Source organism: Pseudomonas sp. fls2-241-TYG-175 (assembly GCF_030209155.1).
GTDB lineage: Bacteria > Pseudomonadota > Gammaproteobacteria > Pseudomonadales > Pseudomonadaceae > Aquipseudomonas > Aquipseudomonas viridiflava.
Genome location: NZ_JARVSO010000046.1, coordinates 1 through 107,418, shown reverse-complemented (window position 1 = coordinate 107,418; position 107,418 = coordinate 1). Strand labels below are relative to the sequence as shown.

The following is a 107,418-nucleotide window of genomic DNA, read 5'->3' as shown; positions in this document are numbered from 1 at the left end:
ATGATTACCGGCTTGCCGAAGGGCACAGTGATCAGCCACGGCTGGTAAGCGGGCATTTCCTGCCCCTGAGCGAGCATCCCCAGACAGCCTGGAACTCACTCTGGCTGCTGACCGAGATCCGGCATGAAGGTCGTCAGCCGCAAGTGCTGGAAGCGGCAGCATCAAACGAACATTCGGGCGCAGGCGAGTTGCGCCAAGGCTACCGCAACACTTTCAGGGCCATACCCGGATCAGTCACGTTTCGGCCATCCCTGCGCCATCCCAAACCGCGCATTGCCGGTAGCCAGACAGCCGTTGTGACTGGCCCGGCGGGTGAAGAGATTCATTGCGACAGACATGGCCGCGTCAAGGTCCAGTTCCACTGGGATCGCGATGGTCAGGTCACGGATCAGAGCAGTTGCTGGCTGCGCGTGTCTTCGAGCTGGGCGGGTGACCGCTATGGCGGCATGGTCATTCCAAGGGTCGGCATGGAAGTGCTGGTGACCTTCATCGAAGGCGATCCAGACCGTCCGTTGATCAGCGGCTGCCTGTACCACGCTGAACACACCCCGCCCTACCCGCTGCCCGCCCACCAGACCCGCAGCGTGTTCAAGACCCTGAGCAGCCCCGGCGGCAAAGGCTCCAACGAACTGCGCATCGAGGACCGCGCCGGTCAGGAGCAGATCTACGTCCATGCCCAGCGCGACTGGGACCAGAACATCCAGCACGACCAGAAAATCCGCGTCGGCCACGAACGGCACGACCGGGTCGAGGCAAACAGCTACAGCGAATTCAAGGCCGAGGAGCATCGCGTAGTCGACGGCAACCGCCTGACTGAAGTGCGCACGGACGATCACCTGACCGTGAGCGGCAAACAACACATCAAGGTCGACGAAGCACTGCTGGCAGACGTCGGCCATGAAGTCCACATCAAGGCCGGTGATCAGGTGGTGATCGAGGCAGGCATGGAAATCACCCTGAAAGTGGGTGGCAGCTTTATCAAGATCGACTCGGGAGGGGTAACGGTGAGCGGACCGTTGGTGAAACTGAACTCGGGAGGCATGCCTGCGACGGGCAGCGGCGCGATGCCAAACCTGCCGGGGCTTGTCAAAATGGTTCTGACAGAAACAGCAGGCGAGTTGTTGACGCAGCGGCTGGCAGAGCCGGTTCCGCTGTCCCAGCTCTGTCAAAAGCCTGAAGGCGGAACACCCGCTGACTGTCCGCTGCCCGACTGCGGTTGTCGCAAGGCGCTGCAGGAAGGAGGCAGATCATGAAGACCTGCCTGCTGCTGGAGCGTACCGACCACCTGCTGGAAAAACTTTATCAACTGCTGCCTGATCCCAAGCCTCGGATGCTGTTCGACAAGACAGAACTTGCACCCTATCGGGACAAGAGCCCCTTGTGGGTAGCCGCGACCGACGACGACCGCCTGTTGCAGACGGTCCACAATGCCCCGGAAAGCTGGCCTGGACTGATCATCGAAAGTCCGTTTCACCACGACATTCTGCTCGCTCATCTCAGACATCTGTTGATCGTCAATTTTGAGGAAATCCGCCGAGGCGTCCTGCGTTATTCGAATCCCGTAACGGCCAGCTATTTCTTCACAACCGGCACCACCGAAGAGAACGCGCCATGGTTGGGGCCCATCTCCCGATTGTCGTGGTATGGCGGAACCTGGCCAGACCTTGCGCAAGGCAACCAGCGCTGGATGAGCCTCGACAATCCTCACGTCTCCTGCTGGACGCCACCGGCCCAGCCAACCACACCGAGACTGAGCGACGCCCAGGAAGACGCCTTCCGCCGTCAGGAGCGTGAGCGCTTCGCCTATGACTGGTGGAAAAAACAAACCGGCACTGACTTTCCCAGGGCACTCGACTACCTGGACGAGGGCATGGCTCACGGCTTCGCAATAGACCCGACGCTCATGAATCGCTACCTGTCGCTGCGCGCACAAAACCCCGGGCAGGAATCTCCGCCACGTCAGTACAGCGGCACCGGAGAAGAACGTTTGGACACACTGCGAGTCCTGCTGCAGCAGTCTGCGCAACACAAGGAACCTGTCCAATGACCATAGGCAGCCTGAGTTCAGGCCCCTGCTGTGAAACAGGCAAACTGATCGTTCAGGTCATGGGCAAGGATCACGCGCCCCATCAGAAACTGCTGCTGAACAGCAAGGATGGCGGATGCACCTACCCTTCCCGTCCCGAGACACTGGAAAGAGATCCGTACAGTTGCAGGCTGGAGGTCTGGGACCACGTTGCCGAGACGCAACTGGAACTCGAGATTGCGACCACCGAAGGCGAACCGATACGTCTGCCACTGCTCGGTGACACGAAAGTCACTCCACGACAGTCCGATGCACAATTCAACCAGATCATCCCGGTGCTGCCGTTTGTCGCCCTGCCCGGTTCGAAAAGCCCATACGACCTTGGCACGCCGGTATTGGCCCGTGCAGGCTACGTGTACGTGTTCTATCGGCAAAGGCTATGGCGTGAACTGGAAGTAAGGATCAGCGATACCGGCACGACCTACCATGACATTGATGTCGCCTGCTTTCGTCAGGACGAAGGCTTTACGCGCGGCGAACGGGCCGCCATCGGCGTGGCGCTTGAGGACATCTGGTTGCCCGGAATGTGGAACGACCGGCGTGTGCTGGATGTGGAGTTGTGTTTTTCCGAAATACAGCTCAGCGCGTCCCGACTGGAGCGTCTGGAACAGGATGCAGCGCTGAGAACCCAGCGCTGCAGCAGACCGGACCTCAGTTATTCGAAAGAGCGCTTTAACCGTCTGTACAAGGGCAGGCCCGACGGCGAAGCCATGCTCAAGGCATTTTCAGGCTTCAACATGCTCGACAAGGTTCAGCAGCTCACACTTGCGCCAATCACCGCCGCACGTCTGAATCTCGAACTGTCAGTATTTCCCGTCAGTCTCGCAGCCCCGCAACGCGCACGTCAGCCCGGTTACGAACGGCTGCTGGAGCACCCGGCTCTTTATCTGTGTGATCTGTCAGGCCAGTTTCCGGCCAGGGCGCTCGAACAGGCAAACGCCTTTCTTGCCGAAGCTGACAAAGGCAGCGCGGTCAGGGACACGCATTATCTGGAGCTGTCGGCGCTTACCGATGCCATGCAGGCCAGCTTGCCTGCCGGTGAAGAAGATTCAGCCGATAACCTTGTTCTTTGGGAAGTCCAACCAGGTGTCACTGATGTGTTGAGCAAAGCGCGCCAGCGTCAGGTCTGCGGCGTGCTGCTCGATGACTCATATCACCGAATACGCCATTTGCGACAGCGACTCGACACCCATCAACAACTGCTCGGCGTGTGCGCCAGGTACGCCATCCAGCACCCTCATCACGCCAGCGCTCTGCTGGTGCATCAGTTGATCGTTCCGCCAACGATAGGAGGCGCGAAAAACCCGCTGAATGAAGTGATCACCTCGCTCTCGGATACGGGCCGACAAGCCGTCAACCAATGCACCGCCACCGTCCAGCGAGCGCTGGCGTGGCGACACATGATCACCGTTCAGAATCTGTTGGTTGAAAGCCTTCAACGCCGCATCACCCTCCAGACCGTCGCCGATCACTTGAGCCAGGATGGCTTCGAGTATGTGGCAGCACTCTACGACCTGAGCCGGACCCTGACGACGCTCGCACTCACGCCTTCAAACGTGGACCCGCTGGCACCTGGCGGCACTATCGTGGATGCGGTCACGCAAGTCGGTTTTCTGGAAGCCAAGGTCAGTCAGGGTCAGACACTGCTGTCGCAGATAACCAACGACAGCGAGCATCCGTTGCACCTCATGCTCTGGCCCGAAAGCGACCTGGAGTCGGTCTGCCGGCCTTATGAGGCGCCACTCGACGAAGACAAGAACCTGGGCGACGGTCGCTTTCGCGCAACCGAACTGGCACGTTTCGAGAACTTTCCAGTACCCGATCCCGCCACTCAGCTCACGCTGGACGCAACGCTGCTGGCCAACCTGCTGGCGGGTGACAGCCTGCAGAACTTCTTCCTCATCAACAACGGCAAAGCCACAACCGCTGCACTGGTCGGCATCTTCGAGAACCTGCAAGGCGCAGTCGATGCTGCCGAAAACGCTGTCGGGCGAGCCGAACAGACGCTTGCCTCCAGTAAAGTCGCTGCGGCCAAGGCTGACACCAAAAGCCAGTCGGCCGTCGATCAACTGGCCAAAGCCCGCGACGAGCCTGTGTCCAACGCACGCAGAATCAACATCAACCGGCAGGGCCGGGGCGTTCAGCAACTGCGCAGCATGATGCCGGAGCATTTCGGCGCCGCGTTTCTATTGAAACGAAACCGGGTCACTCCGCAGCACTACGTATTCGGCCTCGAAGACCTGCCGACCCGAAGCGCCATGCCCAACGCACGCTACGGCGAATACCTGGACCCGAACGGCAACCTGTTCCGCGACATTGATCCCCCGTTCAACCCACACGGCCCCCTGACCTCAGGCGAACACCACGTACTGGTGATCCCGCGCGCACACAAAACCGTACGACTGGTCGGCGACATCAACCGCAAACTGAAAGCGGCTCAAGAAGCCGGGCATGCGGTTGGCAAGGCGGAGAACGCCTATGTTAGGGCGAGAAGCGGGCTGAGTCAGGCCATCGAAAACCTGGATGCGACGAAAAGCGGGCCTGTTTACCGGTTTCTGGCATCGACACGGTTTTGTGTGGCGGTGTTGATGTTGGAGATTTGGAATGTGAGTTCGGAGGGAGATGCGTTTGAGCAGACCGTTCGTGAGAAAGGCTACCTCAGGGCAGGTGCAGGATGGGCTGCAGCGGTTTTGGACCTAACTATTGCAGCTGAAGCGTTAACAGCAAAACTATCAAGCATCCAATCAACACAGCTTATAAGTCGAAAAATTTTCTATGAAATTTCTGAAGCGTCGGCAAGTCGATTGCTTGGGGCAAAGCTTGGCGAAGCGATAACCAAGCAGATATCAGTTCGTTTTTTTGCACAAGTAGCTTCTGGTGCCTTGCTGGCAGGCATTAATTTCTACGACGCGTGGTATGCGTGGCAATGGAATGATCCAGCCATGTACGGCCATTTAACTATTGCAGCAGGAGGACTCTCATCCATAATGAGTTCCCTATTCGGTAGAGCATTAACTTTTTTCGGTTTAAACCTGTATGGCTGGCTCGCTTTATTCTTACTTGGGACTGGCATATGGCTTGTTTTAAAGTTAAGCGCAACACCATTGAAAACGTGGCTGGCGAGCGGCCCTTTTGGCGAAAGCGGTGATGTTGACCAGCATCTAAAAAACCCGACTGAAGCCCTATACCGCCTAATAAGCCTACTGGCGGGCATTCACATTAGCATCAATAAAAACCCGGCATACGAACCTCAAGCTAAATTCAACTTTCGAGCCGACACACCGCAACCAATCAGGAGCGCTGACAAAATTATTCGTATTGGAAGCCGTATACCGGGCCTAATTGGTGGATTTGGTAGTGTAAATATAAACGCCGAATGCCGACTGGTTCGAATCTACGGAAAACTAGACAAACAAGGAATGTATTATGAAACAGAAACCGCAGTGGATGACCATCCTCAGATACCTAAAGGTCAACGAATTACGAGCGATTCGTTGGAGCTATTTTTTTCCACTCCAGAGGAAAAAAACACAACCACTTGGCCAAGGAAAACTTACAATATTAAATGGGCTATCAGAGCTCAAATCACTTTGAATCGTGAAAAAGAAATATTGTATTTTCCTGCCCCATCGATTAGGGATTCAACTCTATACAGCCCTGAGCGAGCAATGCCTGATTTCAGTAAAATTAATCAAAGTTTTTGGGCAGACGAAATCACTTACGGAGAATTATCAAATGAGTGATATTAGAACCCAAGACTATTACCACAATCAGTCATATTGTCCAGAAACTATACCCGAACAGAAGCCCTGCGTAAGGCATAAGTCATTCGGCTCCAGCTCCGTACGCCTGCCTTGGGGCTCAACTCAACAAGTAGCATCGGATGGGATTATGGGGCAGTCGCCCCCTAAAAGCATGAGATTCTGGGAAAATACAGAAAAAGAAAAAGAAAAAGAAAAATCAGAAGGGACCTATACACCTAAACTATTTGAGGGCGTAGACCTTCATCAAAAATACGATCAAGAGCGCTTCAGATTTGCACAACTTCCATTCACGTCGCAGTTTTGGATATTTTTACTTCTTTTTGGGAAATGGGGATTTATCATCCTTTTTCCTTTGACAGCTTTTGCACATGCAAAACTCATATCAGTCTCATATGACTCATGGCAAGTAGTTACCCTCGAGGCACTTAAAGGCTTATACCCAGTACTGACAGGCATTCCCCTACTCTTCTGGTTCATCGGCCACATCGTCATCAACCACTGCCCCCGCATCTGGTTCCGTCCTCCCAAGGGCCCACTCTGGGAGCTGAACCGCCGAACTGGTCTGGTAACGATCTTCGACTACAAGCGCCACCGAAAGGAAGGCGTGATAGACGAGTTCATCGCACCGTTCTACGAGTTCGATGCCTACATGATCACCACCCGTGATCGTTACGGCTCCTACTACGGATTGCTGCTCCGCCATCGTTATGAAGACAGGCAGATCAACTTTCATTCGTTGCTTGGCCCTGACGACTTCAAGCATCGTCCCTGCGCGCTGTGGGATTTTCTGCAGAACTACATGGACGTCAGCCGCCCGATCCCGGACATACCGCTGTTCGAAGCTTACCGGCATCTGGACCCTGTCACTGAAAAATACGACAAGGAAAACGGCCGCAACCCGCGCTACTGGATCGACATGGACGACGACACATTCAAGCAGCGGGTCGATGCCATGTGGCAGCGCGCGTATGCCATCGACACGTTTACTCGGCCAAATCTGATGGAACGCTATGTCTGTTACAACGATTGAGAATGTATGAACAAAATAAAGCGCGACCAACCCTATTACGGATCACAAGCCTACAAACTTGACGCTATTCCTGAACAGAAGCCCGGTTTAAGGCATAAATCATTCGGTTCCACCTCCGTACGCCTGCCTTGGGGCTCAACTCAACAAGTAGCATCGGATGAAATTATGGGGCAGTCGAATCCTAAGAGGATGAGATTCTGGGAGGATGTAGCGAAAGAAAAAGAAAAATCAGAAGGGACCTATACACCTAAATTATTTGAGGGCGTAGACCTTCATCAAAAATATGACCAGGAATGCTTTAGATTTGCAAAACTTCCATTTACATCCCAGTTTTGGCTATTTCTGCTCCACTTCGGAAAATGGGCTTTTTTAATAATATTCCCACTTATGATTTTCACGCACATTTTCGCAATTTCAGAATCCTCTATTTCATGGCAACAGGTCACTATGGAGCTACTTGTAGGCTTATACCCAATGGTGATCGGAATACCGTTACTCTTCTGGTTCATCGGCCACATCGTCATCAACCACTGCCCCCGCATCTGGTTCCGTCCTCCCAAGGGCCCACTCTGGGAGCTGAACCGCCGGACAGGTCTGGTCACGATCTTCGACTACAAGCGCCACCGAAAGGAAGGCGTGATAGACGAGTTCATCGCACCGTTCTACGAGTTCGATGCCTACATGATTACCACCCGTGATCGTTTTGGCTCGTACCACGGATTGCTGCTCCGCCATCGTTATGAAGACAGGCAGATAAACTTTCATTCATTGCTTGGCCCTGACGACTTCAAGCATCGTCCCTGCGCGCTGTGGGATTTTCTGCAGAACTACATGGACGTCAGCCGCCCGATCCCGGACATCCCGCTGTTCGAAGCCTACCGACATCTGGACCCTGTCACTGAAAAATACGACAAGGAAAACGGCCGCAACCCGCGCTATTGGATCGACATGGACGACAACACATTCAAGCAGCGGGTCGATGCCATGTGGCAGCGCGCGTATGCCATCGACACGTTTACACGGCCCAATCTGATGGAACGTTATGTCAGTTACAACGATTGAGAATGTATGAACAAAATAAAACGCGACCAACCTTATTACGGATCACAAGCCTACAAACTTGACGCTATTCCTGAACAGAATCCCTGTTTAAGGCGTAAGTCATTCGGCTCCACCTTAGTACGTCTACCTTGGGGCTCGACTCAACAAGTGGTATCTATCAGCGTTTTGGATGAGCCAACTCCTGAAAGCATGAGATTTTGGGAGGATGCCGAGAAAGAAAAAACAAAACAGGAGGCCGAAGAAACTTATACCTCAAAACTATTTGAGGGCGTAGAGCTTCATCAACAATATGACCAGGAACGCTTTAGATACTCTCAACTGCCTTTCCGCTCACACTTCTGGCTATTCATGTATGCAGGGGGAAAGTGGTCATTCATAATACTCCTGCCTATTTTCCTTCTGACTTCGCTGCTCGGTATCGAAAACGCTACCGACTCCGCGATTATAAATTACCTCATGCATGTATTTGATCTATTCCCCGTAATCATGTCACCTTGGTTAGTATTCTGGCTCATCGGCCACATCGTCATCAACCACTGCCCCCGCATCTGGTTCCGCCCTCCCAAAGGCCCGCTCTGGGAGCTGAACCGCCGAACAGGTCTGGTCACGATCTTCGACTACAAACGCCATCGAAAGGAAGGCGTGATAGACGAGTTCATCGCACCGTTCTATGAGTTCGATGCCTACATGATTACCACCCGTGATCGTTTTGGCTCGTACTACGGATTGCTGCTCCGCCATCGTTATGAAGACAGGCAGATAAACTTTCATTCGTTGCTTGGCCCTGACGACTTCAAGCATCGTCCCTGCGCGCTGTGGGATTTTCTGCAGAACTACATGGACGTCAGCCGCCCGATCCCGGACATCCCGCTGTTCGAAGCCTACCGGCATCTGGACCCTGTCACTGAAAAATACGACAAGGAAAACGGCCGTAACCCGCGCTACTGGATCGACATGGACGATGACACATTCAAGCAGCGGGTCGATGCCATGTGGCAGCGCGCGTATGCCATCGACACGTTCACACGGCCCAATCTGATGGAACGTTATGTCAGTTACAACGATTGAAAGGCATCAGCAAAACGAGAGCGCGGGAGCGAGTACTATTCGCTCCCGTCACACTTACTCGGCCCGCGGCACCGTAAACCGGAACTCACTGCCCTTGCCCACTTCGCTTTGCGCCGCCAGCACCCCGCCATGGGCCTTGATGATGCCTTGCGAGATGTAGAGGCCCAGTCCGGTGCCGCTCGGGTTGCCTTCCTTGACGGTCCAGTAGCGTTCGAAGATGTGTGGCAACTGGTCGGGCGGGATGCCTTCGCCGGAGTCGCGCACGGTGAAGACGATTTCTTCGCCGTTGGACATTGCCGCAACGCCGATCCGACCCAGCTTGGGGGTGAACTTGATGGCGTTGCCGATCAGGTTCGACAACACCTGGAACAGGCGCTCGGGGTCAGCCTTGACCTTGAGTTCGGGCTCGGCATTGAAGGAAATCTCGATGGACTTGTCCATCGCCAACGGAGCGAGCAGTGAATAGGCTTCTTCGAAGATCTGGCTCACCTCAAGAGGCTGAGGCGTGATGGTGTAGCGACCCGCTTCGATCTTCGAGGTATCGAGCAGATCCTCGAGCAGCACGTTCATGCGGCTGGCCGCCTGCTGCATGGTGTCGATGGCCGAGGAAATACGACGTGACGTGTGCGGTCCGTCGGAGCTGAAGGACTTCTGCATCATGCCGCACAGCATCGAGATAACCGTCATGGGATTGCGCAGGTCGTGGGAGACGACGGCCACCAGTTCGTCACGGGCGCGCACGGCTTGCTGCTCACGGGTGACCTGACGCGCCAGGTCGTCTTCCAGCGCAGAACGACGCAGGTCGTTAGCTGCAAACAGATCGCCATGGCTCCACTTGGTCGCGATGCCGGTCATTTCGACTTTCCAGATCTCGAACGAGGTACGAGGCCGGAGGTGCATGCCGACGTCGGAGCTTTCCAGATTCAGAGGTTTGGCCGGATCGCCGCTCCACTCAATGCTTTCCTTGACCTCGGGGCGGAACCAGATCACGCCATTGTCCACCGGCTTGGGCAGGCTCATGGCGAGCACGCCGCTGGCGATGGCCTGATAGGCCTCGGCAGGCGGGTAAACACTGGACAATTGATGGCTGGAGAACACGGGCTCGCTGCCGGACATCATCCACTTGTGCAGCGCGCGGATATCCGCTGGCTCGGGACAGATCCCATAGCACTGCATCTGACGGTCCTCGATGATTGCCACACCGGTCGCGTCGACCAGCTCCATCAGCAGCTGCGGCTGTTGAGCCAAGCCATCGAACACGTTGTCTTCGGCGGCGACCATCGACTGATGCAGACGGCCAAGCGTCAGTAATTTGGTCTCGCGCTGACGGCTGACGTCGAGCGCTTCCATTGCACTGATCTGCAGAGACAACACCTGACCGAGCGCCTGACAGGCGCTGCGCAGTTCGTGGGAAACGTACAGCGGTGTGCGGTGACCGCAACTGATCAGGCCCCACAGCTTGTCACCTTGGATCAGCGAGACGCTCATGGAGGACAGCACGCCCATGTTCTTCATGTACTGGCAGTGAATCGGAGAAACGCTACGCAGCGTCGAAAAGCTCAGGTCGAGTTGCTGATGGGTGTCAGGACGCAGCTGCGGCACCAGCGGTACCGGCGTGTAGTCGGCATCAGGAATGATGCGCAGCCAGTTGCGGCGGTACAGTTCACGTGCCTGCTCGGGAATGTCGGAAGCCGGGAAAAACAGGCCATTGAACAACTCCATGGCCGGAGAAGAGGCTTCGGCGATCACCTGACCGTGCCCTTCTTCCTCGAAGCGATAGATCAGAACGCGGTCGTAACCGGTCATTTTCTGCACTTCACGCACGCTGATTTCGTAGAGCGTCTGCAGGTCCTTGGCGGCATGCAACTGACGCAGCATGCGGCCCAGATTGCCCGTACGCTCAAGGTAACTGACAGCCTGAGCGTCCTTGTCCTGGATTTCGAGTTCCAGAATCAGCGCGTCCTGGCTGCGGTGCATCATGGCTTCGAACTCGACGCCATTGACGTTGATGAGCAGACGCGGCGCATCGACGAAGGATTCATGGGCGCTGGCGCTTCTGATGACATCAGTCCAGCCGGCACCCAAAGCCTTTTCCAACGACTGGCCGATCACCTGCTGTGGCTCAAGACCCAGCAGGGCATGGACGTTGGCACTTACCTGAAGCACGGTCAGGTCGAGTTCTGTCAGAGTAAACAACAGACCATGGGGCTGAATGGCGCCCGGAAACTGGATAGGTTCATCAGCGCAATTGGCCAGGAGCGCTTCAAAAGCGTCCTTGTCGAGTTGGCTCATAACAGTACCTCTTGACCGTCGAGCCAGTGCTCGAAACATGCAAATGTGGAATGCGCCGCCTGCGCTGCAGCTGCATTGAAAACAATGTCGTTCGGGACATCGTCCAGATAATCCAGAAACACCTTCCAGCGCGGTCCGGTGTCGGCGCCATAAACATTCAGAAATGCGGCGCCGCTTTGCTCATTCAACCCGAGGCGTTTATCCACCTCGCGTCGCAACACCTGCCCACCGAGTGTGGCACCTTCGAGCACATACAGCACGCCCAGACACGCTGCCGCAGAATCAATCACGGGTAACCGGGAACAGAGCGCAAGGCGCTCGATGCTCTGATCAGTCATGCCCAGCGCCCGCAGGTCTTCAACCAGCACGGGAGTTTTGACCCTTTCGTGCGGGACGAGTTCTGACGGAACCAGCGCACTGGTTCGCAACGCCGACTCGAGTGGTGAATAAAACCCGTAATAGGCCTGCAGCAAACGGAGGTAAAGAGCGGCATCCAGACTGGAAGAGAAAAACGGCATGCGTTTTTCAAGTTGACGGTGTAATTGACTGGTTTCAGAACGAAGTGCATCGAGCAACTTCGAGGGTGTAGCGCAGGAAAACTTTGCCGGCATCCAGTAAGGCTCTCGAAGGTTCGATAAGGCAGAAAAAACGCGTCCGAGCGAAAAGTGACGGACAAAATACAGATTGAATGCGAAAGCGGACAGTTTTTTTCCGAATTGCCGATGAAATACAAAAGTTTTAAATGACGACCATAAGGCAATGCGTGCCGGTTACTCGTAACACCAGCAAGCATTGCCTGTTGGAACTCAGACGTTTCGGGTCTGGTATTCGATCGTCAGATGCGAGATCTCGTGTACGTGGCTGAGTCTGCCACGGATCACGTCGGCAGGCACTTTAATATCAGCGAGCACGCTGACAATCGCTGCATGGGCCTGGGGACCGACCCGCCAGACATGCAGATCGATGATGCTCACGTCTCCGGCGGCTTCCACAATTTCGCGGATTTCACCCGCCACGTGCTCATCAGTCACGTCCAGCAGGACACGGGAACTGTCCTTGATCAGGCCATACGCCCACTTGGCGATGACGCACGCGCCGACGATGCCCATCAGTGGATCCAGCCAGACCCAGCCCAGATAACGCCCGGCCAGCAGCGCCGCGATGGCAAGCACTGACGTCAAGGCATCGGCCATGACGTGCAGATAGGCCGAACGGAAGTTGTTGTCGCCATGATGGTGGTCGTGATCATGGTCTTGAAAGCGCCCGTGGTCATGATGCCCATGCGCGTGGCCATGTCCGCCCGACAGTAAAACGGCACTCAGCACATTGACCACCAGACCGATAACAGCGATCACGGTGGCTTCGCCAAAGGCAACGGTGGTCGGCTGAAACAGCCGGACCAGCGACTCGATGCCGATGCCCAGCGACACCATGGCCAGAATGAGCGCCGATGCGAACCCGGCAAGGTCGCCGACCTTGCCGGTGCCGAAACTGAACCTGCGGTTGTGGGCATTACGTCGTGCGAAAGCGTAGGCACCGGCTGCGATGCCCAGCGCTCCGGCATGGGTCGCCATGTGCAGGCCGTCCGCAAGCAGCGCCATGGAACCGGTGATATAACCCGCCACAATCTCGACCACCATCATGGCAAACGTCAGCGCCACGACCCACAGCGTACGGCGAGCGTTGCGGTCATGGGCTGCGCCGAGAAATACGTGGTGATGGGGTTGAGCGGCCGCGAGGCCGTGATGTGCGTTACTCATCGCAAGGCTCCTTGCACGACGGGTGTCATTTGGAATAACGACGGATGGCTTCAAGCAATTCTTCCAGGCCTTGCGCCCGCGCCTCGTCGCTCAAATCGGGATGCGCCACATGCTCGCGGGCATGGGCTTCGATGATCTGGTCCAGCAAACCGTTGAGGGCACCACGGGTGGCTGCCACCAGGTGCAACGTCTTGCCGCAATCGGCATCGCCTTCCAGATGGCGCTCGATGGCCTGTACCTGTCCGGCAATGCGCCGGACACGTTTGAGCAGATCCGCCTTGTCGTCGATCATGTGCGCCATACCATACCCCCCCTACCTATATAGGCGAGAATGTTAGGCGCATTGGACGCGAGAGGCAAACGCCAGCCTGCAAATGAACAAGGCTGGCGTAACAAGGATCAACGCACGTTCTGGTACAGCATCATCCGCGCGGTCTCGTGCAACCCGCGGGTCAGGTCGCGTAGACGCTCGAACTCTTCAGGGTGCTGCTCGGCGACATTGTCCAGCGGCGTGGGCGACGCCAGATCGTGCAGCGTCGGGGAACTGCCGTCGTGTTCCATCTGCAGCAGGTAATGTTGCGTCACACCGCCGATCAAAGGGAACGTCCCTTCGCGCAGCACCAGCGGCACGACACGTTCGCCTTCCGGTGCAGGCTGTTGAATGTCGCGTCCCATCGCGCTGTTGCTGAACGGCATCCCGGCCATGCCCGCAAGCGTCGGCAGCAGATCGGCAAGGCCCACCGCTTCGTTGATCACCCGCGTGCCGAGCAGACCTGGTGCATGGATCAGCATCGGCACGTTATTGCTCTCCAGCCCCAGTTGCTCGAAAGCAGGCGCCATGTGCGGGATCTGACTGATACGGGTGTTGTGATCGCCGAACAGCACGAAGATGGTGTTTTCGTAATAACCGCCCGCCTTGGCCAGTTCCATCAGCTGACCAATATTGAAGTCCAGCAGGCGCACGGCGTTGTACTGCTCGACGCTGCGTGAGCCGGCGGCCTGAACCTGTTCGAGCGTTTTGTCGCTGATCTTGAAACCGTCGTTGTCTTTCGGAATGGTGAACGGCCGGTGATTACCCGCCGTCTGCACGTAGGCGAAGAACGGCTTGTCCGCGGGCAAGGCGCGCAGGATACGGTCGCTTTCCTTGAACAGGTCCAGATCGGAAATGCCCCAGACGTCCACCTGAGGCGATTTCCAGTCGCGCTCATCGTACAGACGCACGTCATCGATGCTGCGCCGGATCAGCGCGTTCATGTTGGCCCAGCCGGAGTTGCCGCCAATCATGTACAGCTTCTCGTAGCCCTTGAAGTCGTTGATGATCGTCTTCTGCCGCGTGATCAGCGGATGGCGCGTGGCGGTCTCCTGGCGGGTGACGTCGGGAACGCCGGTAATGCTCGCCCAGACTGTTTTCGCCGTGCCGGTGACAGGCACGTAGAAATGCTTGAAGAACCAGCTCTGGGTCGCAAGATGGTCCAGATTCGGCGTCGGATTCAGCGGATTGCCATACGCGCCGACGGCACTGGTGCCCAGCGATTCCAGCATCACAAACATCACGTTCGGCGGTCGATCACCCGGCAGGCGATAAGGCTGCACCGGTTGCTGACGGGTAAAGTTCGGAACGCTCACATCAGGCTTGTCCACACCCAGGTAGCGAGCGACGACGTCGTAATGCTCGCGCACCTGTTTCTCGTCATAGCGCGATTGAGCGACTTTCAACGTGTCGTACAGAAACAGCGCCGGGTTGAGCCCCAACGCCGCCACCTGACTGTTACCGGAAAAGAATGCATCGCTCCAGCGCAGCGGCACCGGGTTTTCCAGATTGAGGTTTTCGACCCGCCCCAGCAGCCCGAGAAAGGTTGCACACACCATCACGGCCGACACTGCAGCAATCGATAAGCGCGTCATCGGCCTGGCAGCGCGCGCCAGCGTCACCCGCTCAAGCCTGATCAGCGCCCAGCCCATCAGCGCAACGACCAGCAGCCAGCCAACGGTAATCCAGAGCACCGGGTAGGTCTGCCAGAGCATGTCGCGGGAGATCTGTGCGTCTTCCAGGTAACGCAGCACACTGGCGTTGAGCCTCACGCCGAGATAAGCGTAGTGGCCGAAATCGACGATGTAGACCATGGTCAGAATCGCCAGTGCCAGCACCAGATAGACCCGCACCACCCAGCGCAGCGACGGCATGCGGATCAGATTCAGGCGTGGCAGCCAGAGCAGCAACGCCACCGGCAGCATCAGCAGCAGCGACAGGCGCAGGTCGAAGCGGAATCCAATGCCCAGCGTCTGCAGCACCTCGCCGCTGGTGAACAGTGTGCCGGGTTCCACGCCCGAAAAACCGTAAAAGAACACCATCCGCAACACGGCCAGCAACACAAACACCAACCCGATCGCGCCCAGCCAATAACTCAGGCGTCGTGATTGCAACCCACTCATTCTCTTCCCTCTAGACAGCGCTGGCAGACAGGCCAGTCGGGCGATTGCGCCCCATGGCCCTGCGATAGACATAACGAACGGCGACATACACCAGCGCAACGCAGCAGTACAGCGCCAGCAGCGGGTCGATCAGGTAGTCCCAATAGTTTTCCGACGGCTTGATCCGGAACGTGAACGCCAGCGTGGCGGCGCTCAGCATCACCACGCCCAGTACGTTGCGCAGGCAGACCAGCCCCAGCGCAATCACCGCCACTATGATGATCATGGTCCTTGGGTTGTAGCCCCAGCGGTACGGATCGAAATAGGTGAGCCCCAGCGTGGCCGGATACAGCGCCAGCGCCATCGCCGCGAACACCAGCAACACCACCAGACGGTGTGAGGCGGCCATCGGCTTGATAACACCCAGACGGTTCAGTGTCAGCCAGGCCAGTACCACCAGACTGCTGATGGCCAGGTCGTCGGTCAGGCTGCGGGCGTAGGCCGCCATGGTCAGGCCGTTCACCGAAATCACGCTGAGCAGCGATGTGGCGGTCAGCAGACCGCACCGCCACCACAGCGATGACATCAGGGGTGCGAGCAGAATGAACAGCGTCCACGCGAACGCCAGGTGAGCCAGTCCAAGCGCGATCATAAGAGGTGCTCCGCCAGCCAGGCCTCATTGAAGCTGACATGTTTGATGAAGGTGTTATTCCACGAGTAGACCAGGTGATATAGGCCCTCGGGACTGCGGATGAAGTACGGGTATTCGTATTCGAAGTCGCAGCCCTGCGGCGAGCAGACGCGCTGGTCGAGGTTGCTCAGAAACTCGGCTTCCATCGGCTGGCGACGTGCGCCGCTGGAGCTTCTGAAGCCTTCACCGATCACCTCTTTGTAGGCTTCCAGCGAGAACGGCGTGCCCAGCGGATCGGGGGATTTATCCAGATCGATCACCGGCCGCCAGATGTCCATCTGCTCGTCGGTGCCATACAGGCTGAGTTTGAAACGCCCTTCCCGCAGGTCGTTCAAGGCCACCAGCAAACCCTTGCCGGGCACGCCGACGGCAGCCAGCGACGAGTTGGGATTGCTGGGCGACAACGGATGCGGCTCGCTCCAGGTCTGCCCGCCGTCTTCGGTGCGGCTGGCCAGCACGCGGTGATGGGTTTCACCGGCATAACGCAGCAGTGCCACAGCGCGCTGCCCGTCCAGCGGCACAACGGTTGGCTGCAACGAGTTCTTGCCACGGCTGATGCGAAACTTGTCGATCACATCGCCGTCCGGGCTCAGGTACAGGTACTCGGCGAATTTGCCGAGAAACTCGTGATACACCGGCAGACCGATCGAGCCGTCGGCGTGGAACACAGGCGCAGCGCGCACCAGGGTGCTGATATTCAGAAAAGGCGAGGTCACCAATTGACGCGGCGGCGACCAGCTGGCGCCCATATCGCTGGAGACCATCGCATTGACCGTACTTCCCGCCCAGCCGCCTACCGATACCGACACGTAGAACAGCCAGAGGCGCTTGTCGGGGGCCAGCGCAATCACCGGATTGCCCAGCTTGCGGATGTATTTTCCGGTGCCGGACTGGGTTGATTCGCGGGTCGCCAACACGTGCTCGCTCCCCCACTCCTCGGTTGCGGCATCGAAGCGCGAGGTACGGATCTCGACATCGCCAGCGCCTTCACGCGAGCCTGCGAACCATACCGACATCAGGTCGCCGCCGGGCAACGCGGTGACCGCCGAGGAATGCACGAAGTCATCCAGATCGGACGAGGCGAAGCGCGAGCTGTAGGACGCCTTGGGCGCAACGCTTTCCGTATTGACGGTCGGTGTGCTGACCGCAAAGCCGGAAATCCGGTGCAGCGGATGGCTGAGCCACGCACTGATAAAGATCGACACAACGATCAGGCCTGCGCTCCATGCGACCAGGTTTCGGGAAATTACACGCATGAAGGGGCATCACTGTAGTGAAGGTAAGGAAGTAATCGTTTGGTCTGGGTTCAGGGTTGGCTGGCTTAGGAACGCCTATCTTCAGGCAGTGGACGTCGTTTCCCTGTCAGCATCGACAACGGCAGGTTGTCCCGCACCTGGAAGCTTTCGAACAGGGCTGCCGCCATGTGCAGCACCACCAGCGCGCAAAGCGTATTGGCCAGCGTTTCGTGGATCTGCAGCGGCCAGTCGGCACCCCAGAGCGCATCGACTTCCTGCATCAGGAATCCGGTCAGGCCCATGCCGAAGATCATCGCCATCATCAGAATCATGACCAGCGCACCGAGCGGCGAATGGCCGAGTCGGTGCACGGGCTGGCGACTGATCAGCGAGCACACATGCGCTCGAAGCCGGGCCGGGGTCGGCCAGAAATCACTCCAGCGCGCACTGTCCGGCCCGACGAATCCCCACACCACTCGCACCACCACCCAGGCCACCGCGTAGTAGCCCAGCCAGACGTGCCAGTCATCACCGGCTTCATTGAAGAAGTAGTTGGCGATGAAGACACCCGCGATCGAGACATGAAACAGCCTGACCAGCGGGTCCCAGAGGCGCAGGGACGCCTGACTCATCAGCCCTTGATCTCGGTCTTCACGGCTTTGCCGGTGACCGGATCGTGGTAGATCTCGACCTTGCGCTTGTCCTTGTCGAAGCCATAGATCTCGTAGCAGTTGCCGTCAGTGACCTTGAACTTGCTGATCTCGTAACCCTGAGCCTTGAGCTGCTCCTGGAATTTTGCCTGATCCTGCCACTGGGACTTTTCAGCCGTGGTGCATTGCGGACCTGCCAGCGCCAACGGGCTGGCCAACAACAGGGGAATCAGCAGGACTTTACGCATGGCAAATACTCGCAGGCAGTTAAGGAGCGCTCACTGTGCGAAACGAGTCTTAGGAAAAGCTTAATGTGCAACAGCTGGTAACATCTTCCCGCACGCCCGGCGCTTCGCGAGACCACTCGCTCACTGCATGATGGCGCCCTTCTCCCCCCCACAATCACGGGTCGAAACCTTATGCGTCTGCTTCTTGTCGAGGATGATCGAGCCATCGGCCAGGGTATTCGGGTCGCCCTGAACACCGAAGGCTATACGCTCGACTGGCTCGAAGACGGGCTGAGCGCGCTGCATGCCCTGCGCAGCGAGCCGTTCGACCTGCTGCTGCTCGACCTAGGTCTGCCGCGCATGGACGGTTTTGACCTGTTGCGCCAGTTGCGCGCCGAAGACATCACCTTGCCGGTGCTGATCATGACCGCCCGGGACGGCACTGCCGACCGCATCGCCGGACTGGATGCCGGCGCCGATGACTACCTGATCAAGCCCTTCGATGTCGAAGAACTCAAGGCCCGTGTCCGTGCGTTGCTGCGCCGCAGCCAGGGACGCGCGCAACCGCTGCTGGAACACGCAGGCATCAGCCTCGACCCCGCCTCGCAGCAGGTCAGTTACCAGGGCAATGAAGTGCCGATGACGCCGATGGAGTATCAGTTGCTGCATCAATTGATGATCCGCCCCGGCAAGGTCGTGACCCGCGAGCGCCTGTCCAACACGTTGTATGGCTGGCAGGACAAGGTCGAAAGCAACACCCTGGAAGTGCTGATCCATAACCTGCGCAAGAAACTGTCCACCGAACTGATCCGCACCGTTCGCGGCGTCGGTTACCTGCTGGAGCTCAAGGCATGACCTCGGTACGCGCCCGCATTCTGGTTCCGGTCCTGCTGCTGTTGCTGCTGGGTGACCTGACCATCAGCCTGCTCGCCCTGCGCGACAGCCATCACGAAATCGAAGAGGTCTACGATGCGCAGCTCGCTCAGAGCGCTCGCCTGCTGCAGGGCGTGCTGCGTCAACGTGCGGCTGGCGAACAGGACCTGGACAAGCTCTATCAGGCCTTCGATCAGGCCATGAGCCGGGTCGGCACCAGTGGTGTGGCGCACCCCTACGAAACCCGCCTGACCTTTCAGGTGTGGCGCACCTCGGGCGAACTGTTGGTGCGTTCGGCCGAAGCGCCGTTACTGGCTGCGCCGCCCAGCGAAGAAGGCTCCCACGACCTGATCGAAAATGGCCACGAGTGGTGCGGCTTTCTGCTGGCAGACCCGCAACAGGGTTTTCTGATCTGGGTGGGCGAGCGCGACGACGTGCGTCAGGACCTGATCCAGCGGATTGTCAGCCACACGCTCTGGCCCGCGCTGATCGGCGTTCCGCTGTTGATCGTGGCCATCTGGCTGGCGATCGGCTGGGGGCTGCGCCCGTTGCAAAGCATGGCGCGCCTGATCAGCCGACGGGATGCCGACAGCCTCGAGCCGCTCGACGTCTCGCCGCTGGCCAAGGAACTGGAACCCATGCAGCACGCGCTCAACAGCCTGCTGACCCAGATCGAGAACGTGCTGGAACGCGAACGCCGTTTCATCGCCGATGCGGCTCACGAACTGCGCACACCGCTGACCATCCTGCGCATCCATGCGCAGAACGCCCGTCAGGCCGAAACCCCGGAACAGCGGCTCGAAGCACTGGATTTCCTGGTTCACGGGGTTGATCGCGCGGCACGGTTGGCCAGTCAGTTGCTGACCATGGCGCGCCTTGAGCCACGTTCGAGCGACAGCCAGTTGACCCGTTTCGAATTGAACACGCTGGTGCGCGAAGAGATGGCCGAGCTGACGCCGCTGGCGCTGGAAAAACGGGTCGACCTGGTGTTCGAAGCAGGCGAGGACTGTGTTATCCACAGCGACCCGGCGGCCATTACCATTGCCTTGCAGAATCTGCTGACCAACGCGCTGAACTTCGCACCGCCCGCCAGCGAAATCCGCGTCGCGCTGCACCCGCAGCAGGACGGCAGCGCGTACCTGTCGGTCGAGGACGCAGGTCCCGGCATCGACGAGCAACAGAAGGCGCGTCTGTTCGAACGGTTCTACAGTCAGGGCAACAGCAACGGCGCAGGTCTGGGTCTGGCGATTGTCGACATGATCGTGCGCAAGCTGGAAAGCAGCCTGCACTTGCGCAACTCGGCGCAAGGCGGGCTGTGTGCAGAACTGAGGCTCAAGAGCAGAACCTCTTGAAACGCCGCGTCAGAGCACCACGCGCAGGCACTGGCCTGCGTGGTACAGCGTGAATCCGGCATCGTATGCCAGGGTCCGTATCGAACTGCCGGAGACTTTACCGCCGCTGGAGAAACTCACCGGCAGGGCCTGAGCGTCGTTGGTCAGCAGGTAGTCGGCAAAGCACTTGCCCACCAGCGTTCCGGTGGTCACGCCGCGCCCGTTGAAACCCGTCGCAGCCAGCAACCCCGGCGCGGGCTCGAACAATCGCAGCAGATGGTCCGGCGTGAAACCGATACGCCCGGTCCAGGTACTTTCCCACTCGACCTTGCCCAACTGGGGAAAGTAGTGCTGCTGAATGCGGTCGGCCCAGCGACGAATGAACCACAGCGGATAGTTGCCCGCATTGCCCAGACTGCCCAATACCAGACGCCCCTGCGCATCGCGTCGGATGCTGCTGAGCACAGTGCGCGTGTCCCACGAACCCTGTCCGCCGCGCAGAACCTCGGCCTGTTCCGCGCCGGAGAGTGGCTGCGAGGCGACCTGATAGTAGTAGCCGGCGAAGATGTGATCCTTGATATCAGTCCACTCGCCTTCGGTGTAGGCATTGGACGCGATGATCACTTTTTCTGCGCGCACGCTTCCGGCGGCGGTCGATACCTTCCAGCCATCGGAGGTGCGTTGCAGACCGGTGACTGACGAGCTGCCAAACAACTGCCCGCCCCGTGCCACCACGTTGAGCGCCATGCCCGACACATAAGCCATCGGGTTGACGGTGCCCGCACGATGGTCAAGCAGCGCTCCGGCGGCCTTATCCGTACCGCAGGCGTCTTCGCAGGGCTTGCCGGTCAGCAACTCGACATGGGCACCCCGGCGCTGCCACTGCTCGGCGCGACTGCGCAAATCGGCAAGACCTTTGGCGTTATGAGCCATGTGCAGGTTGCCGGTGCGGGTGTCCTGGCAATCGATGTTGTACTTATCGATGGTCGAGAACACCAGCGCAGGTGCCGCCCCCAACGCAGTGTTGAGCCGCGTGGCCTCGACCGCGCCCAGCGTCTTTTCCAGCTCGTCGGGCGCAACCCAGGTTCCGGCATTCACCAGACCGACGTTACGCCCGGACCCGCCGTGACCGACCTGATGGGCCTCGACCACGCACACCGACTTGCCGCCCTCCAGCAACTGCAGGGCAGCCGACAGTCCGGTGAACCCCGCACCGATGATGCACACATCCGCGCTGCACTCGCCGAACAGCGCGGGGCTGACCGGACGCTGCGGCGTCACCTGTTCCCAAAGACACCCTTCACGCAAGTGCGCCATCGAACAACTCCAGCCATGCCCGAATCAATCAAAGACGATGCCCTGAGCCAACGGCAGCTCGCGGGAGTAATTAACGGTGTTGGTTTGCCTGCGCATGTAGGCGCGCCACGAATCGGAGCCCGATTCACGACCGCCGCCGGTTTCCTTCTCACCGCCAAACGCTCCACCGATTTCCGCACCGCTGGTGCCGATGTTGACGTTGGCGATACCGCAGTCGCTGCCTGCAGCACTCTGGAAAGCTTCGGCTTCACGCAGGTCGGTGGTGAAGATGCAAGACGACAGACCTTGTGGCACTTCGTTGTTCAGACGCAGCGCTTCTTCAAAATCGTCGTAGGCCATCACGTAGAGAATCGGCGCGAAGGTTTCATGGCGCACAACGTCACTCTGGTCGGGCATTTCTGCGATGGCCGGGGTGACGTAGTAGCCGTTCGGGTACTTGTCCTGCAATTGACGCTCGCCGCCAAACACCTGGCCGCCCTCGTCACGCGCCTTGGTCAGCGCATCCTGCATGGCCGAGAATGCCTGTTTGTCGATCAGCGGACCGATCAGATTGCCTTCGCGTGGATCACCGACGCGCACCTTGGCGTAGGCGGCCTTGACCCGCGCAACCACTTCGTCCTTGATCGAGCGGTGCACGATCAGTCGGCGCAAGGTGGTGCAGCGCTGCCCGGCGGTGCCCACGGCGCTGAACAGAATGCCGCGCACAGCCAGATCAAGATCAGCGCTCGGGGCAAGAATCATGGCGTTGTTGCCGCCCAGTTCCAGAATACTGCGGCCGAAACGTGCCGCGACACGCGGACCCACTTCACGGCCCATGCGGGTGCTGCCGGTGGCGCTGATCAACGGCACACGCGGGTCGTCCACCAAGGCTTCGCCCGCGTCGCGATCACCGATCACCAGTTGCGCAAGACCTTGCGGCGCATCACCGAAAATCTTCAGTGCCTTGTCGAACAGCGCCTGACAGGCCATCGCGGTCAACGGTGTTTTCTCCGACGGCTTCCAGATCACCGGGTTGCCGCAAACCAGCGCCAGCGTGGTGTTCCAGGCCCAGACGGCAACCGGGAAGTTGAACGCGCTGATCACGCCGACCACACCCAGCGGATGCCAGGTTTCACGCATGTGGTGACCGGGACGCTCGGAAGCGATGGTCAGGCCGTACAACTGGCGCGACAGGCCGACGGCGAAGTCGCAGATGTCGATCATTTCCTGCACTTCACCCAGACCTTCCTGGGTGATCTTGCCCGCCTCGACCGATACCAGCTCGCCCAGTTGAGCTTTGTGCTCGCGCAACACTTCGCCGAAGATCCGCACCAGCTCGCCACGGCGTGGGGCCGGTACAGTGCGCCATTTCAAAAAGGCGTCGTGCGCAGTGTCGATCCGCGCCTGAACCTGAGCGCTGCCTTCCAGCGTGACTGAAGCGATCTGACTGCCATCGATAGGGGTGTGAACGGGATAGTTTCCGTCGGTGTAGGCACTTTTCGCCACACCCAGATTGGCTAACAACTCGGCAACCATGCTGATTCTCCTGTCATGACAAGGGTTGAAATCACTGATGACCCAGTATCGACCTCTTGAAGGGCTGCTCACAAACGACGTTTTCGAACGACATGATTCCTTTCAGGAATGAACTACTGCCTGATCCAGACATTAAAAGCGTCAACTTCCTGAATTATTGGAATGACCCGGTGATTTTATTTCGTTTGTGGCGCATACACCTTGTGCGTTTGGATAGACCATCACGCCATCGTCGCAGAGCCTGTCCATGAGCGAACACATCAGCGAATCCATTTCCTTTGTCCACAGCATGACGCTGTCCCACGGCCGCAATGCGGAAGTCTGGGACACCACCGGCAAGCGCTACATCGACTTCGTCGGCGGTATCGGCGTACTCAACCTGGGGCACTGCAACCCGCAGGTGGTCAAGGCGATTCAGGAACAGGCGACAAAACTGACCCACTATTGCTTCAACGCCACGCCCCACGAGCCCTATCTCCGGTTCATGGAACAACTCATGCAGTTCGTTCCGGTGAGTTATCCGTTGAGCGGCATGCTTACCAACAGTGGCGCGGAAGCGGCCGAAAACGCGTTGAAAATCGTCCGCGGCGCGACAGGCCGCACGGCCGTGATCGCTTTTGACGGTGGCTTTCATGGCCGCACGCTGGCCACGCTCAACCTCAACGGCAAGGTCGCGCCCTATAAACAGAAAGTCGGCGTGTTGCCGGGGCCGGTGTTTCATATCCCGTTTCCCAGCAAGGACAACGGCGTCACCACCGAGCAGGCGCTCAAGGCCATGGACCGCCTGTTCAGCGTCGAGATCGACGTCAACGACGTGGCGTGTTTCATGTTCGAACCGGTGCAGGGTGAAGGTGGCTTTCTGGCCATGGAGCCGGACTTCGCTCAGGCGTTGCGCGCCCTCTGTACCGAAAAAGGCATCGTGCTGATCGCCGATGAAATCCAGTCGGGTTTCGGCCGCACCGGGCAGCGCTTTGCCTTCAGTCGTCTGGGCATCGAACCGGACCTGATTCTGCTGGGCAAAAGCATCGCCGGCGGTATTCCACTGGGTGCCGTGGTCGGGCGCAAAGCGTTGCTCGACAATCTGCCCAAGGGCGGGCTGGGCGGCACTTATTCCGGCAATCCGATTGGCTGCGCGGCGGGCCTGGCGTCGCTGGCACAGATGACCGATGAGAACCTGTCGACCTGGGGCGAGCAGCAGGAAAACGCGATTGTGTCGCGCTACAACGCCTGGCAGGCGAACAATCTCTCGCCGTATCTGGGCAGACTGACCGGCGTGGGCTGCATGCGCGGCATCGAGTTGATGACACCTGACGGCGCTCCGGCCACCCGACAACTCGCCGAACTGCTGACCTCGGCCAGAGAAGCCGGGCTACTCTTGATGCCCAGCGGCAAGTCGCGGCACATCATTCGGCTGTTGATTCCACTGACTATCGAGCTTGAGGTGTTGAACGAAGGTCTGGATATTTTCGAACGCTGCCTGGCGGCGCTGGCCTGACTTGATGACCGATAAAACCGGGAAGAGCACGGAGAGAGAACCCTGATGAGCACCGCACGCTTTGCCAACCCTGACGACATCCGCGCTGGCTTTTCCCGCGCCATGTCGCAGATGTACCAGGAAGAAGTCCCACTGTACGGCACGTTGATGGCGCTGGTGAGCGAGGTCAACGACCGGGTCATGAGCCATGACCACCGCATGCTGGACAGCCTGAGGCAGACAGGCGAAATCCAGCGTCTGGACATGGAGCGCCATGGCGCAATCCGGGTCGGTACTGCGCTGGAACTGGCCACCCTCGCCCGCCTGTTCGCAGTGATGGGGATGGAACCGGTGGGTTATTACGACCTGACGCCTGCGGGCGTGCCGGTCCATTCGACAGCCTTTCGCGCCGTGCATGAAAGCGCGTTGCAGGTCAGCCCGTTTCGCGTGTTCACCTCGCTGCTGCGTCTGGAGTTGATCGAGAGCGACAGCCTGCGTGAGTTCGCCAGTCAGGTGCTCGCCAGACGCCAGATATTCACGGCGAAGGCGCTTGAACTCATACAGAAGCACGAGCAGAACGGCGGTCTGGACGAAGCGGACGCAGCCGAATTCATTCAGCAGGCACTGGAAACCTTTCGCTGGCACAACACGGCCACGGTGTCACTGGAAGAGTATCAACAGCTCAACGCACAGCACCGCCTGATCGCTGATGTGGTGGCGTTCCGGGGTCCGCACATCAACCACCTCACGCCGCGCACGCTGGACATCGACGCAGTGCAGGCAGGCATGCCCGGCAAAGGCATCACGCCCAAGGCCGTGATCGAAGGCCCGCCCCGCCGCCGCTGCCCGATCCTGCTGCGTCAGACCAGTTTCAAGGCACTGGAAGAGCCGATCACCTTTGTCGGTCAAGGCACTCAGGCGTCCGGCAGCCATTCGGCACGCTTCGGCGAAATAGAACAGCGCGGCGCGGCACTGACGCCCAAGGGTCGCGCACTGTACGACCGGTTGCTGAACGCGGCACGCGATGAGCTGGGCGAGTTTCCCAACGAAGCCAATGCCCTGCGCTATTCGGCGCTGATGGAAAAAGCTTTTGAAGCGTTCCCGGACAGCTACAGCGAAATGCGTGCCGAAGGGCTGGCTTACTTTCGCTACTTCCCGACCGAGCAGGGCCTTGCTGCACCTGTCGAGGCAGGCGCGGACCTTGAGCAACTGATTCAGGAGGGTCATTTGCGCTTCGAGCCATTGGTGTACGAAGATTTTCTGCCGGTCAGCGCGGCGGGCATCTTCCAGTCCAACCTGGGCGATAACGCGCAGGCGCATTATGCGATCAGTTCGAACCAGGAAGATTTCCAGCAGGCACTGGGGCGTCAGACGCTCGATGAATTGAAGCTGTATGCCGAGACCGAGCGCAGATCACTGGAAGAATGCAACGAGGCGCTGGGGCTTTAGACCGCCAAAAGCGGACGCGGAGCGTCCTGAGAGGCGTTACCACGCAGAGCGTGGGAACGAGCATCATCCGACACTGATCGTGCTGCAAATACGTCCTGAGTCTCCCCTTTCAGTGTTCTCTTTAACGCAACGATAAATAAAATCCGCAATATTGGTGTGCAACCTCCCGCTATGCATACTGCGATGGCGCGAGGGCATCAATTGCTCCGCTCGAAAGGCTCGAAGCAGCCTGGGTCCGGTCAATTCGGGCCTTATAAAAAGACTCGCCGGATAACGGCCTCCATGACTCCATGGACTTCCAACGCTGCCCTGGCGCGTCGCTGCGCCTACCTGAAAAAACAGAATAACGATTGATAAGGCCTTAAAAAGGTCATTCAGCAGGCAAGGGGATCATCATGCAAAACTCACACGCTGCCGTCGTGGGCGACAAGCAGGCCGTTTCTTCGACGGTCAAGCTGTACGTCTGGGCCGCCGTCATCCTCGTCGTTGCCGAATCCATTGGCGCCATCAGCATTCCGCTGGGCCCTGGCAAGGTGGTCCTGCTGCCGATGGTCTGGGCCTTGCTGCTGGGCGCAATGATCGGCATTGCCAGTCGGCGCATGCCGGGCACGATAGGGATCGATCACCGCACGCAACTGCGCTCCGCGTCCATTCTGCAACCTGCCCTGCTGATCTTCATTGCCAAGCTGGGTCTGGTGGTCGGCGGCTCGCTGCCGGTGGTGTTCGCCTCGGGCTGGGCGCTGGTGTTCCAGGAATTCGGCCATTTTGTCGGCACCGTGATTCTGGGCCTGCCAGTGGCGCTGATGCTGGGGATCAAGCGTGAAGCGATTGGTGCGACCTTCTCGGTGGGACGCGAACCCAGCCTGGCGATCATTGGTGAGCGCTATGGCATGGATTCCCCGGAGGGACGCGGCGTGCTCGCCGAGTACCTGACCGGCACGCTGTTCGGTGCGCTGTTCATTGCCATCGTGGCCGGTTTCATTGCCAGCCTGAATATCTTCCATCCCAATTCGCTGGCGATGGGTTCCGGCATCGGCTCTGGCAGCATGATGGCAGCCGCTGCCGGCGCGATTGCGGCTCAGCAGACGCCTGAAGTGGCCAAGGAAGTCATGACCCTGGCGGCGGCGTCGAATCTGATCACCACCACCATCGGTACCTACTTCACCCTGTTCATCTCGCTGCCGCTGGCGGTCTGGGGCTATCGCGTTCTCGAACCGCTGATCGGCCGTACCACCAAGGCCTCCATGACCGATGACGGCCTGCGTCACAGCGACGTGTCGCTCGACGTGCCTGAGCTGGGCTGGTCGGGCAAGGTCAGTGCGTGGCTGGCCGCCGGTGCGCTGGCATTGATCGCCAACTATGTCGGCTACAAGACGCTGTCCGCCGATGCTTTCACCGGCATCGGCATCATGATTTTCTGTGCCTTCGTTGGTGAAGCATTGTGCAGCCTGATTCGCCGCAAGATTCCGGCCGTGTGCATGGTGTCGCTGGTTGCAATGTTCCTGACCTCCCCGGCCTGCCCATGGGCAGCGGAGATTGCCCGCCTGACCAGTTCGATCAACATGCTCGCCGTGATCACCCCGATGCTGACCTTCGCCGGTCTGTCGATTGCCAAGGACCTGCCCGCGTTTCGCCGTCTGGGCTGGCGGATCGTGCTGGTGTCGTTCCTGGCCAACTTCGGCACCTTCATCGGCGCTGTGATGATCGCCGAGATGTTTCATTGATTTGATGGTTGTCGCTGATCGTTCCCATGCTCCGCGTCCATCGTTATACACAGGTCTGCCTCAACACTGATCGTGCCCATCGCTCCGCGTGGGCATGCCGCCCGTGACACTCCGCGTCACAAATGGCACAGACTGTGGATTCAGTGAGCCGAGCGCATGACGTGAATAACGCTGGAGCTTTGGCACACATCTGCGCCGCATTCGAGAGCGGACGCGGAGCGTCCTGGGAGGCATTCCCACGCAGAGCGTAGGGACGATCAGCGTGATTTCAAGCACGCCGATCATGCCCATGCTTGTGCTCAGCGTTATAACCGAGTCTTGTTGCGACCGCCTCCCACGGGGCATGCATTCAGTCAGTCACTTTCGGTTTGCCCCCCGTTTTGCGCGTCTTGCGGACTTGTGTATAACGATGAGCGCAGAGCATAAGCACGATCAGTTTCACGCCTCATTCACCAACCAGTCATGCACCGCACGGCGTGCCGGGGTATTAAGAGCGCCTTCGCGGTAAGCCAGTACATATTTCTTGCGGGCCTTGATCGGTTGCCCGAACGGCACGATCAGCGAGCCCTGTTCAAGCTCATCGGTGATCAGTGCCTTGCGGGCGATGGCCACGCCCATGCCCATACGGGCGGCGTCGATGGTCAGGTGGTTGCGGTTGAACGTGTGGCCACGGCGCACGTCGATGCCATCGGCACCAATCGCAGTCAGGTAAAACTCCCACTCTGCGTACTCATAGCTGCCGCGCCAGGCCGTGATGTCGTGCAGCAGCGGGAAATGCACCAATTGGCTGGGCGTGTCCAGCGGCGGTTTGCCTTCGAGCAGTTTGGGCGAGCACACCGGAAACAGTTCTTCCTCCAGCAACGGCGTGGTCGACAGGCCCGGATAGCTGCCGTCGTTCAGGTCGATGGCCAGGTCGAAGTCGTCATCGCGCAACGAGCCACTGCTGTCTTCGGCAATGATCCTCAACTGAATGTCTGGAAACGCTTCCTGCAAACGTGGCAGGCGCGGCATCAGCCACTTGCTCAGAAACGATGGAATGCAGCGCAGTTTGAATACCCCGCCGATCCGACCGGAATACAACAGACGCAGCTCTTCGCTGATGCGGCTCTGCACCTCGTTGGCCACCACTGCCAGACGCTGCCCTTCGGCGGTCAGCTCCAGGCCGCGCCCGACCCGATGGAACAGCGCAAAGCCCAGCCGTTCTTCAAGCTGACGCATCTGCTGGCTGATCGCACCCGGCGTGACGTGCAGCTCCTCGGCGCAGCGCGTAAATGAAAGGTGTCGTGCCGCACAGGCGAAGACCTGTAACCAGGCGTGCATCTGTGCGTTGAAAATTCTGCTCATTGAAGAGTTCCGCTAAAGCGTTGCATAGGAACAATCGTTTGTCGTTTCGACAGCTGAAGCCAAAGATGAAAGCCAGAAAGAAGGAGTTTCAACTCCTCTGCATCATCTCATTTGAAGGACCACCGTGATGGCTATCAGCGTCTTCGACATGTTCAAAATCGGCATCGGGCCGTCCAGTTCGCACACCGTCGGACCGATGCGGGCAGGAGCGCTGTTCGTCACTGACCTGCGCAACCAGGATCGTTTGCACAGCGTAGAACGTGTTGAGGTGCGATTGTACGGCTCTCTGTCCGCGACCGGCATCGGTCATGGCAGTGATCGTGCGACGGTGATGGGGCTGATGGGTGAATGGCCGGACCAGATCGACCCCAGCCAAGTCAACCAGCGCATCGACGCGCTGCGTGCCGACGGTCAACTGCTGCTGGCCGGTGAACAGCCGATTACCTTCGTCTGGGAGCGAGACATGTGCCTGCTCGAAGAGAGCCTGCCCTACCACCCCAACGGCATGACGCTGTGCGCGTACGGCAAGTCGGGCGAGCTGTACGAGCAGACCTACTATTCAGTCGGCGGAGGTTTTGTGATCGATGCCGCACAGGCAGCCAGCGGTGTGCTGGATGCCGATGACACCGTTCTGCCTTACGACTTCTCCAGCGGCGCGCAATTGCTGAGACTGTGCAAGACCCACGGCCTGAGCATCTCGGAACTGATGATGGCCAACGAAAAGGTCTGGCGCAGCGAAGAAGAAATCCGCTCGCGCATCATGGTTATCTGGGCTGCAATGCAGGCCTGCGTCAACAAAGGTCTGCTCGAGACGGGCATTCTGCCCGGCGGCCTGAACGTGCGCCGTCGTGCCTATCGCCTGCATCAGAGCCTGCAAAACCTCGACAACCCGAACGTGATCGGCTCGACCCTCAGCGCCATGGAGTGGGTCAACCTGTTCGCGCTGGCGGTCAACGAAGAAAACGCTGCGGGTGGCCGCATGGTGACGGCTCCGACCAATGGCGCAGCCGGGATCGTGCCCGCCGTGCTGCATTACTTCATGAAATTCAAACCCACGGCCAACGATGACGACGTGGTGCGCTTCTTTCTGAGCGCTGCCGCTGTCGGCATTCTGTGCAAGAAAAACGCCTCGATCTCGGGCGCTGAAGTGGGCTGCCAGGGCGAAGTGGGCTCAGCCTGCGCCATGGCCGCTGCAGGCCTGGCGGAGATTCTCGGGGCGACGCCCGAGCAGGTGGAAAACGCTGCCGAGATCGGCCTTGAACACAACCTGGGCCTGACCTGCGACCCGGTCGGCGGACTGGTTCAGGTGCCGTGCATCGAGCGCAACGCGATTGCCGCCGTGAAGGCGATCAACGCCGCACAGATGGCCCTGCGTGGCGACGGCGAACACTTCATCTCGCTCGACCATGCCATCCGCACCATGCGCGACACCGGCGCGGACATGCACGATAAGTACAAGGAAACCTCACGCGGCGGACTGGCGGTCAATCTGATCGAGTGTTGATCCGTATCACGGGCGCCTCCAGGCGCCCGTGGAGTGTCATCGAGAAATCAGTGTCGAAGCGGAATAGACAATCCCGCCGGTCGCAATCAACAAAAGGGTAATGCTGGACACGAGTTCGATCTTGCGCTTGTACTTCATCGCCAGCTTCTGACGCATGAGGAAGATATAGGCGAACAGGATCGACAGGTCGATGATGATCCACAGCACTGACAATACCGCGATGCTGCCCTTGAACGACTGCGTCACGTGAATGAACTGGGGGAAAAACGAGACAAAAAAGATGATGTCCTTGGGGTTTGAAATGCCCACCAGAAACCCCGTCACCAGCCCACTGTGCCGCGTGCCGCTCTGGACCGGAGTGCCGACAAATTCAGGTTCGTTGCGCAGCGCATGCTTCAACGCATCCACTGCCAGATAAGCGATGAAGAAACATCCCACCAGACTGATCCAGTTGAGCAGACTCGCGCTGATCGACAGCGTACCGGTCAGGATCAGCGCCGCAACCAGTACCAGTACCAGCGAAGCCCAATTGGTGCCCAACGCCGTGAGCATGGCACGCCGGGGTCCCGACACCAGACTGGTATTGACGATCAATGCCACGACCGGACCCGGCGTAATGATCAACATGAACACGCTGAACATGTAGATCAGCAACAACGAAATATCCATAACCTGTGACCGCTCGTTTGGTGGGTCAGGCTTTGTCAGCCTGAACGTCCAGGGGCTTGATGTGCAACGGGCAGCGGCTTGACTTCAGGCCACCTTCCTCGTGCAGTTGATATTGCTTCCACTCCAGGCTGTTGCGGTCGCCGAAAAAACCCAGTGTTTCGGGCACGACACCGTCGTTGTATTCGGCAATTCGCTGACGGATCCTTTCTCTGATCCGGCGTCCGCTTTCATCTTCCGCGCTGGCCACTTCATCGAAGTTTTCCCGAGGGTTGACCACGAACACAATGTGCTTGCCCAGTGATCGGCTGCGCATGGCAGTGTGGCTGGGGAAACTCATGTTGATGAAAAACGACAGTCCGGCGAAGTGATAAGTCCACTCGGGTGTTTCTGGATTGATGCTCACTGTCGCGGGCCACGGTATGCTGTCACCCTCATGCAGACGCTGAAGCGCCGCCCAGCCATGAGCCTGTTCCTGCGCCAGATTGATGAAGCTGTTTTCTTCAAAGATAACAATCAGCGGACTGAACAGGCGCTTATCAAGCGGTGTGCTTCTGACAAATGCGGCATACGCTTGCATGCCGCCCTGCAGGTCAGCCTGTTCATGTTCCCGGGAAATGAACACGATCAGGCAGCTTCCCGACTTGTTGGCACGCCGCCCGAACAGACATGGGAAGCCCTTGTCATCCACTACCCCTTCAAATTGCCGATAGGCAGTGATCATCCATTGCGGGACGCGGGCAGTGTCAGCTTCATTTTCAAGTGTTTGCCTGAGCGCCGATTGGCACACCAACATTCCAGACTTGGGCAGCATATTCCCTCTCGCACATGGCCTTTAGAAGCACTGCCTTATTCTTTTTTTTCTTTCCTGACAGTGATGAGCCGGCAAGTCTGAAGGGACATGCGCGCGTTGAAAAAGGGAAAAAGGTGTACCCTACCATGACAAATAATCATGATAGGTATTGGCATGACCGAACGCATCCCTCCTCTTTACGCCCTGAGGGCCTTTGAAGTCGCGGCGCGATCATGCTCTTTCACGCGGGCTGCGGAAGAATTGTCCCTGACCCAGAGTGCGATCAGTCGTCATATCCGCACGCTTGAAGAAAGCCTGGGCTGTCGATTATTCGAGCGCAATGGCCCCAGGCTGTCCTTGAGTGACGAAGGACGCCACCTGGCCAGCCAGCTGAAAATCGGCTTTCGGATCATTGAAGACGCCTGCCAGCCTTTCCGCGGCAAGGGCAAGCACCTGCGACTCAAGTCACCCTCGACCCTGACGATGCGCTGGTTGCTGCACGCACTGGAGTCCTACAAAAATCCCGTCCCGGCACAGCCTGTACAGCTCTCCAGTGTCTGGATGGATTTCGACAGCGTGGACTTCTACGCCGAGCCTTACGACTGCGCGATTCTGTTGGGCAACGGCAACTTTGGAGCGAACGTCGAAAGCTGCAAGCTGTTCGATGAATGGCTGATTCCGATCTGCTCGTCTGAAAATCTGGGGGATCATCCCTGGGGGCCAGAACGCCTGCAGAACGCCGACTTGATCCACCCGTCTACAGATCGCAGGGACTGGCGGCGCTGGTTAAAACGAATGGGGCTGTCTGATCAGGTGAAGCTGGACACCGGCAAGGTGTTCGACACCCTGGACCAGGGCATCACCGCCGCCATCAGAGGTCATGGTGTATCCATCGGCGACCTTTTCCTGATCGCCAATGACGTGTACGAACACCAGGTGTATCTGCCTTTCGAGAGCGCAGTGGGCACAGGCGATGCCTATTACCTGGTCTGGCTGCAGGACAGCTACAAGCGTCAGCGGGTGCTGGAATTACGCGACCATCTGCTGACCTGCCTGCCTGACATTTCCGGTATCAAGGTGCAATTGCTCACCGCATCATGACAACCGGATTGATATGACCTTCCGAGCACATGCCGCTTCTTGTCAAAAACCTGGCTGCTGATGATGCGCTGAAATCTGCTTCTGCCCGGAGGGCGTGGGGGTTACGAAGGCAGCGATGGGCTGCGCAGCAGCCCTTGAGTGCATCTGATACACCGCATGCGCAGGCATTGTGCTGCCGGTTCCCGGCAGATCGCCGGAAGCCGCCTCTTATCAAACAAAACGTAATCTGCTGAATGAACACGTTTTTGTGGGAGGCCCCACCACGTCTTCGACGTAGCGCTGTCGCGCAGCAAACTAGGTGGGAGCGGACTTGTCCGCGAAAAGGCCTGTACATCCGACGAATATTCATCGGCTGAACTACAGCATTCGCGGACAAGTCCGCTCCCACAAAATCCAGTTTCTTCAGTGGGTTGCAGGTTGTTTGATAAGAGGCGGCTTGCCGGCGATGAACGATGACGCGATTTTCCTGACATACCGCGTCAACTGCATCGCCGGCAAGCCGCCTCCCACGGTCCGCTGTTTGTTGAGGGACAGCGCCGTATCAGCGACCTGCACTGTCTTTCAGCGATGCGCATCCATCACGCCACCGGCAGGCACTGCTCCACCAATGACGTCCATACCTTCACGCCCGGCTCGATCACCTGATCATTGAAGTCGTAGTACGGGTTGTGCAGCGCCGCCGAAGGCTTTTCGCCGTCAACGCCCATCCAGATGTAGGCGCCCGGACAGGCGTGCAGCATGAAGGCGAAGTCTTCCGAGGCCATGGACGGGTTGCAGCCCCATTGCACGTTGGCTTCACCGACTGCGGCGACGGCGGCACGACGAATCGTTGCGGCGGCTTCGACGTGGTTTTCGGTCACTGGATAACCGACGTTGTAGACCAGCTCGCCACGCACGCCGAAAGCCATTGGCAGACGCTCGACGAACTCGCCGATCCATTGCTGGACCTTCTCGCGCACCGGGGTCTGCAGGCAGCGAACGGTGCCACGCAGCACAGCCGTTTCCGGCAGCACGTTGATGGCCTCACCCGCGTTGAACTGGGTGATGCTGACCACCGCTGAATCCAGCGGCGACAGACGTCGGGACACGATGGTCTGCAGACCCAGCACCAGCTCGGCGGCAGCCACGATCGGGTCGTTGCCCTTGTCCGGCATGGCCGCGTGGCTGCCCTTGCCGGTCAGGGTGATCTCGAAAGTGTCCAGCGAGGCCATCATCGGCCCCGGATTGACCACCACCTTGCCCGCAGGCACACCCGGCCAGTTGTGCAAGCCGTAGATGGCTTCCATCGGGAAACGCTCGAACAGTCCGTCCTCGATCATGCGCTGTGCGCCGCCAAGGTTTTCTTCGGCAGGCTGAAAAACGAAATGCACGGTTCCGCGAAAGCGCCGCGTCTCGGCCAGATGCCTGGCAGTGGCCAACAGAATGGCGGTATGCCCGTCATGGCCACAGGCATGCATACAGCCTTTATGCGCAGACTTGTGCACGCTGTCGCCCAGTTCCTGAATCGGCAAGGCGTCCATGTCGGCGCGGATGCCGATAGTCGGGCCATCGCCGGTGCGCAGCGTGCCGACCACGCCGGTGCCACCGAGGCCGCGATGGACCTCAAGGCCAAAGCTGCTGAGCAGTTCAGCGACCTTGTCGGAAGTTTTCTGCTCCTGAAAGCCCAGCTCCGGGGCCGCATGAATGGTGCGGCGCCAGACCGTGGCTTCTTCGATCAATGTCTTGGAAATGCTCATGTGATTCACTCCAGGCTCGCGCCATAACCAAAGCTGGCGGCGGGTTTGGCAGCGGTCTCGACCCACACGCTTTTCACTTCGCTGTATTCGCGCAATGCATCCAGCCCTGAAGAACGACCATAGCCGCTTTCACCATAGCCACCAAACGGCGAGCTGACATGAATGGTCTTGTAGCCGTTGACCCAGAACGTACCGGCACGCACCTGTTTCGCCACACGGTGCGCGCGGCCCACGTCACGTGTCCAGACGCCACCCGCCAAGCCGAAACGGCTGTCGTTGGCGATGCGGATCGCATCTTCTTCGTCCTTGAAAGGAATGGCTACGACCACCGGGCCGAAGATTTCTTCCTGAGCGCAGTGCAGGTCGTTGGTGCCCGCCAGAACGGTCGGGTTGACGTAATAACCGGGCTTTTCCGGGATCGGCTCTGCGTGCTCGCCCACCAGCCTGGCGCCGTCTTTCAAGGCACGCTCGACCATGGTTTTCACGTGGTTGTACTGCTTGGCGTTGTTGATCGGCCCGATCTGGGTTTCCGGGTCGCTCGGGTCACCGACCTTGAATTGGGTCGCAGCGGTGGCCAGCGCATTGGTGAATTTTTCGAAGATCGACGCCTGCACCAGCAGACGCGAACCCGACACGCAGCTCTGCCCTGCCCCGGAGAAAATAGCCGCCTGAGCGCCGCGCAGGGCGACCTCCAGATCGGCGTCCTCGAAGACAATGTTGGCCGACTTGCCGCCCAGCTCCAGCACCGCCGGAATGCAGCGTTGTGCCGCCGCGACGGCAATATGGCGACCGGTTGCCGGAGAGCCGACGAACACGACTTTGCGAATGTCGGCCCTGGCGATGAACGCCTGCCCGATGGAGTGGCCGAAACCGGCGATCACATTGACCAGCCCCTTGGGCACACCGGCACGTTCGATCAATACGCCGACCACCAGCGAACTCAGCGGCGTCAGTTCCGAAGGCTTGAGGATGACCGCGTTGCCCGCCGCAATGGCCGGTGCAATCTGCCAGCCGCAGGTGAAGATCGGCGCGTTCCACGGGGTGATCTGCAGCACCGTACCCAGCGGTTCGTACGTCACGTAGTTCAGGTGCGTAGTCGGCACCGGAATGATCTCGCCGTGCAGTTTGTCTGCCCAACCGGCGTAGTACTCGAACATCTCGGCAACCTTGAGCACTTCAACGCGGGCATCGCGAATCGGCTTGTTGGCGGTCAGGGATTCGATCTGGGCGAGATTTTCCAGCGCTTCACGGATCAGGTTACCGACCTGATACATGGCGCGACCACGCGCCTGCGCCGTCAACGCCCACCACTGAACCTGCGCGGCTTTCGCAGCGTTGTCGGCCTTTTCGACCAGCGATTCGTCGGCGTCCGGAAAACTCAGCAACAGACTGTCGTCATGGGCATTGCGCACTTCGACCGGCGCGCCGTGGCCTTCGATGAACTCACCGCCCACGTAGCTGGCGATGACACTGCGATCGCCCCAGTAAGGGCGCATCAGTTCGAGGATCTTTGCAGTGCTCATCACTTATTCTCCGTGACCGTAAAGTTTGGCATCAGTGCGTTGCACGATGGCGCAGAAGTCTTCGTTATCGGCCAGCGTCTCGCTGCTGGCTTTCCACAATTGCGCGACGACGCGGGACAACGGCAGGTCCATGTCCAGGCTGTCCGCCAGATCGCTGGCCAGGCCGACGTCCTTGCGCATCAGGCCCATGGTGAAACCCGAGTCGTAGGCCTTGTTCAACACCCAGGTGGGGAACATGACTTGCGTCGCGCCGCTGCGGCCGGAACCGGCGTTCAGGCCCTGCAGCAGTTTTTCCGGGTCAACGCCCGCCTTGGCTGCCATTGCGACCGCTTCGGCGGTGCTGATCAGGTGGCAGGCGGCGAGCATGTTGTTGGCGATCTTGGCCACGTTGCCCGCGCCGCACTGACCGACGTGAACCCGCGTGCCGCTCATGCCTTCCAACACCGGCATCGCCCGCGCCAGATCAGCTTCTTCAGCGCCGATCACCATTGACATGGTGCCGGTGGCCGCGCCTTTCGGGCCGCCGGACACCGGGGCGTCGATGAAGGCGATTCCAGCCTTGGCCAGTTCGGCAGCAACCTTGCGGCTCATCTCAGGCGTCGAGGTGGTGGTATCGACCACAATCAACCCTTCGTGGCCCACTTCGCGAATGCCACCGGCGCCCAGGCAGACAGACTCGACATGCTCGGCCTTGGGCAACGACAGAATCAGAATGTCCACGCTCTGGATCAACTGCGTGCGGTCGGCAACCGGCTTCACGCCTTTGCTTTCGGCCATCGCCAGCGCGGTCTGCGACAGGTCGAATCCACTGACGTCAAAGCACTTGCCCGCCAGCGTCGCGGCCATGCCGCCGCCCATGTTGCCCAGTCCGATGACGCCTGTTTTCAAAGTCATGTTCTGCATCTCGCTTAGAGGTTTTGTACGAATTCAAGAATGACGTTGCCTGCCGCCTGCGGCTCGACCATGACGCGTCCAGGCGCCTGCTGATGCGGCACGTGGTTCTCGGCAAGAATGGCGCGCAGGGTATCAAGGCTGGTGGTGTGCAGGCCGATGGCGATTGCGTGTGGCCGTTCGCGATGGGCTTGTGGCAACGGCGTATCGGGGTAATGGCAAGCGGCTGTTGTCGCATCCATGGCACGCAACACGCCGCATCGGGTGTCGGCGAGCAACACGTTGCCCTGCCAGCTCACCGCATCGCCGTAAATTGCACGCCAGCGCGGTTCAAGCTGAGCGGGGTCGGCCAGATACGTCACGCTGACAATGCCGTCCACCGCATTGGGATGCTGTTGCCAGCCAGGCACCCAGATCAGTTCGGGTCGGTGCTGATGACAGATGAAATTCGAGGCGTCAGGCAGTTGCGGGTCGATGAACAGCCCCAGCGAAACCACCGCTTCGTCAGGACGTCCGTCTGGTAACGTCATCGCGCGACGGAAGTCGATTCGGCCCTGACTCGGCAAACCGGCCTGCATCAGCCGCACATGGTCCGCGTCGGCGTCCTGGCTGTGCAGCGCGACCAGCGAAACGCCCTCTTCGCCGCGCTCCAGAAACTCGCCCAACTGGCGGCCGAAGCAGAAGCCATTGACCGAGCCGGTGCCGAACAGCGACGCATCGTGAATGCCGATCAGCTCGATGAAGTTGCTCTTGAACATCATCAACGAAGTCACGCTGCCCCACGGGTGATAGCTGACCGGCGACGGCGCGAAGCCCATCCGACGATACAACTCAAGCGTGGCGGCGTGATCACGGACAGTGACCAGCGGATGATCGATGCCTTGTGGAAACTGGGCGACGGCAGCCATATGCGATTGCTCCCTGAATCAGACCTGAGATTTGCTGGTGAAGGTCGCCAGTGAATCCGGCGCCCTGCCGATGACTTTGGCTGGCGTGCCAGCCACCACGACACCGGCCTCCACGGGTTTGAGCACCACTGCGCCAGCGGCAACGATGGCGCGCTCGCCGACTTCGATGTTGCCGAGCACCGTGGCGCCTGCGCAGATCAGCGCGCCGCGACGAATTTTGGGGTGCCGGTCGCCTGCCTCGCTGAGCGTGCTGCCCAGGGTGACGCCATGCCAGAGGCTGACGTCGTCCTCGACCACCGCTGTTTCGCCGATCACAAGGCCCATGCCGTGGTCAACAAACAGACGCTTGCCCAAACGTGCAGCAGGATGAATGTCGATGGCCCAGGTATTGGCCGCCCAGTTCTGCAGCAGAACTGCGCTTTGAAAATCGCCGTCGTTCCACAACGCATGAGCGATGCGATACGCCTGCACGGCCTGGATGCCACGAAAGGTCAGAAAGGCGGTGAGGTGATCGGGACAGGCCGGGTTGACGATCACCAGATGGTCGATGTCTGATGCTGCCGATTCGGCAATCTCGGGATGCACTTGAAGGACGCTGCCGAACCAGCCGGCGAGATCGGCTTCTGGTGCGTGGCTCTGCAACTGGCCGGCCAGACTGGCAGCCAGTGCAGTCTCGAAGGACACATGGGCCAGTACTCGATCCTGTCCGTAACGGCCCAGTATCGGGTTACGCTCACCCAACTGTTTTGCCTGCTCCCGCAGGCGCTGCCAAAGAGCCTTCATACGCGTTCCCTTGTGCTGATGATCGAGTATGGACAGCGTTCTCCCCTCTCAGCAATAATCCAAAAATCGAATTTATGTTGCCTTGAGCGCAACACAGGACAGCCAATGAGTCTGGTGCAGGATCGTCGGATCCTTTATTTCTTCGAAGCTGTGCGGCTGGGTAGCGTGCGGGCAGCGGCGGACTTTCTGAATGTCGCGCCGTCAGCGGTCAGCCGCCAGATCGCGCAACTGGAACTGGAGCTGGGTTCGCCACTGCTGGAGCGCCATAGACGCGGGGTCAAACCCACCGAAGCAGGTGACAAGGTGCTGGCCTACTACCGGCAGCGACTGACTCAGCAGGAAGTCCTGCTCGACTCGATCCAGGCACTGCGCGGCCTGCACAGCGGCTCGGTGACACTGGTGTCGGGGGAAGGTTTTCTGGAAAGCCTGGCGCAGCCGCTGGCAAGGTTTTCGGCGCTGTACCCGCGAATCGAACTGATCGTTAACGTGTGCGGCAGCAACGAAGTGATCCGCCAGGTGGTCGAGGATGAGGCGCACATCGGTCTGGTATTCAACCCGGCCGCCGACCCGAAAATCCGTTCCCATGCCCACCAGCGCAAGCCGGTCTGTGTGGTGACCGCACCGGATCATCCGTTGACGCAGCAACTAGGCCCCATCGAACTCAAGACATTGGCTGAATACCGCCTGGCACTCCCCGCCGTCTCATACGGCATTCGCCAGATTCTTCTTGAAGCCGAACACCAGTTGGGCGTCACGCTCGAGCCGACCCTGACCTGCAACACCTTCGCCATGCTCAAGCATTTCGCCATGCAGGGTGGCGTCACGCTGCTGCCGACCTTTGTTGTGGAAGAGGAAATCAACAGCGGAAAACTACGGGCACTGGCGTTGCAGCACGAGGTGTTCAGCAGCCCGCAGACGCACCTGATCAGCCGCCTGGGTCGTCAACTCAGCGTGGGTGCGAGCCGGTTAATGGGGATGCTGTTGCAGGATATGGCCGCGTTCAGGCATTGAACTGGAATGAGCGCTGCAAACTCGGCGGCGCCTCCCCAATAAGTCGCGTTTCTCCCGCGGGTATGGCGAGACAGAGCCCCCGACAGGCCGTTCAGGCCAGGTATTCAACAACCCGACGAACAGCACCTGCGTCCTGTCATCGATGCCACAGAGCAACCGTTAGTCCCGCCTCGAACAAATTCGCTGAACCAAAAAACCAGGAATCCGCTCATCAGAAGTAACAGATCAGACTTCCCGATCAGACTGAGGGCTTCCCATGAGAGCGTTGACCTACCACGGCGCACACAATGTCAAAGTCGATACCGTGCCAGATCCTGAAATACAGCAGGCCGATGACATCATTCTGCGAGTGACGGCGACCGCCATCTGCGGTTCGGACCTGCACCTGTATCGCGGCAAGATTCCCACGGTGGAGCATGGCGATATCTTTGGCCATGAGTTCATGGGGATCGTGGAAGAGACTGGCTCGGCCGTAACGTCCGTGCAGCGTGGCGACCGCGTCGTGATTCCCTTTGTGATTGCCTGCGGTTCATGCTTTTTCTGCAATCAGGATCTGTACGCGGCCTGTGAAACCACCAACACCGGACGCGGCGCGATCCTCAACAAGAAGTCCATTCCACCGGGAGCCGCGCTGTTCGGCTTCAGTCACTTGTACGGCGGCATCCCCGGCGGACAGGCTGAATACGTGCGGGTGCCCAAGGCCAATACCGGCCCGTTCAAGGTCCCCGGTACGCTGGCGGACGAGAAGGTGCTGTTTCTCTCCGACATCCTGCCGACCGCCTGGCAGGCCGTGACCAACACCGGTATCGGCAAGGGTTCGAGCATTGCGATCTACGGGGCGGGCCCGGTCGGTCTGCTGAGCGCGGCGTGCGCGCGAATGCTGGGGGCCGAGCGGATTTTTATGGTCGACCATCATCCCTATCGCCTGGCTTACGCACAACAGACTTATGGCGTCATTCCGATCAATTTCGATGAGGATGACGACGCGGCCGACACCATCATTCGCCAGACACCGGGCATGCGTGGGGTGGACGGCGTCGTGGACGCAGTCGGCTTCGAAGCCAAGGGCAGCACCACCGAAACGGTACTCGCCACCCTCAAGCTCGAAGGCAGCAGCGGCAAGGCCCTGCGCCAGTGCATCGCGACCGTCAGGCGCGGCGGCGTGGTGAGTGTGCCGGGGGTTTATGCAGGCTTTATCCACGGCTTCATGTTCGGTGACGCTTTCGACAAGGGCCTGACGTTCAAGATGGGCCAGACCCATGTACAGCGTTTCATGCCTGAATTGTTGGACTACATCGAGACCGGTCGCCTGCAACCCGAGGCAATCATCACCCACCGCATGTCGCTTGAAGAGGCTGCGACGGCCTACAAGATTTTCGACAAGAAAGAAGAAGACTGCCGCAAGGTAATCCTGACACCGGGCAGCAATGATATTCCCGTAACGGTGCCTGACTCACTGACGGGTGTTCCAGCGTTGTGACAAAGAAGGAGGTACATTATGGAAGCGTTTAACGTGTTCTGGATTGCAGCAGTGATCATCGTGCTGGCACTGGATGCATGGCTGATCTACAGCGTCTGGCGCTCGACCAAATCGTCCGGCACCAAAATCGGCTGGACAGTCCTGATCCTGGCACTGCCTATCGTGGGTGCCGGCATATGGGGTGTCAGCGGACCGCGTGGCGTGGTCGAGGCACCGACGTCGAATGAGCACAGCAAGGGGTAATGGGCACGTCACATTCGAGAGCGGACGCGGAGCGTCCTGGGAGGCATTCCCACGCAGAGCGTAGGAACGATCATCATCGTATTCGTTCAGGAGGACTTGTGTATAACGCCAAGTGCTCCGCGTGGGAATGCCTCTCTGGACGCTCTGCGTCCGCTTCAGCAATGGACACAGACGCTATGACTAACGACTCAAATACCCGAAACGCCCCTTGAACGGTTTGCCAATCGGGTCGGCCAGGTCGCCGTGTTTGCTGGTGGTCAGGCCCAGATCCACCAGCGATTCGGCGAGCTTCACGGCTGCTGCGACGCCATCGATCACGGGAAGGCCGACGGCTTCGCTCAGTTGCCGCCCCAGGTCAGCCATCCCGCCACAGCCCAGCACGATGGCACCCGCGCCTTCTTCATCGCGTGCCTTGCGCGCCTGTTCGGCCATGAGTTCGACCAGTTCCGGGCCGCTCTCTTCCAGCGCCAGTACCGGTAGATCAATGCAGCGCACCGAGGTGCACAAGTCACTGAACCCATAACGCTGAAGCAGGTGCTCGGCAATGATCCGGGTGCGAGTCAGGGTGGTGACTACGGCAAACCGGGTCGAGATCAGGCTCGCCACATGAAACGCCGCCTCCGCGATACCGATGACCGGTGCACTCGCGGCTTCACGGGCGGCCAGCAAACCGGGGTCGCCGAAGCAGGCAATGATGTGCGCATCGACCTGCTGCTCACGGCCCTTGCGTACTTCTTCCAGGACACCCAACGTTGCGATGGCTTCGTCGAAATGCCCTTCGATGGACACCGGACCATCCGTCGGGGTGCAGGCAATGATCTGCGTGCCGGGCCTTGCGACAGTTTCTGCCGCCAGGCCCATCTTGCGGGTCATGGTTTCACTGGTGTTGGGGTTGATGACTTGAATACGCACCGGGCCTCCTTCAGCGCCGTTTGAAAATACTGTGGAAGTCCACCGTCTCGCTGACGGGTTCATCCACGTTAAGGCTGGCGCGGATGCGACGCAGATGCTCGGCCATCCACTCCCGTGCTTCGTCACCCTGCCCGGCTTCCAGCAAGGTCAGCAGATCGGCGTGCTCGCCGCAATCGCAACCGACGCTGCGCCGCGAGCCATACACCGCGAGAATCAAAGATGAACGCGTGGTCAATTGCCCCACCTGCTCGGTCAGCACCTGATTCCCTGCCAGCGCACACAACTGCACATGAAAACGTGCGGACAACTGAATGGCTTCGCTGTGACGCCCTGCATGCTGGGCGGCGTGTTCCTGATCGCAGAGCGTGCGCAGCGCTTCCAGACGCTGACCGCTGACGCGTGTCGCGATGGTGTCCATCAAGGCAGGCTCGATCAGTTGTCGGGCGCCCAGCACATCCTGCGCTTCCTGCGCCGAGGGCTTGGCGACTTCCGCGCCGCGCTTGGGCCGCAGCGTCACCAGTCGTTCCAGCGCCAGACGTTGCAGCACCTTGCGAATGCCGGTGCGACTGATCTCGAAGACCTCTGCCAGCGCGTCCTCCGGCAAGCGTGTGCCGGGTGCTAGCCTGTGCTCGACGATGGCTTCCAGCACGTGCTGATAGATCTGCTCATCGCGGCCTTTTTCGTCGGCAGCGGGGGCAATAAACAGAGGGGCGCTGGAAGGTCGGGTCATGGCATCACATCGCTTTGGCATGCAGATCGTATACAAGAATAGTGCCCGAGGAATTTGCTTATGAATAGCGCTATCTAAACGATACCATCGAGCAAACGCTACGTTTCGCAGCGATTTTCGCACCTTAAACGCGCAAAAGCGCCCCCTTTACGTGCATTTCAGTAACCGGTTGATGCTTGACCAAAACGTCAGTTTTCCTGCAAAAAACCTTATTGAGACAATGCTTTCAGCTTGATCACAGCCCATAAAATCGGGCATGGCACATGTCTTGCGTACACGATCGTATACAAAAAAGATCAACGATCGTACCCCGATCCCGTCACGAATCAGCGAGGGAGTAACGCAATGACAGACCAACGCCCGGCCGGCTACAGTCCGCGCCTGCACAACCATGATCTGGGACCGGTTCCGCAGAAGTGGACCTGGTACAACATTCTGGCGTTCTGGATGAGCGACGTGCACAGCGTCGGTGGTTACGTCTTTGCTGCCAGCCTGTTCGCCCTCGGCCTGGCCAGCTGGCAAGTGCTGATCGCGCTGCTGGTCGGCATCTGCATCATTCAGGTGATCGCCAATCTGGTGGCCAAACCCAGCCAGCAGGCTGCGGTGCCCTACCCGGTCATTTGCCGATTGGCGTTCGGCGTCTTCGGGGCCAACATTCCGGCGATCATTCGCGGCCTGATTGCAGTGGCGTGGTACGGCATCCAGACCTACCTGGCGTCCAGCGCGCTGGTGATCGTGGTGCTGCGTTTCTTCCCGGAACTGGCCGCCTATCAGAACGTGACCTTTCTCGGCCTGTCACGGCTGGGCTGGTTCGGCTTTCTGGCTCTATGGGTCGTTCAGGCTGCCGTGTTCTGGACCGGCATGGAGTCGATCAGACGCTTCATCGACTGGGCCGGCCCTGCGGTGTATGCCGTGATGTTCGCCCTCGCGGGCTGGATCGTCTGGCGCGCCGGCTGGGACAACATCAGCTTCACGCTGGCCGAGAAAGAACTGTCGGGCTGGGCCGCATTCGGCCAAGTGGTTATGGCCATCGCGCTGGTGGTTTCGTACTTCTCCGGGCCGACGCTGAATTTCGGCGATTTCAGCCGCTACTGCCGCAGCATGGCGGACGTGCGCCGTGGCAACTTCTGGGGTCTGCCGGTAAATTTCCTGGCGTTCTCGCTGGTGACCGTGGTGATCGTCTCCGGCACGCTGCCGATCTTCGGTGAAATGATCCACGACCCGATTGCCACCGTGGCGCGCATCGACAACACCACTGCGGTATTGCTGGGGGCGTTTACCTTCGTCACCGCGACCATCGGCATCAACATCGTCGCCAACTTCGTGTCACCGGCGTTTGACTTCGCCAACGTTGCACCGAGTCGCATCAGTTGGCGCGCAGGTGGCATGATCGCCGCCGTGGCCTCGATCTTCATCACGCCCTGGAACCTGTTCAACAACCCGGAAGTGATCCACTACACCCTGGACGTACTCGCCGCCTGCATCGGTCCGTTGTTCGGCATTCTGTTGGTCGACTATTACCTGATCAAGAAACAGCAGATCGACGTCGATGCCCTGTTCAACGACACCCCGAGCGGTCGCTACTGGTACACCAACGGCGTGAACTGGGTCGCCGTCAAAGCACTGCTGCTCACCGCGCTGGTCGGCCTGTGCTTCACCTTCATTCCCTGGTTCAAGCCCATCGCCAACTTCGCCTGGTTCACTGGCTGCATTCTGGGCGGCGTACTGTATTACGGGCTGACCAAAGGCTCGCCGGTTCAGGTGGCGAATATGGCACCGACCGCCAGCCACGGCTGATCAAGGCTTCAACGAATACGTACAATGCCTGGCTCGCCCAGGCGTTGTACTTTTCCTGAAACGGTGTTGATTACCAAAGCGCAATGTCATAGGTCAGGTACAGCCGGTTGCTGTCGCGTCCGCGGGCGAAATCGGATCGATACACATAGTTGCGCAGCTTCACACCCAGCCCCTTGAAGGCACCGCCTTGCACCACATAGGCAATCTCGGCGTCACGTTCCCACTCGCGCAACTGCGCCGGACCTGATTTCTCATTGTCGCCACGCAGGTAGCGCGAGGAAAACGTCAGGCCCGGCGCACCCAGGCGGGCGAAATCGTAACCGTAACTGACCATCCAGGTTTTCTCGTCTTCCTCAATGAACTTGCCAATGCCCACGTTACTGAACGAGTACACCGTCGCCCCGCTGATATAAGGCAGGCCCGCATCGCCGCTCAGCACCTGATAACCGGCCCCGACGCTGTGCCCGGCCAACGCATAGGTCAACTGACCGCTGAACATGTCGTTGTCGATCTTGCCGCTGCGCGCAGCACCGGCATCGACGCTGTGGAAATAACGCAGGTCGCTGGTCAGCACGCCGGATCCCAGCTTCAGGTCGTGCTGAATGGACGCAAACTGCTGGCGATAGAAATCTTCCAACTCGCCATAGAAGTAGCTCAGACGAACGTTCTTGCCGAACCGATAGTCGCCGCCGACATAGGTGAAGTCCGAGCCCTTGCCGCTGAAGCCGTCCGGGATGATCGAGCGGCTGTCCGACGAGTCGCGCAACTTGAACTGATCCAGGCGCCCGCCCGTCAGGGTCAGGTTCTCGATGTCTGTACTGGTGAACTGGCTACCCTGATAGACCTGCGGCAACAGGCGCGCATCGTTGTAGATCAGGACCGGCGTTTTGGGCAGCAGCGAACCATATTTCACGGTGGTCTTGGCCAGACGTACCTTGGCAGCGGCACCCTGACTCGAAAACTCATCGGCCGCGCGGCCATCGCTGTGGACCGGCAACAAGCCGGTGCCGCTGCGCCCCTTGCCGGAATCAAGCTTGATGCCCAGCAAGCCGGAAGCATCGACGCCGAAACCCAGCACGCCCTGGGTGAACCCGGATTGATAATCCAGCAGCAACCCTTGCGCCCATTCGGTCCGCTCGCTCTTGGCCGTCAACGCAGCGCGCGTGCTCAGGCCATGTTCGTCACGGAAGTTCTCATTGAAGTAGACATTGCGCAGCTGCAGCTTCAATTTGCTGTCTTCGATGAAACCGTCCGCGCTCACCCAAGGGGCGACGCTCAACAGCAGTGAAGGCAAGGCGGTACGCTGGAAAAATGTGTTCATGCTCATGGCTCGTTCTTGTTATTGGAGGCGCAGCGATTCGCGCGCCCCGGTCGAGGGCGCGTGAATGCACAGGAAAGTTATGGGGTCAGACGAACAGACTGATGGCCCCCGTCAACAGGGCCAGCGCTGTGACCACCAGCGACGTGAGCACGGCCCATTTCAGGGTGGCTTTCTGGAAGTCACCGATGTCACGGTCGATCATGCCGACCAGCAACAGGGTCGACGCCACCAACGGACTCATCAGGTGCACCGGCTGGCCAAGAATCGAGGCGCGGGCGATTTCCAGCGGGCTGATGCCATAAGCCGCTGCGGCGTTGGCGAGAATCGGCACCACACCGAAGTAATAGGCATCGTTGGACAGCACGAAGGTCAGCGGCATGCTGGTGATCGCCACCACCAGCGGGAACAGGTGGCCCCACTCCGGCGGAATCCAGCTGACCAGCGTTTGCGCCAGGGCATCGACCATCTTGGTGCCGGAAAAAATCCCGGCAAAGATGCCTGCGGCGAACACCAGCAAGACCACGGTCATGGCATTGCCGGAGTGGGCCAGAATCCGCTCTTTCTGAATGTCCAGTTGCGGATAGTTGATCATCAGCGCCAGCACGAAGCCGATCAGAAACAGGATCGCCGAGTGCATCAGACCCATGACCAGCGCCACCATCACCACGATCACCAGCGCCAGGTTGACGTAGGCCAGTTTGGGCCGTTTGTGCGGCGTGTCGCCCAGAATGGCGTCGATGTAGCAACCGCCACCGCCGCTCTGCAGTTGTACATTGCCGATGCGCTTGCGCTCGCTGCGACCGAGCAGAAAGGCGGTGAACACCACCCACGCAGCCCCGCCGATCATGGTCGGCAGCAGCGGAATGAAATAATCGCCGGCATCCAGCCCCAGCGCGGCAATGGCCCGCGTGGCGGGTCCACCCCAGGGCGTCATGCCGCTCATGATGCTCAGCGACAGCATCGAGATGATGCCCAGGATCATCGGGTTCATGCCGATGCGCTTGTACAGCGGCAGCATCGCCGCACAGGTAATCATGTAGGTGGTGGTGCCATCGCCGTCCAGTGCGACAGTCAGCGACAGCAACGCGGTGCCGACGGCGATTTTCAGCGGGTCGCCGTTGACGCGTTTGAGGATCTTGCGAATCAGCGGATCGAACAGACCGGCGTCGATCATCAGCCCGAAAAACAGAATCGCGAACAGCAGCAGTGCGGCAGACGGGGCGACCATTTTCAGGCCGTCGAGCATCATCTTGCCAGTGGTGCCGCCGAAACCGCCCAGCACGGCGAAGACCACAGGCACCAGGGTCAGCGCGACGATGGGCGACAGGCGTTTGGACATGATCAGGTAGGTGAAGACCACCACCATGGCTAGGCCGAGGAAGGCAAGCATCGGAATATTCTCTTGTTGTTATGGATGAACGACGCGCACGGCAAGGCCTGTCGAGCCTCGCGATGGCGAGGCCGGAAGGCAGATGATACGTGTCGGTCGAAGGTTGTTGAGGCCGGATCAGCTCCGTTCGGCGACCTGCGGCGTGTCCCATTCCGGGGCAGGCCGTTTGGCTGTCGATCGGTTGTCGAGTTGCTGCATCAGCACCTGACGGTCACAGGCGTTCTCCGACAGCGAGATCGCCACAGTTGCCACCGCGTTGCTGGCCAGACTGGTCAGCGCGCGGGCTTCGGACATGAACCGATCGACGCCGATCAGCAAGGCCAGGCCCGCCAGCGGAATGTCGTGGATCACGGTCAGGGTCGAGGCTAGTGCAACGAAGCCGCTGCCGGTCACGCCAGCCGCGCCCTTGGAGGACAGCAGCATGATCGCCAGCATGGTCAGGGTCTGGGTCATGCTCAGTTCGATGTTGCAGGCCTGGGCGATGAACACCGCCGCCAGCGACAGGTAGATCGCCGTGCCGTCCAGGTTGAAGGAATAACCGGTTGGCAGCACCAGACCGACAACACCTTTCTTGCAACCTAGCGCCTGCAGTTTTTCCAGCATGCGTGGCATGACCGGTTCCGTGGACGAGGTGCCCAGCACCACCAGAAACTCTTCGCGGAAGTAGCGCAGCAGTTTCCAGAGACTGAAGCCGTTGGCCCGGCAGATGCTGCCCAGCACCACAAACACGAAGAAACCGCAGGCGATGTACAGGGTCATGATCAGCTTGGCGAGTGAGCCCAGCGAAGTGATGCCGTACTGGCCGACGGTGAACGCCAGCGCGCCGAACGCGCCAATCGGGGCGAAGCGCATGAGGTAGGAAAATATCTTGAAGACCATGTGCGAAGCCGATTCCAGCACATTCAGCACCGGTTTGCCGCGCTCGCCCAGCGACGACAGGGCAAAGCCCGACAGTACCGCGATGAACAACACTGGCAATACTTCACCCTTGTTGAACGCCCCCACGAAGGTCTCGGGGATGATGTGCATGAAGAAGTCCACGACACCGAGCTTGGCCGCCGACTCGGTGTACTGGGAAAGGCCTGCCGTACTGAGCTTTGTCGGATCGATGTTCATGCCGGTTCCGGGCTGGAACACGTAGACCGCGACCAGTCCGATGATCAGGCTGACCACGGTCAGCCCCAGAAACAGCAGCAGCGTCTTGCTCATCAGGCGACCGAGCGACTGTTTGTCACTCATCCCGGCAATGCCGATGACGATGGTGCAGAACACCACCGGAGCGATCATCATCTTGATCAGCTTGATGAATGCATCGCCCAGCGGTTTGAGGGCGACGGCCTGCTGCGCCCAGAAGTGTCCGACCAGGACCCCGAGGATCACGGCGCAGATGATCTGGAAATACAGTGATTTTGCGATTTTCATGAGGCATCACCCATTATTGGAGTTGTTCTGATGCGGATTTGATAATCAGGTCAGGCGGCTTAGCCCGCAAGTCGCTGAGCGAGTGGCGCGTACACTTCGCCGGAAAACAGTCGGCGCGCCGTGCGCACCACCGAAGCCCGGATGGTCTGCCGGTCAGGTCCGACGTAGCTCATCGCAACGTCGATGGCCCCGCTCGGGTGTTCGATTCGTACCTGCTGCAAGCGCTCGTTGCCGCCGGTGCCAAGCAACTGCGCGACCACCGTGGCGTCACTCACGCAAGCCGTTGCCAGACCGATCGAGCCAGTAATGGCCAGCGCCTTGTGGCAGTTGTGCGGCATGAAGTAACGAACCTTGAGCGTACCGCCTGCGCTGGGCAGTGAAACCAGCACCGGCTTGGGGATCACTTTGTCGCTGACATCACCCAGCCCCATCGCCGCACCGGCCTTGAGCCGCAGCGCTTCCAGCTTGCGCAGGAAGTCAGTGTCGGCATCCAGTTCGGCAGGGCTTTCATCGCCGCGCTTGCCCAGCAGCGACGCTTCGATGATGACCATCGGCATTGCCATGTCGATGCAGGTTACTGGCACGCCATCGAAGACATCGGTCTGTTGGCCGGTCGGGAACAGCTTGCCGGTCTTGCTGCCCGCCGCGTCGAGAAAGGTCAGTTGCACAGGTGCCGCAGAACCAGGCACGCCATCGATCTGCGTGTCGCCGTCATAACTGACCTGACCGCCCGGTGTGTTGACGTCGGCGCAGACGAACGTGCCGGTGTTGAGGTTGCGAATCCGCACCTGGGTGACATCGCCGGTCGCCGCCACCAGTCCGTGCTCGACCGCGAACGGCCCGACGGCGCAGAGCATGTTGCCGCAATTGGGCGCCGTGTCGACACGGCGCTGGGACACCATAACCTGCACGAACAGATAATCGACGTCGGCGTCGGCGTGCGGAGAAGGACTGACAATCGCGACCTTGCTGGTCTGCGGACTGCCGCCGCCAATACCGTCGATTTCTAGTTCATGCCCGGAGCCCATGACGGCCAGCAGCAGTTCGTCACGTTCAGCCGTGCAAACGGGTAGATCACTGGCGAGGAACACCGGCCCCTTCGAGGTGCCGCCGCGCATGAGGACGCAGGGAATCGGTTGCATAAAGTCTGACTCTTGGTGATCAATTGGGAGCATTGATGCGTTGAAAGCAAGAGTCACACGGATGTTTATGTTTTATCCAATGCAAAGATCGTAGCCATTATTCCACTTAACGAAATAATGTAAGCTCGGCACATTGTCCTTTCATGCTCGGCAGCGGGGAATAAATCTTGGAATACGAACTGCAGGATATCCGATCTTTTGTGAAGATCGCCGAACTTGGCAGCTTTCACGAAGCTGCCGATGTGCTGCACATTTCGCAACCAGCGCTCACCCGACGCATCAAGAAACTGGAACAGGGCCTGGGCACTTCGTTGCTGGATCGCACCACGCGACGGGTGAGTCTGACGAGCGTAGGCCGGGATTTCTTTCCCAAGGCGCGACGGCTGCTGGATGATTTCGAGGATTCGATTCTCAATATCCGTGAACTGGCCGAACGTCAGATCGGTCAGGTCACCCTCGCCTGCATCCCGACGGCCGCATTCTATTTTCTGCCCAGCGTGATACGGCTGTACAACGAACGTTATCCACAGATCCGCATCCGCCTGCTCGACCTGAGTGCCAACGAAGGTCTGGAAGCGGTGCTGCGGGGCGAGGCAGATTTCGGCATCAATATGATGAGCGGACAGCATCCCGATATCGAGTTTGTGCCACTGGTGAAAGAGCCATTCGTACTGGCCTGCCGACGTGATCATGAACTGGCCCAGCGCGAATCCGTGGCCTGGATCGAACTGAGCGATTACCGGTTGATTGGTGTAGGGCGTTTGAGCGGCAACCGGATGATCCTCGACCATGCATTGGCCGGATTGGGCTGGCGTCCGAAGTGGTTCTACGAGGTGCAGCATTTGTCCACGTCGCTGGGGATGGTCGAGGCAGGTCTCGGCATCTCGGCGATGCCCAGCCTGGCAATGCCTGCCGACGATCATCCGACGCTGGTGAGCGTTCCGCTGGTTGACCCGGTTGTGATCAGAACCCTGGGCCTGGTCTCGAGGCGCGGCGCATCCCTGTCCCCCGCTGCCGAGAAATTCGTCGCGATGCTGCTGGAGCAGTGGCCGCAGTAGCGGCTGGCGAACTATGAATAAGTCGCCGAGGGGCGAAAAGGTGACTTGAGCCACGCGCTTGGCTCACTGAATCCGCAGTCTGTGCCATTTGTGACGCGGAGCGTCACGGGCGGCATGCCCACTTCAGAGCGATGGGCACGATCAGTGTTGAGGCAGACTGGCGATACGTTGCCTGACAGCGGGCTGCCTTCAGATACTCGATCATCCTGTAGATACTTCAATGCGCAAACAGCAACCGGCATTCAAGACCCGGAGTGCTGTCGACGAAGGCGATATCGTCTGTGAGCTGCCGGACCAGTGAGCGGATGATGTGCTTTTAACATCACCTTGGTCGGCGATTTATGGAATGATCGCGTGTCAGTGATGCTCACGTCAGACCCTGTGGCCGCAAAAGTTTTCGAATTGCACAACTTCTGCTCAGCAAAACTGCCTGATGAATAAGGCCTTGCAAACCAAGCGCGTAAACGAGTCGACCGTATGGATAATGATGCGCCTGACATGAGGCCAATACATTCAGAACAATCGGGTTCTTCAACTGAAGAAAACTTCGAGCAGATGCAGCTGGCACTGGACTCGGGCGCCGTCGTGGGCACCTGGATCTGGGACGTGCCCGGCGATCTGCTGGTGGCTGACGAGCGCTTTGCCCGCACCTTCGGATTACCCAGGCAAACTTGCCGTGAAGGCCTGCCGCTCGAGTGCGTGATGACCTCCATCCACCCTGACGACGTTATCAGGGTCGGGGACGCCATCAAGGACATCCTGAACAGCGGCGACATCTTCCGTTGCGAGTACCGGGTCAAGCACAAGGATGGCGGTTATCGCTGGGTGGAAGCCAACAGTCGTATAGAACGCGACTCAGAGGGCCAGGCCGTACGCTGCCCCGGCGTACTGCTGGATATCGAAGCACGCCGCGCCGCCGAACAGGAGCGGGACCGTCTGACCTCGCTGCTGCGTATCTTCACCGCAGCGGTTCCCGGCGTTGTCTACGCCAAGGATCTGGAAGGCCGGATGCTGGTCGCCAATCGCGGCACGGAAACGCTGATCGGCAAGCCGCCGGAATTCTTCATCGGCAAGACCGACATGGACTTTCTGGAGGACAAGGATCAGGCGCGGATCATCATGCAGACCGACCGCCGGATCATGGACGGCAACACCAGCGAGCAGATCGAGGAGCAGGTCAACCTGCCCGATGGCTCGGCCGCCACGTTCCTGTCCACCAAGGCCCCGCTGCTCAACGACGACGGGGAAGTCATCGGCCTGATTGGCTCGTCCATCGATGTGACGGCCAGAAAGCAGGCCGAAGTGGCCGTCAAGGAACTCAATCAGACGCTGGAACAACGCATCGAGCAGGCCATTCACGAACGTGAACAGATCGAAGATGCCTTGCGGCACGCCCAGAAGATGGACGCCGTGGGACAACTCACCGGCGGCATCGCCCACGACTTCAATAACCTGCTGGCCGGCATCTCGGGCAGTCTGGAAATGATCCAGACCCGCATGGCCCAGGGACGTCTGGCCGATGTGGACAAATATGTGAGCGTGGCTCAGGGTGCCGTTCGACGAGCCGCATCATTGACGCATCGTCTGCTGGCCTTTTCCCGACGCCAGACGCTGTCCCCTGAAGTCACCAACGTGAACACCCTCATTCACGGCATGGAAGAACTCATTGGCCGTACAGTCGGCCCGTCCATCGAGCTTCAAGTCGTTGCAGGAGACAACGTCTGGCCGGCGCTGATCGACCATGCGCAGCTGGAAAATTCCCTGCTCAACCTGTGCCTGAACGCACGGGATGCCATGCCCAACGGCGGCCGAATCATCATCGAGACTTCCAACGCTTCGCTGGATGAATGCATCGACCCGGACCACGGCATCACGGCTGGCGATCATCTGAGTATTCGCGTGACGGACACCGGCACCGGCATGAGTCCGGAGACCGTGGCCAAGGCATTCGAGCCGTTCTTCACCACCAAGCCGATTGGTGCGGGAACCGGCCTGGGTCTGTCGATGGTGTATGGCTTCGTAAGGCAGTCGGGCGGCCAGATCAAGGTCGAGTCGGTCGAAGGCCAGGGCACGACCATCGTGATGCACCTGCCTCGTCACCTTCCCGATGCGCAGCAGGAAACCACTGACAAGAGCAGTGACGAAACGCCGCTGCCCCACCACGGTGAGACGGTGCTGGTGGTCGACGACGAACCGTCGGTGCGAATGCTGGTCGTCGAGGTGCTTTCAACAGAAGGCTATCACGCGCTGGAAGCGGCCGATGCGCAGGCGGGCCTGGAGATTTTGCAGTCGGACATACACATCGACCTGCTGATCAGCGATGTCGGCCTGCCCGGTGGCATGAACGGCCGGGAAATGGCCGACGCCGCACGCACGAAACGCCCCGCCCTGCCCACGCTGTTCATCACTGGTTACGCCGAGACCTCGGCACTGGACGGCTGCCACCTGCAACCGAAGACGCAGATACTGACCAAGCCGTTCGGGCTGGAAGTGCTGGCATCCAGGATCAAGGAACTGATCAGCGAACGCAGCCAGGAGCAGGGTCAGCCACGCGCCTTCAAGTGAAGCATGGGGTAATGCTCATAGTGGCCTACCCTCTGCTTGACGACGGGATCCTGTGACGTGAAGTCGCCGATCTCCTGATCATCGTTGATCTGATACAGCGAGACGCCGTAACCACCCTGCTCGTCCATGACTGGCCCGTGCGCGACAATCACATCCTTATCGAGCAGCTCGTTCAGATAAGCCCCGTGTTGCGCCATCAAAGCGCGTTCGATATCGGTCATCGTGGCGAGAAAGTCCGCGCGGGGCGGAAGGTATTTGCACAAATAGAACTTCATGAGCGATCACCTGCAAGATAGAAGGAATAGCGTCCGTGGCGTCCAGACTATCGAGCCGAGGCCACGCTTTTCAGGATCGAGCTTTCGAACATTTTAGGAGCATGATGCTGTAGAAACACGATCATTCCTGACATCTTGCCGACCGGATTGCGCAATGGCGGCCTGCGTGTACCCATTAGCCCGATGATTTTCTCCACCACTGCGTCAGGTGCTTCTGCCTCGTTCAAACCCTTTTGGGTAACGGCATCTACTCGGCCTCTGTACTGATCGTATGCCGCGATCCGCTGGCCTTTCGAAGCCACGGCATTGAGCCCAAGCTTTGTCTTGAACCAGACAGGCTCGACCATGCTCACCCTGATATCGAACGGGTCCAGCTCGAAGCGCAGCGACTTGAAGTAGCCTTCGACCGCGTGCTTGGACGCCGAGTAGTAGGACAGGTTGGGCGGCCCTATCAGGCCGACAATCGAGCTGACCGTGATGATCTGACTGCCCTTCTTCTCGCGCATGAACGGCAGCAACGCATTCGTCACCTTGACCGTGCCCCAGAAGTTGGTTTCGAACTGCTCCCGCGCGGCCTCGACAGGGGTTTCTTCGGCAATACCGGTCAGCATGTAACCGGCGTTATTGATCAGCACATCGACGCGCGGAATGTTCGTGAACAACTGCTCCAAAAAGAATTGGATGGACGCGTCATCGGTGACATCAAGACGCAGCAATTTGAAGGGGAAACGACCCGCGTGGTTCTGGGGATGACGGCTGGTGCCAATCACCTCGAAGCCTTGATCGTGAAGCCGGGTCGCGAGCAGCAGCCCAAAGCCTGAGGATGCGCCGGTAATCAACACTGTCTTTTTCATCTGAATGCCCTGAAGAGTCGCATGTGTGCCCGTTGTAAGGCTGCTCGGCGGGCTGTGACATCGAAGCGGTCCTGATGAGTCATCAAGTGCCCGACACATTTGCCCGTGACACCAGATTGCTCGTGCACCGGCCTTTTGACACTCGCGCAACGCGCCAGAATGACTGCCCAACGCGCCAATCTTCAGCGCGCCGCCTTGGCGTCATCGGCTATGGTGATGGCACGATCGGCTACCTAGACTGCCCTGCAACGTGCAGACATTTGAGTGAAAAGCCCATGAACGGCAAACGCAGCTCGGCGCTGGAATATTCGGTTTGGCCAGGATGGCGACTTCTGATGCAGGACGCTGGCGTGACCGCGCCTCCGGTGCTGCGACGCGCGCAGTTGCCGGGTGACCTGTTCGCACGTCGCAGCGTGCGCCTGAATTCGGCCGAGTTCTTTCGGTTGTGGGAAGCCATCGAGGCCGAAGCCCAATCCCTGCAACCCACGGTTCCAACGCCCCTGCAGATCGCACGGGTCATGTCCGCGGACTGGTTCGATCCGGAATTGTTTGCCGCCCTGTGCAGCGCAAACATGAGAGCGGCCATGGAGCGCCTCGCCACCTACATACGGCTGATCGCACCGATGGCCATCCGCATGGTGCGCAACGATGAACACACCACCATCACGCTGGACTTCCTGACCGCTTCGCAGCCGCCACCGGCCGTGTTTCTGATTTTCAAGATGGTGCTGTTTGTGCAACTGGCACGGCTGGCCACTCGCACCCAGGTCAATCCGCTGCAGATCAGCTGGCCATTGCCGGATGACTTCGAGAAAGACTCAGACCTCTATGCAGCTTTCTTCGGCATCACGGTCACGCACAGCGCCGTCATCACGCTGGTGCTGAACAACGCCGACATGGATCGCCCGTTTCTGACCGAAAATCACAGAATGTGGCTGTTCTTCGAACCCGACCTGCGCCAGCGCCTTTCGGATCTGGACAGAACCTGCGGCATGCTGGAACGGGTGCGCAGCGCACTGCTGGAAAGCCTTCCCGCTGGCGAGGTCTCAATGCAGGCGGTCGGTCGCAAACTGGGCGTCAGCACCCGCACCCTGCAACGCAGGCTGCAAAGCGAAGGCACCACGTTTCAACAGATACTCGACACCCTGCGTGAGTCGCTGGCCAGGCATTACCTGCGCAACACGGCCATGTCGAGTGCGGAAATTTCGTTTCTGCTGGGGTTTGAGGACCCCAACTCCTTTGCCAGGGCCTTTCAGGCCTGGACAGGGAAAACGCCGGGTGCGGTTCGCAACGAGAAGGCTGCCGACGAGATCGATTACGAAGCGGGTTTGACGGTCTCGAAGCCCGGTCGGCGATAAATCAACGGACGTCTTCGACGTAGCGCTGGCAAACCTTCCCGAGTCGATAGCGGAGCTTGGCCTTATCGCTTAAGTCCGTTTTAGAACGCGGGACACGGGTATTGCAGCCAACCGGCAACCCTTAGCAACCCCTCAGAAACTCCTACCATAATCCGCTTTAGACCCTAAAAACAGAATGCTCACTCTGTTTTGAAAAATGGTTATTTATTGCACTGAATTCTAGTTTATGGATACTTTATTGATATAAAATAACTATTTAAGCAAGTAAATCTCAATAAATATAGCTTTCAAACAATATAACTATTGAAATTTTATAATATTCAATACAAAAACAACGTCTTTTCTTTGCCGCTCGAGAACTTTATCCCCACACTGCGGCCTTAATGCTCGCCGTCGGCCCCCACCCCCGTCCGACACACACTTATCGCCAACACACTCTATCTGGAGATTTCCCGATGGCCAGACGCTTGCTGCCTGTCGCCGCCGCTTTACTGACGTGCCTGATCAACTTCCCCGCTTCGGCTGCGGACCATCAGCCCCCCTCGCCCGCAACATCCGATGCGCTACGTGCGCAGGTCGATGCCAAGCGCCAGCACCTCACCGGTACTGACGCCGTGACCCAAAAGCAACCGACTGGCGAACAAGCCGTGCTGGACGCCCCTGTCGATACCGCAGATGCCCCTGTCGTGGATGAAAAAAAGCCGTGAGCGCTGCGTTGATTCGACCATCACTCAAGCCACTATCCGAGGAGTAGTACCGTGTCCATGATCAAACAAGGCCTGAGCCTGAGCGTTCTAGCGCTGAGCGTTGCCCAGGCAAGTGCGCTGTTTGCCGCCACCCCCATGACCGGCAACGAAGTAGAAGCGCGCGTCGGCGCAATGCTGGACAATATGACGCAATCGGAGAAGATCAATTTCTCTCGCGTCGACGACGGACGAATGATCCCCAAGCTGGACAAGTTCGGCCTGCAAGGCACTGTGGCCTATGACTCGTCGATGGGCGTTCTGGTCGGCGGCAAGACGTTCGGCGCGCAGTACCCGTCGCCGTCGGCTCTGGCTGCGACCTGGAGCATCAACCGGGCCAAGGAATTCGGTCTGGCGATCGGCTACGAAACCCGTATCGCAGGCGGCCAGCAGATGCTGTCTCCGGCCATCAACCTGTATCGCACGCCGTTCAACGGACGCTCCGCCGAGTACATGAGTGGCGAGGATCCCTTCCTTGGCGCGGTGCTGGCACCTGCGGTCACCAATGGTATTCAGGTGCAGGGCGTGCAGGCCGCCGCCAAGCATTACCTGATGAACGAACAGGAAGCCAACCGGCATTATCTGGACGTGAAGATCGACGAGCGCGCCATGCAGGAGCTGTATCTGCCGGGCTTCGAGTCGCTGGTAAAGAACGCCAACATCGCCTCGGTCATGTGCGGCTACAACAAGATCAACGGCGAGTATGCCTGCGAGAATCACCACCTGATCACCGACATTCTGAAAGGCCAGTGGGGCTTTCAGGGCAATGTCATGAGCGACTTCAACTCGGTTCAGGACGCGTTCAAAGGCGCTTGGGCAGGCACTGACATCGACATGCCGAGCGGCCTGCAGTTTACCGAAGCCAAACTGCTGCCTTACGTCTGGAATGGCCAGTTGCACCAGAACGTGATCGACGACAAGGTCCGCCGCAACCTCAGGGCGCTGGTGAGCTACGGCTTCGACAAGGGCATCAACAAGGCGCAGCCATTGGTGCATCGCGAATACGGTCAGGTCGCTGCGCTGAACGTGGCCCGGGAATCCATCGTGCTGCTGCGCAACGAACCGGTGGATGGACAGAAGCCGCTGCTGCCGCTAGCGAAAAATGCGAAAATTGCCGTCATCGGCGATCTGGCCGTTCAGCCACCGACGTCGCCGTTCGGGACCGCCTACTCCGTTCCGAGCAGCTACGTCACCGAGCTCAGTGGCCTGAAGCAACTGGCGTCGAACACGACCAATGTCGACTACATCAGCCAGATGAGCCTGAACCCGAAGTCCTCGGTCTGGTATCAGCCGGGCAGTGACAAACAGGCCATCAGCAACACAGGCGTCAAGGCCGAGTACTACGGCAACACGAACCTGTCCGGCGATCCGGTCGCCACGCGCATCGAGCCGGGCGTCAATCTGGACTGGATCACCAGCAGCAACGCGACCGATAACGGCACCAGCACCGTCAGCGGTTTCAACCCGGCAGCAGGCGCGTTCTCCGCCCGTTTCACCGGCAAGATCAAACCAACGATCACCGGCCCGCATGTGTTCAAGGTCCGGGCCGACGGCGCATACAAGCTGTGGATCAACGATGAGTTGGTGGCCGAAGACGAAGGCGGTCAGGTCTCGTTCGACCTGATTCCGGTCGTGCCTCGCACCGTCAAGACCGCCAGCCTGAAAGCCGGTAGCGAGTACAACGTGCGCCTGGAATATCGCCGACTCAAAGGCAACTTCACACCGGTGCTGGGCGGCATGAATGGCGTTCAGATGAGCTGGGCGTCGCTGCGTCCGCCGAAAAACCTGGCCGACTACGATGCCGTGGTCGTCGCCGCAGGCAGCAACTTCGAATACGAAGGCGAATCCCTCGACCATCCGTTCGAACTGCCACAGTTCCAGTCGGAACTGATCAGCTTCGTGCAGAAGGCCAATCCGAAAACCATCGTGGTGATGCACGGCGGTGGCGGCATGGACATGCAGCCGTGGGCCAACAAGGTTGCAGCGTCGTTGCACGCCTGGTTCCCCGGCCAGCAAGGCGGTCAGGCACTGGCTGAAATCCTGTTCGGCAAGGTCAACCCGTCCGGCAAGCTGCCGATCACCCTGGACAAGAAGGCCGAGGACAACCCGAGCTACGCCTCGTACAAGGATCCTGTGCCGTACTATTTCAGCAGTGCCAACCCGCCCACTGAAATGACCTACAGCGAGGGCTTGTATCTGGGCTATCGCGGTTACGACAAGAAGCACACCAAACCGCTGTATCCGTTTGGTTTCGGTCTGTCTTACACGACGTATGAGTACAGCGACCTGAAACTGTCGAGCAACGTGCTGGCGCCCGGTTCGACCATCAACGCGACGTTCACGATCACCAACACCGGTGACAAGGCCGGGTTCGAAGTCGCTCAGTTGTACGTGCAACCATCGAAGCCACAGGTTGATCGTCCGGAGAAGGAACTCAAAGGTTTCTCCAAGGTTTACCTGAAGCCGGGCGAAAGCAAGACCGTCACCATTGCGCTGGACTCGCGTTCGTTCGCTTACTACTCGCCGGATTCGGTGAGCTGGAATGTGGACCCTGGCAAGTTCAAGGTGCTGGTCGGCAAGGACTCGGAAAACCTGGCTCTGAATCGCACCGTCGTCGCGCTCTACCCGGAGCAACTGACCACGCGTGATTCCAACCCTCTCCCCGTTCCGCTGCGCAAGGCCGTACAGGTCAAGCCGGAACAGGCTTACTGACAGGCAGCAATCGGTGGTCTTCGCGACCACCGATTGCCAACCTGCTGCACAGCATCTTCTCTACTGGCGTACCCGCAGGTCCGACACCATTCGGTCGAGGAACCGGTTGAATGCGCCTTCGATGTCCACGTCGGCACGTGAACGAAGCCATTGGATCTGCATCCCGTCCATCATCGACGCCAGCTCGATGCTGACCTGTTTCACGTCGATGTCCTCACGCACTTCGCCCGCCTGCAACAGCAGCTTCAACTGCGCCTGCAGATGGCTGTGGACGATATGAAAACGCTCGCAGAACCATCGATGCGCCGGATGAGTAACTGACAGGCTTTCGGTGTTGATGATCATCAGCGCCTGACTGACAGACGCATCTTCAATGCTGAATCGCATGATGAACCGCAGAAACGCGACAAAGCCTTCCAGCGTTGCCACCTGTTCGGCGTCCTGCAACCGTGTCGAGATGTACTGATCCCGATGGTCGAGCACCGCTTGCAGCAACGCCAGTTTGTTGGGGAAATGGTGAAGCAATCCGACCTGGGAAATACCCGCCACCTTGGCGATGTTCGACAGCGACGCACCGGCAAAGCCATCGCGGGCAAAGATCACCAGCGCTGCCTTGATGATATCGACCTTACGCAAATCCCCTTTCGGGATGCGACGACGTTTGGCGGCTGGCGCTGCGGCGGTATCGGGCACGTTTTCGGACATGATGAATTCGTTTACTTCACGTTTGAGTCGGCAGAAGCATACAGGCACAGCAACCCGTGCGCATGTGCACGAGAGTGTGCGGCTTAAGGCTCGCCATCCCAATAGTCCACATTCAGATCGACCCGCTGTCTGGCCACGAAAGCAGCGCCTTCACCGGACGCCATGGCCTGGTACTTGCCGGAGTCGGGGTACTCGCAGATCTCGGGTTTTTCACGGGTGCTGATCGACAGGTATTTCAGAGGTGCTGACGAGGTATTGATGATCTGGTGAGGGTACTGCGGCCCTGGCGGGATGAAGATCACATCGCCAGTCCTGATGGGCAGCATCTGGTCTGCAACCCGCAGGCTGCCTTCACCTTCAATGACGATGAACATTTCCTCCTGCGCATGATGAAAATGATAAGGGCAGGAGCGCTTGCCCGGCGCAACGATATCGATGGAGGCGCCCAACTTGCTGGCGGCCGTTCCCGTTGCCAACTGCCCTGCCAGACTTTCATACAACGGGTCGCGAACCTGCTTTTCAAGCGAGACCTCATTGATGTTGCGGATCAGGCGGGAAGCCAGTTCAAGCGAGGTGTCATGTGTCATTGCTGCACAGCCCGAGACAGTCGAGAAGTAGTCATCTTAGACCATCAAGTTACCGAGCATCTGTCAACTTTATGCCGTCAAAATATCAACTTTCGTCTTTTAAAGCGTTATAAATTACGACCAAAATCCAAATAAAAAATATTTAAAAACAGAGAGTTAATAAAATTATTTCACAATATTTCGAATAGTTAACGCTCGCCCCTCAAGTTCACCAAGGCACAGTCGAAACCATGATATCTAAATGGCATCACTTAAAAATTTTGAACACTGCCGCTCTTCTCACAAAAAAATCATCGGACTGCCAGGGAGGCAAGTTTCAGGACTGACACCATGCTCAACAAGCTCAGCATTTCGCAGAAGCTTTACTTCAGCTTTATCGCTATCGTCGTGCTTATCGCCGTTCTGGTGGCCAGTGCCTACAGGGGATTCGAGGAGGTTGAGGACGCTACCAACAGTAACGTGCACACCTACAAAGTCCTCAGCGAAGCGCAACTGGCTCTGGAACAACTGATCAATATCGAGACCGGCATGCGCGGCTTTGTCATTGCCTCGAAAGATGCGTTTCTCGAGCCGCTTGTCATGGGTGAAAAACGCTTCACCGAAGAGCTGGATATGCTCAAACAGCTGACGGCCGATAATCCTGAACAACAGCGACGCCTCGCTTCTCTGGGAGACACCTACAAGCGCTGGCTTGAAGATGACGTCAACGCCATCGTTGCCATGCGCAGGGATCTGACCGCGCGCAATCTGCCTGATGATGAACTGGATAAGCGCATCACCTCCGGTGCCGACAAAGCCAAGATGGACAGCATGCGTGCAACCCTGGCCGAAATCAGCGCCGCGGAAAACGTGCTGCTGGTCGTCAGAACCCAGAACATGGTCGACGCCAAGCACTTCGCACTGCTGATTCTGATATGCGGCGGCATTGCGGCCGCGCTCCTTTCCGCGATTTTGGCAACGGTACTGGGCCGCAGCACCACAGCACGCCTGCAATTGGCCATCGACGCCGCCACAGCGATTGCCGATGGCAGGCTGGACACGGTCATCGACACCAGCAGCCATGACGAATTGCCCAAAGCCTTCGACCGGATGCAGAAGCGCCTGCGCGAGATGATTCAACAGATCAGTCAGGCCTCGAACCAACTGGTGGTGTCTGTGCAGCAGATTTCCGGTGCTTCCGAACAACTGTCCGGCGCCATCCAGGAGCAGTCCACCTCGGCTTCGATGATGGCCGCCACCATCGAAGAGCTGACCGTCAGCATTCACCATGTTTCCGAAAACGCCGACGAAGCCCATCAGATCGCCAGCCGTTCGGGTGAGCAATCCAAAGAGGGTGCGCAGGTCATCGAAAATACGCTGTCGAGCATGAACGGCATTGCCAGGACCGTGCAGCATTCATCGACGCAGGTTTCAGGCCTGGGCCAGCACTCCGAGCATATTTCATCGATCATCAGCGTGATTCAGGGCATCGCCGATCAGACCAACCTGCTGGCGCTCAATGCCGCCATCGAAGCTGCACGGGCTGGCGAACAGGGACGCGGGTTTGCCGTCGTGGCCGACGAGGTGCGCCTGCTGGCACAGAACACAGGCAAATCGACCAAAGAGATTGCCGGCATGATCGAGAAAATCCAGGCCGGCGTCAGAGAGACCGTCGAGAGCATGCGCAGCGGCGTGCTGGAAGTGAACAACGGCGTGGAAATGGCAGGCAATGCAGGTCAGGCGATCATCGAAATCCGCGACAGCTCCAGCAAGGTTTTGCATGTGGTGGACCAGATATCCTTTGCCTTGCGCGAGCAAACCGTCGCCAGCCAGGATGTCGCTCGCAGCGTGGAGCGTTCCGCACAAATGGCAGAACAGAACAACATGTCCGTTCAGGAATTGCTCAAGACCAGCGGTGGATTGAAAAATCTCGCGACCAGTCTGCAGCAGGAAGTGGGCAGGTTCAGGCTGTAAGACTGATTGCCGAAAAAGTGCTGAACTCTGCTTCTGCCCGGAGGGGGTAGGAGCTCTCGCAGGTTACGACGACAGCGATGGGCTGCGCAGCGGGCCCAGGTTACATCTGACATACCGTGTGTGCAGGTCTTGCTGCCGGTTCCCGGCAGATCGCCGGCAAGCCGCCTCCCATAGTCCGGGGTTTGCTGCGCGACAGCGCTGAGTCGGAAATGGGCGAGGTCTCTTCCCAAAACTTCGCCGAGCCAGTCAGCGGTTTTTGCCCGATCAGGACATCCCGTGTCTTCAGCTGGATTTCGTGCCTGACTCCCGCGCAACACGACCACGCCCAGCGGACCTGACCGGCACGCTGGCACCATGTTCCTGCCACCAGATCGTCAGCGCTTCCATGGTCGGTCCCAGCCCGCGGGCCTTTTCGGTGATTTCATATTCCACGCGCGGCGGCACTTCGGCGAACACGGTGCGCGTCAACAGCCCGTCTGCCTCAAGCTCGCGCAGTTGCGCGGTCAGCATGTGTTGGGTGATGCCGGGAATGGCCTTGCGCAGTTCGCCAAAACGATAGACGCGCTGATTGATCAGCCACATGATTTCCAGCTTCCATTTGCCTGACAGCAATGAGAATGCGCGGCGCATTTCTTCATGCATGTTCAAATGGGCGCTGGTATTAGTCAGGTTTTCCATACTAATCCACCTTATTTCATCCTACTTGTCAGTTTTCATACGAGTCTACATTCTCGCCGTCTGTCGAATACAAACAATAGCGAGAACCTTATGACTCTCTACGTTTACTGGACCAGCACCGCCCTGCTGTCGCTGCTGTATTTCGCGTCGGCGCTCATGTACGTCACAAAACAAACCTATGTACGTGAAGCCCAGGCTGAACTGGGCTATTCAGCCACGGGACTTATCCCCTTCATGATCGCGGTAAAAGTGCTCGGCCCTGCGGTAATTCTGTCGCGCTTCAACGTGGCACTCAGTGACCTTGCCTACGCAGGCATCCTTTATCACTTGATCCTGTCCGCCATGGCTCACTTGAACGTGCGCAAACCCAAGGGCGCCATTCCGGCGGCGATGGGCCTGGTGTTTCTGGCGATATCGTTCATGACACAAAATGACGCTCGCCAACTTGCATCGCCTTACGCATCCGCTTCAACCTTCTTTCAAACAACATTCAGCCATTGAGCTGAACACTCGGCAAGGCCCACAACTGCGACGATTCGCCACACGCGACCGATGCTTGCAAAGCAGCGGCGGTGATAGAGTTGCGCCCCATGAAAATAACCCGTGATGAAAGGTCGCTTATTGCATGGACGCTCTACGCCAGCGTCCTGCTGAGCCTTTTCTTCTGCGGTTTGCATCACGGACAAATGAGCGGTCTGGCACTCAGCGGCCTGAACGGGGGTTACTGTTCGCTGGATGGCTCAGACAGCGCGGGCCTGGACGCCAGCGAGTCTGATCAGAAGCAGCACGCACTCCCCCAACTGTCCTGCCCGGTGTGTTCCTCCTTCACTGTGCTGACGGCCAGCCACGCCTGCGACTGGATGCTGAATCTGGCTCCGGCAAAAAGCATTTCACCGATCACCGTCCGCTCCTGGGCGCAGCCGCCTCCGCGCTACCTGTGGCCCGCCGTCAGCCCCCGCTCGCCTCCTCTTCCGTTCCTCGCTGTGTGACTTGACCCAACCTGAACCCTCGGGCGCGCTTATGCGTGCACGTCGGGACAGCGTCACTTTTTTGCGTGGAATACGCCGCTCATGAAAACACCCCGTGCCTCATACCCTGCATCGCCCGTCATGCTGTCCTGCCTTTTTGCCTTCACGCCACTCAGCGAGGCGATCGCCGAAACCCGTGGCAGCGCAGATTCGGTCGTTACGCTCGGTGCCGTAGACGTTTCAGCAGGCCAGAACGGCCCGCTGGCCAGCCGCAATATCCTCAGCTCAGTCGATGTACTGGGTGCCGACATCCTGGAAAAACAGCCCGTGCATTACAGCTGGGAACTGTTCGGTCGCGTTCCGGGGGTGATGCTGACGCAGTTCAACCAGGGCACCACCTCGGGCAAGCTTTCGTTTCGCGGCTTCAATGGCGAAGGCGAAGTCAACGCGGTCAAGTTGTTGATCGATGGCATTCCGAGTAACACCAATGACGGCAACATGCCGTTCATTGACATGATCTTTCCGCTGGAAATCGACAGCATCGAAGTGGTGCGCGGCACCAATGACCCGCGATACGGCCTGCACAACATCGCCGGTAACGCGAGCATCAACACCCGCCAGGGCGGTAACGACGGCAAACTTCGATTGCGCTACGGCAGTTTCGATACCCGCGAACTGCAACTGGTCAAAGGCGTCGAGCAAGGCAACTGGAGCCAGAACTATTCGTTCAGCTATCAGGGCAGCGAGGGTTATCGCAATCACGCCGAAGCCGAACGCATGAGCTTTTCCGGTAAGTGGTTCTACACCGCCGACGATGAAAGCTGGCGCGCGGGCCTCACTGCCCGTCACTACACGGTGGATGCCGACGAGGCCGGTTACCTGAGCCGGCGCGACGCACGCGACCATGCCCGCCAGTCCTACGCCAACAACGCCACTGACACCGGCGAGCGTGAAATGAACCAGCTCGGCCTGCATCTGGACGCGACGCTGTCAGAGACGTTGAGCTGGGCCAGCAAAGCCTATGTGAACACCTTCGAAGACCGACGCTGGACGCAATACTGGCGCACCTCGTCGCAACAGGAACGCTACAGCGACGAGACGCAATATGGCGCGCTGAGCAGCCTGACCTGGCGTCCCGAGGTCGAGCATCTGTACGCCTTCGCGCTGGAAGGTGGCGCAGAGGTGCAGCGTCAGCAAAACCAGAGCCTCAGGTATCGAACCCAGCAACGTTCGCGGGTGGCGCAGACGCGCGACCAGCAATTCGACCTGGACGTTTACGGCGCATACGTACAGGCGGTGATCGAGCCGTTCAAATCGCTGAAGATCATTCCGGCTTACCGCGTCGACAAAGTCTATGGCGACTACACCAACGAGCTGACCGGCGAGCGAGCCGACGTCAACGACTACGGCCAGATTCGGCAGCCCAAACTCAGCGTGGTCTATTCACCGTGGGAACAGGCGAGCGTGTACGCCAACTGGGGCCGCAGTTATCAGATCGGCGTCGGCTCGGCGGCGTATCGCCTGGCGACGCAGGCTGATGACTTGAAGCCCTCGATCAACGACGGCTGGGAAACCGGGATCAAATTCCAGCCTGTCGATTGGGTCAACGGACGCATCGCGTACTGGGAGCAGAAAGCTTCGGATGAAGTACAGCGCAAGCTCAACGACGCCGTGGGTGATGCCGAAAACGTCGGGCAAACCCTGCGCAAGGGTTGGGATGTGCAACTCAATGTCTACCCCACCGACGCCAGCAGCCTGTGGCTGTCCTATTCCAGGCAGTTCTCCGAAATCCTCAAACCCAACCCCAATCTTCCGGCCAGTAAAGGCAAGGAGATGGATCACGTCCCTCACCACCTCTACAGCGCAGGCTCGGCGTATAGGCTGACGCCCAAACTCGAAGTCTCGACCTGGATCAACGGACAGAGCGACTACTATCTGGAACGAACCAACAGCACCGGCAAATACGGCAGTTACGTACTGCTCAATCTTGGGGCAACGTACCAGCTGTCACCTGAGCTGAGCCTGGATGTACAGGCGAAGAACATCACGAACAAATACTACGAATACGTGTGGTACGACTCGAGCAGCGGCGTGGAGCAGTCGCTGCATGCGCCAGGCGATGGTCGCGCGATCTACGCGGGTTTGACGCTGGACTTCTAAAGGACCTGTCAGACGTTCAATAAAAAGCGCTCGTTGCAGCCGTGTGCAACGAGCGCTTCAAGAAACTGCTGCTCTGTCTGGAGACCCGACAGTGATTGACGCTTCGCAATCTGTTCAGCAAGGGATATCGAATACGATCCTGCTCGACCGGGACACCAACAGCTGGATCAGCGCCTGCAATTGCGGCGATGAAAAATGGTCGTGCATGGAGCCTGAATCACGCCAGACACATTCGACGATCCATCCGTGCGGCCCTCGGGTTTTTCTCAGTTCACAACCTGCGCACTGTTCCGACTGTTGCGCGATAGCCGACAACATGGCCGATATCTCGTGGTTGAGATCAGCGTCCATTCTTGCGTCGAATTCCATGATGCTACTGACCAGACGTGACATGGCGTCAGTTCTCCGAACCTTCCAAAAAGATCAACGTGTACAGGGCAGTGCCCGAAGCTGCCGAAGAAAGCAGAATCAGGATAAATCGGCCCTTGATTCAATAAATGACAAAGCGTTGATCATTCCCGCCAAACTGATGAAGCCCCCGCCGCCGCTGGCACTGGAGCACGTATAAATGCCTGCCAAGTCGATACAGTTCGTTGCCTACCCTCACGTCAGTCTTCTGGATCTCGCCGGGCCACTGGATGTGTTCGTCGCTGCAAACCATCTCGCCAAAAGTGCCGACCTGCCTTACGCGCTCTCTGTTCTCGTCCTCGACTCCCCGACCGACATCTTCTGCAACTTCTCGTTAAGCGCCGAACACCTGTGCGCCGACACCACACCTGCGCACACGCTGATCGTTCCCGGCGGGCCAGGCATCCATGACTTCTGCAAGGACGCCAGATTCTTCAGCCACTTCGTCACGCATGCCGATAAGGCCCAGCGTCTGGTGTCGGTCTGTACGGGTGTGTTTGCTCTGGCGACTGCGGGCAAACTGGACGCACGGGAAGCCACTACTCACTGGTCCGCGTACGACGAACTGGAACAGCGTTTTCCCGCCATCAAGGTCAGGCGCGGGCCGATCTTCATCAACGACCGGGCTATCTGGACCTCTGCCGGGGTGACGTCAGGCATCGACCTGGCACTGGCCATCGTCGAGCAGGACCTCGGGCACTCCGCAGCCCTTGAAGTGGCCCGGCATCTGATCATGTTTCTCAAGCGTCCCGGCGATCAGGACCAGTTCAGTTCCTCGCTGGCCCTGCAATCGAAGAGCAGCCAGTTTTCCGACCTTCATGCCTGGATGAATGTGCATCTGTGTGATGATTTATCCGTCACCGCGCTCGCCGATTTCATGAACATGAGCGAGCGGACCTTCATCCGCAAGTACCGTGAAAGCACCGGCCGCACACCGAGCAGAATGGTCGAGTCGATCCGCCTGGAAGCGGCGCGTCATCTGCTGGATACGTCGAGCAAACCCCTCAAGGAAATCGCACAACGCTGCGGCATGGGCAGCGAGGCAACGCTGATCCGCCGGTTCATCAAAGCCTTCGGCATCACGCCCAGAGAACACCGTGCGCGCTTCAAGGCGCAACTGTAATCAAGCTGAATCATACGTTTACCCTCGGGCTGTCATGAGTACAATGCGCGCCCCTGAACCTGAAATATGCTGACTCATGAAATTTCTGTTTTACGTATTGACGCTGTCGTTCCTCGCTATCAACCCCGCTTTCGCAGAGCCGCCTTCGACCTTCTCCGAGGCCAAGGTGGTTGCCAAACAAAAGATCTATCTCGATCAGGCCAGCAGTGCTCAGGGCGATCTTTATTGCGGCTGCAAATGGACCTGGGTCGGAAAATCAGGTGGCCGCATCGATGCTGGCTCCTGTGGCCTGCAGGCCCGCAAACAGGAGAACCGTGCAGAGCGTACCGAGTGGGAGCACATCGTACCGGCCTGGACCTTCGGCCATCAGCGTCAGTGCTGGCAGAAAGGCGGACGCGAATTTTGCGAAAACGATGACCCGGTGTTCAAGGCCATGGAAGCCGATCTGTTCAACCTTTACCCGGCAGTGGGCGAAGTGAACGGCGACCGCAACAATTACAACTACGGCATGGCCTCAGGCGTGGCGCCGCAGTATGGCCAGTGCAAGACCAAGGTCGATTTCCAGCAGAACGTTGCCGAACCGCGTGACGAAGTGAAAGGCATGGTTGCCCGCACCACTTTTTACATGTTCGATCGGTACAACCTGAACATGTCGCGTCAGCAGCAACAGTTGTTGATGGCCTGGGACAAGCAATACCCGGTGACGGCGTGGGAAAAGGAACGTGATCGTCGCATCGCAACGGTCATGGGCCATGCCAATCCGTTCGTCAGCCGTGCCCGTACCTGGACGCAAGGCTACAAGCCGGTCGGCGACGGCGTAGTCAGCGCCATCCCGCAGAAAACCGCCCAGGCCACAACGCAGCCTGACGCGAAGAAACCTGCACCTCGCGCATCCTCGGCAGGCGTGATTATCGGCAACCTCAACAGCCACATCTATCACCTGCCGCAGGGCTGCCCGAGCTACGATAAAGTCTCGTCGAAAAATCGGATATCCTTCGACTCTGAATCCAAAGCCAGGGCGGCGGGCTATCGCAAAGCAGGCAACTGCACCTGAGTGCACACAACGCGAGCGCCTGTGCCGTTCCCTATCAGCCGTCGGTGAGAATCCCATGATCGAAGTCACAGAAGTCTCCATTGCCGAGCTGCGCGCGGCGCTTGAATCCGGCAAGACCACTGCCGTCGAGCTGGTTAAGGCGTACCTTGCACGCATCGAAGCCTATGACGGACCAAACACTGCCACGGCACTGAACGCTTTGGTGGTGCCTAACCCTGAGGCGCTTGCCGAGGCGCAAGCGTCTGACGCGCGTCGTGCGAAAGGCGAAACGCTGAGCCCCCTCGACGGTATCCCCTACACCGCCAAGGACAGTTATCTGGTCAAGGGCCTGACGGCCGCGTCGGGCAGCCCGGCGTTTGTCGATCTGGTCGCCCAGAAAGACGCCTTCACCATCGGCCGTCTGCGTGCTGCCGGCGCCATCTGTCTGGGCAAAACCAACATGCCGCCGATGGCCAATGGCGGCATGCAGCGTGGCGTGTACGGACGCGCCGAAAGCCCCTACAACGCGAAGTACCTGACCGCGCCCTTCGCTTCCGGCTCGTCCAACGGCGCAGGCACGGCCACCGCCGCCAGCTTCGCGGCGTTCGGCATGGCCGAGGAAACCTGGTCGAGCGGACGCGGCCCGGCCTCCAACAACGGCCTGTGCGCCTACACCCCTTCACGCGGGGTGATATCGGTGCGCGGCAACTGGCCGCTGACGCCGACCATGGACGTGGTCGTGCCCTACGCCCGAACCATGGCCGACCTGCTGGAAGTGCTGGACGTCATCGTCGCCGAAGACCCGGAAACACGCGGCGATCTGTGGCGCCTGCAGCCTTGGGTGCCGATTCCGTCCGTCGCCTCGGTACGCCCTGCCGCCTACACGGAGTTGAGTGCTGGCGCAGAAAGCCTGGCTGGCAAGCGCTTCGGTGTGCCGCGCATGTACATCAATGCCGACCCTGATGCAGGCACCGCTGAAAAACCCGGTATCGGTGGTCCGACCGGCCAGCGCATCATCACCCGGCCTTCTGTGATCGACCTCTGGGAAGACGCACGCCAGGCCTTGGTTGCAGCAGGCGCCGAAGTGATCGACGTCGACTTCCCGCTGGTTTCCAACTGCGAAGGTGATCGTCCCGGCGCGCCAACGGTGTTCACCCGCGGGCTGGTCTCGAAAGAGTTTCTGCACCACGAGTTGTGGGATCTTTCCGGCTGGGCATTCGATGACTTCCTGCGCGCCAACGGTGACCCGGCGTTGAATCGCCTCGTCGATGTCGACGGGCCGAAAATCTTCCCGCACGACCCTGGCACCCTGCCCAATCGTGAGGACGATCTGGCGGCTGGCATGGATGAATACGTGCGCATGGCCGAGCGCGGCATCACGCCCTGGAACGAAATCCCGACGCTGCCGGACGGCCTGCGCGGACTGGAACAGACGCGCCGCATAGACCTTGAAGACTGGATGGAAAAACTCGGGCTCGATGCCGTGTTGTTCCCCACCGTGGCCGACGTTGGACCTGCCGATGCGGACATCAATATCGAGTCCGCCGACATCGCCTGGAGCAACGGCGTCTGGGTCGCCAACGGCAACCTCGCCATCCGTCATCTGGGCGTACCGACCGTTACCGTGCCGATGGGTCTGATGGCCGATATCGGCATGCCTGTCGGGCTGACCTTCGCCGGTCGTGCGTATGACGACTCCAACCTGCTGCGTTTTGCCTCGGCCTTTGAATCGATGGGCAGCAAACGCGTGATCCCGCCCCGCACGCCACCGCTGGGTAACTGACGCAGTTGCAAGGGAGTGTTCGCCCGCCGCAGATGCGGGCGAGCAAAAGTGTCTGACTGAACACTGTCGCGCAGTAAACACCGAACTGTGGGAGGCGGCTTGCCGGCGATCTACCGGAAACCGGCAGCAATACCTGCCTACGCGGTGTGTCAGATGCAACCTGGGGCCGCTGCGCAGCCCATCGCTGCCGTCGTAGCCTCCGAGAGCTCCCACGCCCTTCGGGCAGAAGCAGGCGTGCGTGCATTTCAGTAAATTACAGAGTTTTGAGAAGAGGCAGCTTGCCCTCCTCCACAATCCGGTGCTTGCAAGTGCAACCCCTGCTCCTGCAGCAGGTCTGCTACTGACTGACTTTACACAGCTTCACTTTTACTCTTGAGCGCGGCACCTTGTCCCGGAAGCTCAACGTACAGCGCAACGACAGGATCGCTTTAACTGATTCCCATGGAGACTGCTGATGCTTCAGGCATTTGAAAAACGGCTTGACCCTTTCCCGCCCGACGAAACACCACCACCGCCTGAAGGCTTGGTGAAATTTCTATGGGCCTGCACACGGGGTGCCCGCGGTTACATCCTCGCGCTGGCATTACTGGGCGCCAGTGTGTCGATTTACGAAGCCTGGCTGTTTTCCTTCCTGGGGCAGGTCGTGGATCTGCTCTCGACGTGGAAGGCGGGCGGTGAGGTCAGCGGGCAGGAAAGCCAAGTGCTGTGGGGCATCGGTATCATTCTGGTAGTCAGCATCGGGCTGGTGGCGTTGAGAACCATGGTCCAGCATCAGGTATTGGCGATCAACCTGCCGCTGCGGCTGCGCTGGGATTTCCACCGGCTGATGCTGCGGCAAAGCCTTTCGTTCTTTTCCGACGAGTTCTCCGGCCGTGTCACGACCAAGGTGATGCAGACAGCGCTCTCCGTTCGCGAAGTGCTGTTCACCCTTATCGAGATCGCGCCCGGCATCGGCGTGTATTTCATTGCGATCATCGCGCTGGCGGGCGGCTTCGACCTGAAACTGATGCTGCCTTTCCTCGCGTGGATTGCGCTGTTCGGGCTGGCTATGATGTATTTCGTGCCCCGCCTGGGAAAGGTCGGCCAGGAACAGGCCAATGCACGTTCATCGATGACCGGACGTGTCTCGGACGCCTACACCAACATTACGACGGTCAAGCTGTTCTCCCACTCCAAACGTGAAGCGCACTTCGCACGCGCCGCGATGGAAGACTTCAAGCAGACCGGTTTTCGCCAGATGCGCCTGGTCAGCCAGTTCGAGATTGTCAATCAGGCCCTGGTCGTCGCATTGATCATGGCCGCTGGCGGCTACGCCCTGTATCTGTGGCACCAAGGTGAAGTCGGCACAGGCGCAGTGGCGGCCATTACCGCCATGGCGTTACGCGTCAACGGCATGTCGCACTGGATCATGTGGCAAATGACCTCGCTGTTCGAAAACATCGGCACAGTACAGGACGGCATGGAAACCCTGACCCGCGGTCCCAAGGTTCAGGATGCGCCAGATGCAGGCGTGCTGGTCACCTCTGGCGGCGCGGTGACGTTCGACAACGTGAGCTTCAACTACAACGGCGAGCGTCAGGTGCTCGATGGCCTGAATCTGAGCATCCGTCCGGGCGAGAAAATCGGTCTGGTGGGCCGCTCCGGTGCGGGCAAATCCACCCTCATCAACCTGCTGCTGCGCTTCTACGACGTGGACAGCGGCGAGATTCGCATCGACGGGCAGAACATCGCGCACGTCACCCAGGACAGCCTGCGCAGCACCATCGGTATGGTCACGCAGGACACGTCGCTGCTGCACCGCTCGATTCGCGACAACATCGCTTATGGCCGACCGGATGCGACCGACGAGGATATCCGCAGGGCGGCGATCAACGCTCAGGCTGACGGTTTCATCAATCAGTTGACCGACAAGCAAGGCCACAGCGGCTATGACACGCTGGTGGGTGAGCGCGGCATCAAGCTGTCGGGCGGCCAGCGCCAGCGCATCGCGATTGCCCGGGTGATGCTCAAGAATGCTCCGATTCTGCTGCTTGACGAAGCGACCAGCGCACTGGATTCGGAAGTCGAAGTGGCGATTCAGGAAAGCCTTGATGAGATGATGCAAGGCAAGACCGTCATCGCCATCGCCCATCGGCTGTCCACCATTGCAGCCATGGACCGACTCATCGTGATGGACAACGGACGCATCATCGAGCAGGGCACCCACAGCGAACTGCTCGAAAGGAATGGCACCTACGCGCGGTTGTGGCAGCACCAGAGCGGTGGTTTTCTGGGAGAAGATCAGGGTGTGGCAGAGGTGATGGACTAGGTTGAAAGCCAATCGCCCGCCGCAACGGCGGGCGAATGCTGTCCGATGGGCCTCAGCCCAGTTTCACGTTCATCGTGATGCGTGCGGTAAACACCTTCACGCCGCCCTCGTCGAATATATCGACCGGCACCACCTTGTCACCCGACGACGTCCAGTCGATCTCGCTGCCATCTGCAACCGCATGAATCGACGTCTTGGCCTTGGCCAGATACTCGACGGTCATGCCTTTCGGAATCCAGCGAGCGCCTGCCGGTATCGAGACCTCGGTCATCATTCCACCCGCCAACTCGGCCGCGTTGCACAGCGCAATGGCATGAACCGATGCCAGATGGTTGGTGATCTCCTTGCGAAACGGCACATTGACCTCTGCACGGCCCGGCGCCAGAACCGAGATTTCAGGCGTGATGGTGCTGAAATACGGGGCCATCTGACAGGCCATATTGCTGAACGCTGACGCGCCAACGCTTTGGTACATGCTGAGAGTCTGACTCATGGGATGCCTCTGGTTTTTATCGTAATGGGGCTTACAGAATATTATTCTGTTACGGAACACTATTCTGTATTCTGACTTCCTGTCAATCGCTCGTGTCAGACCGCCACATCCATTACCATCCCCTCTTTTGCCTGGACCGAAGAATGGAACCTGCCGACCTCCTTGATCGCTGCTACCCCGGCCGTCGCTCCGAGTCCAAGAAACACATCCTTCGCTGCGCCCTCGCCCTGTTCAACGAGCACGGCGTGGAAGCCACCACCATCGACACCATTCGCGCCGAAAGCGAAATGAGCGTCGGCGCCATTTATCACCATTTCGAAAACAAGGAAGGCCTCGTCGCCGCCCTTTACATGGCCGCCCTCGAAGACCAGGCCAGACTTCGCGACCACTACCTGAGCGACATCAGCACCACCAGGGAATGGGTTTACGCCATGGTCAACAGCTACGTGGACTGGGTCGTCAGCCAACCGGACTGGGCGCGCTTTCAGTACCAGGCACGCTTTGCCGTGGCCAAAAGCGGGTTCAGTGAGCAGCTTGAAGAAGCCAACCGCGCGAGGAATGCGAAGTTGAGAGAGTGGTTTGCCGAACCGGGGCGTCGGGAGGCATTGCTGGATTTGCCGTTTGAACTGATGCCGTCACTGGTGATTGGTGCGGCGGAGAGTTACTGCAGGGCCTGGCTTTCCGGGCGGGTGAAGCGCGGGCCAGAGGTTTACAAGGGGGGGCTGGCGGAGGCGGCCTGGCGGGGGGTTGGGCGGAAAGGTTGCGATTAACTTTAGGACTCGCTTTGATATTAGAAACACTATATCCGCAACAGCTTGAGTACCTCAATAACATCATCCGCTGTTAACAGGGGTACATGTATCCGACTCACCATCACCAATGAAAGAGACGACGTCATGAAAAACATCGCGAATATTTTTCGATCACGGGTTGAGTTTTTTCTATTCCGTCATTAGGCTTGATCTGTAAAGAATGAAAGCTGTCACTCTCAACAAAAAAATGGGTAACGCAACCACACTGCAGCCTCCCACTCACATTATTCAAGACTCTGACATGACAGAAAAACCCAAAAGATTGAATCCTCTTCCGGAAACACTAAGAGCCTTGCAGCTCCGATCAGGTAATCAGTGCGCATTTCCGGACTGCGAAGAGTCCATGCTTTCCGCCGAGGGCGTTTACATAGGGCAACTCTGTCATATTGAAGCAGCAGAGCCTGGAGGAGAAAGATTCAACATAGATCAGAACAATGAAGACCGTAGGGCATACGACAATCTTTTATATATGTGCTATCCACACCACATGCTCACCAACGACACAGCAACGTATAAAGTCAGTGACCTACGGAACATCAAGGAAAACCACGAGAAGAAATTTTCCGGCAGACCTCTTGTGATGTCGGCCGAGCCTCAGCAGGGCTTCAAACCGGGCACACCTATACTCTCGTTGAAAAACCTTGATGCCGGGACGCAAAAATGGACGAGAGACTATAGCATTGAGATAAGGCAAGCCCATCCAGCTTTAGCCACCTTTACATTCGAATGCACATACGGCGGCAGTGTCCGCTCACGCCTGCTCAACTATCAGGACATCTTCACATCCCTAAAGCCAAGCCATTTCCAAACAGGCGACACCGTCATAATAACTGCAGAGCTGTCTCCATACGACAGAACGTTTCTCAATGACAACATCAATGAACCGCTGTCAATTGAATGCATCACTCAAGACGGAGCAAAAGTAATCATTGAGCTACTTTTCAAGCACTACACGTGCGAGCAAACAATACAGTAGGGGCCAGACTCATTTAAAACTGACCACCTCGTTTTCAGCGCAGCATAACATTGAAAGGTAGCGTACTGCTTTGAGCGAGAGCGCTTTAATTCCAGTAACATTAGCGGGTGGCCGCGCTACATTTGCATGGACGCTACCGCGCATCGAACTTCTAATCAGGTAAACCCACTGTATCAATCCCGACCCTCTTCCCACGGAGCACACGGCGACCACGCCTCAACCAGCCGGTCGATAAACAACCGTATCTTGGGCGAAAGGTGCCGCTTGCTGGGGTAAATGATCCGGATAGGCTCTGCGGCCTCAGCGTAATCTGCGAGCACTCGAACCAGCTTGCCGCTGCGCAGGTCATGACTCACGACATAAGACGGAAGCGTCGTGATGCCCAAACCAGCCAACGCAGACTGATGCAGCGCTTCAGCGCTGTCCATCTGTAGCCGTCCGCCTTGCGTGAAACCGACCGTCTGGCCGTTCACCCGGAAATGCCACGGCAGCAATCTTCCCCCGCTGACGAAATGCAGGCATTCGTGCGCAGACAGCTCCTCGGGCGTCTGGGGTTGTGGATGGTCGGCGAGGTAGTGCGGTGAAACGCAGGTGATCATCTGCTGGTACGCAACGGTGCGCGTCAGCAGCCGGGAATCCTCTTTGGGCGGGCCGATCCGCATCGCCAGATCAAACCCCTCGTCAATCAGATCTACCAATCGATCAGAAAACGTCGCGTCCACGCTTAGCGAAGGCCAGTCCTTCAGACAGCGTTCAATGTGAGGGAGAACGTGGAGCCTGCCCAAGGCGACCGGCAGACTCATGCGCAATCGGCCGCTGGGTGTCGAACGACGAAATGCCAGTGCGTCCTCGACATCGTCCAGATCCTGAAGGATGCCAACACAGCGTTCGTAGAGGACCTGACCGTCGTCCGTCAGGCTCAGGCTGCGGGTTGTCCGGTTGAGCAGACGCACCTGCAATCGAGCTTCCAGCCTCACAATCGATTTGCCGACTGCCGAACGCGTGAGCCCCAGTTGCCTGGCCGCAGCGGTGAAGCTACCCGCGTTCACCGAACTCACAAAAGCGGCGATGTCGTTCAGGTTGTGAATTTCCATACGTGTCCAATGCTCCAAGCTCGGGCTCTGCTGCACCCTTTATGGGGAACCCTATTCCCGAATCATAAGAATAATATCTCAATTAGCTAATTCACTACCCATTGAGATCGTTATGAACACGAAAGTCGAATCCGCCGTACACACTTGGGCCAACAGCCTGAGCGATCTGGTCCCCGTCCTGAAGGGACTGGATACCACCACGAAAATGAGCGACATCCGCGACGCCTACGCAAAAATGCTCGCGCAGAATCCAGCGCCTGCCGGCGTCAGGTTCGAGGCGGTCGACATGGGCGGCGTGCCAGGCACACTGGTCACCCCGGACGAGATCAAAACCGACGCAGTCGTGATGTACATCCACGGCGGCGCTTATATTGTGGGGCGTCCGGACGGCTACCACGGCATCGGCGGCAACTACGCGAAAATGCTCGGCGCCCGCGTGTACATGCCGGACTACCGTCTTGCACCGGAACACAAATTCCCGGCATCCATCGACGACACACTGCGCGCCTACGAGTGGCTGCTTGAACAGAACATCCCGGCGAACCGAATCGCCTTTTCAGGCGAGTCGGCAGGCGGAGCCATGGTGGTCAGCGTGATGGTGGCGGCCAAATCCAAAGGGCTGCCGTTACCGGCGGTGGGTTCTTCCATCTCGCCTTGGGCAAACCTCGAACACACAGGCGCTTCCATGAGCAATCGGGAAGGTCTGGACCCGCTGAACTCCAAGTCGGTGCTGGACATACTGGCCAGAACGTTTTTAGGCGACACGCTCGCCAATCACCCTCTGGCCTCGCCGGTTTTCGCCGACGTCACCGGACTTCCACCCATCCTGGTGCAGATCGGCGAGAACGAGCTGATGCTGAGCGACGCAATACGCCTTGCCACTCACCTGGCGGACAACCGCGTTCGTGTGAACCTGGAAGTGTGGCCTGCGATGTTCCACGCCTGGCATTTCTACGCGGCCATGCTGCCGGAAGGTCAGCAGGCGATGGAAAGTTCTGTGCGCTTTATCGAGACAGGTTTGGCTGACGCCATTCGCTGAGTCGTTTCAACCTGCGGCGGCTTATTGGTTACCGCAGCGCTGACACTGTCCGCTCGGCTATTCACTCAACCCGGCCTTAGATGATTTTTCCGGCTTGATGAAGTTCATCACCTCATTGATAACGGAAGGATGGTCGAGCAAGCGATTGTGCCCCAGCCCTTCAGTCGAAAAGAGACGCGCGCCCGGCCATAGCTTTGCAAACCGGGCGCCCTTCTCCCATGGCGTCTCGCGATCCTGCCGGTCGTGAATGATCAGCGCAGGGCCTTTCATCAAGGGCAAACGCAATGCGCCTTCATATTCAGCGAACCGGCGGCCTGTCACCGAGTACAGGTACGCTTCAAATGAAGGGAACGCTTTGGGCGAGATCCCCGCGGTCTCAAACTGCCGACTGGCGTTCTCTGAAATCGCCACGAACGGCGCGATGAGCACGAAGCGCTCTGGAGACCACTCCTCATCCTGAGCAAAAATCACCGAAGAGGCGCCCATGGAATGTCCGATAAAGACTGCCGGTTTTCCGAAGTGGCGTCCCACCTGCCGAATCATCTCGACGAACAGCGGCAAATGGTTGATCTTCCCGCTGCTTGCTCCATGAGCAGGTTGATCGAAGCTGACCACGGCATAGCCCATCGAACGCAGCATCGGAATCCATTCGACGAAACGCAACGCGTAACTTGACCAGCCGTGCGCGAGCAGCACATAAGGCTCACGCAAAGGATCACCCCATTGGTAGGTCGTTATATCGGTGCCGCCCAACGTCAGAGTCTCGGTATGTACGCCTGATGATGCACTTACCGCTGATGCGGCCTTCGAGCGCTCACCAGGCTGCGGCGTAATGAATCGCCGGGCGAGGTATCTTCCAGTAGGGCCTGGCAAAACCCGACTGGCTATCCTCAGGAGAAACAGCTGGGTCAACATACGGATTTTTCTGTTGAGCTTTTTCACGGCAACTCCTCGTGCAGATCGGGTGATCTGACGGCATTAAAACAGCGCATCTTGTCAGTGACAAGATAGGTGGAGGAGAATGCCGGGTAACTTTTATTTTAATAATTGGCGGAAATGCCCTATGCCGAAATCAGAAACCACCCGCTCCTACCATCACGGAAACCTGGCTGCCGTCATACGTCAGGCGGCGTGGGACATCGTCGGCGAATCCGGAGTACGGGGGCTTTCGCTGCGTGAGTGCGCACGACGAGCCAATGTTTCCCACTCGGCACCCGCCCACCATTTTGGCTCGATGGATAACCTGCTTTCCGAAGTGGCGGCCGACGGCTATGAACGCCTGATAGACATCATCAGCGCCGTTCAGACCGAAATAAAAGACCCCATGATGGGCGCCGGACTCGGGTACGTGAAGTTTGCGACCACCTATCCGCACCACTTCCGGCTGATGTTGGGCGGAGACCGCGCCACCCGCTCATTGCCCCGACTTCTGAAATCCGGCGAAGCCGCTCTTCATCAGCTTCGACAGTCGATTCGTACGGCATGGATTGCGCAAAATGGTGCGGAGCCTGACCCGGCGCTGCTTGAACAACGCACCCTGCTCGCCTGGAGCACGGCTCATGGCTACGCCTCGTTGGCGATAGACAGAAAGCCGGACGAGATGTCCAACATCCCGCCTGAAGTCGTATTCAAACCGATGACCTCGATTTTGCTTGCACCGTAATTCATGGATGCCTAAAAACGAACAGCTATGGATTGCAACACAGCGCCAGCCCGCGACCTGACGCGTGCGGGTCCTGACGGAACCGAGTTGCCTGAATCTGTTCTGAAGCTGAGAACGCCACTTAAGCCGCTATGGGACACTCATCGATGCACGAGAACACAAAGTGGCCTCTGACCCTGTACTTTGACGGTGAATGCCCGCTCTGCGCGCGAGAAATCAAACTCTTGCGTGCGCATACTGCACCCGATCGCCTCCACTTCGTCGATATCAGTGATGAAGCCTTTGATCCCCAAGCCATGGGATACACACTCGAACAAATGGAATCAGCCCTGCACGCCAGGTTTGACGATGGAACGTGGGTCACAGGTCTGGACGCAACACTCTGGAGCTGGCGAGCAGCGGGCCTCGGTGCCTGGGCTGCACCGTTGTCATGGCCAGCATTCAGACCGCTGCTTAATGTCGCCTATCGCCTCTTCTGCCGCTGGCGTCCGCAGTTGGCATGGCTGCCTCATCCTGATGGCAGCGCTCGATGCCGGACCAACAACTGTGCCCTTCCCGAAACAGACAGTGTTTCGCACGATCAGCGACCGCCTGATAAAAAGTAGTGTCTCGCTAACTGTCATCGGTCAAGTTCAGGACTAACTCTTCACGCTTTTTAATTGTCTCTTGCAGGTTGACAGACAAACCTTTTTCAAGTGCTTTTTCAACTTTCAGATGGACATTAATCTAGCCACACGTTGAAACGACAGCCACTCACCACTTCGAAAAAGGATTCCGCCATGACCAACGCCACTTACAACCGCCTGAACAAAGACGACGCCGTAGTTCTGCTGGTCGATCACCAGACAGGTTTGATTTCGCTGGTACAGGACTTCACGCCGAACGAGTTCAAGAACAACGTCTTGGCGTTGGCCGACGTGGCGAAGTTTTTCGAACTGCCGACCATCCTGACCACCAGCTTCGAACAAGGCCCGAATGGCCCGCTGGTACCGGAACTCAAGGAGATGTTCCCGGATGCGCCCTACATCGCCCGCCCCGGCCAGATCAACGCGTGGGACAACGAAGACTTCGTCAAAGCGATCAAGGCCACCGGTCGTAAGCAATTGATCATTGCCGGTGTGGTGACAGATGTCTGCGTAGCGTTCCCGACCTTGTCGGCGCTGGCTGAAGGGTTTGACGTGTTCGTGGTGACTGACTCTTCCGGCACCTTCAATACAGCTGTGCAGCAGGCCGCCTGGAACCGCATGACTCAGGCTGGTGCCCAGATGATGAACTGGTTCTCGGTGGCGTGTGAGCTGCAGCGCGACTGGCGCAACGATATCGAAGGTTTGGGCAATCTGCTGTCGCAGCGGATTCCGAACTATCGGAATTTGATGAACAGTTACTCGGCGTTGACTGCTCGCTGAGCGGTCAGAAAATGATGTTCAAAGGCCCGTTTTGCGGGCCTTTTTTTGTGGAGCCGGATCTTCTGACTGGCCGCTTTTTTCTGGGATACTAAAGGCATTCTTACAAAGTTCGGATAAGGCCAGAAACTCTTCAACTCGAGATATTGCAGTTGGTGATAGGCAAAGGAGCAGCAATGACAAGGATCGATCTGACCGTACCGTTCTCACAGAAAGATGAAGCCAAATCTCTCGGCGCCCGTTGGGACCCAAATCTTAAAACCTGGTACGTCCCCGAGGGCGTCGAGCCAGGTCCCTTCGCCCGCTGGCTATCGGTGCCAGAGGACTTAGATCTGGAACATGAACCGGAATTTCGCGTCAGGGCACCTTATTACTATGTGATCGAGTCAGTTTCCGATTGCTGGAAATGCTCCAGTCGGACGCGCGTATTCTCGTTCATGCTGCCCGAGAATCATGAAGAGTTCGATTACTTTGTGGACGAGGATGAAGATTTTTCCCTCGCCAGCAACCTGGGTGAGTGGAAGTGCCACGAGTACCGTGGAACAGTCTCTAATGTGCAAAGCCTGTCGCCTCAGGTAACTAAACAGATTCGTCGATTTACCGACCATTTCAAGTACGCCTACAGCAAGACGGCTGACAGCCGGTACCTCATGAACCACTGTGAACACTGCGGAGCAAAGCTTGGCGACTTCTTCATGCACGGTGAGCCTGGTGGGGCGTTCTTTCCTACGTCACCAGCCCAGGCTCAGCAAATGATTCTCGCCAGAATCGACGAGAGATTTGATGCCGACTGTAGCGTTGGTTTCGCCACCGAGGATTTCTTCGACTGGATGCAGATGCGTGAGCAATTTGGGCAGCAGATTTAAGCAGTGCTTTGCGTGAGAACATGAAGCGCATCATGGCGCTCTATTGATTTGTTCAATTTTTTAGGCCGGCTCGACCTCGTTCAGGCGAGCATTCTCGCCTTAATGGGTGTCCGGAATCATTAGACCACTACAGCTCGAGCTACCCAACCATCCCATAGCAAACACTAATGTCACCTTTTGGATATATCTGCCCTTCTCATTCACTCAAATGGATTGACGGCAATATACCTACCACGTAGGCAATGTATGGTCAGCCCACCTCCTGCAATCGCAGTTCGATGAGCGGTAAAGCATGCTTGCGCTAATGTATCCGGGCTCATTCTGGGCAATCTCGCTGCCCGGCCCTTGATGAGTATTCGCCGCCCAACTGTCCTCAAAAACCCCTAAAGCCTCGAAGGCTGCTTTGCCTATCAGGTTCTCAGTCAGGCCATGAGCTGTTTATCGTCATCATCACTGCGTAGCAAAAGCCGGTATGTCTACGTTTTACTCAGATCATTGACGCGTTGTAGGTGCCGCCTCGTCTGAGCACCGCCCATACGATTCTTGCCAGCTTGTTCGCTAAGGCACATGCCACCTTGTTCGGATGCTTGCGTGCCAACAAGTTTCTTACCCACTGCCCAAGGGCATCCTCGCGTCGATCTATTCGAATCATGAGCGCTCGAGACCCTTGCACCAGCAGGGTTCGCATGCGCCTGTCACCTCGCTTGCTGATACCCAGCAATACGGGTCTCCCGCCTGTAGAGAACTGTCTGGGAACCAGTCCTAGAAAAGCGGAAAGGTCTCGTGAAGTCTTGAAGTTGGAAGCGTCTCCCAGATCCGCCACAAGTGCGCTGGCGGTGATAGGTCCAATGCCAGGAATAGTCATCAGGCGTGTACCGGCATCGTCTTGCGCCAGTTGCTGCTTGATTTGCACATCACACGCCCTGATCTCTGCATCAAGACGCCGAATATCCTCCAGTAAATGCTCCATGATCCTTTTGAGCTGAAGCGGCAGGTCGCTACGTGAATTGTCAATCAGCTCAGGCACTTTGGCGATCGCTGCCTTGGTGGCGGGCAAGGCAATTCCAAACTCAAGCAAAAAACCATGCACCCTGTTGATGGCTTCAGTACGGTGGCAAACCAGTGACTCGCGAAGACGATGTTGTACGGAAAGTACCTGCTGCTCCACAGTCTTGGCGGCAACGTAATGGGTACGTGGTCTGGAGGCCGCTTCGCAAATGGCTTCGGCATCAATGAAGTCATTCTTGTTGCCCGTCACATAGGGCTTCACATGTTGCGGAGCAATCAACTTCACCCGATGCCCCAGCGAGGCGAGTTTTCTGGCAAGCCAGTGAGAGCCACCGCACGACTCCATTGCAATGGTGCAAGGTTCAATCTGAGCCGCAAACTGCAGCAGGCGATTGCGGTTGAAGCACTTGCGCAGTACCTGGTGGCCGCCTGCATCATGGCCTATGAGGTGAAAACTGTTTTTACCAATGTCGATGCCTAAAAGTTTGAGGCCGTTGTTCATGAGCGATCTCCTCGACGTTAGAGAGAAACCCGGAAAGTGTAGACACTCCGGGTTTCTCGGATCGGGCTGACCATCTCATTAGCTCTCGACCCATCGGCTTTAGATTGACACCACTGGATGAATCCAAAATAGTGGCACTATGACAGCCTGCTCTCGCGTCTGCTTACCCGGACGGCGCGACGGCAGTGCACCTCTTTTTCTGCCTACTGGGACGTAATATGCAGACTGAACCAAAGCCTTTGTCCTCTGGATCCCGTTGGCTTCGATGGGATCCCCACGTGCACGCGCCAGGCACGTTGTTCAACGACCAATTCAAGGGGGACTGGGAAGGTTATCTCAAAGCTCTGGAAGAGGCTTCTCCGGCGATCAGCGCGATTGCGGTGACAGATTATTACCTGCTTGATACCTACAGACAGCTGATTGAGCACAAGCAGGGGGGCAGACTTCCACGCTGCGAACTACTCTTTCCCAATGTCGAAATTCGCTTCGATGTAGGAACTGCAAAATCGTGGATCAACGCCCACCTATTGGTGTGCCCCGACGAAGAAAATCACCTGGAAGAGCTTGAGCGCTTTCTTGCCTCGCTCACCTTCAAGGCCTTTGATGACGAGTTTAGGTGCGCCCCAAGCGATTTGAGAAGGCTTGGAAAGCGAGCGAACCCTGACATCCAAGATGACCAGGCTGCCCTGCGACATGGCGCTGAGCGCTTCAAGGTTTCGTTTCAAGAGTTAAAAGACAAGCACAAAAACAGCCAGTGGGCACAAGCCAACCTGATCATCGCAGTCGCGGCGAAAGAGAATGACGGTACCTCCGCACTGAAAGAGGGTGCCGATGAAGTATTGCGGCAGGAAATCGAACGGTTTGCGCATGTCATTTTTGCCTCCAACCCAAACCAAAGGGATTTTTGGCTAGGTAGAAAAGCTTTATCCGCAGAGAACCTGGTTGAGCGGTACAACGGCCTGAAGCCGTGCTTGCATGGCAGCGATGCCCATCAAACTGCCAAAACTGGAGTGCCTGATGGGAAAAGATATAGCTGGCTCAAGGGAAGTCCTACCTTCGACACGCTCCGACAGGCTTGTATTGATCCGGCAGGTAGAGCTTTCATTGGAGAGGAACCACCGCCTTACGGGAATGCTTCCGAGGTCATCTCCCAAGTCGATATAACCAATGCGCCGTGGCTCAAGACACCAGTCCTGGCTCTGAACCCAGGCCTGATTGCCGTGGTAGGCGCAAGAGGCTCAGGAAAGACCGCGCTGGCTGACATCTTGGCGGCAGGCTGTGACGCTCGAGGCAACGCAATTACAGGGCACTCATTCTTGGTGAGGGCACAAGACCACCTACAAAATGCTGAAGTGAATATCACCTGGTGCAACGGTGACACGCAGGCCAGCCCGCTAAACCAGACGACTGACGATGAGTTCGTGTACCCAAGAGCTCGGTATCTGTCGCAGCAGTTCGTGGAGGAACTTTGCTCCGCCGATGGTATGACGGACGGCCTCCTGGCAGAGGTCGAGCGGGTAATTTACGAGTCGCACTCCCCCACCGAGCGTGAGGGGGCCATCAGCTTCAATGATCTGAGAGACATCCGTTCTGAGCGATATCGGGAGGCTAGGCGGCGCGAGGAAGAATCACTCGGCAGTCTGTCAGAGAGAATCAACACCGAACTCGAAAAACGCAGCCTCGTACCCCAGTTGACCACGCAGGTGCAGGAAAAAGATTCGCTGGTCAAACGGCTAACCGAAGACAGGAGCAAGCTCGTCGCGAAGGGCTCAGAGGTCAGGCTGTCCGGATTGCAGTTACTGACCGCCGCCTCAGAAAAGGTTGCCGGCTATGTGCGGTATTACAAAGCCCAAGAGCAGCAGATTCTTCTGATGCAGGATGAAGTCAACAATGTTCGCCAAGTCGTGGCGCCCAGTGATCTTAGAGACATCCAAGCACGCCATACCAAAAGTGGTCTGGGGAATGACGAGTGGAGTGCTTTTTTTAGGGACTACGAAGGCGACGTCGGAGCCATCCTATCGAAAATGCTGCTCAAGGCTCAAAAGAACAGAGACGCATGGATAGGAACCCCACCGGCTCCGAACGAGGACGCTCAACAGGCGTTTATTGCTGAAGGCGCCAAGCTTGAAGAATGCAGTCTCTCGTTGCTGCAGGCAGAAATTGGTCGCCTCCAGCAACTGGTCAGCGTCGACCAAGACACCGCCAAGCGATTCAAAGAACTATCAACAAAAATAACCACGGAAACTGAGCTATTGCGGGCCAGCAGGGAGAAGTTAACCGACCATGTGGGTGCCTCCCAACGTCTCGAAGTCTTGGTGAGTGAGCGGTGCGATTCATACAAGCGCGTTTTCTCGGCCCTCATTGCTGAGGAGCAAGTTCTCCAGGAGCTCTACTCGCCCATCAAACAGCGCCTGGAAAGCGCCCAAGGAACTCTCAACAAGCTTTCTTTCTCGGTAGCCCGAACTGTCGACATTGAGGCATGGTCAGCCGAGGGTGAGTCCTTGCTCAACCTCTCTAAAAAGGGCCCTTTCAGAGGCCGAGGTACCTTGCGCGAAAAAGTGCTCGAGTCGCTGAATACTCCCTGGCTCTACGGAGATGACGAGACCGTGCTAGCTGCGCTGAGAGAGTTTATTAGGAACTACCATGAACAGCTCGTTGAGCATGCGCCAGTAGCCACATCGGATCTGGCAGAGTATCGGCGGTGGACGAAACGCTTAGCCCAATGGCTCTACGGTACTGACCACATCTCTGTACGTTACGCCATAAATTACGACGGCGTCGAAATCCAGAAACTCTCTCCTGGCACCAGAGGAATTGTGCTGTTGCTGCTTTACCTTTCGCTTGATGCGAAAGACAGCCGGCCACTGATTATTGACCAGCCAGAAGAAAACCTCGACCCCAAGTCAATCTACAACGATCTCGTCCCACTGTTCATGGCCGCCAAGTCGACTCGACAAGTCATCATGGTGACCCACAATGCCAACCTAGTCGTGAACACGGATGCCGACCAAATCATCATCGCTGAATGCGGCCCTCATGGTAACGGGCAGTTGCCTCCTATCACCTATTTTTCGGGCGGACTGGAGGACAGGCTTATCCGGGAGCGGGTATGCGAGATTCTCGAAGGTGGTGAGACCGCGTTTAAGGAGCGTGCTCGCCGACTGCGGGTTCGGCTGTCTAGGTGACTTTTCAAGTCGCCGCGCGATGACGAACTCGGTCAACGAGCCGCAGCTTGACCACTCAAGCGTTGTCCAAGCCATCAGCAAGCAGCTTTGCGGTGAATCCAAAACCACATCACATCCTGACTTCGCTCGCGGCGTACCTAATGAATAATGGAGCACATGATGTCTGATCAACTGCATTTCACTCGTCAGACTTTACTGGCTGCATCAGATTTTATTGAGAAAGCAGAAACAAGCGCCGGTTTTGACCATATGGTGCAACGTCTAGAACTGGATCAGTGGGTACCGTCGGGGAGCGAGCTGTCGGTTGCCAAAAAAAGATTGATATTCAACAAGGTACTTCTAGAACGGGCAGAGCTTGTTTTCTGGGCCAGGGAGGGTCAGATGACACTTGGTGAAGCACTTGCTCGTGAAGCAGTTCGGCTCATGCACTGCCCCTCTAGGCACGTGCAGCAATTGCCGTTGGAACGCTGCCTGGCAAGGGATGGGTTCGTCGTCTCATGGGATGCAGGGGATTGCGGACAAGGCAACCCACCTTGGCTGAGACGAAGCTTGCCAGCAAATGTGGATTTGTCTGCTGGGGATGATCAGGTTCATCAGCACCTGAAGCATTTCGGGTTCGTGAGATCGTGCGGTCATCTTGATCAGGCGATTGACGCGCATACCAGAGGCGACTGGGCAGCTGCTAATGCTCAGATCAGGACATTCATGGAGAGCCTCATTCTGGAGATCGCAACACGGATTGCCTCCGCTGACCTACCTCCGAACCCTGGTTTGAACAATGGCTTTCAAGCCTTGGCCAAGTGCGGGTTTCTATCCGAGAGCCGTTCCGAATGGAACCAGGATGCGAAAGGTATGTTGAACGGGCTGATGAAGATGTTGCACTCCGATGGTTCGCATAAAGGACTTTCGGATGAGGATCATTCCACCATGCGTCTCCATATAACCCTAGTGGTCGCTAGGGCAATATTAAATCGCCTAGCAAATAACAGGTGAGGACGACTCACGTCTAAAGCGCCTCGAGCTGTTGGCTAGTAAACTCTGATGACCAGGCTCGGGGCTCACGTCCACACTTCGACCATCCTGGCCCGCGCGCTCCGCTTGGATACTACCCGAGGTCATTTCCTTGCTTGGACGTTACCTTCAGTTCCCACATACTGCTGAGCATCCGATCAAAGGCGAGGCCGGGCAAATGGGTTGGCTATTTTGGAAAGACAAGCGCCCCGATTGGGTTCAGGCAGAGGAACGGGAGTTCATCAAGGCTGCGAACCGTTTAAAGACGCTTCACGTCACGCCTCGCGGAGGCATGCGCATTGACCCAGAGGAGATCAGGGATCAGATGCTTGAGGCCCGAGAGTTATACAAAGACCTAGTTCAGAAACAACGATAGCGAGCACCCAACTGATAAACCCCTCACTACATAGGGCAAGCGATGACCTCCTAGAACATGCGGTACTGGTTGAAGAGGTTCGCGACACTGTCGACGTTTTCGCGGGTGCATTCGATGACTTCCATGTGTGGCTCCCTTGCGGGTTGGCTGGGAGAGATTCTGACCCGGGCGCCCGCACCTCGCAACGATCAGGGTATTAATTAACCGGCGAAGTATGGGGCGTGGCGCTACGGGCAGACACCCTCGCATCTGCGCGCGTCGCTTGCGGTCAGCCCGTCGTTACTTGCTCGACATGTCACGCCTTGGCTAACTTCCGATGAGCATTTGTGGTTGGATAGCCTTTGATCAGTAGCATAATATTGCGATAAAAATCAGATCGACCTACACGGAGCGCGCCACAGAATGGATACAGAGCTGGAGAGATTCCTCCATCTAATGTCAACAATCAACATTGGAAAAACAAACCTCGTCACAGGAAACAATGGCACTGGTAAATCTCGTTTTTTTGCAATTGCAGCTGCCCAGGCCATTAGCAAAACAGGAGTTCTTGACTCAAGATTTCGACAGCTATTATGCCTATCTGGCACCCACAATGATAAATACCCAAAACAAATCTGGAATGCAGGCCCTGATGACTGGGGTATTTGCTACCTAGGTTATAAAGTCGCCAACAATATGATTTCTGACATTGCACCATTCCGCGTTATTGTCGGTGCCCTACTGGGCGAAGGTTCAATTCGTCGGAGTAACCCAGAGGCTGTCAGTTTCTGCCTAGAAAAGCTCAACATCGATCCAGAGATAAAGCTTCACTTCAGGTATGGAAAAAATAGGAAAGACGGATTATACGATTTTGTTAGTAACGAAGTGATCGTCAATCTTGCGTCCGCCCAGGAGGACATGACCATGCTTGCGATCAAAGGGGCACTCAGAGAGAAAGGTCTCTCGCTTCAAACAATATCAGTGAAGAGAAACAGCCGGTATTACACGTTGTCGGATCTGAGCTCTGGCGAACGGTCATACATGCTTACCTTGCTTGGGGCATTATACTGCGCAAAAAACAGAGCGCTCATATTTTTTGACGAACCCGAAAACTCCTTGCATCCTGGCTGGCAAAAGACCATTCTCAGGGATTTTCGGAAAGTGCTAGAATTAAATGGCATCAGTACAACAATTTTAGTTGCGACCCATTCCCCTCTAATAGCCGGAAGTGTGCCTAATAACGATGCATTTACCTGCAACTTTCCAACCGACCAGAGATGGCATGAGTCTGACCTGTATGGCAAGACAGCTGATAGCACATTGAAAGATCAGTTTAGTATTTACTCTTCCCGCTCTACAACTGTCGTTAAAATTACGCAAATATGCCTTAGCTTCATAGCGAAGGGCGACCTAGACCACCCCGAACTATATCGAGCGATTGATACTCTGCTTGAATTTGGATTAACTCCCGAAACTGGCGACCCGATGCGCGAAATCCTCCATACTTTGTCCTATTTGAGAGAGCATCATGAGTTGCCCTGACCCCTTGCTCCGCAATCACGCGAAAATCCTGCGATATAAGCCTTACAAGGCGCTAATTGCGAATTTCCTGAACAGCCAGATGAAATGGAGTGACGAAGAGCTAAAACCAGTTAGGGATGCAATTAGACTTTCAATCAGAAAATCACAAGCTCAGTCCTGTTATTACTGCCGAAGAATTATTCCGTTAGAGCGTAGAAATGTTGGGGAGGCTATCGAACACTTTCTAGACAAGTCAAAACTGCACTACAGAAGATGGGCATTCCACCCATTAAACCTTGTAATTGCATGCCAGCCTTGCAATATGGTGAAATCAACAAAGGAATTAGGAGACAACGCCGTAAAAGTGGCACCTTTTCTTCAACCGCTCATCGGCGAGTTCAAATGGCCTCACCCTTACTTTGATAGCTACGACGAGAATGTACATATATCACCTGGGCCGATTTTTTCCGCTGTACCAGGCTCACGTCGCCAGCGGCAAGCAGCTGCTATGATTAACGACTTGAAACTCGACTCTCTTGCTAATCTCGACGACAGGGTACAATTCGCCGCATCTGAGCTTCAAAACTTACAAGCGAGGCTCTTAAGAGTGGCACGCAGGCGAGGCAGGATAATTTCTCAAGACAGGTATGATGCTTTTCTGGATGAAATCGAGACTAGGCTTGACAGAGCAATGTTTGAGATATTCGGGATCTAGTATGTAGTGAGCACCGCCACCTAGTTCTCAATCACTAGGTAGCGGCACCGAAACAAAAGGTCGGTTTGCATGCTCAAATCATTCATCTAATGCTCGACTGCTCACGGGGCAGTGACGGTGTTAGGGCATTCTCCTCAGAATGATCTCGTACAGACTGACGTGCAGATGCCGGTGTCGCTGAACGGTTATGAACTGGCCCAGATCTCTCGTGTTTTCAGACCCATACTGCCCATCGTAGCCACCACGATACCAGCCGCGTGATCAGTTGCCCCGGTCTTAGAATTTTCCTGATTGGGCCTAACGCAGACAGACTCTGGAGATCAATTCCACCTCAGATTGATGCCCATCTCATGCCAGGTGCTGATCTCGTCAGAAGTCATCGCCTGGATGTATCGGCAGCGCTGCTCCCGAAAAAAGTCGACGTACTGATCTCTGCAACGCAAATGGACTGACTTCTTGTTGAGGTCTTCCGGAATGGACTCAAGATTAGCGATCAGTGCTTACAGGAAACGATCTCGTTGAAACGACGGATCGACCGCAATGGATCGTAAGCGCTCCATAAAACTCACATTCAAAGCACTAAGCTAATGCCAGATGCTGGGCTCCCGATTCCCAAACCGGAGTCGAGCGTCTAGGCTGCTGGGCGCATGCTCGACGCAAGTTTGTTGAAGCACAGAAAGTGCAGCCCAAAGGTAAAACGGGGCGTGCCGATATCGCGCTGAACCTGATCAACAAGCTGTATGGGATCGAACGCGACTTGAAGGCCAGTAGCGACGCTGATCGTAAAATCGGCCGTCACGAACATAGCCTGCCCATACTGGCTCAGTTGAAAAGCTGGATCGAAAAGACGCAGCCACAGGTCACCGCTCAGAATACCCTGGGCAAAGCCATTAGTTACCTCGCAAGTAACTGGAGCAAGCTGGAGCGATACGTTGAGGAAGACTACCTGCCGCTCGATAACAACACAGCTGAACGCGCGATCCGCCCCTTCGTGATCGGAAGAAAGAACTGGCTGTTTAGCGACACGCCCAAGGACGCCACGGCCAGTGCTCAACTGTACAGCCTGGTCGAGACTGCCAAAGCCAACGGCCAAGAGCCCTATGCGTGGCTGCGCCACGCACTTGAACGTTTGCCAACGGCGACATCGGTAGAGGATTACGAAGCCTTGCTGCCGTGGAACTGCGAACCTCGACTTCACAGCTAAGCGCTTTACTTATCTTTAGCCAAGTGAGGTTTATGGAGCGCTTACGAAGCTTTTATCTTGTGTTCTCCCGTGAGCGATTCAGGGGAACCACATAGGCAGCATCGGTCAGTTTGGTATGGTTCGAAAAAAAACCCCATCGGACGGCCCCTTTGGATTTAGAGATATCTGGATATGTCGACGAACAAGGCCGTTGGCTTGAAAGCACGGTGATAGTGACAGCCGGCGAGTTTGAAAATCACCTTACCACTTCGGCCAAACTCAATCAGGTTGACTTTGCTAGCCGGCAGCTCGAGCTAATGCTGCTGCTAGTGTACTGTCTCAAAAATAAATGCTCTGTAAAATCGTCTATGCTTGCTCGTTGATTACACCGTTGGAGGCGAAGAAATGAGCGCCCAAGATATCGTCCTGAGTTCTGAAGAAAGCGCCGAGCTGAGCCGTCGCACACGATCAGCCACCATCAGTCAGCGTGACGGTCGCCTCGCGAGGGTCATCCTGTTAGCTGCTCAAGGTTGTTCAAGGGTTGAAATAGCCCGCCTGGTTGGATTCTCTCTTCGCTCAGTCACTCTTTTGGTGCAAGCGTTTTCAAGAACAGGGACTAGACGGTTTGATCGATAAGCCTGGCCGCGGACGTAAGTCATTCTTGCCGCCAGACGCTATGGCTCGAGTGCTTGAGCAAGTGGTTCAACCTCGTATTGGCCAACCTCGCTGGAGCTGCCGAAGCATGGCGCAAGTCGCAGGTATTTCTCCGTCCAGCGTCCAGCGTATATGGGCTACCAATGACATAAAGCCGCACCTGACTCGTACGTTCAAGCTGTCCAACGATCCCAACTTCGAAGAGAAATTCTGGGACGTCATCGGTTTGTATCTGGATCCTCCTGACAAGGCACTAGTGCTGCGCTGCGATGAAAAAAGTCAGGTTCAGGCCTTGGAGCGTACCCAGCCGGGACTGCCTCTGGGCGTCGGCCATATCCGCACGCAATCGCACGATTACATTCGCCATGGCACCGTGACCCTGTTCACTGCGCTCGATTACCTTGAGGGGAGGTTGATCAGTTCTATCGAGCGCCAACACCGGCATCAGGCGTGGCTGGACTTCCTCAAGAAAATCAATCGGGAAACGCCCAAGCACCTTCAATTGCACCTGATCGTCGACAACTACGCCACGCACAAACATCCGAAAGTGAAGGCCTGGCCCGAAAAGCACAAGCGCTTCCATATGCATTTTACCCCGACCTCAAGTTCGTGGATGAACATGGTTGAGCGCTTCTTTCGAGACATCACGGTATACCTGCGCGACGGTAGTTTCAGCTCGATTCGCGAATTGGAAAGCTCAATCACCACATTTCTGGCACTGCGAAATGCCGAACCGACTCGCTACGTTTGGAACGCCAAGGGAGAAGATATTTTGAACAAGATACAGCGAGCCCGCGCGGCAATGACCACGCAGGCATGAGAGAAGTTAATTTTGAACGGTACACTAGCAAGCAGGCGAGCCATTATCATGACAATTAAAATCTCTCAAATCTACCACCCAGTCGGACACGGCACTTTTCATACAGGGACCGCCTGGGGCAACAAACACGGTATGTTTCGATGGGCTTACGACTGCGGATCCAAGCGAAAAAAATATTTAGCCGCAACCATTACAGAGTTAGCGAGGTACTCATGTAAATGGCGATTCGATGCAGCCGTGGATTTATTGGTAATTTCACATTTCGATGATGACCATGTGAATGGTGTCGAGCAATTCTTGAGGACATGGAAAGTAAAGTGGTTGGCAATACCATACATCCATCTCGCCCAAAAGTTAGAAAGCACCTCTGATCATGGAGGAGCATCTTGCTCCGATTCGACCGCTCTCTTCCAACTGGATCCCGAACGCTGGTTAATTTCTAGGGGTTTAGAAGGACGTGTAAAGAAGATTTTACAGGTCAGAGGTGGCCCGCAAGAAAAAACTGAGGAACGCGACTCTCTATTGCCAGAAGCCCCTTTGGATTCACCCGACGAACATGACCCTGAGGCGCATGCTTCAAATAGCCGGAGTCCTTACGGCACGTGGCATGGCGTTTCCGAGCTTGATAAATTTGCTAAACCTGAAAGTAGCTCTTTAGACACAGGCACCAAATCTTCTAGCATGTACACATTAAACCACCACCAAGCTTTCAAAGCATTAAACTCAAATATTGAATTTATCTTTTACAACTCTGACGAGCCCAGTCTCTGCACAAAATTGGAAGCTGGCTTAGTGGTAGCAAAACGCTCAGGGGTTGATCTCAACCTAGTCTCCGACGAGATCAAAAAAGTCGTATTAGGGTATAAAATCGGGATCCCAGGATTTGAACCAAGATCAGGTTGGCGAAAAAAACTTCGATACGTATACGACCATCACTTTGGAAAAAGCAGTAAAAAGCGCAACAGTATTTCTCTATGCTTGTACACCCGTCCGATAGCAGACACGCCGATTACGACCGACACAACCACCGGGGAGTTTATATTCCGCAATGCGAATCTCTCGCTTGGCGACCTAACGATCAATCCTCATACCATCAGATCACTAAGAATGCATTTGGGAGACGGACGGTGGAGCGCACTTTCCACAGTTCAAATACCACATCATGGATCGAGACACTCTTGGCACGCTGGGGCTGCCAGTTTCTTTGCTGCTCCATATTTCATCCACTGTGTACCCAACAGCTCTACTCACCACCCTCACCCAGAGGTAACAGCCGATCTAAAAACAAAAACATCAGGCACCGAAGAAGATCCTAACAGATTGACATTTGAAGCCAACTACATCCTCGGAGTTAAAAGCTATATGGAGATGTCCGACATCTATAGCTCATCACCCGGAAGTATAAAGTCATGTGTAGGCCAGTGGTGTTATTTGCTTTGCGAGTAAAGCGCACAATATTTAAGTGTGCGCCACTCACTTTAAATCAGACGGAGGCTTTTACAGGTAAAGCAGACATGTATGATTGCCAGTGTTCTTTTATCTGAGCGTAGACCATTTGCTCTCCTCTCTTTACAAGCTGCTCAATCCACTCCTCATCCATCGCCTTGAAATTTGTAGGGTAGCCGGCCGTTTCCTCCCGGCTTACCAAACCAATTGGTGGAAACTTAAGCTTACTGTCCTCCTGCCCAAGGTATGGGAGTAAAACACCTTTAAATATCTTTGCGCTTTCAAGGTCAAAGAGACGATTAGTTGCTAGATTCTGCGCCCGTGCAAAAACACTTTCGAACGCAGCCCCCATTCGCGACATCCAAACAGATGATGGCTCAGTCACATCTAGACCGTAGCCTGCACGGCACGCGATGATTCGGTCATGAGATGCCACCGGCAAGCTCTTCGGAGAATCGCGCTTGGGCCATAAAGGGGCGAGCCCGAGGTTGTCGTACACTCCACCGTCAGTCAACGTCACACGATGAGGCGTCAACACTCCTTTATCGTTGAGGAAGCTCCACCGCTGGTCGAGCGCAGGTAAGGCTGCGGGGTACGCTGCGGAAGCAATCACAGCGTCAGCCAACTCCACACCATCGCTCTTTACCGCTCCATAGCGCCAGCAGTGCAGGCTCTCTCGGGTATAGTAGAAGGCCGCTTTGGCCCGCAGCTCGCAAGCGATCACGATCAAATCAGGACGATCTCTCCTGAGATCCTTAAGTTTGACACCGCGGAATGTCTCGCTAAAAACACTTCGGAGAATCGTGGTACGGCTAGCTTTTCTTAGGAATGGCGATGAGTTCGGCCAACGCTCCCCGAGCTTCTTACTTCTGCGCCATAACCGCAATAACTTGAAAAGAGGGCGAAAAAATATTGCCACGGATCGCTCCACGGTTAGAGCGGTAGCGTAAGCCGCCGCTTTCACACCATCGAGCGAGGTAACCATTCGCTTCAAGGCCGGCACAACGAACCCCTGCCTCAGAACTTCACGCACCCGGGCCTCGAAGTCCTCAAAATCTCCAGGATGGCTGCAATACAACCCTGCCAGCACGCTTCCGCCAGATACGGCAGTGATCGTCGAAACCCGCTGTAGGATTTCTAGATCATGTAAGGCGCGAAGACATCCCAGATGAAATGCCATAGCTCTAGCTCCGCCTCCAGACAAAGCCAGCGCTATAGATTCTGAGCTACTGTCCAGCGAAACCTCATTTACGGTCATGCGTCACCACTCCTTCCAATACGCCACGCTCCTGCCAGCCAGCTCGAAGCCAGCTGTCACGCTCTCCGCAGATGGCCATCACGTAAGGTGAGCCAGCGGGTTCCAAGTGTTTTGTCAGATGGCCATATACCTCTTCATCATCGCGGCTTGGCCTGGCTGGTACGGCACCAGGATGGCTATGCCACTCTCCGACGTAGTGCAGTCGCCCAGCGGAAGCTTCGGAGATCGCCTCAATGCGCGGTTTGAGATCTTTGATGCCGCGGATGAAGTAAGTTGGCGAACGCGTGCTGTCGGGAGGAGCTGGCAGTGCAGCGACGATGTGGAGCACATTGCAGACGAGATCGAAGCTTCCCATCAGAACGCCACCGGTTTCATTCCTGCCAGACTGACGTCGCAGTTCACGAATTGTTTGTACAACTTCGTCGGACACGGTGACCCGCATGCCACCGTTACGGAATCGATGCGCAGGATAAACAGGCACCGCCACAGAATCGACCGCGCCAGACACCGTGTCCATTCTCCAAGTGCGGAAGCTCGCATTCTCTTCATCAACAATCTGAGTCAGACGCCCGGCGGCTAAGCCACACAGGGTATGAACCTGCCACGGAGGTAGTGGACGAGATAAATCTTGGCAGGCATTCGCATAGCGAATCCGGTCCATCCGCGCCGCCGCAAGGTGACCTTTGAGCTTTTCCTCATTGGCTACCGCCCAGAAATACTGCGCCTCGATCTCATCGATCCGCGTGTCCCTGGACAAGCTTTCTGCGAGTACAACCAGGTCAGAACCACTCGGTCCGAAGAACGCACTTACAACCCGGTTAGCCGGCTGATCGGACAACCAGCCCACAACTGCGGGCGACGCACTGAAGTCGACGGTGATTTCCGCGCTGCGCAGGGCGGCATCAAGCACCTGAGCGTCACCACCCGGGTTGAATACATCAACCGCGATGAACTCGTTACCAGTAGCCGCCAAGACATTATCTAGCTCATGGCGCAGGATCTCTGCCTTCCTGAATCCGACTGCACCGTCCCGTTGAACCTGCCTAACTACGTTATGAGGCAGCAGAATGTCATTATCCACGACCGTCCAAGTGCCCAATCCCGAGCGGGTAGTCACCATGGCCACATTCGAGCCAATCGCCCCCGCCCCAATACCCAGAAAACTCACATCCTTCGGTCGGTCGATGCCAGAGAATTTTCTCGCCGAGGCACGGTTTAGTCTCGTGACCACACGCCACGGCTCAAGACGAATGGAAGCTAAATCCACTCCGTGAGTAGTGCCGAGAACGGTGATGGTCGTGACACCTGCCATCGTTGCAGTGATGCTCAAACGTTCGCCAAGAATGGCTAGGGATTCAAGGTAGCTGTAACACCAGACCTCGACCTCCTCATCATCACCTTCATTGATACGTCGCTTTGGCACCATGAGTAGCAGTATGGGCAAGCGCTCAGTGGCCTTTTCAAGCTGCTCAGGCTCCTTCAGCCAGTCGGCGAAATCACCAATAAGATCGAAGCCAAAGCCTTCGTTAAGCTTATGGAGCGCACCAAGGTCATAGGGAGTTAGCGCCAAGCCTCGATGAACCTGCGAAGGCAGACGGCGGGCGTACACGGCAAACTTGATCTTACCCCCCTCTTTAGGAGGCTGCGGCCCAACTGCGACAGCGTATCGACCACCATTCTCCACAGCCCATTGAGCATGCCAGGTACCATCAATACGACCTGGAGGCACGATGAGTGTGTGAGCCCCAGGGTGGATCAGTGGCTCTAAATTCTGCTCATCATCATGGAGCGTCCCGGCGGCCATAGAAGAGAACCAAGATCTAATACGCTCAATGAGCACCTGTCCAGTGAGCCCCGTTGCCAGGTCGGACCAATTCTCTTCCCAGATGCAAAGGCACAAGCCGCCGCCCGTATCTGGATCAATATTCGTGTGTACCATACCCACAGGGAAATCGGCTCGCTCAGAGCGCACCCTAGGTGGCCAAGAATCGTCATTGGTCATGAAGACTATGCTGATCGGCTCTCTGGAACAGATCGGCACTTGACGGCGCTGCTCCAGCCCCAGCTCAAGCTCGATGTCCAGACGATCCTGAGCGCCGTCTTGGCTAACGGAAAGCAGAGTCGCGTATGGGTAGCTTTCAGACTCTAGAAGGTACTGCACAACCGAACGAGCGAGCCGCGAGCGAGGCACATTAAACTGCCCAGTCATGATCAGATCCCCGCGCGCGGGGCGGGCGTCGCAATCACGATCTTGCTCGGTTCCTTCTTGATCTTGTAACCGGTGCTCTTGATTTCAATCACTAAAGGTTCAGGCTTGCTTTTTGAAGGGTGCTCCATCGAAACGACCCACTCGCCCCCCAGATGCTTTGCAACCCCTTTGTAGTAAGCCGCAGCTTGGCGATGTGGGGGCTGTTTATCTTCGTCATCAGAAGGGATGACCTTACTAGTCGAAACCAGAAGCCCCCCACGCTGCCCGGCCTCTTCGTATAGCCACTTAGACGAAGCAGAGGGCTCAGTCTTGTCCTCGCCTTTCTCGTCAGACAGAGACTTGTAACTACAGTGGTGCGGGATGTTGTTGATGTCCCATTCCAGACGATGCTCTCGGTCGTGGTAGCGGGTGACATCGACGATGTCATCAATCACCTCGTGGGTGACGTCAGCAGACAAAATCAGCTTGGTTTGTTGACCATCCACTTCGAACGTCGCCTGCATGAACAGCGCATCGTTATTGCGAACACGCACGACATTTTCTCCGTCGCGCTTCCCGAATGGGGAGTGCACGAAAAATTCGACACCGTCATGTTCGAGGTTGAACTCCGGGCACAGTGTCCCTGCGTCGGTGATCAGGTTACGACGCTTTTTCGGCTCGATGTCACGCTCGGTCAGGAAATCATCAAGCTCATCAGGACGAGAGAAGACACGCACCCCCTCCCCCTTGATGAAACGATGCCGCGCCTCAGCGCGAAGGGTACGAGCCTGTCCAGTGACCCCCTCCTCCAAGACAGCATGTGCCGGAACCCACAATGATTTGATCTTGATGCGATCGTCGTCCTGATACTTTTCCGCATGCTCAAGCCAGAAGACCTCCTTGGCCCGGTTGCAGTGGTCTTTGTCCAGATGAGTGAACGCAACCACATCGATCGTCTTGTCATCCCCAAGGATGTCGCGAAGCTGTTTTTCAAGGTCGCAACGCTTATCTTCGTCATCGTCCGAACAATGCATGTCAGCGAAATCGAAGAGAATGCGACGGCCGTTTTCCAACTCGATCAAGCAGGTATCGGCGTTGCCGATGGGGAAGAACCGAACAATGTGCATACTAGGTCCCTTAGGATGGAGTCGTCCGAATAGCATGAGGCCATCTTTTCATCACGCAGCCAAAATTACTACATCTTGTAGGGATAAATCAACATAGGCACAACATGAGCGAATCTCTGTGAAATTTTCATCCTGTTTGCCCAATCATAAGCTGACTTAAAGGTCAAAATCAGAGGGTTCTAGGCAGGGCCCGGCCCACTCTCTGTCATAAACGCAGCTTTCGATGGAATGCGGGCCTGCCAACGCTTGGTAGCTTAGGAGTCCTGAATGCACCGGATATAGCCATCGACATCGGCGGGGGCTTCTTCGATAGGAGGCGGGGCGGCATATCCCTCAGTAGAAAGGGTTAAGAGGCCGACCGTGAGCAGGGTGATAAGCGCATTCATACTTCAGGGCCCACGATAGAAACTTGGAAGGCTGTGGCTAAAGACTCTGCATAGACCCGTTTTTAAAAGAACACGAACTAATGACAAAGGCTTTGGCCGTGATCACTGTCGGCCTGATGAGTTCGTACTGATCTAAGCGATGGCCAATACACACGTCTTTAGCATAGGCCGAAGGATAGACAGTACTACAACTCTAAAGCACCCCCAAGAGCCGTAAGCCAGTGACACCTACACTAATCACCGCAACAGTACTGGCGGCATATACTCCCCGCACCGCTTTAGCCTGCCCTGCCTGCAAAACATTGATGGCTGCTGAGGTTCTCTCTCTTTGAGCCTCCAGCGCTTGGCTAAGCGAGTGGATTTCCAGCACGCGTTGTTGATCAAGGCGCTGACCGTCCTCCAAAGCTTGGAGGATCTGTTTGATGGCCATGTCCTGGCTTTGGTCCACCGTCGATTTTTCTTCCAAGAGTTTGTCGATGGAGGCCAGTCGGTCTGCTTTGCTAGCGAGTAGCTTGTCTATGGACGACAAGCGTTCAGATTTTGTCTCAAGCAGCTTGTCGATAGACGCTAGGCGTTCGGTTTTCGACTCCAAAACAGAGTGGATTTGGCCGATATCCTTACTCTGCTTGGCTACCACTGCGGTCTTATGGGTCAGGACACTTTTGATGTTATCGATGTCTTGGCGACTCTGCTGTACGACTTCGGCCTTAGCGATAAAGTCATTTTTTAGGTTGTCGATGTCCTGCTTGTTTAGATCAATCCGGGTCTGGGTGGATTTGGAGCCTTCAGCGATCTTGCAGAAAATATCGTGTGCCTTGCCTGCGAATTGCTGTCCGGTTTCGGAAAGCTCTTGGAAGCGACCTTCGCTGTCGGTCCAGCCGCTCTTGGCGCGCTGTTCCAACTCACCGATCACCGCCGCTAGAAACGAATAGCTCATAGTGTTGAGCGTAATGATTTCTTGAATCAAGCCAAGCATCAGCTCGTTAATCTTATTCTGCGACTTGGAAATGTCGATCAGGTCGGTCTTTGAGCTAGCGAACATACTTTTGATCATGCCGCGCTGTTCGATAGCTCCGGTTTTATCGGTCGATTCGGAGATGCTTCGTTCGATGTCCTTGATCACATTAAGCAGGTCGGAAGCGATCCCCGCCGGTGTCATTTCCTTCTTAACGACAAGTTCGTGAGTACTCATTAAAACAGCTCCAGTAGATCGTCCAAGCTATCAACCGCTTTGCGGTAATCAGCGGCTTTAGTGGTGGTCACGGCCTTCATCGCTTGGACTTCGAACCAGTCCTCGGCGAAGGTAACACGTAACATTTCGGTGGTAACGATGACATGCCGATAGGCACTGTCGAGCATGAACATTGACTGTTTGATTTTTAGAAGCCCGACTGCCTGTCCGCGGTGGACATCGGCGAGTTGTTTGTTCTGAAAGGCAAAGGAGTCCCGCAGACGGTCGAAGGCCATAACGGTGAAGAGTGTCAGCGCGCCAGTGACAACTCCGGTAATAACCGGGGCAATGGTCGCGGCAAAGGGCAGTAGCACCGGTATAGCTTCAAGTGCTTTCTGAATTACTTCTTCCAGGGCGATACCCACACAAAGCGCAATCGAAGACGCGAGGATCTTGGCAACCTCGACAGCGATATCTTTAGACTCTGTGCCCGGCGGCGGCGCCATAATCAACTTAACTGCGCGGACGATTGAAAGTACGGCTTCGCGAATCATCCGTACCAGATTTTTCGCGGTAGTGATGAAAGAGTTGATGATCAACGTCACAAATGTCGACAGAAAACCGCTGATCCCGGCACTCGCCCCCTCTTTCAGGTAGTCCGCCCACTTCAGCTTTATCCGCTCGTAGGTCGCCTGGATGCGCTCCTTGATGAGTTGCATTAGTGGCTTGGCCTCGGCGAGCCCTTTGCTCACAAGATAGCGAACATCTTGGACTAGCCCGTCGATCAGGTCCTTGAGCAGCAGACCAAGGATCTGCCTGGCCACCAACTTGCCCGACGCCTTGGCACCCTCGACCAAAAACTCGCCGGATTGCTTACTAAAAAGCGCGCGGTTCTGGGTGCTGCCCACTGCCTTGGTTGCTTTCTTGTACTTGTCGAGGAGGGTCTGCTCATCCACTTCAAAGTATTCGGCGTTGGTTTTGCTCGGATCTTTACTACTAGGTAAAGCAGCCCACTCCAACAGATCCTTCTCCCCCTTGGAGCAGTTCATGTTGAATGCAGTCAACACTACGTTGTCATCAAGGGTGGCGGTCATAACTCGCTCTTCGCGGGTTTGCCCAAGCTGCCCTTTTGCCGAGCGCTCGATGCTGCTGGCGCTGACGACATGATCACGAGCGTCCATGCGAGGCCCCTCAGGAATTTCGCTCGCAACTTTGTAGCCATCATAGAACTTGCCATCCGCACTGCGCATGTCGTCATGCGCATCATTCAGCGCAGCGTCATAGTCCTTGCGTTCGAAGCTCTTTTCGTTTGCTTGTTTCCAGGAAGCATGGCGAGCATCATCGGCATCGTTCGCGGCAATGCCTTTCTCAAAATTCTGCAACGTTGTGATCGCACCGCCATCGCGGTCATCGAACATCGCTCTGGTCAGTCCAAATGGCCCCATTAGCTGGTCAATCATCATGTTTTGGAACTCGTCGATGAAACGAGTCTGCTGGTGCTGCTGGGGGGCGTTGTTGATCTCTTCGATCAAGGACTGAATCTGATCATCGATTACAACTACCAGATCGCCGGAAATCGGTTGCATCGCATTGCCTCAAGTGCCGTGGCCAGGCGAATTGAATCGCAAGGCGGTCCAGTGGATACGCGTCTAGGATCAGCGGAATGAGGCCTGAGGCTCTCCTTCCATGGATTCAGGTTTCAGCAGTACCTGGATTTAACGGCAGCACTTGCAGGATCTTTAGCTCGCATTAAATTTGAAACGATGCCCAAAGATGTCCGAAGTGCGGGATGCCAATCAAATATTCCGTCATGACCGCACACTTGCGCGAAATGCACGGTAATCGGCCAGATGAGTCAAAGCGCGGCGCTAACAACAAACGTAAACCTGCGCGCGTCATCAAATCGCTGCCTGAGCCAGTTACCACCTTGCGAACGTCAGGTCCAACTATCACGACCGTTTCACCATCATTGCCTCCCTCCCGAAGGGAATGCATCTGTCCGAAGTGTGGAGGAGATGGCGGGGTCCGGGGTGGATGCACAAAATGCGACGGTACAGGGTGGGTGGCGGCAAACGATTCAATAGAGGAACCTTTCCGGCCTGCTCATTCCCACGCGCAAGGAAATGTCATTTCTAACGCCAATTACCCGGGAGAAAACCTAGGCGCCAATTTTACAGATTCAGATGGCAGATTTGGCAGCTTGCCGATGCATGACGACTTCGGGGATGAAGGGTTCTCCTAGATCTGCAAGCAGGTATCTTGCGTCACAGCTGGAGGTGGAGCCACCCGAGACTCAAGAGTTTGCCTATCTGCGTTCGATTGAACGCCCGGCAGCAATCGAGGAACTGACGACATCTGAAAGGATGAGAAATAAGTAGTGACTAACCGTACTGCAGATTGGATAGCCGAATCGCCAAACCCAGCAAAATATGGTGTCCCAGGGCAGGTTCGAACTGCCAACCTTCCCCTTAGGAGGGGGATGCTCTATCCAATTGAGCTACTGAGACACTGATGCCAGCACACCGATTGGTGCCAGCGAGGACGGCGAGCATCTTAACGATCTGAAGCGGTTTTGTCATGTCGTCATTGCCTGCCAGCGACGTAGTCCCTATCCGCAGGACACGCCCTACTCAGGGCAATCATGCATTTTGCACTACTCCAAAAAGCCATCATTGCAAAACGCAAGAGAAGGGTATTTTCTTTCTCATTCAAGCCATTGTTTTTAAAGGATTTTTTTCTTAATTTCAGTTGGCATGCAGACTGCATTATCAGTAGCAGCGAACCACCCCTCCCTTATGATGTCCGGGCACAGGTACTGAACAATGAACATGACTCTCTCAGCGTTGAATGCAGCAGCTCTGGTAGCCCTCATTGCTTTTCATTTTCAGGACACGGGCATCAAGAACGATCAGATGAGTGTTCAGCAGTCTCCGATTCATCATCAACTGAGCCAGGCGCCTCAGCTGGCTGTCATGACTGACAGAAGCGCCAGTGCAGCTATGCTGACCAATGACGCTCAGGAAAACCTGCAGGCTCCACGCGCCGACCAGCGCTGGGTTTTCTGAAACCGTCACACATAGCCCACCTTCACGAGAGAGTAGCCATGTCGAAATCCGCTTTGTCCTTCATGATCCTGGCACTTATGGCGGTTGCCGTTGATCTTCTGCTTCCCCTTCAGGCTCAGGCCTTGAGTACCGCGGCAAAAATAGGTGCTGGCGTGTTCGCGAGCCTTTTTGTTGTTGCACTGGTCGTCGGCCGTCGCTTCAAGTTCGATCCGGTCTTGCGCTAAGCGCTGGCCTGTCATCTGCAACCTGCTGATGGTTGTGCTGGTCGGTAAGGCTCACAGAGCTCTCTGACCGGATCATCGGCTCTGCCGGACGCCGCTTCCGGTATCGGGCACCTCCGCTCTCTCCTCTTGCTCTCTCTGTCTGCCAGACATCACGTCTGTCGGCATTCGCTCGTATTCCCGGCCTTTACCTTCTACGCTGAAGACAGATAGCCATCATGGCAAAAAGTAGTCAGGCGGGGATTCTGCTATCGGTTGAGCGGTTTTGATTGTTTTTACAAATCCGTCCGCAATTCTGATAATTGGTGCTGGCTAATCGCCTTTATCTGAGTCAATATTTGTCACAGAATTGACGCCAAGGATTCGACGGAATGGGGGATGATGCAGCCCCTTTCGATAATGCGGTGGAACATTTGGCCAAAATGACTGTCAGAAGCTCACAATCTTGCGGCCACTTGCTAGAACCGCTTCCCCTGAACTAACCGGTTAAATATATGAGCCCTATGAAACAGGCTACTTATTCCAGCCGCACGGCTGACAAGTTCGTTGTTCGCCTACCAGACGGCATGCGTAATCGCGTGCAAGAGGTAGCCAAGAATCATCACCGCAGCATGAACTCGGAAATCATTGCTCGCCTCGAACAAAGCCTGATTCAGGAAGGCGCCCTTGGTGATGAGCCAAGCATGCGTCTGGACAGTCCTGAGCTGTCTTTGCACGAACGTGAGCTGCTGCAACGCTTCCGCCAGCTTTCGCACCGGCAGCAGAATGCTCTGGTGTCGCTGATTGCCCACGACACGGAACTTGCTTCAGAAGAGTCGTGACAGTTAGCACAAAAAAGGCCAGCGTAAGCTGGCCTTTTTTTGTTTTGGGATACAACCTTAGTTGCTGTAGGAAACTTCACTACATCATGTAAGCCATACCCCAAAAAAAGAAACCGCCATTCAGGCGGTTTTTTTATTGGGTGCTGTTTAAAGCAGGAAGATGGTCGCAAGCCCGAGAAAGATGAAGAACCCTCCACTGTCGGTCATCGCCGTAATCATGACGCTGGCACCCATGGCCGGATCCCGGCCCAGCTTTGCGAGCGCCATCGGAATGGAAACACCCATCAGCGCAGCCAGCAGCAGGTTGAGCGTCATCGCCGCCGTCATCACCACGCCAAGCGACCAACTGCCGTACAGCATGTAGGCCACCACGCCGATCACCCCGCCCCACAGCAGACCGTTGATAAGGCCGACGGCGAGTTCCTTGCGCAACAGCCGCGAGGTGTTACCGACGTTAACCTGGTCCAGCGCCATGGCGCGGACGATCATGGTGATGGTCTGGTTACCGGAGTTGCCGCCAATGCCGGCAACGATAGGCATCAGAGCGGCCAGCGCCACCAGCTTCTCGATGGAGCCCTCGAACAGCCCGATCACGCGGGACGCCAGAAAGGCCGTGATCAGGTTGACCGCCAGCCAGGCCCAGCGGTTACGTAGCGAACGCCACACGGAGGCGAAGATATCTTCCTCTTCGCGCAGACCCGCCATGTTGAGGACTTCGTTTTCGCTCTCCTCACGAATCAGGTCGACCATTTCATCGATGGTCAGACGGCCGATCAGCTTGCCGTTCTTGTCGACGACAGGCGTTGAGATCAGGTCATAACGCTCGAACGCTTGCGCGGCCTCGTAAGCGTCGTCTTCCGGATGAAAGCTGACCGGATCGTTGGCCATCACTTCACCGACCTGCTTTTCCGGGTCATTGACCAGCAGACGCTTGATCGGCAGAACACCCTTGAGCACGCCGTCGATGTCCACGACGAACAGCTTGTCGGTATGACCGGGCAGCTCCTTGAGCCTGCGCAGATAGCGCAGTACGACTTCCAGGCTGACATCCTCACGGATGGTCACCATCTCGAAGTCCATCAGTGCCCCAACCTGATCCTCGTCGTAGGACAACGCAGAGCGGACGCGTTCACGCTGCTGCGAATCCAGGGCTTCCATGAGCTCATGGACGACGTCACGAGGCAGCTCGGGGGCAAGGTCGGCGAGTTCGTCGGCGTCCATGTCACGGGCGGCTGCGAGCAGCTCGTGATCATCCATGTCGGCGATCAGGGTTTCACGAACGGAATCCGACACTTCCAGAAGGATGTCGCCATCGCGCTCGGCCTTGACCAATTGCCAGACGGAGAGACGGTCTTCCAGAGGAAGTGCTTCGAGAATGTAGGCGACGTCAGCAGAGTGGAGGTCGTCGAGCTTGCGCTGCAGCTCGACAAGGTTCTGCCGGTGAACCAGGTTTTCTACCCGGTCCTGATGTTGACCTTCCTGACGGTGAGTCAGGTCTTCAACGATACGCTGGCGCTGCAGTAGCTCGATGACTTGAGCAAGACGATCCTGCAAGCTTTCCTGCGTTTTTTTGACTTCTCTTTCGGTCATAGGCGAACTCCACTCCCAGCAGCGGAGCACGCCGGGGAGATCAATCAGTTAATTCATGATTGGTGAAACAAACTATTGAGTAACTACTGGGTAAGTCCATGGAGGTATTCCACAAGCCCCGGCGGGGCTGACGGGCGCAATGATACACCGCTTTGAGCGAAGCGCACGCGGGAAATTCAGCCCGAAACAGGCGCTTGCGACGCAAACCTCAAACGTTATGCAGATCGACAGGGGTTCGACGTCACATTCAGCCAACAAAACACGTTCGCTCAACCGCAAGAGCGCCATTAGGCTGTCACGACCGCTGTCATCAAGGATAGAAACATGCGTATCACCCGCCATCTTTCATTGTGGAGCACCCTGCTCTGCCTACCACTGATCACCCAGGCCAATACCGTGCAGCGTTGTGAAGACGCTTCCGGCAATGTGATGTTCACGACACTGGGTTGCCCTGAGGGGCATGCCAGCCGCTCACAGCGCGCCTTCAACGCACCGCCTGGAAGCGTGCAGGACATGATGCTGCCATTCGCAGATGACAAAGAGACTCGGCGGGATCGATCCGCAAACAGGGAAATCGTGGTGGTCGGCCAGCGGGATGATGGTTGCGGCAATCGATTGAGCGCTGATCAGCGTCGACAAGCCATCATCAACCAGCGCACGCCACCGGGCATGACGCAACGCGACGTCGAGAGCCTGCTCGGGCGACCGGATAAAGTGACCCATAACAATGGCGAACTGCGTTACGTGTACAACCAGAAGAAAGGTCGCAGTAACACCGTGACATTCGATGAGAATGGATGCGTGAAAGGAAAACGCTAGAAAGCAAAAAGCCCGTATCTTTCGATACGGGCTTTTTGGTGTTTGGTGCACTCGACAGGATTCGAACCTGTGACCGCTCGGTTCGTAGCCGAGTACTC

86 protein-coding genes, 1 tRNA gene and 3 pseudogenes are annotated in these 107,418 nt (G+C 57.3%); 48 read left to right on the top strand and 42 right to left on the bottom strand.

The window, feature by feature from the left end; all coding sequences use genetic code 11:
- The 6 genes and pseudogenes from tssI to QRN20_RS24390 form a co-directional block, all read left to right on the top strand.
- On the top strand, positions 1-1,253 hold a 1,253-nt coding region (tssI, locus tag QRN20_RS24415), incomplete at its 5' end, for a type VI secretion system tip protein TssI/VgrG (protein ID WP_285361424.1).
- Positions 1,250-1,795 (top strand): annotated as a pseudogene (locus tag QRN20_RS24410) (DUF4123 domain-containing protein); the annotation flags it as partial. The gene tssI and the pseudogene QRN20_RS24410, both read left to right, overlap by 4 nt.
- Positions 1,796-2,043: 248 nt before the next feature.
- Complete coding sequence (locus tag QRN20_RS24405) at positions 2,044-5,829, top strand: hypothetical protein (RefSeq protein WP_122517495.1); 3,786 nt, start codon at positions 2,044-2,046, stop codon at positions 5,827-5,829.
- 148 nt (positions 5,830-5,977) lie between these two features.
- Entirely contained in the window at positions 5,978-6,880 is a 903-nt protein-coding gene (locus QRN20_RS24400; RefSeq protein ID WP_122517494.1) for a hypothetical protein, read from the top strand.
- Between the two features lie 165 nt (positions 6,881-7,045).
- Positions 7,046-7,942, top strand: coding sequence for a hypothetical protein (locus QRN20_RS24395; RefSeq protein WP_122517528.1), 897 nt, complete (start codon positions 7,046-7,048; stop codon positions 7,940-7,942).
- A gap of 165 nt (positions 7,943-8,107) precedes the next feature.
- The gene (locus tag QRN20_RS24390; RefSeq protein ID WP_502942240.1) at positions 8,108-9,010 is read left to right on the top strand and encodes a hypothetical protein; all 903 of its coding nucleotides are present in this window, start codon (positions 8,108-8,110) and stop codon (positions 9,008-9,010) included.
- Between the two features lie 54 nt (positions 9,011-9,064).
- Here QRN20_RS24390 and QRN20_RS24385 read toward each other — a convergent pair whose 3' ends face one another.
- The 9 genes from QRN20_RS24385 to QRN20_RS24345 form a co-directional block, all read right to left on the bottom strand.
- On the bottom strand, positions 9,065-11,302 hold the full coding sequence (locus QRN20_RS24385) for an ATP-binding protein (RefSeq protein ID WP_285361422.1): 2,238 nt from the start codon (positions 11,300-11,302) through the stop codon (positions 9,065-9,067).
- Positions 11,299-11,913 carry a biliverdin-producing heme oxygenase gene (locus QRN20_RS24380; RefSeq protein WP_285361420.1) on the bottom strand — a complete coding sequence of 205 codons (615 nt, stop codon included), beginning with the start codon at positions 11,911-11,913 and terminating at the stop codon, positions 11,299-11,301. The genes QRN20_RS24385 and QRN20_RS24380 overlap by 4 nt, the downstream gene beginning before the upstream one ends.
- A 195-nt stretch (positions 11,914-12,108) precedes the next feature.
- Entirely contained in the window at positions 12,109-13,062 is a 954-nt protein-coding gene (gene dmeF, locus QRN20_RS24375) for a CDF family Co(II)/Ni(II) efflux transporter DmeF (RefSeq protein ID WP_285361418.1), read from the bottom strand.
- 25 nt (positions 13,063-13,087) lie between these two features.
- Positions 13,088-13,354, bottom strand: a complete 267-nt coding sequence (locus QRN20_RS24370; protein ID WP_004880654.1) for a metal/formaldehyde-sensitive transcriptional repressor — start codon at positions 13,352-13,354, stop codon at positions 13,088-13,090.
- Positions 13,355-13,461: 107 nt separating this feature from the next.
- Positions 13,462-15,495 carry an LTA synthase family protein gene (locus QRN20_RS24365; RefSeq protein ID WP_285361416.1) on the bottom strand — a complete coding sequence of 678 codons (2,034 nt, stop codon included), beginning with the start codon at positions 15,493-15,495 and terminating at the stop codon, positions 13,462-13,464.
- 10 nt (positions 15,496-15,505) lie between these two features.
- Positions 15,506-16,126, bottom strand: coding sequence for a hypothetical protein (locus QRN20_RS24360; protein WP_217669718.1), 621 nt, complete (start codon positions 16,124-16,126; stop codon positions 15,506-15,508).
- Positions 16,123-17,421, bottom strand: a complete 1,299-nt coding sequence (locus QRN20_RS24355; RefSeq protein ID WP_004880647.1) for a sialidase family protein — start codon at positions 17,419-17,421, stop codon at positions 16,123-16,125. Before QRN20_RS24355 ends, QRN20_RS24360 begins: the two co-directional genes overlap by 4 nt.
- A 65-nt stretch (positions 17,422-17,486) precedes the next feature.
- The gene (locus QRN20_RS24350; protein ID WP_058432594.1) at positions 17,487-18,032 is read right to left on the bottom strand and encodes a cytochrome b/b6 domain-containing protein; all 546 of its coding nucleotides are present in this window, start codon (positions 18,030-18,032) and stop codon (positions 17,487-17,489) included.
- Positions 18,032-18,298 carry a PepSY domain-containing protein gene (locus QRN20_RS24345; RefSeq protein WP_029243614.1) on the bottom strand — a complete coding sequence of 89 codons (267 nt, stop codon included), beginning with the start codon at positions 18,296-18,298 and terminating at the stop codon, positions 18,032-18,034. The genes QRN20_RS24350 and QRN20_RS24345 overlap by 1 nt, the downstream gene beginning before the upstream one ends.
- A gap of 171 nt (positions 18,299-18,469) precedes the next feature.
- Here QRN20_RS24345 and QRN20_RS24340 point away from each other — a divergent pair, with 171 nt between their 5' ends.
- Positions 18,470-19,132 (top strand): response regulator, encoded by a 663-nt coding sequence (locus QRN20_RS24340; protein WP_025996527.1) that lies wholly within the window; start codon positions 18,470-18,472, stop codon positions 19,130-19,132.
- A complete protein-coding gene (locus QRN20_RS24335; protein WP_004880640.1) occupies positions 19,129-20,502 on the top strand; it encodes a sensor histidine kinase in 1,374 nt (457 codons plus the stop codon). The genes QRN20_RS24340 and QRN20_RS24335 overlap by 4 nt, the downstream gene beginning before the upstream one ends.
- A gap of 9 nt (positions 20,503-20,511) precedes the next feature.
- Here the strand turns inward: QRN20_RS24335 and amaA are convergent, their stop codons facing one another.
- Positions 20,512-21,798 carry an L-pipecolate oxidase gene (amaA, locus tag QRN20_RS24330; RefSeq protein WP_029243615.1) on the bottom strand — a complete coding sequence of 429 codons (1,287 nt, stop codon included), beginning with the start codon at positions 21,796-21,798 and terminating at the stop codon, positions 20,512-20,514.
- A 24-nt stretch (positions 21,799-21,822) separates the two neighbouring features.
- Entirely contained in the window at positions 21,823-23,313 is a 1,491-nt protein-coding gene (amaB, locus tag QRN20_RS24325) for an L-piperidine-6-carboxylate dehydrogenase (protein WP_122605697.1), read from the bottom strand.
- 247 nt (positions 23,314-23,560) lie between these two features.
- Here amaB and QRN20_RS24320 point away from each other — a divergent pair, with 247 nt between their 5' ends.
- The 3 genes from QRN20_RS24320 (at position 23,561) to QRN20_RS24310 (ending at position 27,960) form a co-directional block, all read left to right on the top strand.
- Positions 23,561-24,808, top strand: coding sequence for a 2-aminoadipate transaminase (locus QRN20_RS24320; RefSeq protein WP_088234847.1), 1,248 nt, complete (start codon positions 23,561-23,563; stop codon positions 24,806-24,808).
- Positions 24,809-24,853: 45 nt separating this feature from the next.
- The gene (gene hglS / locus QRN20_RS24315; protein ID WP_122605701.1) at positions 24,854-26,236 is read left to right on the top strand and encodes a 2-oxoadipate dioxygenase/decarboxylase HglS; all 1,383 of its coding nucleotides are present in this window, start codon (positions 24,854-24,856) and stop codon (positions 26,234-26,236) included.
- A 395-nt stretch (positions 26,237-26,631) separates the two neighbouring features.
- A complete protein-coding gene (locus QRN20_RS24310) occupies positions 26,632-27,960 on the top strand; it encodes a DUF3100 domain-containing protein (RefSeq protein ID WP_004880625.1) in 1,329 nt (442 codons plus the stop codon).
- A gap of 438 nt (positions 27,961-28,398) precedes the next feature.
- On the opposite strand, the gene QRN20_RS24305 is transcribed toward QRN20_RS24310, so the two are convergent.
- On the bottom strand, positions 28,399-29,304 hold the full coding sequence (locus tag QRN20_RS24305; protein WP_004885903.1) for a LysR substrate-binding domain-containing protein: 906 nt from the start codon (positions 29,302-29,304) through the stop codon (positions 28,399-28,401).
- Positions 29,305-29,431: 127 nt separating this feature from the next.
- On the opposite strand from QRN20_RS24305, the gene QRN20_RS24300 reads away from it, so the two are divergent.
- On the top strand, positions 29,432-30,808 hold the full coding sequence (locus QRN20_RS24300) for an L-serine ammonia-lyase (protein WP_025995110.1): 1,377 nt from the start codon (positions 29,432-29,434) through the stop codon (positions 30,806-30,808).
- 36 nt (positions 30,809-30,844) lie between these two features.
- Here QRN20_RS24300 and QRN20_RS24295 read toward each other — a convergent pair whose 3' ends face one another.
- Positions 30,845-31,477: a LysE family translocator gene (locus QRN20_RS24295; RefSeq protein WP_029241161.1), complete on the bottom strand. Its 633-nt coding sequence runs from the start codon at positions 31,475-31,477 to the stop codon at positions 30,845-30,847.
- 25 nt (positions 31,478-31,502) lie between these two features.
- Entirely contained in the window at positions 31,503-32,288 is a 786-nt protein-coding gene (locus tag QRN20_RS24290; protein WP_029241162.1) for a YqcI/YcgG family protein, read from the bottom strand.
- A 153-nt stretch (positions 32,289-32,441) separates the two neighbouring features.
- Between QRN20_RS24290 and QRN20_RS24285 the strand changes: the two genes are divergently transcribed.
- Positions 32,442-33,368: a LysR family transcriptional regulator gene (locus QRN20_RS24285; RefSeq protein WP_032663403.1), complete on the top strand. Its 927-nt coding sequence runs from the start codon at positions 32,442-32,444 to the stop codon at positions 33,366-33,368.
- 578 nt (positions 33,369-33,946) lie between these two features.
- Here QRN20_RS24285 and QRN20_RS24280 read toward each other — a convergent pair.
- From QRN20_RS24280 to epsC, 5 genes are read right to left on the bottom strand one after another with little or no spacing between them, the layout of a single operon-like run.
- A complete protein-coding gene (locus QRN20_RS24280) occupies positions 33,947-35,104 on the bottom strand; it encodes a M20 aminoacylase family protein (RefSeq protein WP_122409870.1) in 1,158 nt (385 codons plus the stop codon).
- A 5-nt stretch (positions 35,105-35,109) separates the two neighbouring features.
- The gene (locus QRN20_RS24275; RefSeq protein WP_122544814.1) at positions 35,110-36,627 is read right to left on the bottom strand and encodes an aldehyde dehydrogenase family protein; all 1,518 of its coding nucleotides are present in this window, start codon (positions 36,625-36,627) and stop codon (positions 35,110-35,112) included.
- 3 nt (positions 36,628-36,630) lie between these two features.
- On the bottom strand, positions 36,631-37,521 hold the full coding sequence (locus QRN20_RS24270; protein WP_122605715.1) for an NAD(P)-dependent oxidoreductase: 891 nt from the start codon (positions 37,519-37,521) through the stop codon (positions 36,631-36,633).
- A gap of 14 nt (positions 37,522-37,535) precedes the next feature.
- Positions 37,536-38,426, bottom strand: a complete 891-nt coding sequence (locus QRN20_RS24265; RefSeq protein WP_285361411.1) for a VOC family protein — start codon at positions 38,424-38,426, stop codon at positions 37,536-37,538.
- Positions 38,427-38,444: 18 nt separating this feature from the next.
- Entirely contained in the window at positions 38,445-39,209 is a 765-nt protein-coding gene (epsC, locus tag QRN20_RS24260; protein WP_029244217.1) for a serine O-acetyltransferase EpsC, read from the bottom strand.
- Between the two features lie 105 nt (positions 39,210-39,314).
- On the opposite strand from epsC, the gene QRN20_RS24255 reads away from it, so the two are divergent.
- The 3 genes from QRN20_RS24255 (at position 39,315) to QRN20_RS24245 (ending at position 41,943) form a co-directional block, all read left to right on the top strand.
- Complete coding sequence (locus QRN20_RS24255) at positions 39,315-40,220, top strand: LysR family transcriptional regulator (protein WP_029244218.1); 906 nt, start codon at positions 39,315-39,317, stop codon at positions 40,218-40,220.
- 256 nt (positions 40,221-40,476) lie between these two features.
- Complete coding sequence (locus tag QRN20_RS24250) at positions 40,477-41,700, top strand: zinc-dependent alcohol dehydrogenase (protein ID WP_029244219.1); 1,224 nt, start codon at positions 40,477-40,479, stop codon at positions 41,698-41,700.
- An 18-nt stretch (positions 41,701-41,718) separates the two neighbouring features.
- Positions 41,719-41,943 carry a PLD nuclease N-terminal domain-containing protein gene (locus tag QRN20_RS24245; protein WP_004885925.1) on the top strand — a complete coding sequence of 75 codons (225 nt, stop codon included), beginning with the start codon at positions 41,719-41,721 and terminating at the stop codon, positions 41,941-41,943.
- A gap of 180 nt (positions 41,944-42,123) precedes the next feature.
- Here the strand turns inward: QRN20_RS24245 and QRN20_RS24240 are convergent, their stop codons facing one another.
- Positions 42,124-42,855, bottom strand: a complete 732-nt coding sequence (locus tag QRN20_RS24240) for an aspartate/glutamate racemase family protein (RefSeq protein ID WP_029244220.1) — start codon at positions 42,853-42,855, stop codon at positions 42,124-42,126.
- Between the two features lie 10 nt (positions 42,856-42,865).
- Entirely contained in the window at positions 42,866-43,585 is a 720-nt protein-coding gene (locus QRN20_RS24235) for a GntR family transcriptional regulator (protein ID WP_029244221.1), read from the bottom strand.
- A gap of 345 nt (positions 43,586-43,930) precedes the next feature.
- Between QRN20_RS24235 and QRN20_RS24230 the strand changes: the two genes are divergently transcribed.
- Positions 43,931-45,382: an NCS1 family nucleobase:cation symporter-1 gene (locus QRN20_RS24230; protein WP_122605705.1), complete on the top strand. Its 1,452-nt coding sequence runs from the start codon at positions 43,931-43,933 to the stop codon at positions 45,380-45,382.
- 70 nt (positions 45,383-45,452) lie between these two features.
- On the opposite strand, the gene QRN20_RS24225 is transcribed toward QRN20_RS24230, so the two are convergent.
- From QRN20_RS24225 to QRN20_RS24210, 4 genes are all read right to left on the bottom strand, one after another.
- The gene (locus tag QRN20_RS24225; RefSeq protein WP_423242105.1) at positions 45,453-46,703 is read right to left on the bottom strand and encodes an OprD family porin; all 1,251 of its coding nucleotides are present in this window, start codon (positions 46,701-46,703) and stop codon (positions 45,453-45,455) included.
- 85 nt (positions 46,704-46,788) lie between these two features.
- Positions 46,789-48,093 carry a CitMHS family transporter gene (locus QRN20_RS24220; protein ID WP_043306547.1) on the bottom strand — a complete coding sequence of 435 codons (1,305 nt, stop codon included), beginning with the start codon at positions 48,091-48,093 and terminating at the stop codon, positions 46,789-46,791.
- A gap of 117 nt (positions 48,094-48,210) precedes the next feature.
- The gene (locus QRN20_RS24215; protein WP_122517233.1) at positions 48,211-49,515 is read right to left on the bottom strand and encodes a dicarboxylate/amino acid:cation symporter; all 1,305 of its coding nucleotides are present in this window, start codon (positions 49,513-49,515) and stop codon (positions 48,211-48,213) included.
- Positions 49,516-49,574: 59 nt separating this feature from the next.
- Entirely contained in the window at positions 49,575-50,657 is a 1,083-nt protein-coding gene (locus QRN20_RS24210) for a 4-oxalomesaconate tautomerase (RefSeq protein WP_029244225.1), read from the bottom strand.
- A 167-nt stretch (positions 50,658-50,824) separates the two neighbouring features.
- Between QRN20_RS24210 and QRN20_RS24205 the strand changes: the two genes are divergently transcribed.
- Together QRN20_RS24205 and QRN20_RS24200 are read left to right on the top strand one after the other, a co-directional pair.
- Positions 50,825-51,715 (top strand): LysR family transcriptional regulator, encoded by an 891-nt coding sequence (locus QRN20_RS24205; protein ID WP_122413511.1) that lies wholly within the window; start codon positions 50,825-50,827, stop codon positions 51,713-51,715.
- Between the two features lie 477 nt (positions 51,716-52,192).
- The gene (locus QRN20_RS24200) at positions 52,193-54,280 is read left to right on the top strand and encodes a hybrid sensor histidine kinase/response regulator (protein WP_088234832.1); all 2,088 of its coding nucleotides are present in this window, start codon (positions 52,193-52,195) and stop codon (positions 54,278-54,280) included.
- On the opposite strand, the gene QRN20_RS24195 is transcribed toward QRN20_RS24200, so the two are convergent.
- Both QRN20_RS24195 and QRN20_RS24190 read right to left on the bottom strand, forming a co-directional pair.
- Positions 54,259-54,555, bottom strand: a complete 297-nt coding sequence (locus tag QRN20_RS24195) for a YciI family protein (protein ID WP_058430959.1) — start codon at positions 54,553-54,555, stop codon at positions 54,259-54,261. The two genes, QRN20_RS24200 and QRN20_RS24195, sit on opposite strands and share 22 nt — an antisense overlap.
- Before the next feature lie 47 nt (positions 54,556-54,602).
- Entirely contained in the window at positions 54,603-55,409 is an 807-nt protein-coding gene (locus QRN20_RS24190; protein ID WP_088234831.1) for an SDR family NAD(P)-dependent oxidoreductase, read from the bottom strand.
- 275 nt (positions 55,410-55,684) lie between these two features.
- Here QRN20_RS24190 and QRN20_RS24185 point away from each other — a divergent pair, with 275 nt between their 5' ends.
- The 3 genes from QRN20_RS24185 to QRN20_RS24175 all read left to right on the top strand — a co-directional run bounded on the left by QRN20_RS24185 (position 55,685) and on the right by QRN20_RS24175 (position 60,222).
- The gene (locus QRN20_RS24185; protein ID WP_050575478.1) at positions 55,685-56,767 is read left to right on the top strand and encodes an AraC family transcriptional regulator; all 1,083 of its coding nucleotides are present in this window, start codon (positions 55,685-55,687) and stop codon (positions 56,765-56,767) included.
- Between the two features lie 455 nt (positions 56,768-57,222).
- Positions 57,223-57,474 carry a hypothetical protein gene (locus QRN20_RS24180; protein ID WP_058430958.1) on the top strand — a complete coding sequence of 84 codons (252 nt, stop codon included), beginning with the start codon at positions 57,223-57,225 and terminating at the stop codon, positions 57,472-57,474.
- Positions 57,475-57,531: 57 nt separating this feature from the next.
- Positions 57,532-60,222 carry a beta-glucosidase gene (locus QRN20_RS24175; RefSeq protein ID WP_058430957.1) on the top strand — a complete coding sequence of 897 codons (2,691 nt, stop codon included), beginning with the start codon at positions 57,532-57,534 and terminating at the stop codon, positions 60,220-60,222.
- A gap of 60 nt (positions 60,223-60,282) precedes the next feature.
- On the opposite strand, the gene QRN20_RS24170 is transcribed toward QRN20_RS24175, so the two are convergent.
- Positions 60,283-60,927: a TetR/AcrR family transcriptional regulator gene (locus tag QRN20_RS24170; RefSeq protein ID WP_285361406.1), complete on the bottom strand. Its 645-nt coding sequence runs from the start codon at positions 60,925-60,927 to the stop codon at positions 60,283-60,285.
- A gap of 83 nt (positions 60,928-61,010) precedes the next feature.
- A complete protein-coding gene (locus tag QRN20_RS24165) occupies positions 61,011-61,514 on the bottom strand; it encodes a cupin domain-containing protein (protein ID WP_096766684.1) in 504 nt (167 codons plus the stop codon).
- Between the two features lie 330 nt (positions 61,515-61,844).
- Between QRN20_RS24165 and QRN20_RS24160 the strand changes: the two genes are divergently transcribed.
- Positions 61,845-63,467, top strand: coding sequence for a methyl-accepting chemotaxis protein (locus QRN20_RS24160; RefSeq protein WP_122435442.1), 1,623 nt, complete (start codon positions 61,845-61,847; stop codon positions 63,465-63,467).
- A gap of 282 nt (positions 63,468-63,749) precedes the next feature.
- Here QRN20_RS24160 and QRN20_RS24155 read toward each other — a convergent pair whose 3' ends face one another.
- Positions 63,750-64,145 (bottom strand): winged helix-turn-helix transcriptional regulator, encoded by a 396-nt coding sequence (locus tag QRN20_RS24155; protein WP_058430953.1) that lies wholly within the window; start codon positions 64,143-64,145, stop codon positions 63,750-63,752.
- Between the two features lie 90 nt (positions 64,146-64,235).
- Between QRN20_RS24155 and QRN20_RS24150 the strand changes: the two genes are divergently transcribed.
- The 3 genes from QRN20_RS24150 (at position 64,236) to QRN20_RS24140 (ending at position 67,273) form a co-directional block, all read left to right on the top strand.
- Positions 64,236-64,646 carry a DoxX family protein gene (locus QRN20_RS24150; protein ID WP_058430952.1) on the top strand — a complete coding sequence of 137 codons (411 nt, stop codon included), beginning with the start codon at positions 64,236-64,238 and terminating at the stop codon, positions 64,644-64,646.
- Between the two features lie 89 nt (positions 64,647-64,735).
- Entirely contained in the window at positions 64,736-65,134 is a 399-nt protein-coding gene (locus tag QRN20_RS24145; protein ID WP_058430951.1) for a DUF2946 family protein, read from the top strand.
- A gap of 81 nt (positions 65,135-65,215) precedes the next feature.
- Complete coding sequence (locus QRN20_RS24140) at positions 65,216-67,273, top strand: TonB-dependent receptor (protein WP_423251676.1); 2,058 nt, start codon at positions 65,216-65,218, stop codon at positions 67,271-67,273.
- A gap of 114 nt (positions 67,274-67,387) precedes the next feature.
- On the opposite strand, the gene QRN20_RS24135 is transcribed toward QRN20_RS24140, so the two are convergent.
- On the bottom strand, positions 67,388-67,666 hold the full coding sequence (locus tag QRN20_RS24135) for an antibiotic biosynthesis monooxygenase family protein (protein WP_122421278.1): 279 nt from the start codon (positions 67,664-67,666) through the stop codon (positions 67,388-67,390).
- Positions 67,667-67,841: 175 nt separating this feature from the next.
- Between QRN20_RS24135 and QRN20_RS24130 the strand changes: the two genes are divergently transcribed.
- From QRN20_RS24130 to QRN20_RS24115, 4 genes are all read left to right on the top strand, one after another.
- On the top strand, positions 67,842-68,804 hold the full coding sequence (locus QRN20_RS24130; protein ID WP_122588051.1) for a GlxA family transcriptional regulator: 963 nt from the start codon (positions 67,842-67,844) through the stop codon (positions 68,802-68,804).
- Positions 68,805-68,880: 76 nt separating this feature from the next.
- Positions 68,881-69,858 carry an endonuclease gene (locus QRN20_RS24125; protein ID WP_058430948.1) on the top strand — a complete coding sequence of 326 codons (978 nt, stop codon included), beginning with the start codon at positions 68,881-68,883 and terminating at the stop codon, positions 69,856-69,858.
- A 55-nt stretch (positions 69,859-69,913) separates the two neighbouring features.
- Entirely contained in the window at positions 69,914-71,620 is a 1,707-nt protein-coding gene (locus QRN20_RS24120; RefSeq protein WP_285361401.1) for an amidase, read from the top strand.
- A gap of 454 nt (positions 71,621-72,074) precedes the next feature.
- The gene (locus QRN20_RS24115) at positions 72,075-73,928 is read left to right on the top strand and encodes an ABC transporter ATP-binding protein (RefSeq protein ID WP_285361400.1); all 1,854 of its coding nucleotides are present in this window, start codon (positions 72,075-72,077) and stop codon (positions 73,926-73,928) included.
- Positions 73,929-73,980: 52 nt separating this feature from the next.
- On the opposite strand, the gene QRN20_RS24110 is transcribed toward QRN20_RS24115, so the two are convergent.
- Positions 73,981-74,421: a hotdog fold domain-containing protein gene (locus QRN20_RS24110; protein WP_025993313.1), complete on the bottom strand. Its 441-nt coding sequence runs from the start codon at positions 74,419-74,421 to the stop codon at positions 73,981-73,983.
- A 143-nt stretch (positions 74,422-74,564) separates the two neighbouring features.
- On the opposite strand from QRN20_RS24110, the gene QRN20_RS24105 reads away from it, so the two are divergent.
- Both QRN20_RS24105 and QRN20_RS24100 read left to right on the top strand, forming a co-directional pair.
- The gene (locus tag QRN20_RS24105) at positions 74,565-75,191 is read left to right on the top strand and encodes a TetR/AcrR family transcriptional regulator (protein WP_122575767.1); all 627 of its coding nucleotides are present in this window, start codon (positions 74,565-74,567) and stop codon (positions 75,189-75,191) included.
- Positions 75,192-75,393: 202 nt separating this feature from the next.
- The gene (locus QRN20_RS24100; RefSeq protein ID WP_122517239.1) at positions 75,394-76,209 is read left to right on the top strand and encodes a hypothetical protein; all 816 of its coding nucleotides are present in this window, start codon (positions 75,394-75,396) and stop codon (positions 76,207-76,209) included.
- A 173-nt stretch (positions 76,210-76,382) separates the two neighbouring features.
- On the opposite strand, the gene QRN20_RS24095 is transcribed toward QRN20_RS24100, so the two are convergent.
- On the bottom strand, positions 76,383-77,303 hold the full coding sequence (locus tag QRN20_RS24095) for a LysR family transcriptional regulator (RefSeq protein ID WP_122501023.1): 921 nt from the start codon (positions 77,301-77,303) through the stop codon (positions 76,383-76,385).
- Between the two features lie 112 nt (positions 77,304-77,415).
- Here QRN20_RS24095 and QRN20_RS24090 point away from each other — a divergent pair, with 112 nt between their 5' ends.
- A complete protein-coding gene (locus QRN20_RS24090) occupies positions 77,416-78,342 on the top strand; it encodes an alpha/beta hydrolase (protein WP_285361398.1) in 927 nt (308 codons plus the stop codon).
- A 57-nt stretch (positions 78,343-78,399) separates the two neighbouring features.
- Here the strand turns inward: QRN20_RS24090 and QRN20_RS24085 are convergent, their stop codons facing one another.
- Positions 78,400-79,284 carry an alpha/beta hydrolase gene (locus QRN20_RS24085; RefSeq protein ID WP_029244250.1) on the bottom strand — a complete coding sequence of 295 codons (885 nt, stop codon included), beginning with the start codon at positions 79,282-79,284 and terminating at the stop codon, positions 78,400-78,402.
- 121 nt (positions 79,285-79,405) lie between these two features.
- Between QRN20_RS24085 and QRN20_RS24080 the strand changes: the two genes are divergently transcribed.
- The 4 genes from QRN20_RS24080 (at position 79,406) to QRN20_RS24065 (ending at position 82,274) form a co-directional block, all read left to right on the top strand.
- Positions 79,406-80,005 (top strand): TetR/AcrR family transcriptional regulator, encoded by a 600-nt coding sequence (locus tag QRN20_RS24080; protein ID WP_096766675.1) that lies wholly within the window; start codon positions 79,406-79,408, stop codon positions 80,003-80,005.
- Between the two features lie 146 nt (positions 80,006-80,151).
- Entirely contained in the window at positions 80,152-80,610 is a 459-nt protein-coding gene (locus QRN20_RS24075) for a thiol-disulfide oxidoreductase DCC family protein (protein WP_122501024.1), read from the top strand.
- Between the two features lie 174 nt (positions 80,611-80,784).
- Positions 80,785-81,411 carry an isochorismate family cysteine hydrolase YcaC gene (gene ycaC / locus QRN20_RS24070; RefSeq protein ID WP_043304203.1) on the top strand — a complete coding sequence of 209 codons (627 nt, stop codon included), beginning with the start codon at positions 80,785-80,787 and terminating at the stop codon, positions 81,409-81,411.
- A 173-nt stretch (positions 81,412-81,584) separates the two neighbouring features.
- A complete protein-coding gene (locus QRN20_RS24065; protein ID WP_122418528.1) occupies positions 81,585-82,274 on the top strand; it encodes a DUF5710 domain-containing protein in 690 nt (229 codons plus the stop codon).
- Positions 82,275-82,761: 487 nt separating this feature from the next.
- On the opposite strand, the gene QRN20_RS24060 is transcribed toward QRN20_RS24065, so the two are convergent.
- The gene (locus QRN20_RS24060) at positions 82,762-83,784 is read right to left on the bottom strand and encodes an IS110 family RNA-guided transposase (RefSeq protein WP_088235470.1); all 1,023 of its coding nucleotides are present in this window, start codon (positions 83,782-83,784) and stop codon (positions 82,762-82,764) included.
- Between the two features lie 218 nt (positions 83,785-84,002).
- Between QRN20_RS24060 and QRN20_RS24055 the strand changes: the two genes are divergently transcribed.
- The 7 genes and pseudogenes from QRN20_RS24055 to QRN20_RS24025 all read left to right on the top strand — a co-directional run bounded on the left by QRN20_RS24055 (position 84,003) and on the right by QRN20_RS24025 (position 94,674).
- The gene (locus QRN20_RS24055) at positions 84,003-86,969 is read left to right on the top strand and encodes a TrlF family AAA-like ATPase (RefSeq protein ID WP_122501319.1); all 2,967 of its coding nucleotides are present in this window, start codon (positions 84,003-84,005) and stop codon (positions 86,967-86,969) included.
- Between the two features lie 159 nt (positions 86,970-87,128).
- A complete protein-coding gene (locus tag QRN20_RS24050; RefSeq protein ID WP_122418029.1) occupies positions 87,129-87,962 on the top strand; it encodes a hypothetical protein in 834 nt (277 codons plus the stop codon).
- Between the two features lie 796 nt (positions 87,963-88,758).
- Positions 88,759-89,877 (top strand): AAA family ATPase, encoded by a 1,119-nt coding sequence (locus tag QRN20_RS24045; RefSeq protein ID WP_122418027.1) that lies wholly within the window; start codon positions 88,759-88,761, stop codon positions 89,875-89,877.
- Positions 89,878-89,956: 79 nt separating this feature from the next.
- Positions 89,957-90,571, top strand: a complete 615-nt coding sequence (locus tag QRN20_RS24040; protein ID WP_134743249.1) for an HNH endonuclease family protein — start codon at positions 89,957-89,959, stop codon at positions 90,569-90,571.
- A 610-nt stretch (positions 90,572-91,181) separates the two neighbouring features.
- Positions 91,182-91,775 (top strand): annotated as a pseudogene (gene tnpC, locus QRN20_RS24035) (IS66 family transposase); the annotation flags it as partial.
- A gap of 384 nt (positions 91,776-92,159) precedes the next feature.
- Positions 92,160-93,228, top strand: a pseudogene (locus QRN20_RS24030) (IS630 family transposase).
- A gap of 48 nt (positions 93,229-93,276) precedes the next feature.
- On the top strand, positions 93,277-94,674 hold the full coding sequence (locus QRN20_RS24025; protein WP_134743247.1) for a ComEC/Rec2 family competence protein: 1,398 nt from the start codon (positions 93,277-93,279) through the stop codon (positions 94,672-94,674).
- 37 nt (positions 94,675-94,711) lie between these two features.
- On the opposite strand, the gene QRN20_RS24020 is transcribed toward QRN20_RS24025, so the two are convergent.
- The 6 genes from QRN20_RS24020 to QRN20_RS23995 all read right to left on the bottom strand — a co-directional run bounded on the left by QRN20_RS24020 (position 94,712) and on the right by QRN20_RS23995 (position 103,311).
- Positions 94,712-95,932 (bottom strand): patatin-like phospholipase family protein, encoded by a 1,221-nt coding sequence (locus tag QRN20_RS24020; protein WP_122417833.1) that lies wholly within the window; start codon positions 95,930-95,932, stop codon positions 94,712-94,714.
- The gene (gene cap2-3 / locus QRN20_RS24015; RefSeq protein ID WP_285361394.1) at positions 95,919-98,141 is read right to left on the bottom strand and encodes an anti-phage 6A-MBL system cap2_3 protein; all 2,223 of its coding nucleotides are present in this window, start codon (positions 98,139-98,141) and stop codon (positions 95,919-95,921) included. The genes QRN20_RS24020 and cap2-3 overlap by 14 nt, the downstream gene beginning before the upstream one ends.
- A gap of 2 nt (positions 98,142-98,143) precedes the next feature.
- Entirely contained in the window at positions 98,144-99,247 is a 1,104-nt protein-coding gene (mblB, locus tag QRN20_RS24010) for an anti-phage 6A-MBL system MBL-fold protein (RefSeq protein WP_122417831.1), read from the bottom strand.
- A gap of 579 nt (positions 99,248-99,826) precedes the next feature.
- A complete protein-coding gene (locus tag QRN20_RS24005) occupies positions 99,827-100,825 on the bottom strand; it encodes a hypothetical protein (RefSeq protein ID WP_122417830.1) in 999 nt (332 codons plus the stop codon).
- Complete coding sequence (locus tag QRN20_RS24000) at positions 100,825-102,390, bottom strand: hypothetical protein (protein ID WP_240994951.1); 1,566 nt, start codon at positions 102,388-102,390, stop codon at positions 100,825-100,827. The genes QRN20_RS24005 and QRN20_RS24000 overlap by 1 nt, the downstream gene beginning before the upstream one ends.
- Positions 102,391-103,234: 844 nt before the next feature.
- Positions 103,235-103,311: transfer RNA gene (locus QRN20_RS23995), tRNA-Arg, on the bottom strand.
- A gap of 315 nt (positions 103,312-103,626) precedes the next feature.
- Between QRN20_RS23995 and QRN20_RS23990 the strand changes: the two genes are divergently transcribed.
- From QRN20_RS23990 to QRN20_RS23980, 3 genes are all read left to right on the top strand, one after another.
- Positions 103,627-103,869: a hypothetical protein gene (locus tag QRN20_RS23990; protein ID WP_025993737.1), complete on the top strand. Its 243-nt coding sequence runs from the start codon at positions 103,627-103,629 to the stop codon at positions 103,867-103,869.
- Positions 103,870-103,907: 38 nt separating this feature from the next.
- Positions 103,908-104,093, top strand: coding sequence for a PA3371 family protein (locus tag QRN20_RS23985; RefSeq protein WP_029242304.1), 186 nt, complete (start codon positions 103,908-103,910; stop codon positions 104,091-104,093).
- A gap of 491 nt (positions 104,094-104,584) precedes the next feature.
- The gene (locus QRN20_RS23980; RefSeq protein WP_004884331.1) at positions 104,585-104,911 is read left to right on the top strand and encodes an Arc family DNA-binding protein; all 327 of its coding nucleotides are present in this window, start codon (positions 104,585-104,587) and stop codon (positions 104,909-104,911) included.
- A gap of 147 nt (positions 104,912-105,058) precedes the next feature.
- Here QRN20_RS23980 and mgtE read toward each other — a convergent pair whose 3' ends face one another.
- Positions 105,059-106,501: a magnesium transporter gene (gene mgtE, locus QRN20_RS23975; RefSeq protein ID WP_004884330.1), complete on the bottom strand. Its 1,443-nt coding sequence runs from the start codon at positions 106,499-106,501 to the stop codon at positions 105,059-105,061.
- Between the two features lie 324 nt (positions 106,502-106,825).
- Between mgtE and bamE the strand changes: the two genes are divergently transcribed.
- The gene (gene bamE / locus QRN20_RS23970; protein WP_122417828.1) at positions 106,826-107,320 is read left to right on the top strand and encodes an outer membrane protein assembly factor BamE domain-containing protein; all 495 of its coding nucleotides are present in this window, start codon (positions 106,826-106,828) and stop codon (positions 107,318-107,320) included.
- Positions 107,321-107,418 lie beyond the last annotated feature (98 nt).

Excerpts from the sequence above, each read along its gene's own strand:
- QRN20_RS23980 (WP_004884331.1), top strand. The coding sequence starts at position 104,585 with ATGAGCCCTATGAAACAGGCTACTTATTCCAGCCGCACGGCTGACAAG.
- QRN20_RS24395 (WP_122517528.1), top strand. The coding sequence starts at position 7,046 with ATGGGGCAGTCGAATCCTAAGAGGATGAGATTCTGGGAGGATGTAGCG.
- QRN20_RS24340 (WP_025996527.1), top strand. The coding sequence starts at position 18,470 with ATGCGTCTGCTTCTTGTCGAGGATGATCGAGCCATCGGCCAGGGTATT.
- QRN20_RS24005 (WP_122417830.1), bottom strand. The coding sequence starts at position 100,825 with ATGAGTACTCACGAACTTGTCGTTAAGAAGGAAATGACACCGGCGGGG.
- QRN20_RS24095 (WP_122501023.1), bottom strand. The coding sequence starts at position 77,303 with ATGGAAATTCACAACCTGAACGACATCGCCGCTTTTGTGAGTTCGGTG.
- QRN20_RS24130 (WP_122588051.1), top strand. The coding sequence starts at position 67,842 with ATGCCTGCCAAGTCGATACAGTTCGTTGCCTACCCTCACGTCAGTCTT.
- QRN20_RS24145 (WP_058430951.1), top strand. The coding sequence starts at position 64,736 with ATGAAAATAACCCGTGATGAAAGGTCGCTTATTGCATGGACGCTCTAC.
- cap2-3 (WP_285361394.1), bottom strand. The coding sequence starts at position 98,141 with ATGACTGGGCAGTTTAATGTGCCTCGCTCGCGGCTCGCTCGTTCGGTT.
- QRN20_RS24350 (WP_058432594.1), bottom strand. The coding sequence starts at position 18,032 with ATGAGTCAGGCGTCCCTGCGCCTCTGGGACCCGCTGGTCAGGCTGTTT.
- QRN20_RS24335 (WP_004880640.1), top strand. The coding sequence starts at position 19,129 with ATGACCTCGGTACGCGCCCGCATTCTGGTTCCGGTCCTGCTGCTGTTG.
- QRN20_RS24290 (WP_029241162.1), bottom strand. The coding sequence starts at position 32,288 with ATGCTGCCCAAGTCTGGAATGTTGGTGTGCCAATCGGCGCTCAGGCAA.
- QRN20_RS24245 (WP_004885925.1), top strand. The coding sequence starts at position 41,719 with ATGGAAGCGTTTAACGTGTTCTGGATTGCAGCAGTGATCATCGTGCTG.
- QRN20_RS24405 (WP_122517495.1), top strand. The coding sequence starts at position 2,044 with ATGACCATAGGCAGCCTGAGTTCAGGCCCCTGCTGTGAAACAGGCAAA.
- QRN20_RS24020 (WP_122417833.1), bottom strand. The coding sequence starts at position 95,932 with ATGACCGTAAATGAGGTTTCGCTGGACAGTAGCTCAGAATCTATAGCG.
- QRN20_RS24125 (WP_058430948.1), top strand. The coding sequence starts at position 68,881 with ATGAAATTTCTGTTTTACGTATTGACGCTGTCGTTCCTCGCTATCAAC.
- QRN20_RS24115 (WP_285361400.1), top strand. The coding sequence starts at position 72,075 with ATGCTTCAGGCATTTGAAAAACGGCTTGACCCTTTCCCGCCCGACGAA.
- QRN20_RS24025 (WP_134743247.1), top strand. The coding sequence starts at position 93,277 with ATGACAATTAAAATCTCTCAAATCTACCACCCAGTCGGACACGGCACT.
- QRN20_RS24365 (WP_285361416.1), bottom strand. The coding sequence starts at position 15,495 with ATGAGTGGGTTGCAATCACGACGCCTGAGTTATTGGCTGGGCGCGATC.
- QRN20_RS24220 (WP_043306547.1), bottom strand. The coding sequence starts at position 48,093 with ATGCTTGCCTTCCTCGGCCTAGCCATGGTGGTGGTCTTCACCTACCTG.
- amaB (WP_122605697.1), bottom strand. The coding sequence starts at position 23,313 with ATGGTTGCCGAGTTGTTAGCCAATCTGGGTGTGGCGAAAAGTGCCTAC.
- QRN20_RS24380 (WP_285361420.1), bottom strand. The coding sequence starts at position 11,913 with ATGCCGGCAAAGTTTTCCTGCGCTACACCCTCGAAGTTGCTCGATGCA.
- QRN20_RS24090 (WP_285361398.1), top strand. The coding sequence starts at position 77,416 with ATGAACACGAAAGTCGAATCCGCCGTACACACTTGGGCCAACAGCCTG.
- QRN20_RS24250 (WP_029244219.1), top strand. The coding sequence starts at position 40,477 with ATGAGAGCGTTGACCTACCACGGCGCACACAATGTCAAAGTCGATACC.
- QRN20_RS24305 (WP_004885903.1), bottom strand. The coding sequence starts at position 29,304 with ATGAGCAGAATTTTCAACGCACAGATGCACGCCTGGTTACAGGTCTTC.
- QRN20_RS24140 (WP_423251676.1), top strand. The coding sequence starts at position 65,216 with ATGAAAACACCCCGTGCCTCATACCCTGCATCGCCCGTCATGCTGTCC.
- QRN20_RS24175 (WP_058430957.1), top strand. The coding sequence starts at position 57,532 with ATGATCAAACAAGGCCTGAGCCTGAGCGTTCTAGCGCTGAGCGTTGCC.
- QRN20_RS24155 (WP_058430953.1), bottom strand. The coding sequence starts at position 64,145 with ATGGAAAACCTGACTAATACCAGCGCCCATTTGAACATGCATGAAGAA.
- QRN20_RS24310 (WP_004880625.1), top strand. The coding sequence starts at position 26,632 with ATGCAAAACTCACACGCTGCCGTCGTGGGCGACAAGCAGGCCGTTTCT.
- dmeF (WP_285361418.1), bottom strand. The coding sequence starts at position 13,062 with ATGAGTAACGCACATCACGGCCTCGCGGCCGCTCAACCCCATCACCAC.
- QRN20_RS24355 (WP_004880647.1), bottom strand. The coding sequence starts at position 17,421 with ATGCGTGTAATTTCCCGAAACCTGGTCGCATGGAGCGCAGGCCTGATC.
- QRN20_RS24120 (WP_285361401.1), top strand. The coding sequence starts at position 69,914 with ATGATCGAAGTCACAGAAGTCTCCATTGCCGAGCTGCGCGCGGCGCTT.
- QRN20_RS24170 (WP_285361406.1), bottom strand. The coding sequence starts at position 60,927 with ATGTCCGAAAACGTGCCCGATACCGCCGCAGCGCCAGCCGCCAAACGT.
- QRN20_RS24270 (WP_122605715.1), bottom strand. The coding sequence starts at position 37,521 with ATGACTTTGAAAACAGGCGTCATCGGACTGGGCAACATGGGCGGCGGC.
- QRN20_RS24265 (WP_285361411.1), bottom strand. The coding sequence starts at position 38,426 with ATGGCTGCCGTCGCCCAGTTTCCACAAGGCATCGATCATCCGCTGGTC.
- QRN20_RS24045 (WP_122418027.1), top strand. The coding sequence starts at position 88,759 with ATGGATACAGAGCTGGAGAGATTCCTCCATCTAATGTCAACAATCAAC.
- QRN20_RS24280 (WP_122409870.1), bottom strand. The coding sequence starts at position 35,104 with ATGAGCATTTCCAAGACATTGATCGAAGAAGCCACGGTCTGGCGCCGC.
- QRN20_RS24215 (WP_122517233.1), bottom strand. The coding sequence starts at position 49,515 with ATGAAAATCGCAAAATCACTGTATTTCCAGATCATCTGCGCCGTGATC.
- QRN20_RS24255 (WP_029244218.1), top strand. The coding sequence starts at position 39,315 with ATGAGTCTGGTGCAGGATCGTCGGATCCTTTATTTCTTCGAAGCTGTG.
- QRN20_RS24165 (WP_096766684.1), bottom strand. The coding sequence starts at position 61,514 with ATGACACATGACACCTCGCTTGAACTGGCTTCCCGCCTGATCCGCAAC.
- QRN20_RS24065 (WP_122418528.1), top strand. The coding sequence starts at position 81,585 with ATGACAAGGATCGATCTGACCGTACCGTTCTCACAGAAAGATGAAGCC.
- hglS (WP_122605701.1), top strand. The coding sequence starts at position 24,854 with ATGAGCACCGCACGCTTTGCCAACCCTGACGACATCCGCGCTGGCTTT.
- QRN20_RS24050 (WP_122418029.1), top strand. The coding sequence starts at position 87,129 with ATGTCTGATCAACTGCATTTCACTCGTCAGACTTTACTGGCTGCATCA.
- QRN20_RS24345 (WP_029243614.1), bottom strand. The coding sequence starts at position 18,298 with ATGCGTAAAGTCCTGCTGATTCCCCTGTTGTTGGCCAGCCCGTTGGCG.
- QRN20_RS24285 (WP_032663403.1), top strand. The coding sequence starts at position 32,442 with ATGACCGAACGCATCCCTCCTCTTTACGCCCTGAGGGCCTTTGAAGTC.
- QRN20_RS24360 (WP_217669718.1), bottom strand. The coding sequence starts at position 16,126 with ATGATCGCGCTTGGACTGGCTCACCTGGCGTTCGCGTGGACGCTGTTC.
- QRN20_RS24230 (WP_122605705.1), top strand. The coding sequence starts at position 43,931 with ATGACAGACCAACGCCCGGCCGGCTACAGTCCGCGCCTGCACAACCAT.
- QRN20_RS24275 (WP_122544814.1), bottom strand. The coding sequence starts at position 36,627 with ATGAGCACTGCAAAGATCCTCGAACTGATGCGCCCTTACTGGGGCGAT.
- QRN20_RS24370 (WP_004880654.1), bottom strand. The coding sequence starts at position 13,354 with ATGATCGACGACAAGGCGGATCTGCTCAAACGTGTCCGGCGCATTGCC.
- QRN20_RS24235 (WP_029244221.1), bottom strand. The coding sequence starts at position 43,585 with ATGACCCGACCTTCCAGCGCCCCTCTGTTTATTGCCCCCGCTGCCGAC.
- QRN20_RS24295 (WP_029241161.1), bottom strand. The coding sequence starts at position 31,477 with ATGGATATTTCGTTGTTGCTGATCTACATGTTCAGCGTGTTCATGTTG.
- QRN20_RS24385 (WP_285361422.1), bottom strand. The coding sequence starts at position 11,302 with ATGAGCCAACTCGACAAGGACGCTTTTGAAGCGCTCCTGGCCAATTGC.
- QRN20_RS24300 (WP_025995110.1), top strand. The coding sequence starts at position 29,432 with ATGGCTATCAGCGTCTTCGACATGTTCAAAATCGGCATCGGGCCGTCC.
- QRN20_RS24195 (WP_058430959.1), bottom strand. The coding sequence starts at position 54,555 with ATGAAGTTCTATTTGTGCAAATACCTTCCGCCCCGCGCGGACTTTCTC.
- QRN20_RS24000 (WP_240994951.1), bottom strand. The coding sequence starts at position 102,390 with ATGCAACCGATTTCCGGCGATCTGGTAGTTGTAATCGATGATCAGATT.
- mblB (WP_122417831.1), bottom strand. The coding sequence starts at position 99,247 with ATGCACATTGTTCGGTTCTTCCCCATCGGCAACGCCGATACCTGCTTG.
- mgtE (WP_004884330.1), bottom strand. The coding sequence starts at position 106,501 with ATGACCGAAAGAGAAGTCAAAAAAACGCAGGAAAGCTTGCAGGATCGT.
- QRN20_RS24225 (WP_423242105.1), bottom strand. The coding sequence starts at position 46,703 with ATGAACACATTTTTCCAGCGTACCGCCTTGCCTTCACTGCTGTTGAGC.
- QRN20_RS24160 (WP_122435442.1), top strand. The coding sequence starts at position 61,845 with ATGCTCAACAAGCTCAGCATTTCGCAGAAGCTTTACTTCAGCTTTATC.
- QRN20_RS24060 (WP_088235470.1), bottom strand. The coding sequence starts at position 83,784 with ATGAACAACGGCCTCAAACTTTTAGGCATCGACATTGGTAAAAACAGT.
- QRN20_RS24105 (WP_122575767.1), top strand. The coding sequence starts at position 74,565 with ATGGAACCTGCCGACCTCCTTGATCGCTGCTACCCCGGCCGTCGCTCC.
- bamE (WP_122417828.1), top strand. The coding sequence starts at position 106,826 with ATGCGTATCACCCGCCATCTTTCATTGTGGAGCACCCTGCTCTGCCTA.
- ycaC (WP_043304203.1), top strand. The coding sequence starts at position 80,785 with ATGACCAACGCCACTTACAACCGCCTGAACAAAGACGACGCCGTAGTT.
- QRN20_RS24110 (WP_025993313.1), bottom strand. The coding sequence starts at position 74,421 with ATGAGTCAGACTCTCAGCATGTACCAAAGCGTTGGCGCGTCAGCGTTC.
- QRN20_RS23985 (WP_029242304.1), top strand. The coding sequence starts at position 103,908 with ATGTCGAAATCCGCTTTGTCCTTCATGATCCTGGCACTTATGGCGGTT.
- QRN20_RS24200 (WP_088234832.1), top strand. The coding sequence starts at position 52,193 with ATGGATAATGATGCGCCTGACATGAGGCCAATACATTCAGAACAATCG.
- QRN20_RS24180 (WP_058430958.1), top strand. The coding sequence starts at position 57,223 with ATGGCCAGACGCTTGCTGCCTGTCGCCGCCGCTTTACTGACGTGCCTG.
- QRN20_RS24135 (WP_122421278.1), bottom strand. The coding sequence starts at position 67,666 with ATGTCACGTCTGGTCAGTAGCATCATGGAATTCGACGCAAGAATGGAC.
- QRN20_RS24400 (WP_122517494.1), top strand. The coding sequence starts at position 5,978 with ATGGGGCAGTCGCCCCCTAAAAGCATGAGATTCTGGGAAAATACAGAA.
- QRN20_RS24100 (WP_122517239.1), top strand. The coding sequence starts at position 75,394 with ATGAAAGCTGTCACTCTCAACAAAAAAATGGGTAACGCAACCACACTG.
- QRN20_RS24210 (WP_029244225.1), bottom strand. The coding sequence starts at position 50,657 with ATGCAACCGATTCCCTGCGTCCTCATGCGCGGCGGCACCTCGAAGGGG.
- QRN20_RS24080 (WP_096766675.1), top strand. The coding sequence starts at position 79,406 with ATGCCGAAATCAGAAACCACCCGCTCCTACCATCACGGAAACCTGGCT.
- QRN20_RS24150 (WP_058430952.1), top strand. The coding sequence starts at position 64,236 with ATGACTCTCTACGTTTACTGGACCAGCACCGCCCTGCTGTCGCTGCTG.
- QRN20_RS24075 (WP_122501024.1), top strand. The coding sequence starts at position 80,152 with ATGCACGAGAACACAAAGTGGCCTCTGACCCTGTACTTTGACGGTGAA.
- epsC (WP_029244217.1), bottom strand. The coding sequence starts at position 39,209 with ATGAAGGCTCTTTGGCAGCGCCTGCGGGAGCAGGCAAAACAGTTGGGT.
- QRN20_RS24190 (WP_088234831.1), bottom strand. The coding sequence starts at position 55,409 with ATGAAAAAGACAGTGTTGATTACCGGCGCATCCTCAGGCTTTGGGCTG.
- QRN20_RS24055 (WP_122501319.1), top strand. The coding sequence starts at position 84,003 with ATGCAGACTGAACCAAAGCCTTTGTCCTCTGGATCCCGTTGGCTTCGA.
- QRN20_RS23990 (WP_025993737.1), top strand. The coding sequence starts at position 103,627 with ATGAACATGACTCTCTCAGCGTTGAATGCAGCAGCTCTGGTAGCCCTC.
- QRN20_RS24185 (WP_050575478.1), top strand. The coding sequence starts at position 55,685 with ATGAACGGCAAACGCAGCTCGGCGCTGGAATATTCGGTTTGGCCAGGA.
- QRN20_RS24040 (WP_134743249.1), top strand. The coding sequence starts at position 89,957 with ATGAAATGGAGTGACGAAGAGCTAAAACCAGTTAGGGATGCAATTAGA.
- amaA (WP_029243615.1), bottom strand. The coding sequence starts at position 21,798 with ATGGCGCACTTGCGTGAAGGGTGTCTTTGGGAACAGGTGACGCCGCAG.
- QRN20_RS24320 (WP_088234847.1), top strand. The coding sequence starts at position 23,561 with ATGAGCGAACACATCAGCGAATCCATTTCCTTTGTCCACAGCATGACG.